This is a genomic window from Caballeronia sp. LZ029, from assembly GCF_031451275.1.
GTDB lineage: Bacteria > Pseudomonadota > Gammaproteobacteria > Burkholderiales > Burkholderiaceae > Caballeronia > Caballeronia jiangsuensis.
Genome location: NZ_JARUXO010000001.1, coordinates 627470 through 742812, shown reverse-complemented (window position 1 = coordinate 742812; position 115343 = coordinate 627470). Strand labels below are relative to the sequence as shown.

Sequence of the window (115343 nt, the reverse complement as noted above, 5' to 3'; positions counted from 1 at the left end):
CGCAAACGCTTCGGACGGTTTCATCGCCGGCTCCATGCTCGACAGATACATCTCCGTCGTCAGACGCGCGATGTTGTTCGCGCGATAGACGCTGTGGATCTGCCCGCACAGATCGCGCAGGCCGATGCGCTCATACGACGGATGCTGCGCGACGAATTCCGGCAGCACGCGCCACAGCGGCTGGTTGTTGTCGTAGTCGTCCTTGAACTGCTGAAGCTCGGTGACCATCGAGTTCCAGCGGCCCTTCGTAATGCCGATCGTGAACATGATGAAGAACGAGTACAGCCCGGTCTTCTCCACGATGATGCCGTGCTCCGCCAGATACTTCGTCACGATCGCGGCCGGAATGCCGGACTCGCCGAATTCGCCGTCCACGTCGAGTCCCGGCGTGATGATCGTCGCCTTGATCGGGTCGAGCATGTTGAAGTTTTCGGCGAGCGCGCCGAAGCCGTGCCAGCGGTCGTTCGGCTTCAGCATCCAGTCCTCGCGGTCGCCGATGCCCTCTTCCGCCAGCGCGTCCGGGCCCCACACCTTGAAGAACCAGTCGTCGCCGTATTCGGCATCGACCTTGCGCATCGCGCGGCGGAAGTCGAGCGCCTCGGCGATCGATTCCTCCACGAGCGCCTCGCCGCCCGGCGCTTCCATCATCGCCGCCGCGACATCGCACGACGCGATGATCGCGTATTGCGGCGACGTCGACGTGTGCATCAGATACGCCTCGTTGAAACGATGGCGATCGAACGCGCTGTTCTCGCTGTCCTGCACGAGAATCTGCGACGCCTGCGAAATGCCGGCGAGCAGCTTGTGCGTGGAGTGCGTCGCGAACACGAGCGCGCCCGTGCGCGGACGGCCCGCGCCGATCGCATGCATGTCCTGATAGAACGAGTGAAACTCGGCGTGCGGCAGCCACGCTTCGTCGAAATGCAGCGTGTCGAGCATGTCGCCGAGCAGGTCCTTGATCATTTCGACGTTGTAGATCACGCCGTCATATGTGCTCTGCGTGATCGTCAGAATGCGCGGCTTGACCTTCGGATTCTTCGCGAGCGCCTCGCGCGCGAACGGATTCGCCTCGATCTTCTTGCGGATGTTCTCCGGCTTGAACTCGTCGCGCGGAATCGGCCCGATGATGCCGAAGTTGTTGCGCGTCGGGGTAAGGAACACGGGAATCGCGCCGGTCATCGTGATCGCGTGCAGGATCGACTTGTGGCAGTTGCGGTCCACGAGCACGATATCGCCCGGCGCAACGGTCGCGTGCCACACGATCTTGTTCGACGTGGACGTGCCGTTGGTCACGAAAAAGAGATGATCCGCGCCGAAGATGCGCGCCGCGTTGCGCTCCGACGCCGCGACCGGCCCGGTGTGATCGAGCAGCTGGCCGAGTTCCTCGACCGCGTTGCAGACGTCCGCGCGCAGCATGTTCTCGCCGAAGAACTGGTGAAACATCTGCCCCAGCGGATTCTTCAGGAACGCGACGCCGCCCGAGTGCCCCGGGCAGTGCCACGAGTACGAACCCTCGTCCGCGTACTGCACCAGTTCCTTGAAGAACGGCGGCGCGAGCGCATCGAGATATACCTTCGCCTCGCGGATCACGTGGCGCGCGACGAACTCCGGCGTGTCCTCGAACATGTGGATGAAGCCGTGCAGCTCGCGCAGGATGTCGTTCGGCAAGTGGCGCGAGGTGCGCGTTTCGCCGTACAGGAAGATGGGGATGTCCGCGTTGCGGCGGCGCACGGCGTTGATGAACGCACGCAGCGCGACGATCGCCGACGCCAGCTCCGGCGTGTCGCCTTCCACGACGACATTGTCGGCGTAGGGCAGCAACTCGTCGTCATCGATCGACAGGATGAAACACGACGCGCGGCTCGATTGCTGCGCGAACGCGGCGAGATCGCCATAGCTCGTCAGGCCGAGGACTTCGACGCCTTCTTTCTCGATCGCCTCGGCGAGCGCCCGAATGCCGGAACCCGAGATGTTCTCGGAGCGAAAGTCTTCGTCGATGATGACGACGGGAAAGCGGAACTTCATGAGGCGAATCTCCAAATGGAACGACCGCTGCCCGAGAAGCGATCTCGAAGCCAGCGGTCTTTCGACAAGCGTTTGCCGTGTGCGTTTCTGAAAGCGCGGCGATGATCAGGTTTTCGGCAGCGTCACGCCGTGCTGCCCTTGATACTTCCCGCCGCGATCCGCGTACGACGTCTCGCACATTTCATCGCTTTCGAAGAACAGGACTTGGGCGACGCCCTCGTTTGCGTAGATTTTGGCAGGCAAAGGTGTCGTATTCGAGAATTCGAGCGTCACGTAGCCTTCCCATTCCGGCTCGAACGGCGTCACGTTGACGATGATCCCGCAGCGCGCATAGGTCGATTTGCCGAGACACACGGTCAGGCACGAGCGCGGAATGCGGAAATATTCGACCGTGCGGGCGAGCGCGAAAGAATTCGGCGGAATGATGCAGACATCGCCCTTGAAATCGACGAACGATTTCTCGTCGAAATTCTTCGGATCGACGATCGTGGAATTGATGTTCGTGAAGATCTTGAATTCATCGGCGACGCGAATGTCGTAGCCGTAGCTCGACGTGCCGTAGCTCACGATCTTGCGGCCGTCCTCGGTCACGCGCACCTGATCGCGCACGAACGGCTCGATCATTCGGTGCTCTTCGGCCATGCGGCGAATCCACTTGTCGGACTTGATGCTCATAGGGAACGCTACTCAACGGTGAACGGCTCGGGTCTCGCGACCGCCGCCTGCGGTGAAACGGGGCAAGGTCTCCGGCGGCGATGTTCGCCGCGCGGGCCAGACGAAAGCGCGTATTTTACGCGATCGGGCGAGCGCGTCGGGCGCGGCGCGAAAGACGCGGCGTCTAGCGGCGAATCACGCCGCAAGCGAGCGCCGGACCCACGTTGTGCGGCGCGCTCGCGTAAGGGTCCACCGCTTCCCGATGCAGCATGATCGCGCGCGAAATGACCGAGCGCACGCCGTCGAGCGACACCTCGGTCGCGACGATGAAGCCCGTCGCCGCGCCCGTCGCGTCCGCGTGGATATTGCCGAGTTCGCCTTCGACACGAGATGTCGCGCGTCTGCGCTCCGAAGGCAGCGCGAACACCGGGCTCGCATCCTGCTCGTTGACGGCGATGCAGTCGCCGCGTTCGTGCACGGTCAGCGCGTGGTCGCTGTTCGGCGGCATGTCCGTCAGGTTGTAGGAAACCTGCACGCCGTCCGCGCGCTCGATCAGCGTGACGGTGCCGCGCGTCGCGTTGCCGGGCGTCGGTTGCAGAACCGCGTCCGCGCGCTTTTCATGATTCTGGAAGATGAGGCCGCAACCGCTCAGCATGACGCTGAAAGCGGCCGTCGCGATCAAGGCGTGAAGCGCCCTCCCGTCGAATCTGTGTCCCATGCGATCCTCTCGGCGGCCCGCCGACGCCCAGTGCGTCCACGCTGCCGCGCATCGAAGGCGACATGATACCGCGAGCCGCATTGCACAAGGCTCGCGCAGATTCGATCGGATGCTCGAAATCAGGTGTTCTGCACGACGATGCTCGGGAATTTCGAGGTCATGTCGCGCTGACGCTCGGCGATCGAGATCGCGACGCGGCGCGCAATCGCGCGATACGTCTCCGCGATACGGCTCTCCGGCTGCGACACGACGGTCGGCTGACCCGCGTCGGTGCGTTCGCGAATGGAGATATCGAGCGGCAACTGGCCGAGAATCTCGACGCCGTATTCCTTCGCCATGCGCTCGCCGCCGCCCGCGCCGAAGATATGTTCCTCGTGGCCGCAATTCGAGCAGATATGCGTGCTCATGTTCTCGACGATGCCGAGAATCGGAATGCCGACCTTCTCGAACATCTTCAAGCCCTTCTTCGCGTCGAGCAGCGCGATGTCCTGCGGCGTCGTGACGATCACCGCGCCCGTCACCGGCACCTTCTGCGACAGCGTGAGCTGGATATCGCCCGTGCCCGGCGGCATGTCGACGACGAGATAGTCGAGGTCCTTCCAGTTGGTCTGACGCAGCAACTGCTCGAGCGCCGATGTCACCATCGGGCCGCGCCACACCATCGGGTTGTCCTGCTCGATCAGAAAGCCGATCGAATTCGCCTGGATGCCGTGGCCTTCGAGCGGGTTCATCGTCTGGTTGTCGGGCGATTCGGGCCGGCCGGTGATGCCGAGCATCATCGGCAACGAAGGGCCGTAGATGTCCGCGTCGAGCATGCCGACCGACGCGCCTTCCGCCGCGAGCGCGAGCGCGAGATTCGCGGCCGTCGTGCTCTTGCCGACGCCGCCCTTGCCCGACGCCACCGCGATGATGTTCTTGACGTTCGGCAGCAGCTTCACGCCGCGCTGCACCGCGTGCGCGACAACCTGCGACGACACGTCCACGGTCACGTTCGCGACGCCGGGCACCTGACGCAGCGCGTCCTGCACCTGCTCGCGGATCGGGCTGAACTGCGTCTTCGCCGGATAGCCGAGCACGACGCTCACCGCGACGTTCGCGCCATCGACGGATACGTTGCGAATGCTCTTCGTATCGACGAACTTGCGGTTGGTATTGGGATCGGTCAGTGTGGCGAGTGCGGTGTCGATCTTCGCGCGGTCAATGCTCATCGAAACTCCATGGAACGCTTGTTGCTAAAGCGCTGCGACGCGCAACAACAAACTGAAGAAATTGAAAGTATTTGTTAGCGCCGTTGCGCGTGACGCGCGGGCACTGCACTATCCCGCTGCAAAATCTTTCCGGGGACGCATCGCATCGGGCAGCCGGGCGCCTTTCTCATTATTGTAGAGGCTTGCCCGGAGGCTCGTCCGAAGACCCTTTCGCACTGTCGGCGCTTCTTGCGCCGAAACGCTTGTCGATTCAAGGAGATTAATATGAACACCAAATTCTTCACTCGTCTGTCCGTGTTCGCGGTGGCCGGCGCGCTCGTCGCGGGCTGCGCATCGCAGCAAGGCACCAACACGGCGGTCGGCACGGGCGTTGGCGCCGCGACCGGCGCAGGCATCGGCGCGATTTTCGGCGGCGGCAAGGGCGCGGCGATCGGCGCGGCCACGGGCGCGGCGGTGGGCGGCATCACCGGCTACAACTGGCAGTCGATCAAGAACAAGATTTCGGGCGACTCGAAGGGCACGGGCACGCAAGTGACCGAGCAGCAGGACGGCTCGCTCAAGGTGAACATCCCCAACTCGATTTCGTTCGATACGAACAGCTACGCGATCAAGCCGTCGTTCGATCCGGTGCTGAACTCCGTCACGCAGACGATGCAGCAGCATCCGGAGCTGATCGCGAGCGTCGTCGGCCATACGGACAACACCGGCCAGGCGGCTTACAACCAGACGCTGTCGCAGAACCGCGCACAGAGCGTGGCGTCGTACATCGCGACGCACGGCGTTCCGGCACAGCGTCTGGCAGCGTCGGGCATGGGCCAGAATCAGCCGATCGCGGACAACTCGACGGAAGCGGGCCGCGCGCAGAATCGCCGCGTGGAAATCTATCTGCGCGCCACCGCGCAGCCGGGTCAGGTGCAGTAAAGCAATTGATTTGAAAGGAGAATGCGCCGTCGCGAAGGCGGTGGCGTAAGTCCGGATTTCGCGGCGTTCAGTCGTCTGAAAAAAATTTGAAACTTGGGCGCAGTGCCGCTGTCTGTCTTTACGGTAGGTGGATGGCGATGCCATCACCTGCCATTCTCCTCTTGTCGTTGTTGCTCCGGGGCCCGATTGGACCCCGGTTTTTTTTGGGCGTTGTATTTCGTAGTTGCGCACAAGCAGCCAACCACGCCTCGAATCCCGCCTTCCACCTCTGCCCCGCGCGCCCTCTCCCCCCGCCCTGCTAAAATCAAAATCCGCTTTTTCCCCAACCCCCAGCACTCCCACACGGGCCGCGCCTTTATGTCAGCACCGATTTCAGCCACTGCCACCGCCGCGCCTGCCGCCTCCGTCAATGAAAGCGGCCGCCGCCAGATCCTCGTCACGTCCGCGTTGCCGTACGCGAACGGTCAGATTCATATCGGCCACATGGTCGAGTACATTCAGACGGATATCTGGGTTCGGTCGCTGCGAATGCATGGCCACGAGGTCTACTACGTCGGCGCGGACGACACCCACGGCACGCCGATCATGCTGCGCGCCGAAAAGGAAGGCATCACGCCCAAAGCGCTGATCGAGCGCGTGTGGAAGGAGCACAAGCGTGACTTCGACAGCTTCGGCATCTCGTTCGACAACTACTATTCGACCGATGCCGAGGAAAACCGCGTCCTCTGCAACACGATCTACGGTTCGCTTCAACAAGCGGGGCTGATCGAGGCGCGCGACATCGAGCAGGCCTACGATCCGGTCAAGGAAATGTTCCTGCCGGACCGATTCATCAAGGGCCAGTGCCCGAAGTGCGGCGCGAAAGATCAATACGGCGACAACTGCGAAGTCTGCGGCTCGACCTATCAGCCGACCGAGCTCATCAATCCGTACTCGGTCGTGTCGGGCGCGACGCCCATCCGCAAGACGTCCACGCACTACTTCTTCAAGCTCTCCGATCCGCGCTGCGAGAATTTCCTGCGCGGCTGGGTGAGCGGCCTCGCGCAGCCCGAAGCCACCAACAAGATGCGCGAATGGCTCGGCGACAAGGGCGAAGCCAAGCTCGCCGACTGGGACATCTCGCGCGACTCGCCCTACTTCGGCTTCGAGATTCCGGGCGCGCCGGGCAAGTACTTCTACGTCTGGGTCGATGCGCCCGTCGGCTATTACGCGAGCTTCAAGAATCTCGCGGACCGCATCGGGGTGAATTTCGACGAGTGGGTGAAGCCCGGCGCGAAGGCCGAGCAGTACCATTTCATCGGCAAGGACATTCTGTATTTCCACACGCTCTTCTGGCCGGCGATGCTCGAATTCTCCGGCCATCGCACGCCGACCAACGTATTCGCGCACGGCTTCCTGACCGTCGACGGCGCGAAGATGTCGAAGTCGCGCGGCACCTTCATCACCGCGCAGAGCGTGATCGACACGGGCCTCAACCCCGAGTGGCTGCGCTACTACTTCGCGGCGAAGCTCAATAGCACGATGGAAGACATCGACCTGAACCTCGAAGACTTCCAGGCGCGCGTGAACAGCGATCTCGTCGGCAAATACGTGAACATCGCGAGCCGCGCGGCGGGTTTTCTCATCAAGCGTTTCGACGGCCGCGTACAGGACAGCGCGATGCATCATCCGCTCGTCACGCGATTGCGCTCGGCGATTCCGCAGATCGCAGGCTTCTACGAATCGCGCGAGTATGGCCGCGCGTTGCGCACGACGATGGAACTCGCCGACGCCGTCAACGCTTACGTCGATACCTCGAAGCCGTGGGATCAGGCGAAGGACCCGGCGAATGCCGTCGCGCTGCATGAGACGTGCAGCGTGAGCCTCGAAGCGTTCCGTCTGCTGTCGCTCGCGCTGAAGCCGGTGCTGCCGAAACTGGCGGAATCGGTCGAAGCGTTCCTCGGCATCGCGCCGCTCGTCTGGGCCGATGCCGCGAAGCCGCTGTCGTCGGCCAATGCGATCAACGCGTACAAGCATCTGACGACGCGCGTCGTTCCGAAACAGATCGAGGCTCTGCTGGCCGCGAATCGCGAATCGCTCGCGCCGGCCGCCGAAACGGCCGCGGCCGCTCCGGCCAAGACCGTCGCGAAAAAGCAGGAAGAATCGGGCGTCATCTCCATCGACGATTTCGCGAAGGTCGATCTGCGCATCGCGAAGATCGTCGATTGCAAGGCGGTCGAAGGCTCCGACAAGCTGCTGCAACTGACGCTCGATGTCGGCGAGGACAAGACGCGCAACGTGTTCTCGGGCATCAAGTCGGCGTATCAGCCGCAGGATCTGATCGGCAAGCTCACCGTGATGGTCGTGAACCTCGCGCCGCGCAAGATGAAGTTCGGGCTGTCGGAAGGGATGGTGCTGGCGGCTTCGGCGACGGATGAAAAGGCCGAGCCGGGGCTCTACATTCTCGAGCCGCACAGCGGCGCGAAACCGGGCATGAGGGTGAAGTAAGACGGTTCGAAGAACTGAAAAAGGGCACGCGATTCGCGTGCCCTTTTTCGTTGAAGCGCGCGTGAACTCAGTCCGGATCCGGCGTGGAAGAATCCGCCGACGACGTTCCCGACGCGCCCGACGCCCCCGACGCGGAATCCGCCGCGGACGCGCGCGCAGCCGACGAGGACGACGCCCACAATCGCGCCCACGAATTGAACCGCCGCGTATAGGACAGATCGACGCCCTGATAGGTCCCGCCATACGCCGTCACAGCCCAGAACCGCGACAGGTTCAGCGTAGCCTTGACCGCGTTGCCCGCCGATTGCAGCCCCTGCTCATAGCCGATCACGAGCCGCTCGTTGATCGCCTTCGACAGCAGCACGACTTGCGGATCGGTCAGGCCCACTTCGCTCGAACCGACAGTGAACTCGTCCAGCCCGACCGTCTGCGCGATCTTCGCGCCGCCCTTGCTGCCGAGCAGCGCAAGCGCGCTCGTCATCGCGCTCTGCTGGCCGACGTTGTTGCCCTGGTCCGTGCCGTGCCCGAACAGGAGCCACGAGAGCTTTTCGTTGTCGGGCACGCTCGGCTCCGAGATCAGCTTGGCGACCGGTGCCTGCACGGTGCCCGTCACCTGAACGCCCGCCTCGACTTCCTGATTGCGCCGCATCGCGAGAATGTTGATGCCCGGATTCGCCACCGGCCCGTTGAACGTGAAGTAGCCGTTCTCGATGTTCAGCTTGCGCCCGAAGGCCGAGTACGACGAGCCCGGCGTCGTCACGCGCACGTTGCCGACGGCGCGCAGCGGCATGTTCGGCGCGCTCATCGCCGTGATGGTGCCGGCCAGCCCGAGATCCGCGCCCGCGCCCTTGAAGCGGAAGCGATCGCCCAGATTGATCGCGATATTGGCGCGCGGCGTGAACGGCCCGACCGGCTTTTCGGTCGCCGCCGTGATCGGCTGATTGCCGCCCTTGATGGTGCCGTCGGGGCGCTCGATCACGACATCGTCGCCGAGCGAGGGCGCTGAAGATTCCGGCAGATCGATGAGCGCGTGATCGACGGTGAACTTGCCGTCGATCGCCATGCCGCCCTGCAGCCCCGCGTTGGCGATGGTCGCGCTCCCCGACAGCATCAGCTCGCGATCCGGCGACGCGAACAGCTCCAGCTTGTCCGCGATGATGCTCGCGGTCAGATCGGGCTGCTGCTGGTCGAGCCGCACCTTGCCGGTCGCGCGCAGCGTGCCGCTCGCGCCGTGGAACTCCACCTTCTGAAGATCGACGAGATTCTCGGACAGCGCGATGCGAATGATGCCGTCCTTCAGTTGCACGCCCTGATCGACGACCGTCGCGGAGAGGTTGTCGCCGGTGAGCGAGCCGGACAGATTCGGCTTCGCGACGATCCCCGCGATCACGAGCTTGAGCGCGATCTTCCCGCCCAGCAGATAGTTCGCGCCGAGCATCCCGCCCGTCGTGCGCAGTTCGGGAACGTTCGCGTCGATGCCGCCGGTGAGCGGCGCGTTGTCATCGAGGGCGAGCATGCCGTCGCGATTCACGAGCGTCGTGTGCACGTTCGCGTCGATCACGCCGATACGGCTCGCCTGCGCATGCAGCGACGCGTTCAGGCGATTGCCGCCGCTGAAGTCCACGCGCGCGGCGATGTCCGAGATGCCGAGCGCGGAGAGGCCGCGCGTGCCGTCGATCGTCACGTCGCCGCCGCGCCGCTTGAGCTGCGCGTAGCCCGTCGCGGTCGCGCCGAGCGAGAAGTTCCAGTCGCCGTCGAAGACGAGGTCGGTGCGGATCGGCGGCTCCGCGCCCGTCAGCTCCTGGCGCACTTCGAGCAGATGCGGCACGGAGAGATTCGTGAGCGTGCCCGCCGATTGCAGACGGCCGTTTTCCATCGCGAACGACTTCAGATTCAGCACCGCGCCTTCCGCAACCAGCCGCGTCGCGCCGAGCACGAGGCGCTTCGGACCATAGCTCACCGTCAGCGGCGATTCGAGATTCAGCGACGGCGTGCCCTTGTTCGACAGCTTCGTGATCGAGCCGTCCCAGTGCGGGCCATCGGGCGCGTCGGTGAACTTGCCGGCCGCGCCGAGCGCGAGATTCACCGGCTGGCCGCGCACCTTGCCGGTCGCGGTGACGTCGAGCGTGTGATGCGCGCGCGTGCCGTTCAGGTTCGCGTCGAGGTTGGCGACTTCGACGTCCTCCGTGCTCGCATCGCGTGCCTTCAGCGTGAAGACGAGCGCGCCGTTCGCGCCGTCGCGGATATCCGCGCGGCCTTCCGCATGGCCGACGCGGTTCGCGCCGAACACGACGCCATCGGCCTGATAGTTCGCCGCGATATTCGGATGCGCGATCGAGCCGGTCACATCGCCGTCCGCCTTGGCCGTGCCCGTGATGCCGAAGCCGAGGCGCTCCAGCGCGGGCGCATCGATCTTGAAGCGCAGCCGGTCGCCGGGCGCGCCGAAGCTGCCGTTCAGATCGACGTTATTGCCCGCCACCGATAGCGACGCCTTGCTCGGCAACAGCCGCGTGCCCGCGACCTGCACCGTGCCCTCGCCCGTCATCGGCAGATTGTCGTACATGCTGTCGGTGAGCTTGAACGTGGCCTTTGTCGTGAGCGTGGGCGCGAGCTGCCCCGATGCGGCCAGCGTGCCGTTCACGCGGGCTTCGATCACGCGCGCCGGCGCGGCAGGCTTCTTCGGCGCGCCTTTCTTCGCGGGCGCGGGCTTCTGCGCGATCAACTGCTGTTGCAACAGCAGCGGATTGAAGTTGACGATCTTCGCCTTGAGGTCGTAGCTCGAATTGGCGTCCTTCTTGAGCGCGCCGTTGAGTTCGACGCGCCCCTTGCCGACCGAGAGCTTCACGTCGTCGAGCGTGGTCTGCTTCGGATCGAGCTTCACTTTGGCCTGCGCGCGGATCGCCGCTTTCGGATCGTTGAGATCGGCGGTGATCGTCTGCGTGTCGCCCGCGAGGACGATGCCGACCGGCCCGGCGAAATCCGTCGGGCGTAGCGTCGGTTCGATCGCGTTCAGGTCGAGCTTCGCGATCTTCAGGTCGAACTTGCCCTTGCCGCCCGCGAGCGCGCCGCCGCCCGTCACGGTCGCGTTCTTCAGGAGCCGCACATTGAGGTCGGTGACGCTTTGCTCGGAGGCGTCGAGCCGCACGTTCGCGCGCGCGTCGATGAGCGGCAGCAGCTTCTTGTCGATGGAACCGGGCTTCGCGTTGACGATCGACACCGGCCCGCTCACGACGAACGCCTTCGGGTCCGCGCCTTCGACCGGCTTCACCTCGGCGCGCACGGCCAGATCGGCCTCGGGCGCGCCCGGGCTGAATGCCTGCGGATTCACGTGATCGAAGGTGACGAGCGCGGATTTGAGCGGCACGTCGGCGAAGGGCAACGCTTCGACATGCGCGCGTCCGTTGAGCTTCATGCCGCTCGCGTCGACGTCGGCGATCAGGTCTTCCAGCGCGCCGGAAAGCCGCGCGCTCACGTTCACCGTTTCGCCGTTGACCTTGCCGGCATAACCCGCGTCGCCGGAGAGCGGAAACGGACGCGCGCCGCCATCGAGTTTCAGCGACGCCGTCACCGAGCCGAACGGCGTGTCGAGGCGCTGAACCGTCGCCTGGTGATGCTGCCCGTCGCTGTGGCCGTTGAACAGCAGCCGCGAGAATTCGGTGGTCGTCGTGCCCTGATGCAGCCGCAGCTTCTCGACGGAGAGATCGTCGATCGCCAGTTGAATCGGAATGCGCAGGTCTTTCGGCAGTTCCGTCTTCTTGCTCGGTTCGTTCGACGGCGCGATGCGGGCATCGACCGTCCCGATGTGCAGATAATCGATCGTGAAGCGCAACGGCTCGCGCGTGAGCGCCCAGCGGCCCGACACGCTGTCGACCGCGATGTCCGTGCCCTTGCCGTCCTTCCAGTGCACGTCGCGCAGTTGCAGGCCGGTCGCGATCGCGCCGCCGTCGAGCTTGCCGGTCAGTTGTCCCTTGAGCAGCGAGGTCGCCGCGTCCCACGCGTAGCGCGTGCCGCGTTCGGTCGTCAGCACGAAGAACACGCCGCCGACCGCGAGCGCGGCGATCAGCACGACGACGAGCACGAGCGCGCCGATCCAGCGCGCAAGCCGCCGCCAGCCGCTTTTGCGCGGCGGCGTCTTCTTCGCGCCGCCGTCGTCGCCGCCGCCTTCGTTGCCGGGCGGCGGGGCTTCGGCGTCCGCTTGCTTCGTCGGGTCCGTCATGCCGGTTCGCTTTCCTTCATCGTTCGCACGCGCATCAGAACGCGATGCCGAGCGTCAGATACGGCTTGATGCTCTTGTTCTTGAATCCATACGCCAGGTCGACATTCACCGGGCCGACCGGGCTGCGCCAGCGCGCACCGACGCCCACGCCCGGCTGGAACACGCGCTCGCTCCAGGTGTCGGTCGCGGTGCCGATGTCGAAGAACACCGCGCCGCCCCAGTCGTGCGTGAACCAGTGTTGATACTCGCTGCTGCCCGTCACCATGTACTTGGTCGGCAAAACCGAGCCCGCGACGTTGTTGCCGATACCCAGATAGCTATAGCCGCGCACCGAGTTCGCGCCACCCGCGCGAAACAGCAGCGACGCGGGCACGCCGCTCGACGGCCCGCTCGTGAACACGCCGCCGAACTCCGCGCGAAACACGAGCAAATCGTTCTTGCCGAGCGGCACATATTGCAGCGCGTTGGTGTAGAGGCGCGCGAACGTCTGATCGGTCATCACGCCCTTGACGGCGAATCCCGCCTCCGCGCGGATGATGTTGCCGCGCCGCGGGAACAGCGGATCGTCGACGTCGCGGCGCACCCAGCTCCATGCGGGCACGAGCGCGCGCGCCGTCGATGGATTCGGCTCGTTTTGCGTCAGGCGATCATCGTAGAAAGTCAGCGAAAACGTCGTGTCGATGTTCTGACGCGAGCGCGAACGCTGCACGCCGACGCGCGCGCTGTAGATGTTCGTGTCGGAGACATCGGTGATCGTGTAGGAGCCGAATACGGCGTTCACCCAGCCGTGCGAATCCGGCGGCATCGCCAGTTGCACGCGGCCGTACTGCTGCGTCTGGTCGAGCCGGCCGGAAATCGTGAACGGATACGCCTTGCCGAAGGTATCGAGATAGCTGTACGCGCCCTGGATGTGAAAACCGGTGTCGGTCGCGTAACCCACGCCGTAGCGGATGCTGTTGTACGGATACTCGCTCACCTTCACATGCAGCGGCGTATCGGCCGGTTTGCTGACGTCGTTATCGACATCGATCGCCACGCTCGCGTAGTACGGCGTGTTCTGGATCTGCCGCTGCAACTCGTTGATGCGCGCGACGTCGTAGATCTCGCCGTCCTGGATCGGATTCACGTGATCGACGATCCACGCGGGATAGCGCTTCGGCCCGCTCACGTCGAGCTTGCCGAGCGTGAAGGTCGGACCGCTGTCGAAGGTCACGGAGAGATCGGCGAGATGCGCGCGCGGATTGATGCGCGCCTGCGAGCGCACGATCTTCGCGCCGAGATAGCGCTTCGATTGCAGCGCCCTCAGCGCGGCGTTCTTCGCGTCGTCCCAGCCGCCTTGCGTGAACGGATCGCCTTCGTTGACCGAAAAGGCGAAGCGCGCCGCGTTTTCCTGCGCGCGGTCCTCGGTCGTGACCGCGCCGGTGAAATTCAGTTGCACCGAGGCGATCATCGTCCGCGGGCCGGGATCGACGCTCACCTTGACGTTGCGTTTGTCGTCGACGGTCGTGACGTCCGTGCGCACGACCGGCGTGAAATAGCCTTCGGTCGCGACGAGATCGCGCACGTCCTTGGGCGTCGCGGTGACGAGGAACTGGAACTGGTCGTCGCTCACGTCGTCGCGCTTGGCGAAGCGGGCGATGTCGAGGTTCTCCTTGAGCAGCTTCTTCACGCTGCGCGGCGCGTCGACATCGACCTCGTACTTGGCGAATGCGGGCGTGGCGAGGCCGAACGCGATCAACGCGACGATCAGGGCCGGCCAGCGTCGCGCGCCTGGCGGCATCACGCGCAACGCGCGCAGCGGATCAAACGAACGCCCCGCCAAACGTGACCTCCGGCATCGGGATGAGTGGGAATGAAAGGAAAACGTGCAGCCGATGTGCAAGCGGGCGCAGGCGCTATTTCACCACATCGGCGTGCGCCGGCACCGTAAGACGGCCGATCTCGCGCGCGACGTGGGCCTTTTTGACGGCTGTGCGCGTGCCGGGTTCCGCAAAACTTGCACGCGCGTGCGCCTTTCGAGACGCGAAACAGCGGCGCGCCGATATGCGTTGCCGCCGCACGCTTGCGGTAAAATTGCGCCAAAAGGCAAAATCACAGGCGCGATGCGGGTTGCCGCGTGCGCCGATATCGTCAAACGAGGCTTGTCGCCTCGACCCCAACGGAAGCCGGATCATGTATCAGTCGGATATCACCCAGTTCATCAATCAGTTGAAAGAGCAAAAGCCGTCGCTGGAAGAAGAACAGCGCCGCGGCCGCGCGCTTCTGTGGGACAAGCAGCCGATCGACCTCGACGAGCGCAGCTCGCAGCAGCAGGCGCGCGTGAACCAGACGCCCTACGTCTACTACCAGAACTTCTGAACGTGAGCGCAGCCGGCCACGAGCCGCAATCGTCCGCGCATGCGCCGCACGAGGGCAAGCGCGACGACGCACGGGAAGACCGGGTGGTGGCGCTCGCCACGCCCGCGACCGATTCGACGCCCGACACCATCGACGGCGTCGCGATCGCGCATCTTTACGGCGAGCCGCTCTGGAAGCTGCCCACTGACCTGTACATCCCGCCCGACGCGCTCGAAATCTTTCTCGAAGCGTTCGAAGGCCCGCTCGACCTGCTGCTCTACCTCATCCGCAAGCAGAACTTCAACGTGCTCGACATCCCGATGGCGGATGTCACCGCGCAATATCTGGGCTACGTCGACCAGATCCGCGAATCGAATCTGGAGCTCGCGTCGGAATATCTGCTGATGGCGGCGATGCTGATCGAGATCAAGTCGCGCATGCTGCTGCCGGTCAAGAAGGCCGACACCGGCGAGGACGCCGAAGACCCGCGCGCCGAACTCGTGCGCCGTCTGCTGGAATACGAGCAGATGAAACTCGCGGCGCAAAAGATCGACCAGTTGCCGCAGCTCGGCCGCGACTTCCTGCGCGCGGACATCTATATCGAGCAGTCCGCCGAACAGCGCTTCCCCGATGTCGACATGAACGACCTGCGCGCCGCGTGGGCCGACGTCATCAAGCGCGCGAAGCTCGTGCAGCATCACAAGATTTCGCGCGAGGAGCTTTCGGTGCGCGAGCACATGAGCGTGATCCTGCGGCGGCTGCAGACCGCGCGCTTCATGGAATTCACGGAGCTTTTCGACACTTCGCGCGGTGTGCCGGTGGTCGTCGTGAACTTCATCGCGATGCTGGAGCTGTCGCGCGAATCGCTGATCGAAATCACGCAGCCCGAGCCATACGCGCCGATCTACGTGAGACTCGCGTACTCGCCCGCCTAGAATTCGCTTATCCATTCCCTAGCCTCGGTGCGACGCTGAATCACGCCGCCCGCCAGGAGACACCCGCTCGATGAAAGTCATCAGCTCCATCCATGAACTGCGCGACCAGTTGCGCGGCCAGAACCGAACCGCCTTCGTCCCGACGATGGGCAACCTCCACGAAGGCCATCTCTCCCTGATGCGCCTCGCGCGCCAGCATGGCGATCCGGTCGTCGCGAGCATCTTCGTGAACCGTCTGCAATTCGGCCCGAACGAGGATTTCGACAAATATCCGCGCACGCTTCAGGACGACATCGACAAGCTGCAGAAAGAAAATGTCTACGTGCTGTTCGCGCCGACCGAGCGGGACATGTATCCGGAGCCGCAGGAGTATCGCGTGCACCCGCCGCACAACCTCGGCGACATTCTCGAAGGCGAGTTCCGCCCCGGCTTCTTCACGGGCGTGTGCACCGTCGTGATGAAGCTGATGTCGTGCGTGCAGCCGCGCGTCGCGGTGTTCGGCAAGAAGGACTATCAGCAACTGATGATCGTGCGCGCGATGTGCCACCAGTTCGCGCTGCCCACGGAAATCGTCGCCGCTGAGACCGTGCGGGACGAGGACGGACTCGCGCTGTCGTCGCGCAACCGGTTCCTGTCGGCGGCCGAGCGCGCCGAAGCGCCCAAGCTCGCCGAGCAGTTGCAGCGTGTGCGCGAAGCGGTGCTGTCGGGCAATCGGGATATCGCCGCACTCGAGCGCGACGCGATGAACGCGCTCGCCGAGCGCGGCTGGAAACCCGATTACATCAGCGTGCGCAAGCGTTCGAACCTGTTGCCGCCGGGCGAAGCTGACGTCGACGCGAACGCCGCGCTCGTCGTGGTCGCGGCCGCGAAAATCGGCTCGACGCGCCTCATCGACAATCTCGAAATCTGAAGGAAGCATCATGCAACGCACCATGCTCAAATCGAAGATTCACCGCGCGACGGTCACGCACTGCGAGTTGCACTACGAAGGTTCGTGCGCGATCGACGAGAACCTGCTCGAAGCCGCGAACCTGATGGAGAACGAGCAGATCGACATCTGGAACGTGAACAACGGCGAGCGTCTGACCACGTATGCGATCAAGGGCGAGCGCGGCAGCGGCATGATTTCGCTGAACGGCTCGGCCGCGCGTCGCGCGCAACTGGGTGATCTCGTGATCATCGCGGCGTTCGCGCAGGTCGATGAGGAAGAGATCAAGGCGGGATGGAAGCCGAATCTCGTGTTCGTCGACGACGACAACCGTATCAAGGGCAGCCGCGACCACGTCCCGACGCAGAACTGGACGTAATCGCCACTTCCCTGGCACGAGCCGGCGCTTTCCTGCGGGACGCCGGCTTTTTTATTTTTTGGACACCCATTCGATGATCGGCGCCCACTGCTCCAGATCCTTCTCGACGCGGCTCTTCGCCACGTCCCAGATGGTGAGGCCGTGCGCGGCGAGCTGGACGTAGTTCTGCGTATCGCGCAAAAAGCCGAGCACGGGCAGATCGAGCCCTTCGACGAAGCGATGCAACTGGTCCGCCGAGCGCGTGCGCGCGTCCACGCGCATGCCGACCACGCCGACCTGGATCGCCCCTTTGCGCACCGCCTTTTCCTTCGCGAGTCTGGCGAGAAAGTCCTGCGTCGCGAGGATATCGAACATCGACGGCTGCAGCGGCACGATGACCTTGTCCGCCAGTTCCAGCGCCAGCGCGAGACGATTGCCGTGCACGCCGGCGGGGGTATCGACGACGGCTTTCTCCAGACCTTTGGGCGGCTTCGCCGGAGAATCGACGTCGATGTTCCATTCCTCGATCTTCGGCAGTGTGTCGACGCGCAGCGAGAGCCACGCGTGCGACGAGCGCTGCTTGTCGAGATCGGCGAGCGCAACCCACTCGCCTTCCGACGCGAAATGCCCGGCCAGATTGGTTGCGAGCGTGCTTTTGCCTACGCCGCCTTTCGGATTTGCCACCACGATCACGGTCATGAAGTGTCCCGGATTTTGTTGAGCGCGCGGGCGTTTGGCCGCTCGGCGCGCACGATTTTCGTCGTTACAAGAACAGGTGCATGATTCGAGCGTTGATATTATCGGCAAAAGTGATGCATCCGGCACGCTGGCCGAACGGCCGTGCCGTATTCTCCGCCAATATCGGCATTCGTCATCTTTTCCGACTCCTACCGCCCATGACCCCGCTCCGTCCCGATGTCACGCTCGATTTCCTGCGCAACCGCCAGAAAGGCCGTCTGCCCGATCTGCTCGGCGTGCAACTGATTTCGCTCGATCAGGGCGAATTGAACGGCGAACTCACGATCCGTCCGGAACTGCTCGCGCCCAATGGCTTTCTGCACGCGGCGACCGTCGTCGGCCTCGCGGATACGTGTTGCGGCTATGCGTGCATCGCGCATCTGCCGGAGAAGGCGCAGAACTTCACGACGCTCGAACTGAAGAGCAACCACGTTTCGACGGCGCGCGAAGGGAAGATTGTCGCGAAGGCCACGGCCGTGCATCTCGGGCGCAGCACGCAGGTGTGGGACGCGACCGTGACGAATGGGGAAGGCAAGCTCATCGCGATGTTTCGCTGCACGCAGATGATTCTTTATTGAGCGAAGGCGGCTCGCAGCGCCTCGAGATCGAGCGATTGCGCGAACGAATCCGCGAGCCGATCGAGCGACGCCTCGCGCAGCGCCGGGTAATCGAGCGGCTCGGCGTTCTCCACGCCCGCCCACGCGAGCAACGCGGCGCAGGCTTCGGGCGTATCGAACAGGCCGTGCAGATAGGTCGCGGCGATCTGATCGTCGTCGGAAACGGCGCCGTCGAAGCTTCCCGAATCAAGCGCGACGAGCGGCCGCGCGAGCGCCGCTCCATGCGTGCGCCCCATGTGGATTTCATAGCCACGCACGGGCGCTCCCGTATCGCCGATCGTCAATCGTCCCACGACGTTCTCCAACTGCTTGCGCTGCGTCAGCACCGTGGAAAGATCGAGCAACCCGAGCCCGTTCACGCAACCTGCCGCGGCTTCGACGCCATCCGGATCATCGATCGTGCGACCCAGCATCTGCATGCCGCCGCAAATGCCCAGCACCTTGCCGCCGTAACGCAGATGCCGCTCGATCGCGCGATCCCAGCCGTTCTCGCGCAGCCACGCGAGATCGCGTTGCACGCTCTTCGAGCCGGGCAGCACGATGAGATCGGCGGCGGGCGGCGCGATGCCCGCGCGCACATAGCTGAAATCGACCTGGGCGTGCGCACGCAGCGCATCGAAATCCGTGTGATTGCTGATGCGCGGAAGCGCCGGCACGATCACCTTCAACGCGGCCGCATCGCGGCGCACGTGCGGCTGGCTCGGCAGCATGTCTTCGGCGTCGAGCGTGAGGCCGTGCAGATATGGCAGCACGCCGAACACCGGCTTGCCCGTTTGCGCGACGAGCCAGTCGAGCCCCGGTTCGAGCATGCCGATATCCCCGCGAAACCGGTTGATGACGAAGCCGCGAACACGCGCCCGCTCGCTTTCCGACAGACACGCCAGCGTCCCGACGAGATGCGCGAACACGCCGCCGCGATCGATATCGGCGACGAGCACGACCGGACAATCGACCCGCTCCGCAAAGCCCATGTTGGCGATATCGCCGTCGCGCAGATTGATCTCGGCGGGACTTCCCGCGCCTTCGACGATCACCGCTTCGAACTCGTTTTGCAGACGCGCGTAGGAAGCGAGCACGGCGTCGAACGCGATGCGCTTGTAATCGTGATATGCGCGCGCATCGAGGTTCGCGTGCGCATGACCGTGGATGATGACCTGCGCGCCGCGATCGCTCGTCGGCTTGAGCAGCACCGGATTGAAGTCGATGCGCGCAGGCACGCCCGCCGCGACCGCCTGCAGCGCCTGCGCGCGGCCGATCTCGCCGCCGTCGATGGTCACCGCGCTGTTGAGCGCCATGTTCTGCGGCTTGAACGGCGCGACCCGCACGCCGCCGCGCCGCGCGAGCCGGCACAGGCCCGCGACGAGCGTGCTCTTGCCGGCATCGGACGTCGTGCCCTGGATCATCAGCGTGCCGCGTGGCGTGAAAGACATCGGGAGATTCCCATGAAGAGCGACGCGCTATCTTAGCCCGTCAGTACAATATCGCGATGACCCCCGATCTCACTTTCATCCTCGGCGGCGCGCGCTCCGGCAAGAGCGCCCGCGCGGAACGTCTTGCCGCCGACAGCGGGCTGCCCGTCACGTATATCGCGACCGCCCCGATCGAACATCTGGGCGATGCGGAGTTCGCCGAGCGCGTGCGGCATCATCGCGAGCGCAGGCCCGCGCACTGGTCGCTGATCGAAGCGCCGCTCGATCTCGCGGGCGCATTGCGCGAAGCGGATCGCGCCGGGCATTGCGTGCTGATCGACTGCCTGACGCTGTGGCTCGCGAATCTGCTCTTCACATCGGCGAGCGCGAGCGAAGAAATCGCCGTCCTGCCCGACAGCGCGCGCGAAGCCTTCGCGCAATTCGATGCGGCGCTTGCGAGCGTGCGCGGCAAGGTCATCGTCGTGAGCAATGAAATCGGTCTGGGTGTCGTGCCGCTCGGCTCGGTCACGCGTCTTTACGTCGATGAACTCGGCCGCCTGAATCAGCGCGTCGCCGCCGCGAGCGCACACGCGACGCTGATGGTCGCGGGTCTGCCGCTCGCGCTCAAGGGATAAGCGCGATGCTCCTCCTCTCCGCCTACGCGATGGCCCTGCTCGCGGTGCTCGGCGTGATCGTCGATCGCATCGTCGGCGAGCCGCGCGCGCGGCATCCGCTCGTCGGCTTCGGCAAGCTCGCGACGCAACTCGAAGCGCGCATGAACACCGGCCGTCGTGCGCGGCCGGCGGGCATCGTCGCGTGGTTCGTGCTGATCGCGCCGCCGGTGGGCGTCGCGTGGCTGCTGGTCAGCGTGCTGCCGTTCACGTACGCGTGCCTCGTCCATGTGCTGCTGCTCTGGTTCGCGCTCGGCGCGAAGAGCCTGCGCGAACATATCGCGCCGATTGCGCGCGCCCTGAGCTTCGGCGATATCGACCACGCGCGCACGCTGACCTCGCGCATCGTGTCGCGCGACACGTCGCAGGCCGACGAGAACGCGCTTTCGCGCGCGGCCGTCGAATCCACGCTGGAAAACGGCAACGACGCGATCTTCGGCGCGATCTTCTGGTTCGCCATCGCGGGTGGCCCGGGCGCGCTGATGTTCCGTCTGGCCAACACGCTCGACGCGATGTGGGGCTATCGCACGCCGCGCTATCTGCGCTTCGGCTGGGCGGCCGCGCGCTTCGACGACGTGCTCAACTTCATTCCCGCGCGCCTCACGGCTGCGAGCTACGCGCTCGCCGGCGATACGCACATGGCCTGGCACTGCTGGCGCACGCAGGCGCGCTCGTGGGACAGTCCGAACGCCGGTCCCGTGATGGCCTCGGGCGCGGGCAGTTTGAACGTGCTGATCGGCGGCGCGGCGACTTATCACGGCGTGCTCGAAACGCGCCCGACGCTCGGCGCGGGTCACACGGCGAACCCGAAGCATGTGGTCGCGGCGCTGAGGCTCGTCGAGCGCGCGATGCTGATGTGGCTTGTGGCGCTGCTGGTCTTCGCCGCGATCAGCGTAACCACGAGCGGCTGACATGACGCATCCGATCCGGCACGGCGGCAATTTGCGCGAAGCCGCGCAACGCTACGCGATTCCTTTCGACGACTGGCTCGATCTCTCGACGGGCATCAATCCGCGCGGCTTTCCGGTGCCGCCCGTGCCGCCCGATGCATGGCGACGTCTGCCCGAAGACGACGACGGCCTCGCCGATTGCGCCGCGCGCTATTACGGCGCGCCTTTCGCGTTGCCGGTCGCGGGTTCGCAGGCGGCGATCCGCGCGCTGCCTGCGCTCTTGCGGCGCGCGACGGCGGGCGTCGCGCCGCTCGCTTACGGCGAATATGCGCCGGCGTTCGCGCGCGCCGGACACGCAATCGCGACGCTCGACATCACCGGGCGCGACCTGCCCGATACGCTCGATCACGTCATCGTCGCGAATCCGAACAACCCGACGGCGGAACGCATTTCACGCGACACGCTGCTGCATTGGCACGCGCAGCTTGCATCGCGCGGCGGCACATTGATCGTCGATGAAGCGTTCGCCGATGTCGATCCCGCGTCGTCGCTGGCGAGCGAATCCGCGCGCGAAGGGCTGATCGTGCTGCGCTCGGTCGGCAAGTTCTTCGGGCTTGCGGGCATCCGGGCGGGCTTCGTGCTGGCCGCGCCTTCGATCGTCGATGCATTGCGCGACGCGCTCGGCGCGTGGACCGTCGGCGGTCCGTCGCGTCACGCCGTCATGGCCGCATTCGCCGATATCGACTGGCAGCGCGACACGCGCGAACGGTTGCAACGCGACGGCGCACGCCTCGCCGCGTTGATCGCGAGCCACGGCTTCGACGTGCGCGCGACGGCGCTCTTCGCGTGGACACCGACGCCCGAAGCCAAAGCGCTTCAACACGCGCTCGCGTTGCGCGGCATCTGGACGCGTCTCTTCGATCTGCCCGGCATGACGCCGAGCCTGCGCATCGGCTTGCCGGGCGCGGAAGGCGACTGGGCGCGCCTGTCGCTCGCGTTGCGGGAGGTTTGCGCGTGATCTTGCGCGGTGTGATCGCCTTGCTGATCGGCTTCGCTGCTGCGCGAGCGCATGCGATCACCGTCACCGATGACAGCGGCGCACCGGTCACGCTCGCGAAGCCCGCGGAACGCGTCGTCAGTCTCGCGCCGCATGTGACCGAACTGCTGTTCGCGGCGGGCGGCGGCGCGCGCATCGTCGGCGCGGTGACGTATAGCGATTATCCGAAGGAAGCGCAGGCGATTCCTCGCGTCGGCGACAACAAGGCGCTCGATCTGGAACGCATCGTCGCGTTGCATCCCGATCTGATCGTCGTGTGGCGACATGGGAACGCGGCGCGTCAGATGGACCGGCTGACGGCGCTCGGCATTCCGATTTACTTCAGCGAGCCGAAACATCTCGACGATATCGCCGCGAGCATCGACAAGCTGGGTGTGCTGCTCGGCACGCAAGCGCAGGCACGCGCGAGTGCGGATGCGTTCACGCGCGATATCGCGCAACTGCGCGCGCGTTATGCGGCGCGGGCGCCCGTGAGCGTGTTCTATCAGGTCTGGGACGATCCGCTGATGACGCTCAATCGCGACAACGTCTTCGACGAAGTGATCGGGCTGTGCGGCGGCGTGAACGTATTCGCGGCGGAAAAGCCGCGCGTGCCGACGATATCGACCGAAGCCGTGCTCGCGGCGAATCCCGAAGCGATCGTCACCGCTACGCCCGGCGCGACGAAACCGGATCGCCAGTTGCCTGCGCTTGAGCGATGGAAGCGCTGGACATCGTTGACGGCGGTCGCGCGGGGGAATCTCTTTGGGATCGATGGGGATCTCATCAATCGGCCGACTCCTCGGCTCGCAATTGGTGCGGCGGAGCTTTGCCGCGATTTCGATGCGGCTCGCGGGCGGCGGGTGGAATAGCTGGGTTTTCGCCGGATCCCGTTTTGTTGTTGGTCTATTAGCACTGCCCCTGTGCGGGGCGGCAGTCACTTTCTTTGCTGCTGCAAAGAAAGTAACCAAAGAAACAGCTATCCCCAGCCTAAGCACTTCACACCGGCCGCGGCACAGACGATTGGCCTAATGGCCCGGCTGTAGCGAGTGCCCCCACAAGCAGATAAGGGCTTGGACCGCGCACGGTCCGACACATCGCACCACACAAGAAACTGGTTCAGCACCAAATAGCTCCGGCCCGCTTCGCGGCCGATGGGTCAATCGGGTGCGGGTGCGCGTGCGCTTCTTCTCGACGGTTTCCCTCGCATCCCCAACGGCAGCGCGCAGCGCTGTGCCGAAGCTCTTTCGTGCTGAACCAGCGCCCTAAAACAACTAGCGCGTCAGACCGTGCGCGAGCCAAGCCTGGTTGGTCCTTTGGGGGCGACACTTAGGCGAGGGCCACCGCGGGCTGGCAAGCATGGCCAAACTGCGTGTGACCGCGGGCGGCGAGAAGCTGCTTTCTTTGGTTACTTTCTTTGCAGCAGCAAAGAAAGTGACCCCCGCCCCGGGGAGGGGCAGTGCTAATAAACCGACACGAACCCGGGATCCGGCGAAAGCCTAAGCATTCCACCGCACCAGAACCCACTCCCCCCGCACGCACCTGAACCAACCAACCCCACCAAAATCAATCGACCATTGCAGCGCATTCTCATAAGAAATACCGAGAAGATGCGCCGCAAGCACGCGCATAACCCCCGCATGAGCGACAACATGCACAGCACCCCGCCCGACGCATGTCGCCTCAAACCACCCAACGACCCGCTGCGCGAACTGCGAAAAACTCTCACCGCCATGCGGACGAGCATGTTCGATATCACCGGCCCAATCATCGATGAGCGCGCGATCGATCGTATCCCACGCGCGGCCTTCCCACTTGCCGAAGTGCATTTCAGAGAGACGCGCGTCGATATGCGCATCGACGGAAAGAACCTGCGCCAGCGATGCGCATCGCACAAGCGGGCTCGCATGCCATCCATCGACACATGCGGGCACGTTCAGCGCCTTCATCCGCGCCGTCAATGCAGCGGCAAAATCGCGCACATCGCACCGCAAGGGCACATCGGTTTGCCCATAGCACACGCCCGCTTCGATAGCGACTTCCGGATGTCGAATCAGGACGAGATCCATGCGAGCCCGATGAGATAGATCGTGATTTCGAACACTTGCTGCGCGAAGCCGAGGCAATCGCCCGTATACCCGCCGATGCGACGCACGAAGTATCGCCCGATAAAAAAGCGCAAAACGATCAGCACGCCGATCGTGAAGCACGCGAGCTTCCAGTCGATCACGAAGAGCCACGGCAAACCGAACACGAGCGCCAGCGCAAACGATGCAAGACTCATGCGCTGCGCGACCGGCTTGGCCTTGCCTTCGGCGCGCACGTAATCGAGCGTGACGAGATAGCTGATCGCGAACGCGCGGCTCGCGGCGTGTGCGGCGATCATCGTCATCGCGACGCGTTGCGGCGGCAACGCAGCGAGCGCCTGCCACTTCAACGCAATCGCGATCACGAGCGCAATCGCGCCGAACGCACCGATGCGCGAGTCGTGCATGATGCGCAACGCATCCTCGCGCGTGTACGCACCGCCAAACGCATCGACGCAATCCGCGAGTCCGTCTTCATGGAACGCGCCGGTCATGACGAGCGTCGCGGCCATCGAAAGCAACACGGCGACGCCCGCCGGAAACACGCGCAGCGCCAGGAGATAGACGAGCGCCGCAACGCCGCCGACCATCGCGCCGACGAGCGGAAAGTAACGCGCCGCCGCGTTCAGATATTCGCGCTCGAAGCCGACCCAGCGCGGCACCGGCACGCGCGTGAAATAGCCGAGCGCCGTGAAGAAGTAGCGCAGTTCGTCGAGCGGTCGCATCAATCGGCTTTGTTCGACACACCCGCCGACTCGAAGCTCGCCATCTCGTCGATGAACGCGACGGCCGCGCGCAGGATCGGCAAAGCGAGCGCCGCGCCCGTGCCTTCGCCGAGCCGGAGATCGAGTTCCAGCAGCGGCGCGGCATCGAAATGCGCGAGCATACGCCGATGCCCGGTTTCGTTCGACGCATGCGCGAACACGCAGTAATCGAGCACCTCGGGCGCGATCTTCGCGGCCACCAGCAACGCCGATGTCGCGATGAATCCATCGACGAGAATCGTCATGCCTTCGCATGCGGCGGCGAGATACGCGCCCGCGATCATCGCGATCTCGAAACCGCCGAAGGTCGCGAGCGTGTCGATCGCATCGCCTTCATTGCGATGCAGCGCGAGCGCGCGGCCGAGCACATCGCGCTTGTGCGCGAGACCGTGGTCGTCGAGGCCCGTGCCGCGCCCGACGCATTCGTCGATCGGCAGATCGCACAGACGGCTCATCAGACACGCCGCCGCCGACGTATTCGCGATGCCCATCTCGCCGAAGCCGATCACGTTCGTGCCGAGCGACGCGTGATGCCGCACGCGCGCAGCGCCCCGCGCGATGCCTTCGAGCGCGGTCTCGCGCGACATCGCAGGCTCCTGCGCGAAGTTGCGCGTGCCGAGCCCGAGCGACAGACGTTCGTATCCGTGATCGATCGGAATCGGTGTCGCGACGCCCGCATCGACGACTTCCAGCGACATGCCGACCGAGCGCGACAGCGCGTTGATCGCCGCGCCGCCCGTCAGAAAATTCGCGACCATCTGCGCCGTCACTTCCTGCGGAAACGAACTCACGCCCTCTTTCGCGATGCCGTGATCGCCCGCGAACACGATCATCGCGGGACGTTCGATGCGCGGCTTCGTCGTGCGCTGGATCAGGCCCATTTGCAGCGCGAGAGATTCGAGCCGCCCGAGACTGCCGGGCGGCTTCGTCTTCATGTCGATGATGCGGCGCAGTTCAGCTTCGAGCGCGCGGTCGAGTGCGCGGGGCAACGGGATGTCGTTGAGCGTGGACATCGAAATTCCTTCAAGGGCGATGAATGGAAGGCACGAGCGCTTCATGCTCGCCGTCGCGAATCAGCGCGAGCGGATAGCCGAATGCCGCGCTCGCGCGTTCGGGCGTGAGGACATCGGTGACGAGGCCCGCGTGCGCGCCGCCGTGACCGTCAAGCAGCAGCGCGTGCGTCGCGAAACGGCGCGCGAGATTCAGATCGTGGCACGAGAAGATTACGGTGCGCTTGTGCTCGCGCGCGGCGTCGCGCAACGCGTGCAGACAGTCGATCTGATGATGCAGGTCGAGATGCGAAAGCGGTTCGTCGAGCAACAGGCACGGCGCGTTCTGGCACAGCACGGCGGCCAGCGCGACGCGCTGGCGTTCGCCGCCCGAGAGCGTCAGCACGTCGCGCGCGGCGAAGGACGCGAGACCGAGCGTTTCCAGTGCCGCGCGCGCCGCGTTGCGGTCGTCTTCGTTCTCCCAGCCCCAGCCGGTGAGATACGGAAGGCGGTTGAGCAGCACGGTGTCGAGCACGGTCGCGCTGAAGGCGTCGTGCGTGGCTTGCGGCATCAACGCGCGTCGACGTGCGAGGTCAGCCGCGCGCCATGCTGCGAGCGCGCGGCCGTCGAGCGACACGCGGCCCGATGCGGGTTTCGCGAGACCGGCGAGCACGTTGATGAGCGTCGTCTTGCCCGCGCCGTTCGGCCCGGCGATGCACCATACTTCGCCCGCCGCGATCGTCTGCGTGAGACCGCCGATGAGCGTGCGCGCGCCCGCGCGAAGCACGATGGCATCGAGTTGCAGGCTCATCGCGGTCTCCGCAGGAGCATCCACAGGAACATCGGCACGCCGATCAACGCCGTCACGACGCCCACCGGCAATTGCGCGGGCGCGATCACGGTGCGCGCGGCGAGATCGGCGGCCATCACGGCGAGGCCGCCCGCGAGCGCGGCGGCGGGCACGAGCATGCGCTGATCGTTGCCGAACGCAAGGCGCAGCAGATGCGGCACGACGAGCCCGACGAAGCCGATGGTCCCCGCCGTCGTCACGGCGGCCGCCGCGGCGATCGATGCGACGAGATACACACGCAGGCGCAAACGCTCGACCGGCACGCCGAGCGCACGCGCGATGGCATCGCCGCGCAGCAGCACGTTCAGTTGCGGCGCGACCGGAACGATCGCGACGAGCGCGACAGCGAGCGCGATCAACGCCGGCCACGGCGCCGCCGCGCCGTTGAGATCGCCCGTCAGCCAGAAGATCATGCCGCGCAGCCGGTTCTCGGGCGCGATGCTCAGAATCAGCGTGATCAGCGCGCCCCATCCCGACGCGATCACGACGCCCGTCAGCAGGAGTCTCGGCGACGCATCCTGTCCGCTTTGCCAAAGGTCCTTGCGCGCGAGTCCGAGCACGACGACGATCGATGCGAACGCGCCCGCGCACGCTGCGATATCGACGCCCCACCACGGCACCGATGCGAGCATCGCGGCAAGCGCGAACGTCGCCGCGCCGCCGGACACGCCGAGCACGTACGGTTCCGCGAGCGGATTCCTCAGCAGCACTTGCAGCAGCGCGCCGGCCGTCGCGAGCAGCGCACCCGTTGCGAAGCCCGCGAGCGCGCGCGGCAAACGTAGTGTGAGCACGATCTCATCGGCGATATCGGGTGTCGCGGCGTTCGCGTGAAAGAGCGCGCCGAGCGCACGCGATACGGGCAACGTCACGCTGCCCGTCATCAGCGACGCCACGAGCACGACGAACGTCGCGACGCCGAGCGCGATCCAGATCGCGGCCGCGCGGCTCGCGTTCATCGCGTGCGGACGCGCAAGCCGCTCAGGCGCGTGGCTCACGACGGATGCCAGCCCAACGTGATGTACGCGCTGCGCCGTGGCGTGTTGTACGAGTACGCGAGTTCATAGTCCTTGTCGAACAGATTGTCGATGCGCGCCGTGACATACCACGACTTCGAGATGTCGTAGCGCGCCGAAAGATTCACGATGCCATACCCCGCGAGCGTCGAATCGTAGTCGCTGCGTTGCCCGCTCACGATCCACTCGCCGCCGACACGCCAGCGCCCGATCGTGCGATGCGCCGTGAGCGTCGCGAAACGCCGCGCGCGCCGCGTCAGATCCTCGTGATTCGTCTCGTCGACGGGATTCTGGAACGTGACGCCCGCGCGCACGTCGGTTGCGCCGACGTGTCCCGCCCACGATCCCTCGATGCCCTGCACCTTCGCCCGCCCGACGTTCTGCGCGACATAGTAGAAACCGCCGTCGGACACATAGTCGATCAGATTCGAATAGCGCGTCTGGAACAGCGTCACGCGCGCGACGCCGAGCGCATTCGATGCGTACTGCAATGCCGCCTCGACCGAATGGCTGCGCTCCGGCTGAATCGACGGGTTGCCGCTGAACGGATAGTAGAGGTCGTCGAAACTCGGCGCGCGAAACGATGCCGCATAGCTCGCGCTCGCCTTCCAGTGCGCATCGAAGTTATACGCGTAGCCCAGATAGTAGCTGTTCGCGCCGCCGAAATCGGAATACTGGTCGTGACGCAGATTCGCCTGCAATTCGCTCGCGCCGATGTGGCCCACGTAGCCCGCGAACACCGAATTCACGTGACGATCGGGCGCAGTGAGCTGATCGGAATCGAGCGTCTGATCGAGATGCTCGTAACCGAAGAGCAGCTTGTGCGCGTCGCTGATTTTGAAGTCGTTCTGCCACGTGTATTGACGGTTCTCCGAATTGAAGCGGTTCGTATAGACGCCGTTCTGCTCGATGTTCGCGCGGTCCTGTCCCTGCGCGATCGTGAAGTGCGTGGTCCAGTCGCCGGTGATTTTGCCGTTCGCGAACACCGACGCCGAGCGCACGCGATCGTGCGATTCGTTGATATCGGTCGGCAGGCCGTAGGCATCGTCGAAACTGCTGATGCCGTTCGATTGCAGGAAGCGCACGCCCGCGTCCCACTTGTCGCTGAACTGGTGGCGCAGCGTCGCCGCGACGCTCTCGTTCAGATAGCCGTTCGCGTTCGGATTCGCGCCGGGCGCGATATTCGGATCGATCGACGAAAAGCCGTCGGTCTTCTCGCGCGAGACGTTCAGGCTGAAGGTCGTGCGGCCGTCCTTGTCGAGCGCGCCGCTCACGCCCGCCGACTGACGCTGCGTGTGATAGCTGCCGTATTCGGCTTCGAAGTTGAAGCGCGGCGGATGCGGCTCGCCTTCCTTCGTGAAGATCTGCACGACGCCGCCGATCGCATTCGAGCCGTACAACGCCGACACATTGCCGTTCACGACCTCGACGCGCCCGATCTGATCGAGCATCAGTTGCGATAGCTGCGCCGCGCCGAGCGACGCCGATTCGACGCGCACGCCATCGATCAAAACGAGCGATTGCGAGGACGCCGCGCCGCGTATGTAGAGACCCGACGTCGCGCCCGGTCCGCCGTTGCGCGTGATCTGCACGCCGGGCGCGAGCGCGATGAGGCCGAGCGCATCGTCGGCGTTGGCGTCGGCGATGTCCTGTTCATCGAACACCGATGTCTGCGGGATCGATTCGGCGAGCGGCTGCGGCGCGCGCGTCGCGGTGACGACGACAGGAGCAAGCGCTTGCGAAGCGTCATCGGCGGCATGTGCGGCGCCGGCGAGCGGCAAACCGATGACCGCGGCAACGAGCGCGCCATGACGAGAGCGGCCGTTCTTGAGGGCGGCCTGTGGCAATACCATGAATGAAGTGTCCGTTTCGCGTGAGCGCGACCCCGCTCCCCGCGAGGACGATGCGCGACGAACGCACCGCGCGATCAGCGCCGATGCGTCGAACTCTGGCCGGTATCCGGGCTGGCGATGAATCGTCTCGCCTTCCCGCGCATCGTGCGCAGTGGCGTCGACACGTTTCTTGCAGTCGATTCGGGCAATGAACCCTGTGTGATGAAAATCCACACGCTCGCGCTGCAAAAACGCGCATGAGACGACTTGCAACTTGCGTTGCGGTCGCTTACCGTTGCGGGGGCAGCACAGGTTGGCTCGTCCCAGGTTGGTCCCGGTCGGACTTCGGAGACTTCGCTCCCTGTTTCCCGTTTGACTGCATCCGCGAGATCCGCGAATGCGAGCACCAAAAAGTGCGGCAAGTGTAGGAGCGCGTGTTGGGGCCGTCAAGAAAACGGCGCGGACAGTTGGGCGCGGCACATGACGAATCGAACGAGAATCGGCCGGCCTGTCCTCACGAGCCATCAACAGCGCTCGCGTTTTCTGCACACGAATGCATGTCGACATGCGCTTGATTCGAAGGATTAAGCGCAAGATCGCATGTTGTTACGTCTCGAAACGAGACAATTATCGGAAGCTCCGTTGAACCGCGCTAAAATGCGAGGTCTTTAGAGGACGCAGCACATGCTCAACGAACTCGAATCACTGTCAGGAAATATCGGCCGGCTGATCCAGATCAGCGAGCGCCACAATCAGGCGCGCCAGGCGCTGCAAGACCAACTCGAACAACTGCGCGCCGACTATGCGAACGTGCAGGCCGAGCTTGCGCAAGTGCGTGAAGAGCGCGATACGCTGCAATCCGAACGCGATTCGCTCTCCGCGAAAATCGACGACGCGCAAGTTCGCCTCAACGCGATTCTCGAAAAGCTGCCGCGCGCGAAAACCGGGCAGCATGACGAAGCCGACAATCAACTCGATCTCCTCGAAGCCGATTCCCCGGAAGCACATGAAGCGGAATTGCACGGCGAGCATCATCAAGGAGAGAAGGCATGACGACCACGCAGATCGAAGTCTCCATTCTCGGGCAGCCGTATCGCCTCGCGTGCTCGCCGGAAACGGAAGGCGCATTGCGCGAAGCAGTCGCACGCGTCGATGCCGAGATGAACAAGGTGCGCAACGCAAGCAACGTGCGCGGCACGGATCGCATCGCGGTGATGGCAGCGCTTTCGCTGGCGTCGGAATTGCTTAAGTTGCAGGACAGCGTGCGTCACGGCGAGGCCTTCCCCGCCGAGGAAATCCGTCGCACGATGCATTCGATGAACGAGCAACTCGGCGCCGTCATCGCGCAATACGAAGTGCAGTGAGATGTCTGTGCGTCGAGTCAATCGGCGCGCAATGTCAATCGAAAAAAGAAACTGCGGCGGGGCTGCGAAAGGCAAACGATTGGTGTAGAGTGACGTTTCCCTGCCTGGTGCGCCAAGGTCATATATTCCTTGAACCAATGTCACATTGGCACGGTTGCGGAACCTTGCAGCACGGGCGCGCGCGTCGCTAGTCCGATGTACCCGAAGTGTTGCTTACCGCGACAAATCTTGAACCCAGGTTCAGGATGCCGGCCTAGCGGCCGTGGCGGGGACCTATCTAAAGAACGGCATCGGTTTTTCCGGTGCCGTTTTCATTTGCATCGTCGATTCCGCATAACGAACAATCATGCGCTACTGGCTGATGAAGTCCGAACCGGACGAGGCGAGCATCGATCACCTCGCGCACGCGCCGAAAAAAACCTTGCCGTGGACGGGCGTGCGCAACTATCAGGCGCGCAACTTCATGCGCGATCAGATGCAGATCGGCGACGGCGTACTCTTCTATCATTCAAGCTGCCCCGAGCCGGGCATCGCGGGCATCGCGAAAGTGTGCTCGACGGCGTATCCCGATCCCACGCAGTTCGATCCGAAGAGCGATTACTACGATCCCAAGTCCACGCAGGAAGCGCCGCGCTGGATGCTCGTAGATGTCAAGTTCGTGAAGAAGACCGCGCTGATTCCGCTCGCCGCGTTGCGTGAACACGAGGCGCTCGCGGACATGCAGGTGCTCGCGCGCGGCAATCGCCTGTCGATCACGCCGGTGACCGAAGCGCAGTGGCGCTTTATTACCGAACAACTCGTCTAACAAGGAACTTACGACACGAAGGCCGCGACTAAATCCCGTCGCGAATCACGCGATATCCCGCGTTCGGAGTCCTTCGATGATCAACAAGAAAACCGCTGCCGCACTCGCGCTCCTCGCGATGTCGGGCGCAGCGTTCACCCTTTCTCAAACGGCCGCCGCGCAGACGGTGATTACCCAGCCGCAACCTTCGGGCGTGCTTTCTCTTTCGGCGCAGGCGAGCGCGCAAGTGCCGCAGGATGTCGTCAACATCACGCTCTTCTACGAGCAGGAAGCGGCCGATCCCTCGTCGCTGACCGCGACGCTCAATCAGCGCGCCGAGGCCGCATTGCGCGAAGCCAAGGGCGTCGAGGGCGTGACCGCGAAGAGCGGCTCGTTCACCGTGTATCCATCCACCGATCGCGACGGCAAGATCTCCGCGTGGCGCGGCCGCACGGAGGTCGTGCTCGAATCGCACGACTTCGCGGCGGCGTCGAAGCTCGCGGGCAAGATGAGTTCGTCGATGCAGGTGGGCAGCGTCGGATTCTCGCTGTCGCCCGAGGCGCAGCGCGCGGCCGAGCAGAAGCTCGTCACGCAGGCCATCGATTCCTTCCGCAAGCAGGCGCAAACCGCCGCGCAAGGCTTCGGCTACAGCAATTTCACGATTCGGGAAGTGAACGTCGGACACAGCGGCGTGCAGCCGCGTCCGGTCATGATGATGCAATCGCGCGCAATGAGCGCCGATGCGAAAATGGCCGCGCCGATCGCGATGGAAGCCGGCACGACGACGGTGACCGTCGACGTGTCCGGTTCCGTGCAGATGGGGCGTTGAATCGATGCGGGGCGCGCGCCCCGCATTGCTCAGGCTTTCGCCGATTCGGGCGGCAGGCGCAGATTGCGCTTGTACGCCCACACCATCATCAGCACGCCCGCGACGATCATCGGCAGCGAGAGCCATTGGCCCATCGAGAGGCCGAGCGCGAGAAGGCCGAGATAGTCGTCCGGCTCACGCGCGAATTCCACGGTGAAGCGCGCCAGTCCATAGCCGATCAGAAACAGCGCCGAAATCGCGCCAACAGGACGCTGCTTGCGCGAAAACGTCCAGATCACGATGAACAGCACGAGCCCTTCGAGCGCGATCTCGTACAACTGCGACGGATGACGCGGCAGCATGTGATAGCGCTGGAAGACTTCGGTGAGATGGTATTGCGCGTCGAGCTGCGGATTTTTCGCGAGCCAGATGGCGTCGTCGTTCGTCGAGCTCTGGAAGAGCATCGCCCACGGCGCGTTCGGGTCCGTCACGCGGCCCCACAGCTCACCGTTGATGAAGTTGCCGAGACGCCCCGCCGCGAGGCCGAGCGGCACCATCGGCGCGACGAAATCCGTCACCTGGAGCCAGGTGCGCTTGCGGTGATACGCGAACAGCACCATCGCGAGCGTCACGCCGAGAAAGCCGCCGTGGAACGACATCCCGCCTTCCCAGACCTTGAAGATATCGAGCGGATGCGCCGCGTAATAGCTCGCCTTGTAGAAAACCACGTAGCCGATGCGCCCGCCGAGAATCGTGCCGAGCACGCCGTAAAACAGCATGTCGTCGATGTCTTTCACGGTCCAGCCTTGCGCGGCCACGTAAGGCAGGCGCAGACGCAGGCGGCCGATGACGATGGCCGATACAAACGCCACCAGATACATGAGGCCGTACCAGCGCACGGCGAGCGGTCCGAGATGAATCGCGATGGGATCGAAATTGGGATGTATGAGCATTCTGATGTGGGAGCTAGAGCGAACTACAAGGGCGAATCATACAGAACCCGCGCTTTCGGCCCGCGAACGGACGATCTCGATGAACCCGGCGAGCACCGGGCTCACTTCCGCCGCGCGCCATACGAGGCCTGTCTCGACGAGCATCGCCGACGCGTTCAGCGGCCGCAGAGGACGATACACGACGCCCGTGCGCCGCAGATGACGCAGCGAATGCGGCACGAGCGCGACGCCCATCCCGGCGGACACGAGGCTCACGATGGTCTGCATCTGGATCGCCTCCTGCCCGATACGCGGCGTGAGGCCGGCCGCGCCGTAGCAGCCCATGATGATGTCATACAAACCCGGCGCGAGACGCCTCGGAAAGACGACGAGCGGCGCGGCGGCGAGATCGTGCAGATCGACGGGCGTGTCGGCCCATTCGTCGGCGCCCTGCCCCAGTTGTAGCGCGGCATCGGCGGACATCGCGATGACGAGCGGCTCGCGCGCCACCGCCACATACGAGAGCGACGTGGCATGACGCGGCGGCAGCGGCGGAATCACGAGACCCGCGTCGATGCGCCCGGCGACGAGTTCCTCGATCTGCACGTCGCTCGTCGCCTCGGTCAGTTGCAGTCGCACGCCGGGATAGCGCGCGCCGAAATCGCGCAGCAGCGCCGGCAACAGGCCGTAATCGGCTGTGGAGACGAACGCGAGCGACAGCACGCCCGCCTCGCCGCGCGCGAGCGACTGCGCGAGCGGACGCAGCGTATCGGCGGACGCGAGCAGGCGGCGCACTTCCGGCAGCAGATCCTTGCCGACGGGCGTGAGCTCGACGGTCCGTTTCGTGCGCACGAAAAGCGCGACGCCGAGCGCCTCTTCCAGCGCGCGGATCGCCTTCGAGAGCGGCGGCTGCGTCATCGCGAGACGCGCGGCGGCGCGGCCGAAGTGCATCTCTTCGGCGACCGTCACGAAGTAGCGCAACAGCCGCAACTCGATGGGCGGATTTCTCTGCTCCATTGATATCTTTTGCGACCTAATAAGCCTTGAATAATATATTGGACAGACACATAGCGGGAGTTGCATTCTTGCTGCACTAGAGCAAAAACATCCCCTCAAGGAGCACATCATGGCCTTCAATCGCCGCTCGAAGCACATCACCCAGGGCGTCGCGCGCTCGCCCAATCGTTCGATGTATTACGCGCTCGGCTACAAGGAGGAAGACTTCGACAAGCCGATGATCGGCGTCGCGAACGGGCATTCGACCATTACGCCGTGCAACGCCGGCCTGCAGCGCTTGGCGGACGCGGCCATCGAAGCGATCAAAAAGTCTGATGCGAATCCGCAGATTTTCGGCACGCCGACGATCTCCGACGGCATGTCGATGGGCACCGAAGGCATGAAGTACTCGCTCGTCTCGCGCGAGGTGATCGCGGACTGCGTCGAGACCGCGGTGCAGGGCCAGTGGATGGACGGCGTCGTCGTGATCGGCGGCTGCGACAAGAACATGCCGGGCGGCATGATCGGCATGGCGCGCATGAACGTGCCGTCGATCTACGTGTACGGCGGCACGATCCGCCCCGGCAACTGGAAGGGCCGCGATCTGACGATCGTGTCGTCGTTCGAGGCGGTCGGCGAATTCACGGCGGGCCGGATGTCGGAAGAGGATTTCAAGGGCGTCGAGAAGAACGCGTGCCCGTCGACCGGCTCGTGCGGCGGCATGTACACCGCCAACACGATGAGTTCGTCGTTTGAGGCGCTCGGCATGTCGCTGATGTATTCGTCGACGATGGCGAATCCGGATCAGGAGAAGGTCGATTCCGCCGCGGAGTCGGCGCGCGTGCTCGTCGAGGCGGTGAAGAAGGACCTGAAGCCGCGCGACATCATCACGAAGAAATCGATCGAAAACGCGGTCGCGCTCATCATGGCGACGGGCGGCTCGACCAACGCCGTGCTGCATTTTCTGGCGATCGCGCATGCGGCGGAAGTGGAATGGAGCATCGACGACTTCGAGCGCATGCGCAAGAAAGTGCCGGTGATCTGCGATCTGAAGCCGTCGGGCCAGTACGTCGCCACCGATCTGCACAAGGCCGGCGGCATCCCGCAAGTGCTGCGGATCCTGCTCGATGCGGGCCTTCTGCACGGCGACTGCATGACGATCACGGGGCGCACGATCGCGGAAGAACTGAAGGACGTGCCGAGCAAACCGCGTGCGGATCAGAAGGTCATCTTCCCGATCGAGCAGGCGCTTTACAAGGAAGGGCATCTGGCGATCCTGCGCGGCAATCTCGCGGAAGACGGCGCGGTCGCGAAGATCAGCGGCCTGAAGAATCCGGTCATCACCGGCCCCGCGCGCGTGTTCGAGGACGAGCAAAGCGCGATGGACGCCATTCTCGCCGACAAGATCAAGCCCGGCGATATTCTCGTGCTGCGCTATCTCGGCCCGGTCGGCGGCCCAGGCATGCCGGAGATGCTCGCGCCGACATCGGCGATCATCGGCAAGGGGCTGGGCGAATCGGTCGGCTTCATCACCGACGGGCGCTTCTCGGGCGGCACGTGGGGCATGGTGGTCGGCCACGTCGCGCCGGAAGCATACGCGGGCGGCACGATCGCGCTGGTGCACGAAGGCGATTCGATCACCATCGACGCGCACAAGCTGCTCTTGCAACTGAACGTGGACGATGCGGAACTCGCGCGACGCCGCGCCGCGTGGAAGCAGCCCGCGCCGAAGTACAGGCGCGGCGTGCTGGCGAAGTTCGCGGCGCTCGCGCAGCCGGCTAATAAGGGCGCGGTGACGGGATAAATCGAGCGCGCGGCGCGGATAAAAAAAGGGGCGCGCGTGCGCCCCTTCTTCATTCCGCATGAAACGCGCTCATTCGCCCCGCTGGCGCCGCAGTTCGTCCTCCACCGCGTCGCGCACCCATTCGCTCATCCGCCCTTCGAGCGCCATCGCGACTTCGCGTGTGATCGCGGACACGAGTTGCGTCGATTGCTCGCGCAACACTTCGCGGCAACGGTCTTCGATCAGCGCGCGGGCATCGCCCGTCAGGAAGGTCGTAAAGCGGCCGCGCAGCCGCTCGGCGATGCGCTCCGCGTCGTATTCGATCGCGGCTTCATCGGCGGAAGGCGCGCGCGCGTACTCCGGCTTGCCGGGCACGACGACATCGGTCAGAACGGGGATGGACGAATCGAAGGATTCGGGCTTGTCGGTCATATCCAAAGGTCTCCTGTCGGCCAGCGTGTGCGCGTCCGTGCTGACTCGGGTCTCACGCGAAGCGCCATGTGTGAGCAGAGCTTAGTGCAGCGGGGACGCGGCCTCTGTGCGGCTAACCGCCCTGATTGTGTGTATCGATGACGTAGCCGCGATCGCGATAGAACCGATAGCGCTCGCGGCCCGCGGCGAGTTCATCGCCCACGCTGCCGACTATCTCCACGAGCCGCTCGAAGCGCGCGAACTGCGCGGGCACCGGCGCGCCGAGATTCACGAGCACCTGATGATGCGGCGCGTCGTCCAGATTCGACGTGAGCACTACGGGCGTGTCCTCCGCGAGCGGACTCTTCGCCATGCAGTGCGGCACGAATTCGAGCGGCTGGAAGGTCCACAACTGCTCGTCGAACGCGGCGAGACGCTGCGGTTCGGCGAGCACGACGAGCGGCTTGCCGCTCAGGTACGCCTTGCGCGCGAGGCGGCAGGCGTACGCGAGCGGATCGCCGACATTCGTATGAAAGTCGATGCGCGTCATGCCTGCTTCAGGCGCCCGCGCGATCGATCAGGAACTGCGAGAGCAGCGGCACGGGACGGCCCGTCGCGCCCTTCGCCGCGCCGCTCTTCCACGCGGTTCCGGCGATATCGAGGTGCGCCCACGGATAAGCCGTCGCGAAGCGCGACAGGAAGCACGCCGCCGTTACGCTGCCCGCCGGACGTCCGCCGATGTTCGCGACATCCGCGAAATTCGACTTGAGCTGATCCTGATACTCGTCGTCGAGCGGCAGACGCCACGCCGGATCGACCGCCTCGCGCGACGCGTCGAGCAGTTCGCCCGCGAGCGCATCGTCCTTCGAGAAGAGGCCCGTGTTGTGATGACCCAGCGCGATGATGCACGCGCCCGTCAGCGTCGCGATATCGACCACGGCGGCGGGCTTGAAGCGCTCCGCGTAGGTCAGCGCGTCGCACAGGATGAGGCGGCCTTCGGCGTCGGTGTTGAGCACTTCGATGGTCGTGCCGTTCATCGCGGTGATGATGTCGCCCGGCTTCACCGCGTTGCCCGCGGGCATGTTCTCGCAGGTCGGGATCACGCCGATCACGTTGAGCTTGAGGCCCATCTCGGCGACCGCGCGCATCGTGCCGAACACGGAGCCCGCGCCGCACATGTCATATTTCATCTCGTCCATCGCCTCGCCCGGCTTGATCGAGATGCCGCCCGAATCGAACGTGATGCCCTTGCCGACCAGCACGACCGGCGCGTTCTTGCCCTTCGCGGCCGCGCCCGCGCCCTGGTAATGCATGACGATGAACTGCGGCGGCTCGACCGAGCCCTTCGCGACCGACAGGAACGAGCCCATGTTGAGCGCTTCGATCTGCTTCTGGCCGAGCACTTCGACCTTGAGCTTGAAATCGCGGCCGAGCTTCTTCGCGGTCTGTCCGAGATACGTCGGCGTGCAGACGTTCGGCGGCAGATTGCCGAGATCGCGCGTGAGGTCCATGCCGTTCGCGATCGCGACGCCCTGTTTCACCGCGACCTTGGCGGCTTTTTCATCGGCGGAATCGATGCTGAACACGATCTTCTTGAGCGAGCGCGCGCCGTTGTCGGGCTTGCTCTTCATCTGCGTGAACTTGTAGGTCAGCTCGCGCAGCGCGAGGATCGCGGCGCGCACGGCCCAGTCGCCGGTGCGTTCCTGGATCGGCAGTTGCGCGAGCGTGAAGGTCGCCTGACCGATCTTCGAGCCGAGCACCACGCGCCACGCGGCGCGCACGGCTTCGCCATAGGCTTTCTGATTGAAGGCGTCCTGCTTGCCGAGACCGACGAGCAGCACCCGCGATGCGCCGATGCCCGTGACTTCCGGCACCATCAGGGTCGTGCCCGCGCGGCCGCTCATGTCGCCGGCTTTCACGACGCGCGAAATCAGGCCTTTGGTGGCGACGTCCATGTCGCGCGCGGCGCCCGTGAGCGTCTGCGCTTCGAAGATGCCGAGCACGATGACATCCGACTTCCCGGTAAGGAAACCATTTGCCTCGCCCTTGCTCCAATCACAGGCTTTTATGCTAAAGTCCATCGCGCTTATCCTCGGATAAAATCTTGGCTGAAGGATGAAAGCCGCAATTATCCGCTATTTTTTCCGCGGCGGTCACAGGCGGGCGGCGTGAGGGTAAGCGAATACCCTTCCCGTAAGCCACGAGATGCGTGCAAGATTTCCGCATCGCCGCCGGCTCCAAGCAAAAATTCAATGATCTTCGAACGCTCCCTGCAGCGCGAACTCGCGTACACGGCCGGCGCCGTGTTCATGGTGCTGCTCACGATCATGCTCACGACGATGATGATCCGCATCGTCGGCTTCGCGGCGCAAGGTCAGATCGACCCGAAAGACGTCGTCGTGCTGATCGGGCTCACCGTCATCGGCTATCTCGCGGTCATGCTGATCGTGACGCTGTTCGTCTCCATTCTTTTCGTGCTCACGCGCTGGTATCGCGACTCGGAAATGGTCGTGTGGCTCGCGTCGGGCGTGAGTCAGACGCAGCTCATCAAGCCGATCGCCGTATTCTCCACGCCGATCATCATTCTCATCATGTTCTTCGCGTTCGTCGGCTGGCCGTGGTCGAACCAGCAGAGCAAGCTCATCAAGCAGCGCTTTCAGCAGCGCGATGAAGTCTCGTTGCTCGCGCCGGGACAGTTCCGCGAATCGCCTTCGAGCCATCGCGTGTTCTTCATCGAGAAGATGTCGCCGGACCAGGGGCATGTCGAGAACGTGTTCGTCACGAGCACGGAAGGCGGCAAGGTCAACGTGATCGTCTCGAAGAACGGTCACACCGAAACGCGCCCCGACGGCGACCGCTTCATCGTGCTCGACAACGGCCGCCGTTACGACGGCGAGCCGGGCCAGCCGAACTTCCGCATCATGGAGTTCGAGCGCTACGGTGTGAAGATAATGAGTCACCAGTTCGTGAATACACCGACCACGACAGGCATCTCCACGCCGGACCTGCTCGCCAATCCTACGCAGGAAAATCTCGCGGAGTTCGCGTGGCGCATGGGTCTGCCGCTCATCGCCATCAATCTGATGTTGCTCGCCATTCCACTTTCCTATCAGAACCCGCGCCGCAGCCGCACGATCAATCTCGTGATGGCCGTGCTGATCTACCTCACCTATTCGAATCTGCTGAACGTCGTGCAGTCGTGGATCGAACAGGGCAAGCTGTCGTTCGGCTTGGGTCTCGTCGGACTGCATATCGTGGTCGGCGCGCTCGTCGCGTTCATCTTCTGGCTGCGGATTCGTAATCGGCCGCTCTTCAAGCTCCCGTCGCTGTCGAAGGGGGCCTGACGCGATGCGCATCTACGAACGATATTTCGCGCGCCAGATCTATCTCGCGTTCATCTTCATCCTGTTCGCGTTCTCGGGCCTGTTCTTCTTCTTCGACCTGATCAATGAACTGAACACGGTCGGGCACGGCAATTACAAGTTCACGCTCGCGGTGCTGCGCGTCGCGCTGCAGACGCCGTCGCGCTTCTACGAGATCATCCCCGTCGCCGCGCTCATTTCGGCCATCTACGTGTTCGCGCAAATGGCGGCGGCTTCGGAGTTCACGATCTTCCGCGTGTCGGGGCTCTCGACCGGCGCCGCGCTTCGCTCGCTCCTGAAGATCGGCGTTCCGATGGTGCTCATCACGTATCTGATCGGCGAAGTGGTCGGGCCTTACACGGACCAGTTGTCCGAGCGCGTGCGGCTTGAGGCGCTCGGGTCATCGGTGTCGTCGAATTTTCAGTCGGGCGTGTGGGTGAAGGACACGTTGACGGCCAAGGAGAACGGCGAGCAGGTCACGCGCTTCGTCAACGTCGGCACGCTCAATCCCGACACGACCATCGCGAACGTGCGCATCTACGAATTCGACTCGAAGTTCCGCCTGACGAACGTGCGCATTGCGAAGAGCGGCGTGTATGAGCCGCCAGGCCACTGGAAGCTCACGGGCGTGACGGACACGCAACTGAACGACGCTGCCCCGCAAGCGGCGAACCCCGGCGACGCATTGAATCCGGTCTACCGTGCGACGCAGAGCACGCTGCCCGAGTACTCGTTGCGCTCGGAGCTGACGCCGCAGATTCTGTCGGTGCTGCTGGTGTCGCCGGATCGGATGTCGATGTTCAATCTGTTCCGCTATATCCAGCATCTGACGGAAAATCATCAGGATACGCAGCGGTATCAGATCGCGTTCTGGCGCAAGATTCTCTATCCGTTCGCGGTATTCGTGATGCTGATTCTTTCGCTGCCGTTCGCGTATCTGCATACGCGCGCAGGCGTGGTCGGCATGAAGGTGTTCGGCGGCATCATGATCGGCATGAGCTTCCAACTCTTCAACACGCTGTTCTCGCATATCGGCAATCTGAACACGTGGCCCGCGCCGATCACCGCGGCGGCGCCCGCCCTCGCCTATCTCGTGATCGGGCTGGTGGGCCTGAAGTGGGTGGAGCGGCACTGACGTTTCTTCCGAGGAGCGCGCGATGAAGACGCACGGCATCATCCTGTTCGGCCACGGCGCACGCGATCCGCGCTGGGCCGAGCCGTTCGAGCGCCTTGCCGTGAAGCTGCGCGGCGTGCGCGGCGAACCGGTTTCACTGGCGTTTCTCGAATTGATGTCGCCCGATTTGCCCACCGCGGTAGCGCAGTTGGCCGCCGATGGCTGCGATGCCGTCACGGTCGTGCCCGTGTTCTTCGGGCAAGGCGGGCATGTGAGGAAGGATCTGCCGGAAATCGTCGAGAAGTGCCGGGCGGCGCATCCGGATGTCGACATTTCCTGCGCGACGGCAGTCGGGGAGGACGACGCGGTGCTCGATGCTGTGGCGCAGTATTGTTTGCGGCAGGTCGGTCGGTAGTTCAGCGCTGGCCGTTCGGCCGAGTGGCGCCACGCAACTTGAAAAGCATATACTCGGATATACCGTTTCGTATATCCGATCGAGTTCCGCATGAACCTCCTCATCTCCAAATGGGGCAATAGCCTCGCAGTGCGCATCCCCGCCGACTATCTGCGGCACACCGGCCTTTCCGAGGGCGACCAGGTGCAGGTCAACCTCACGGTGGACGGCGGAATCTGCCTTCGTGCCGCCAAATGGGATCGCCGGGCGTTCGCGGAAGAACTGGCCGAAACGCGCGACGCCATGCCGATGACCGATTCCGTCATCGACGAACTCCGCAGAGGCGCGCGCTACTGATGATTTACGTCGATACGAGCGTTCTGGTCGCGTTATGCGTCCGCGAACGCATGACCGCCGCCGTTTCGAGCTGGTACGCGTCCGTCAGGGACGAACTGATTTCCGGAGCGTGGTGCGTCACCGAGTTTGCCAGCGCGCTCGGCATCAAGCGGCGAAGCGGTCAGATGACCGAAGATCAGTCCGCTTTTGCGTGGCGCAGCTTCGAACGAATGTGCGCGAGCGATCTGCAACTCACGCCGATCGAGCCGCCGGTGTTCCATCACGCGGCCGTTCTCACGCTCGACGCATCGACCGGGCTCCGTGCGGGAGACGCGCTTCATCTCGCTACCGCACTGGACTGCAAGGCAAAGACGATGGCCACGCTCGATACCGTTCTGGCGGCTAATTCAAAAAAGAAGAAGATCCGGCTCGTAGACTTTTGAATCTCGAGGTCCGAAAACAAAAAAGCGCACCGTCGCCGATGCGCTTTTGTTTATCCGCCAGCCGAACCAGCATCACGCCGCCGCCTGCATCCCCTTCAGATGAACCTTCGGCTTGGCCGCCGCCCGCTCGCGAAACGCCTCTCCGATCATCAGCAAACTCGGCTGCGACGGGTCCAGCCATTCCTGCGCCTCACCCAGCGCCATGCGCGCCAGCGTCAACGTCAGCGTGCGTTCGCGCGGCGTGCTGCACGCTTCGACGATCGCCACCGGCGTCGAGCCCGGACGGCCCGCATCGATGAGCTGTTGCGCGATATCCGGCGCGCTGTCGCGTCCCATGTAGAACACGAGCGAATCCGCCTTTGCCTGCTCGCGGATTTCATCGCTGTCGGCGGCGCGCGAATGCGTGGCCAGCGCGACGCTGCGCGCCACGCCTCGCAGCGTCAGCGAGCGCTTGAGCGTCGCGGCGCTCGCGAGCGCCGCCGTGATGCCCGGCACCACTTCGAATTCGATGCCCGCCGCTTCGAGCGCGCGCATTTCCTCGTCCGCGCGGCCGAAGAGCATCGGATCGCCGCCCTTCAGACGCACGACGACGCCATGCTCCAGCGCCGCATCGACAATCTGCTTGTTGATGAAATGCTGGGCCGTCGAACGCTGTCCGCAACGCTTGCCGACGGCGATCTTCTTCGCACTCGGCGCGTAGTCGAGCATCGCCGGCTCGACGAGCGCATCGTGCAACACGACATCCGCCTGTTCGAGCAGACGCATGCCGCGCACGGTGATGAGATCCGCCGCGCCCGGCCCCGCTCCGATCAGATAGACCTTACCCATACGCTTGTCCGTCGATATTAGCCAGCAATGGCACGAATCATACCGGCCGCGACCGTGTGATGCGTCGCTTCGTCGATCAGCACGAACGCGCCGGTGCCCTGATGCGTATCGTACTCGTCCGCGACGATCGGCTTCTGCAGCGTGAGCGCCACGCGGCCGATATCGTTCATCGCGAGCGTGGTGCGATCGACCGAATGCGACAGCGTATGCACGTCCAGCACCTGCTTCACCGCGCCGATACGCGCGAACACCGTGTTGGTCGTCTGCTTCAGCAAATATTTGCGCTGCGGCGAGAGCGGCTCTTCGTCGAACCAGCAAATGTCCGCTTCGAGCTTCCTGGTCGGCTCGACCTTCTGCGATGCCGGCACGAACGTATCGCCGCGCGAAACATCGACGTCTTCCGTCAGGCGAATCGTCACCGTCTGGCCCGCGAAAGCGCGATCCACCGGCGCGACGCCGCCCGGCACCGGCGCGATGATCTCGGCGACGCTCGCTTCACGATTGGCCGGCAGCACGAGGATCGAATCGCCGACGCGCACTTCGCCCGCCTCGACGCGGCCCATGTAACCGCGGAAATCGTCGGCCTGCGAGCCGTCCTGGCGCGCGACCCACTGCACCGGGAAACGCAGCGCCTGATCGTTCGGCTGCGCGACCGGCAGCGACTCGAGCAGATCGAGCAGCGGCTCGCCCGCGTACCACGGCATGCGCTCGCTCGCCGTCACGATGTTGTCGCCCTTCAGCGCCGACACCGGCACGAAGCGCACGTTCGACAGACCGAGCTGATGCGCGAGCGTGACATACGCATCGCGGATTTCGTTGAAGCGCGCTTCGCTGTAATCGACCAGATCCATCTTGTTGATCGCGACGATCGCGTGCTGCAGACCGAGCAGCTTGACGATCGCGCTGTGGCGCTTGGTCTGCGGCAGCAGTTGCGCGACGCCGTTCTCGAACGTGACGCGCGTGGCGTCGACGAGAATGATCGCGGCATGCGCCGTCGATGCGCCCGTCACCATGTTGCGCGTGTACTGCTCGTGGCCCGGCGTATCGGCGATGATGAACTTGCGCTTCGCAGTGGCGAAATAGCGATACGCGACGTCGATGGTGATGCCCTGCTCGCGCTCGGCTTCGAGGCCGTCCGTCAGCAGCGACAGATCGATTTCATCGCCCACGGTGCGCTTGTTCTTCGCACGCGAGATCGCCGACAACTGGTCCGACAGCACAGCCTTGCTGTCGTACAGCAGACGGCCGATCAGCGTGCTCTTGCCGTCGTCGACACTGCCCGCCGTGATGAAGCGCAACACGCCCAGGTCTTCAGCTTGATAAATGCTCATGATTCTTTCGTTCCTTGGGGCGTGTGGCTTAGAAATAACCTTGCTTCTTGCGCTGTTCCATCGCGGCTTCGGACGCCTGGTCGTCCATGCGCGTCGCGCCGCGCTCCGTGATTTCCGTCACGGCTGTTTCGGCGATGATCTTCTCGACATCGTCGGCGTCGCTCGCGACCGGGCACGTGCAGCTGATGTCGCCGACGGTCCGAAAACGCACCTGCGCCACTTCCGACGTTTCGCCCTCGCGCAGCGGCGTGAGCGGCGTGAGCGGCACGAGCAAACCGTTGCGGCGGATGATCTCGCGGTCGTGCGCGTAGTAGATCGACGGCAGTTCGAGCTTCTCGCGGGCGATGTATTGCCACACGTCGAGCTCGGTCCAGTTCGAGATCGGGAACACGCGCAGATGCTCGCCCGCATGCAGACGCGCGTTGTAGATGCTCCACAGTTCCGGGCGCTGCGCCTTCGGATCCCACTGACCGAATTCGTCGCGGAACGAGAAGATGCGCTCCTTCGCGCGCGCCTTCTCTTCGTCGCGGCGCGCACCGCCGATCATCGCCGTATAGCCGTATTCCTCGATGGTTTCGAGCAGCGTCACCGCTTGCGCGGCATTGCGCGAATCCGTCTCGCGACGCAGGCGCACCGTGCCCTTCTTGATCGAATCTTCCACATGGCCGACGACCAGTTCCGCGCCGATTTCGGCCGCGCGGGCGTCGCGGAAGTCGATCACTTCCTGGAAGTTGTGACCCGTGTCGATATGCACCAGCGGGAACGGCAACTGGGTCGCGCGGCCCGCGCCGAGACCGAACGCCTTGAGCGCGAGATGCAGCACGACGACCGAATCCTTGCCGCCCGAGAACAGGAGCGCGGGCTTGCTGCATTCCGCGACGAGTTCGCGAATGATGTGGATCGACTCGGCTTCGAGCCAATCCAGGTGATCCATGCGGGTCGCCTTGTTGGCGATCGGTGCGGTGACGGTTGAGTCGAGCGTCGTGCTCATGTTCGTCGATCCTTTTTTATGCAGCGTCATGCGATTTCCAAAGCGACGATGCGTTCAATGACAGGGTTTGATGCGGCGTCTTGCGCGCCTTAGATCGCCGAGCTCGGAGCTTCTTCGACGATCTTGATGTTCGTGATGTGCAGGCCGCATTCCTTCGTGTCGCGCGATTCCCACCACCAGCGGCCCGCCCGGCTGTCTTCACCGGGACGCACGGCGCGCGTGCAGGGCTCGCAACCGATGCTCGGATAGCCGCGCGCATGCAGCGGATTCACCGGAACGTCGAAGGCTTTCAGGTAATCCCACACATCGGTTTCGTTCCAGTCCGCGAGCGGATTGAACTTCGCGATGCCGCGCGGCGCGTCTTGCTCTTCCTCGTGCAGCTCGGCGCGCGTCACCGATTGCTCGCGACGCTGGCCCGTCACCCACGCGGACACATCCGACAGCGCGCGATTGAGCGGCTCGACCTTGCGGATATGGCAGCAGCTCTTGCGTAAATCAATGCTTTCGTAGAACGCGTTCAGGCCGTGATCGCGCACGTAGGCATCGACCGCGTCCTGCTGCGGATGGAACTGCTCGATGTCGTAGCCGTAGCGCGCCTTCACGGTGTCGAGCATGCCGAGCGTTTCCGCGTGCAGGCGGCCCGTATTCAACGAGAAGATGCCGATCTTCACGCCGCGCGAAAGAATGGCGTGCGTGAGCACCATGTCTTCGGCGGCGAGGCTGCTGGCTAGCTTGACGCTCTGATGGCGCGCCGCGATCGAATCGAGCAGCGCATCCAGGCGTTCAACCTTGGCTTGCAATTCAGGGGTCATGCATCAGGCTCCGTGAGCTGCGACGAGCGCCGCGCGACGGCGGAACAGCGGTTCGAGATTGTCGGTCGCGCCCTGATACAGCTCGGTGAATTCGTTGAACGCGTTCAGCGCGTCGTTGATGTCCTTGTCCGCGCGCACCGCGAACGCATCGAAGCCGCAACGCGAATGGAACAGCACCTGATCGCGCAGCACGTCGCCGATCGCGCGCAGTTCGCCCGTCCACTGATAACGCTCGCGCAGCAGCCGGCCGATAGAGAAGCCGCGGCCATCGCGGAACACCGGGAAGTCGACCGCGATCACGGAAAGCACGCCGAAGTCCGGCGCGAGGTCCGCGGGTTCGTCATCCGGCGCGAGCCACACGCCGATGTCTTCCTTCGCGCGCGATGCGACGATCGCCGACTTGTGCTCTTTCCAGAGCGCGAACGGCACGATGATCTTGCCGGCGGGCAATGCATCGACAGCGGGCAACGCGCCGTCTTCGGCGGCACGCACGACGGTGAAATCGTCTTCGACTACGGCGCGGTTCTTGATGATCAACGTCATTTGCAAATCCTTAAGCGTGAGCCTGGCGCGATGCGTACACGCGCTCCTTGAACGGCGCCATGCCGATGCGGCCGAACGTCTCGATGAAGCGCTCGCCTTCCATGCGGTTGTCGACGAAGGTATCGATCACTTGCGAGATCACGTCGGGCATCTCTTCGGCCGAGAACGACGGGCCGATCACCTTGCCGAGATGCGCGCCGGTCGCGCCCGAGCTCTGCTCGCCGCCGAGCGTCAACTGATACCACTCCGAGCCGTCCTTATCGACGCCCAGAATGCCGATGTTGCCGACGTGGTGATGACCGCACGCGTTGATGCAGCCCGAAATGTTCAGCGACAGATCGCCGAGATCGTGCACGTAGTCGAGATCGTTGAAACGGTCCTGAATGGCGAGCGCGATCGGGATGGACTTCGCGTTCGCGAGCGAGCAGAAGTCGCCGCCCGGGCACGCGATGATGTCCGTCAGGAGGCCGATGTTCGCCGTCGCGAAACCGAGCGCCTTCGCGCGTTCCCACACGGTATGCAGGTCGCGCTTCTTCACGTTCGCGAGAATCAGGTTCTGCTCGTGCGACACGCGAATTTCGCCGAACGAGAACTCGTCGGCGAGCGCGGCGACGTCGTCCATCTGCTTGTCGGTGGCGTCGCCCGGCGCGATATGGCGCTGCTTCAGCGACAGCGTCACCGCCGCATAGCCCGGCACCTTGTGCGGACGCACGTTGCGCTCGACCCAGCGCGCGAACGGCTTGCTTTCGATCAGATGCTTTTCGTACGAGGCATCCGTGTCCGCGAGCTTTTCGTAGACCGGCGGCGCGAAGAACGTCGACACGCGATCGACTTCTTCCTGCGTGATCGTCGACGGGCCGTCCTTCAGATGCTGCCACTCTTCCTCGACCTGCTTCGAGAACTTCTCCGCCGACAGCGCCTTCACGAGAATCTTGATGCGCGCCTTGTACATGTTGTCGCGGCGGCCGTAGCGGTTGTACACACGCAGCACGGCTTCGCAGTAGGTGATCAGATGTTGCCACGGCAGATCGCGCTTGATGATCGCGCCGACGATCGGCGTGCGGCCGAGACCGCCGCCCGCGAGAATGTCCATCACGACTTCGCCCTGCGCATTCTTCTTCAGATACACGCCGAGATCGTGAATCTGCACGGCCGCGCGGTCTTCCGCCGAGCCGTTCACCGCGATCTTGAACTTGCGCGGCAGCCACGCGAATTCCGGATGGAACGTCGACCACTGACGCAGGATTTCCGACCACGGACGCGGATCGACCTGCTCGTCGGGCGCGACGCCGGCGAACTGGTCGGCGGTGATATTGCGGATGCAGTTGCCCGAAGTCTGGATCGCGTGCATCTGCACCGAAGCGAGTTTGCGCAGGATTTCCGGCGTTTCTTCGAGCTCGACCCAGTTGAACTGGATGTTCGTGCGCGTCGAGAAGTGACCGTAGCCGCGGTCGTGTTCGCGTGCGATCGTGCCGAGCATGCGGAGCTGGTCGCTGCGCAGGTTGCCGTACGGAATCGCGATGCGGTGCATGTACGCGTGACGCTGCATGTACAAGCCGTTTTGCAGACGCAGCGGACGGAATTCCTCTTCGGTCAATTCGCCCGACAGCCGGCGGCGGACCTGGTCAGCGTACTGCGCGACACGTTCGTCGACGATGCGTTGGTCGATCTGATCGTATTGGTACATTCGGGGGCCCCAAGTTCTTGTCAAGGCGCGGCGTCCTAGGTTACGTCGCGCGTCTCATCCATCGAATATCCATTGAGTCCCTGTCGCGAGCGTCGTTCAGACGGAACGCTCATTTGCTTATGACAGATAGAGATATGGATATTGGAAAAATTGGACTGATAGTAAAGAACCTGCTATATATTGCAAACGACTGAAAAATTACTTTGATATGCGGCTGAGTTATATATGAATCTGCACCAGTTCCGCTTCGTGCGCGAGGCCGTCCGGCAGAACTTCAACCTGACGGAAGCCGCGAAGGCGCTGTATACATCGCAGCCGGGCGTCTCGAAGGCGATCATCGAGCTGGAGGACGAGCTGGGCGTCGAAATCTTCACGCGGCACGGCAAGCGCGTGAGATCGCTGACGGAGCCGGGGCGCATCATCCTCGCGTCGGTCGAGAAAATATTGCAGGAAGTGGAGAGTCTGAAGCGCGTCGGTAAGGATTACGCGGCGCAGGATCAGGGCAATCTTGTCATCGCGGCCACGCACACGCAGGCCCGCTATTCATTGCCGGCCGCGATCGCGGAGTTCAAGAAGCGCTTTCCGAAGGTCCATCTTTCGATCCTGCAAGGCAGCCCGACGCAAGTCGCCGAAATGGTGATCCACGATCAGGCGGATATCGCCATCGCGACCGAGGCGATCGCCAACTATAAGGAACTGGTGTCGCTGCCCTGCTTTCAGTGGCAGCATCTCGCCGTCATGCTGCCGGATCATCCGCTGCTCGAACGCAAGACGCTCACGCTCGACGATCTCGCGCAATACCCGATCATCACCTACGAGGCATCGTTCGCCGGGCGCACGAAGATCAATCAGGCGTTCGCCCGGCGCAATCTGACGCCCGACGTCGTGCTCGAAGCCATCGATGCGGACGTGATCAAGACTTACGTCGAACTCGGGCTCGGCGTCGGGATTCTGGCGGATATCGCGTTCAATCCGGAGCGCGACAAGCATCTGCGCGCGATGCCGGTCGGCCATCTGTTCGGCACGAACGTCACGCGCCTTGCGCTCAAGCAGGGCGCGTATCTGCGCAGCTATGTGTATACGCTCGTCGAACTGCTGTCGCCGTCGCTGAACCGCAAGCTGATCGAGCAGGCGCTTACCGGAGAGCACGAGAGCTACGAGCTCTGAATAAAATGGCGGCGCACGCTGCCTCAAAAAATTCACTCCCCTGGAGACCTTTCCGATGACGCTGTCGAAGTTCACGCGCCGGCTCGCTGCCGGCGTTGCCTTGTCCGTAATCGCCGCGGCCGCGCACGCGCAACTGAAGGTCGGCATCGACCTGTCGAGCACCGGCCCCGCCGCCGCCATCGGCATCACCAGCAAGAACGCGATGCTGATGTGGCCGAAGACCATCGCCGGGCAGAACGCGGAGTACATCATCCTCGACGACGGCTCGGACCCGGGCGCGGCCGTGCGCAACATCCGCAAGCTCATCAGCGAGGATCATGTCGATGTGATCGTCGGGCCGAACATCACGCCCGCCGCGCTTGCCGCGCTCGATCCCGTCGCCGAATCCGAAACGCCGATGATCACGCTGATCGGCTCGGCCTCGGTCGTGGAGCCGCAGGAAGGCAAGAAGGTGTGGGCATTCAAGATGGCGCAGACCGACCGCGCGATGGCCGACGTGATGACGCGCTACATGGCCAATCACGGCGTGAAGACGGTCGGTTTCATCGGTTTCGCGGACAGTTACGGCGATAGCTGGCTCAACGAGTTCACCAAGTTCGCCGATCTGCGCCATATCAGGATTGTCGCGAGCGAGCGCTTCAACCGGACCGATGCGAGCGTCACCGGCCAGATTCTCAAGCTGATGGCCGCGAAGCCGGACGCGGTGCTGATCGCGGGCGCGGGCACGCCGACGGTGCTGCCGCAACGCACGCTCGTCGAGCGCGGCTACAAGGGCGCGATCTATCAGACGCACGGCATCGCGACGCCCGAGTTCATCAAGCTCGGCGGCAAGGATGTAGAAGGCACGCTGTTCCCGACGCAGCCGGTCGTCGTCGCGCGGACGCTGCCGGCGGATCATCCGTCGAAAAAGGCCGCGCTCGCGTTCGCGAACGCCTACGAGGACAAGTACGGTAAGGGCACGGTTACGCAATTCGCGGGCGATGCGGCGGGCGTCTATCCGCGTTTGCAGGACGCTGTTGCGCGCGCGCTCAAGTCCGGCAAACCGGGCACGAAGGAGTTTCGCGTGGCGCTGCGCTCGGAACTGGAGCACGCGCATGAACTCGTCGTGCCGAACGGCGTCGTGAATACGAGCGCGACGGATCACGTCGGCCTGGATCAACGCGCGAGCGTGATGGGCGTGATCAGGAACGGCGCGTTCACGTATCTCGCCCAGTAATTTCCGAGCTTGCGAAAACGCCGCCGTTGCTGCTTGCCGGCGGCGGTGTTTTCGGTCATAATCGCCGACTCGATTGGCTTGTTGCTGCGGTGTGTTGCGGTGCGAGTCGATCAAGGCCCAGGTGGTGAAATTGGTAGACGCAGGGGACTCAAAATCCCCCGCCGCAAGGCGTGCCGGTTCGATTCCGGCCCTGGGCACCAAGATTATTGGAAAAGCCGCTCCGTCGTGAGCGGCTTTTTTGCGTTTGGGCCGGGCCGTTCCCGGACGCACTCCGGGATCGCGTGACGTTGACCTATTCGCGTCAAGCCGTTTCAATCGACGCCCGAACGCCGCTCCGTTCCGCCCTGAGACGCTTCCTTCGGGAAATGGCGAAAAAGCCAGTCCGCCACAACGGGAGCACCGTATCTCGCGAACGCGCACGCCAGGACGACGGGCCAATACTCTCTAAAAAATCCCAGTACGAAGTTCATCATCTTGCCACCCTCGCCTTCCATTCATTCGCCACGATTGAAAATACATAGTAGACCAAAGAATCCCGCAACGGATGAAGCGGCAAGATTCCTCGGACCTCTTCACTAAACGAAGCCACGAGCAAGTATATCCACAGGAGCACGCCAATCAGCGAGGCGAAAATTCCCAGATTCGCGATAAACATCGCCTGACCGATTCGCTGCGCCGAGGTCCAGAACCCGCCGCGCAGTTCGCCCGGCAGCGCGGCCAGCGCAATGTTCAGACTGACGCTGGAGGCGACGAGCGAGATCGGAAAGAAATCGTCCTTCCCGGGCTGCTTCAGCGCCACTCGCAAGATGTATTCGATCATGCCCATGAACAGCGGCAGTCCGACTATCAACTGCCGCGCCGTCGCGTCAAAGCCGTTCGATTGCATTGTCATCATCCTTTTGTATCTGATGACACGCAATTTCGCCCGCGCAAACATTTGCGGGAAGTCATCCAGATGGCTATGTCGTGTCTGCACAGACGTCGTCATCGTTTCTCCCAGGCGTCACGATTCGCGAATGTGCGCAATCGCGTAGACGCGTTTCACCGAGCGCCGCAAAAATACCTCCCATCGGCATTCAGAATCCCGGCGCGAGGAGCATCACGGGGATGCTCGCTCGCGCAGCGCCCGCATTTCAGGTTGCTTAGGACCATCTCGATGTCGTGACCCGCTCGCGCGATGCGTCGAGCCATAACTCGAAGAAGGGTACGACATGAATCGACCTGATTACTCGCTGTCACTCGACTCCGTCATCTGCAAACGCTGCAACACGGTTTCGCCAGCCGAGGAAGACACCTGCCCGTCCTGCGGCGCCGATCGCCAGGGCGCGATTTTCACGAGCCGCGCGGAGACCCGCGCACCCGTGCCGGTGCCTGCTCAACTCGATATCGTCGATTGGGATGACAGCCACTGGCTGCAACGCCTCGTGCGCCGCAGGATGCTGACGTCCTATCCCAACTTCATCGAGCCCGGCGACGCGCAGGAGCAGCGCCGCAAGTCCGCGCACACGACCATCGCCGTGCTGGTCAGCGGCGTGGTCGCGAGCATAGCGGTCGGCGGTTACTTCTATGCGCGTCTGGATGACAATGCCCCGCCGGTCAGCGACGATCCAGGCATCAGCGTGGCGGGCTCGGTTCGCGACCGCGCGTCCGGCGCGCCGGGCGCAGACGCTGCGCGGCATGCCTCGTTGATGCGAGCCAAACCGGAATCGACGAACGCGCAGGCCGTCGCGCCGGCGTCGGCGTCGGTGATGGCGAAGGCGAATCACGCGCGCGAAGAACACGCCGTTGCTTCGCCGAGCATTCCGGTCGCAGCGCATGCGGCGACGGAAGCCCCGTCGGTCGCACCGCGCGTCGTTGTCTCCGCTAGCGCGCCTGCATCGGCTAGCACGATAGCCGCCGCAGCACCCGCGAAGCCGCCGAGCATTCCGGTCGCAGCGCGTGCGACGACGGAAGCCCCGTCGGTCGCACCACGCGTCGTTGTTGCCGCTAACGCGCCTGCATCGGCCAGCACGTTGGCCGCCGCACCCGCGAAGCCGACGATGCCCGCCGCGCCAATGGCACACGCAACGGCGAACGCGCCGTCGCCGAACATCACGTCATCGACCGCCGTAGCCGTGACGAAGCCCGCAACACCGAACACGACGACGAGCGCGCCGGTCGCTGCCGCTGCGCCGTCGATCAAACCGGCGACGCCGGTCATCGCATCGGTGCAAAAACCGGAACCGCGTGTCAGCACGACGCTGACAGCAGCCACCCCGGTCCCTGCAAAACCGGCGACACAAACCCCCGCGCCCGTCGCGCGCACGACCGAGCCGCCTCGAAACACTCCGACGATCGCAGCCGCCGAAAAACCCGCCGCGCATCCGACACCACCGGTCGCGGACCCGCTTCCCGCTGCCGTCGCACGAAGCATCGCGTCGCTCCAGCAAGCACTCGCCAGCCGCGATCTCACGACCGCGCGCCGCCATATGCGCGGCCTCTATGCGAGCGAGCCGCGCAGTCCGGAAATCCAGCAGCTCGCGGCCGAATTGTCGCGTCAGGAACGCGCGCGCGATGGCGCGATGGCGACCGCGCGCAATTGCGCCGCGAACATGGACGCAGCGTGCGCATTGCGCAATGCGCGCCGTGCGGTGTCGCTCGATCCGCGCAACGGTCAAACGCAGGCGACCTTGCGCCGTGCGCTCGCCGTGCAGAACGAGACCAATACCGAGTACTTCCGGCAAGCCAGCGGCATACCGAAGCCGATCGTTCCGACGATGACCTTCGACGGCCGCTGGACCGCAGGCTCGCGCCACCCCGCGATGTCGAGCGATGACGACGACTCGCGTTTCACGCTCTTCGGGCTCGGCGTGCCGGTGACATCGAAGGGACGCGGCGACGCGCACTGACACGCATCGAAACAAGCGCACGGATTGCGAACGGAATAAGCCGCGAGGCCCATCCGTTTAGAGGTGACGAACGAACTGACGGCGGACCGCTGCCGAAGGAGTCACCATCATGCAATCCGGAATGTGGAGCCGCTTCATCGTCTGCGCCGCCGCGGTCATGACATTGACGGGCCTCGCCTCGTGCGGCGGCGGCAGCTCGAACGACAACATGCCGGCGGCGACGCGCTTCAAGATGTCGATCGTCGTCTCCGATGGCGCCGTGCCCGCGCCCCACACGGACCCGAACCTGAAAAACGGCTGGGGCGTCGCGTTCAATCCGAACGGCTTCGTGTGGGTCGCCAACAACGGCACGCAGACGGCCACGCTCTATGACGGCAACGGCGTCGTTCAATCGCTCGTCGTGTCGATTCCCGCGACCGCGAACGGTCCGGCCAATCCCACCGGAATCGTCTTCAACAAAGGACCGGATCTCACGCTCGCGCGCAACGGCAAGTCGGGCGTCGCCGCGTTCATCTTCGCGGGCGAAGGCGGCTCGATCACCGCGTGGGCGCCCGCCGTCGACATGACGCACGCGTTCACCGCCGTCGATTCGAGCGCATCGGGCGCCATCTACAAGGGACTCGCGATCGCCACGACGGCGGCGGGCGGGCATCGTCTCTATGCCACCGACTTCCACAACAACAGGATCGATGTCTTCGACGGCACCTTCACGAAAATCGTCGTGCCCGGCGGCTTCACGGACACGCAGCTTCCGGCGGGCTTCGCGCCCTTCGGCATCCAGGCGATCGGCTCGAAGATCTTCGTCACCTACGCGAAGCAGGACAGCGACGCCGAGGACGACGTGCCCGGCGCGGGCCAGGGCTTCGTCGACGTGTTCGACCTCGACGGCAACCTGATGCAGCGCTTCGCGGCCAACGGCCCGCTGAATGCGCCGTGGGGCATCGCGCAGGCGCCCGGCAACTTCGGCACCTTCAGCAACGACATTCTCGTCGGCAATTTCGGCGACGGCACGATCAACGCGTTCGATCCGAATAGCGGCGCGTTCGTCGGCCAGTTCATGAATACGGACGGCACGCCGCTCGTGCAGCGCGGCTTGTGGGGCATCGCGTTCGGCAACAACCTGAGCGCGCAGCCCTCCAACACGCTCTTCTTCGCGGCCGGACCGAACTTCGAAGCCGACGGCGTGTACGGCCGCATCGACATGCAATGAAGCGCGCGGCGCGTTTCCCTGGGCGATGACGCCGGCCCCGGACGCCCCTTCGTCCGAATGCGCATCGCCACGCTCGGCGCCGCCCGCGGTTCGGGCGGCGCTCTTTTTGTAGCGCCGATGCGAGACGCGTCCGGCGAACGCGGACCGAAAGCGCGGCTTGCTAGAATGCGCGCTTCAACTCCGCTCATCCGATGGACCTCGAAACCCTCCTCTTCTCCCAAGGCTTCGGGTCGCGCCGCCAGTGCCGCGGCATCGTCGCCGAAGGCCGCGTGCGTATCGCGGGCGTCGTGCGCGACGATCCGCATGCCGATCTTCCCGTCACGCCCGGTCTCGAATTCGAAGTCGACGATCATCTCTGGCCGTATTGCGAGAAGGCGTACATCGCGCTCAACAAGCCTGCGGGCTACGAATGCTCGCGCGATCCGCAGCATCATCTGAGCGTGTTTCATCTGCTGCCGCCGCAGTTCGTCGAACGCGGCGTGCAGTCGGTCGGCCGGCTAGATCAGGACACCACCGGCCTGCTCCTTCTCTCCGATGACGGCGCGTTCGTTCACGCGTTCACGTCGCCCAAACGGAAGGTGCCGAAGGTCTATCTCGCGACCGTGCGCCATCCGCTCGACGATGCGCAACTCTCGAAGCTGCGCGATGGCGTGCTGCTGCACGGCGAGTCGAAACCGAGCGCCGCGCTCGCGGCCGTGCGACGCGACGAGCGGCTCGTCGAACTCACCGTGCTCGAGGGCAAATATCATCAGGTGAAGCGCATGGTCGCGGCCGCCGGGAACCGCGTGGAGAAACTGCATCGCGAGCGGGTCGGCGGTTATGCTTTGCCTGGCACGCTTGCCGAAGGTGCATGGCGCTGGCTCGATGAAGCCGATCTCGCCGCGCTGCGCCGGGAGCCGGATACGACGCCGTAGCTTCGCTTCCAAGCCGCCGCGCCGGATGCGCCGCAGCCGTTGTTCGATCACATCGAAGGACGAACCCATCATGCACATCCCGGCGAGACGGCGGTTCATTTCCCTGACGCTCGTCGCGTGCGCGGCCGGCCTCGCCGGTGCGCGGGCGCGGGCGCAGAACGACGAGCAGGCCGATGGCCTCGCCTACGGCACCGCACCGCGCCAGAAGCTCGACGTGTATGCGCCGCACAGCCGCACGAACGCCGCGCGGCCCGTCGTCGTGTATTTCTACGGCGGGAGCTGGCAAGGCGGCCAGCGCGCGGATGCCCGCGGCGTCGCGCAGACGCTCGCGCAACGCGGCGTCGTGACGATCGTGCCGGACTATCGCGTGTATCCCGAGACCATCTTTCCCGGCTTCATCGACGACGCCGCGGCCGCCGTGCGCTGGACGCGCGACCATGCGCGCGACTTCGGCGGCGATCCCGGCCGTATCGGCGTGATGGGGCATTCCGCCGGCGCGCATATCGCGGCGATGCTCGCGACCGATCCGCGCTACCTCGCGGCGCACGGCATGTCGAAGTCGGAACTGCGCGGAATGATCGGTCTCGCCGGCCCCTATGCGGCCATCCCGCCGCGCGAAGCGCATATGTCGGACATCTTTCCGGACGCGCTGCGCGGGCAGACGCTGCCGATCGATTTCGTCACCGGCAACGAACCGCCGATGCTGCTCGCCACCGGCACCGCCGATACCGTCGTCGATCCGTCGAACAGCACGCGATTCGCCGACGCGTTGCGCGCACACGACGACGCCGTCGAGCTGAAAACCTACGCGGGCCTCGGCCACGTTCAGCTCGTCGATGCGATTTCGGCGGCGCAGCGCGCGGGCTCGCCGGTTTGCACGGACGTGCTCGCCTTCATCGACGCGCATTGAGCATGCAAATCGGTAAAAGCCCTCAATGGCGGGCGCTGCGGCGCAGCATGCCTTCCGCCGCGCGCACTCATATACTGGTCTTACGGATACCAAAAATGACTATCAAAAAAGCAGGAGGGCATCATGGTCTCCCACTTGACCGTCGCGATGATTGCGTTCGTCGCGCTGAGTGCTGTGCTCATCGGGGTGCTAGCCATCGTCATGCACATGCGCCACAAGTATTCGCCGAATCTCATCGGCGCATTGATCGGCGCGCTGATGTGCTTCGTCCTGCTCGAAACGATCCCGGCGCTGATCTAGCGCCGCGTGGCCGATTTCAGGAAATCGTCGACCGTCGGATGACGTAGCGCGTAGCCCAGTTCGCGCTTCAGGCGCGCATTGGATAGCCGTCGCGATTCGCGCATGAACGAAAGCGTGACGGGTTCCAGGCGCGCTTCGGCTTCCTGCCGCGAAACGCGCGGCACACGCGGCAGTCCGTACGCATCGGCCACCCGGTCGAAGTAATCCGCCATGCGCAGGTCGGTGTCGTCCGAGGCGTTGATCACGCGCTGCGGCCGCCCGCGTGCGAGCGCGCGCAAAAGGATCGCGGCGAGATCGTCGGCGTGAATGTGATTCGTGTAGACGTCGTCGGAATCGATAAGCGCGGGCATGCCCTTTTCGATGCGCGCAACCGGCAGGCGATTGGCCGCGTAAATGCCCGGAATCCGCGCGATCGACACGCGCCACCCGCTTCCCACGCCCGCCGCGCGCAACTGCCGCTCCGCCGACACGCGCCGCCGCGCACGCTCGTTCTCCGGCCGCGCCGGACGTGTTTCGTCGATCCACGCGCCGGCGCAGTCGCCGTACACGCCGGTCGTGCTGGCGTAGACGAAGCGCGTGCCCGGCCCGCTCCGCCGCTGCGTGGCCGCGCGAAGGCCGTCGGGTACAATGAAAGACGTTTTTCCGGCTCGATCCGGATGCAGCCAGTGGGTCTTTGCGCCGCGCGCCACCGAGCGGCGCGGGCGGCGCAATGCGGCAATCAGCGCGCGCGTGCGGCGGTCGGAATCGCCGTCACGCTGCGGCGGCGCGAGATGCAGCACGTTGCGCGCGAGGCCCGCGAGCCTTCCGAGGCTGCGGCGCAGATCGAGATCACCGGAAATCGGCGTGGCGCCGGCCGCGCGCAGTTCGCCCCCGCGCTCCGGATGATGCGTGAGCGCGATGACGCGGGGCGCGCCGGCACGCGCATGCAAAAGCGGCAGCGCGCGCATGCCGACATCGCCGCACCCGACGATCAGGACACGCGCGCGGCGAAGGTTTCGAGTGGCGATCATCCGGGCATTCTATCCGTCGCCTGAAACCCGCGTGCGGCGTCGAACAAGACGAACGAGACAACTCCACACATCGCAGAAATCGATCTATGGCTTTCAACGTAACGCTCCGGCAAAGCGGCCGGCAGTTTCAAGTAGAACCCGACGAACCGGTCCTGACCGCCGCGCTGCGCCAGGGCATCGGCCTGCCGTACGGCTGCAAGAACGGCGCGTGCGGCTCGTGCAAGGGCGCCGTCGTGAGCGGTGAAGTCGAGCAGGCGCCGCATTCGTCATCGGCGTTGTCGAACGACGAAAAGACCCGCGGCATGGCCCTCTTCTGCTGCGCGACCGCGCAGACCGACCTGGAAATCGACGTGCGCGAAGTCGCGGGCGTCGGCGACGTGCAGGTGAAAAAGCTGCCGTGCCGTGTGAACGCGCTCGAACGCCGTGCCGACGATGTCATCGAACTGAAGCTGCAACTGCCCGCGAACGAGCGCCTGCAGTATTACGCGGGCCAGTACATCGAATTCATCCTGAAGGACGGCAAGCGCCGCAGCTACTCGATGGCGAGCCCGCCGCATCACGAAGGCCCGCTCGAACTGCACATCCGCCACATGCCGGGCGGCACGTTCACGGATCACGTGTTCGGCGCGATGAAAGAGCGCGACATCCTGCGCTTCGAAGGCCCGCTCGGCACGTTCTTCCTGCGCGACGAATCCGACAAGCCGATCGTGCTGCTGGCGTCGGGCACGGGCTTCGCGCCGATCAAGGCGATCATCGAGCATGCGGTGTTCAAGAACCTGAACCGTCCGATGACGCTCTACTGGGGCGGCCGCCGCAAGAAGGATCTCTACATGATGGAACTCGCCGCGCAGTGGGCGAAGGACATCCCGAACTTCACGTTCGTGCCGGTGCTCTCCGAACCCGACGCCGACGACAACTGGACGGGCCGCACGGGCTTCGTTCATCGCGCTGTCATCGAAGATCTGCCAGACTTGAGCAGCTATCAGGTGTACGCGTGCGGCGCGCCCGTGATGGTGGAATCGGCGCAGCGCGATTTCACGCAGCATCATCGCCTGCCGGAGGACGAGTTCTACGCGGATTCGTTCACGAGCGCGGCGGATCTGGCGCATCCCGTGTGATGTTGCACGTAGCCCGCACGCGGACAAAAAATCCGCGTGCGCGGTTTACAGGCAGCAACCGCTTAACGTATCCTTCGCGAATGATCAAAATCCTGAACGCACTTCGACGTCGCCGCTCGCCGCTTCCCTAGGGATGCCGCTGGCTCGTCATGCATTGCGCTCACGGTTCGGTTTGTTCGAAGCGTACGAAATGAAGCCACGGAAATCCGTGGCTTTTGTTTTTTCCGCATCGTTTTCCTCTTTCTCTCGCACTAGCCTTCGTGGAGCCCGCTGTCATGAATTTCAATGAGTACCCCGTTGATTCGCTGATGTACATCACGAACCGTCCCGAGATCGTGTTCACGCACGGCAAAGGTTCCTGGCTCTACGACAACACGGGCAAGCGCTATCTCGACTTCATCCAGGGCTGGGCCGTCAACTCGCTCGGCCACTGCAACGAAGGCATGATCGAGGCGATGGAAAAGCAGGCGCGCACGCTGATCAATCCGTCGCCGGCGTTCTACAACGCGCCGATGGCGCAGCTCGCCGGGCTCCTCACCGCGAACAGCTGCTTCGACAAGGTGTTCTTCGCCAACAGCGGCGCCGAAGCGAACGAAGGCGCGATCAAGCTCGCGCGCAAGTGGGGCAAGAAATTCAAGAACGGCGCGTTCGAGATCATCACCTTCGATCACAGCTTCCACGGCCGCACGATCGCGACGATGTCCGCGAGCGGCAAAGCCGGCTGGGACACGATCTACGCGCCGCAGGTGCCGGGCTTTCCGAAGGCCGATCTGAACGATATCGCTTCGGTCGAGAAGCTCATCAACGAGAAGACCGTCGGCGTGATGCTCGAACCGATCCAGGGCGAAGGCGGCGTGATTCCCGCGACGCGCGAGTTCATGCAGCAACTGCGCGAACTGACGAAGAAGCACAACATCCTTCTGATCGTCGATGAAGTGCAAAGCGGCTGCGGCCGTGCGGGGACGTTGTTCGCGTACGAGCTGTCGGGCGTCGAGCCGGACATCATGACGCTCGGCAAGGGCATTGGCGGTGGCGTGCCGCTCGCGGCGATGCTGTCGAAGGCCGATGTCGCGTGCTTCGAGGCGGGCGATCAGGGCGGCACCTACAACGGCAATCCGCTGATGACGGCAGTCGGTTACTCGGTGATCTCGCAACTCGTGGCGCCAGGCTTCCTCGAAGGCGTGCGCGAGAAAGCCGCGTATCTGCGGCAGGAACTGCTGAAACTGTCCGATGAGCGCGGCTTCAAGGGCGAGCGCGGCGAAGGCCTGCTGCGCGCGCTGCTGCTCGATAGCGACAAGGGTCCGCAGATCGTCGAAAAGGCGCGTCTGATGCAGCCCGACGGCCTGTTGCTCAACGCCGCGCGTCCGAACCTGCTGCGCTTCATGCCGGCGCTCAACGTGACGAAGGACGAGATCGATCAGATGATGACGATGCTGCGTTCGGTGCTCGATTCGCTGTGATCATCCGTAGCTTCGATGCAGGCGATCGCGATGCCGTGATCGCCCTGTGGCGCGATGTGTTTCCGGAGTACGCGGATGCATCGCGGCCGCAGCGCGATCCGGCTTTGTCGATCGCCAACAAGATGAAGATGCAGCCGGAGTTGTTCTTCGTCGGTGCGCTCGATGGCGAGGTCGTCGGCACGGTGATGGCCGGGTATGACGGTCATCGCGGGTGGGTGTATTCGCTGGCCGTCACGCCATCGCTTCGTGGGCGCGGATACGGCCGCGCGTTGATGATGCACGCGGAAACCGTGTTGGCGAAGCTCGGCTGTCCGAAGGTGAATCTGCAGATTCTGTCGGTTAAGACTGAGTTGCGTGGGTTCTACGAAAAGCTCGGGTATCGGGTGGATGAAGTCGTTAGTCTCGGCAAGCGGCTTTGAACGGCGCTTCGATTGAGTCGGCTCGGGTTCGGAGGTCGCCGGATCCCGTTTTCTTTTTGGTCTATTTGTGTTGCCCCTGTGCGGGGCGGCAGTCACTTTCTTTGCTGCTGCAAAGAAAGTAACCAAAGAAACAGCTTTCCCCAGCCTAAGCACTTCACACCGGCCGCGGCACAGGCGATTGGCCTAATGGCCCGGCAGTAGCGAGTGCCCTCACAAGCAGATAAGGGCTTGGACCGCGCACGGTCTGACTCATCGCACCACATAACAAACTGGTTCAGCACCAAATAGCTCCGGCCCGCTTCGCGGCCGATGGGTCAATCGGGTGCGCGCGCGCGCTCCCTCTTCGGTTTCCCTCGTATACCCAACGGCAGCGCGTAGCGCTGTGCCGAAGCTCTTTCGTGCTGAACCAGCACGTCAAAACATTTGGTGCGGCAGACCGTGCGCGAGCCAAGCCCGGTTGGGCCTTCGAGGGCGACACTTAGGCGAGGGCCACCGCGGGCTGGCAAGCATGGCCAACGTGCGTGTGACCGCGGGCCTAAACGAGCTGTTTCTTTGGTTACTTTCTTTGCAGCAGCAAAGAAAGTGACTGCCGCCCCGCACAGGGGCAGCGCCAATAGACCAAAAAGAAAACGGGATCCGGCGAGAAAACCCGCGCATCCAAACACCCGCCCCTCACTCGCCCAGATAAGCCGCTCTCACCTTCGGATCGTCGAGCATGACCTTGGCATCGCCGGACATCGTCACCGTGCCCGAGTCCATCACATAACCGCGATTCGCCGCCTGCAACGCGAGACGCGCGTTCTGCTCCACGAGCAGCACAGTCAGACCTTCCTTCGAGATCTCCCGCACCACTTCGAAGATCTTCTCGACCATGATCGGCGAGAGCCCCATCGACGGTTCATCGAGCAAGAGCAGCTTCGGACGCGAAAGCAGCGCACGCGCCATCGCGAGCATCTGCTGTTCACCGCCCGAGAGCGTACCCGCATACTGCGACGCGCGTTCCTTCAAACGCGGAAAGAAGCCGAACATGCGCTCGGTGTCCTTCTGGATGCCGTCGGAATCGTTGCGCAGATACGCGCCCATCTGCATGTTTTCGAGAATCGACATGCGCGCGAAGATGCCGCGGCCTTCCGGCACCATCGCGAGGCCGCGCTTGAGCAACTCATGCGTCGGCACGCCCTTGATCGACTGGCCCATGTACTCGATATCGCCGCCCGAGTACGGCTTGAGGCCCGTGATGGCCTTCATCGTCGTGGTCTTGCCCGCGCCGTTCGCACCGATCAGCGTGACCAGTTCGCCCTGCCCGACTTCCAGATCGACACCCTTCACCGCCTGGATGCCGCCGTAGTTCACCTGCAAACCCTTGACCTTCAACATTGCGCTTGTGGTCGCCATTAGTGCACCCCCGCACCCAGATATGCCTCGATCACCTTCGGGTCCTTCTGCACGTCCTGCGGCAGACCTTCGGCGATCACCTTGCCGTAATCGAGCACCGTCATGCGGTTGCACAATCCCATCACGAGTTTCACGTCGTGTTCGATCAACAGAATCGTCTTGCCGTCCGAACGGATCTTGTCGAGCAGACGCGTGAGTTCGACCTTCTCCGTCGCGTTCATGCCGGCCGCCGGTTCATCGAGTGCGAGCAGCTTCGGATCGGTCGCCAATGCGCGTGCGATCTCCAGACGCCGCTGGTGACCGTACGACAGATTGCGCGACGTGTAGTCCGCGTATTGCAGCACGCCGACGTATTCGAGCAGTTCGAGCGCGCGCTCCTTGATCTCGCGCTCTTCACGGCGCTCGGCGGGCGTCTGGAACACCGCGCCGATCAGACCGTGCTTCGTGCGCACGTGACGGCCGACCATCACGTTTTCCAGCGCCGTCATGCCGCCGAACAAACGAATGTTCTGGAACGTGCGCGCGATGCCCGCCTTCGCCACCTGATACACCGCCGTCGGCGTATAAGCCTGACCATCGAGCTTGAATTCGCCCGAATCCGGCGTGTAGAGGCCGGTGATCACGTTGAAGAACGTCGTCTTGCCGGCGCCGTTCGGGCCGATCAGACCGTAAATCGTGCCTTCTTCGATCTGAAGGCCCACATCCGACAAAGCCTGCAAGCCGCCAAAGCGCTTGTTGACGCCCTTGACGGAAAGTCGTGTTTGCTTTTCGCTCATGTTCTGATCTCCGCCTTATGCGCGCACCGGCTTCTTGCCGCTGCGCTTCGCGATCTTCGCGATTTTGTCTTCGTGTTTCGCGGCGGGCCACAGGCCTTCCGAGCGATACAGCATGATCAGCACCATCGCCAGACCGTACAGCAACTGACGGATGACTTCGGTATCGACGATCTGATGGCCGAAGATGGCGTTTTGCAGCGGGCCCATCGTCGAGCGCAGGAATTCGGGGAACACGGCGAGCAGCACCGCGCCGAGAATCACGCCCGGAATGTGGCCCATGCCGCCCAGCACCACGCACGCCAGCACGACGATCGATTCCCAGAAAGTGAACGATTCCGGCGACACGAAGCCCTGGAACGCGCCGAACATCGCACCCGACAGACCGCCGAACGACGCGCCCATCGCGAACGCGAGCAGCTTCACGTTACGGGTGTTGATGCCCATCGCCTTGGCGGCGATTTCGTCTTCGCGGATCGCGGCCCATGCGCGGCCGATACGCGAGTGCTGAAGGCGCGTACACACCCAGATCACGAACAGCGCGCACAGCACGAACAGGTAGTAGTACATGTACACCGACGGGAACTTCATGCCGAAGAACTCGTGCGTCTGCGACAGGTTGAAGCCCAGCACCGTCACCGGATCGATGCCCGTGATGCCCTTCGGACCATTCGTGATGTTCACCGGACGATCGAGGTTGTTCATGAAGATCCGGACGATTTCCCCGAAGCCCAACGTGACGATCGCGAGGTAGTCGCCGCGCAGACGCAGCGTCGGTGCGCCGAGCAGCACGCCGAAAGTCGCCGCGAGCGCCATCGCGCACGGCACGATGATGAGGAACGGCACATGCAAGCCGCCGGGCGCGAGATGCGCGATCCATTCGAATTGCGTGGTCAGCTGCGGCGACGACAGCAGCGCGGCGACATACGCGCCCACCGCGTAGAACGCGATGTAGCCCAGGTCGAGCAGGCCGGCGAAACCGACCACCACGTTGAGGCCGAGCGCGAGCATCACGTACAGCATCGCGAAGTCGAGCACGCGGACCCAGTAGTTGCCGCCCGCTGCACCGATGACCATCGGCGCGGCGATCACGAAGATCGCGGTGATGACGCCGACGACCAGCGTCTTCGTCATGTTCTTCTCGGGGATGAGCGTCGTGGACGGCTCGATAGGTTGAATCGAAGTCATTTTTATGAGCTCCTCACACGGTCTTTAAGCGCGGTCCGCGACACGTTCGCCGAGCAGACCCGACGGACGGAACACGAGCACGATGATCAGCACGATGAACGCGAACACGTCCTGGTAGTTGGAACCGAAGACGCCGCCCGTCAGGTTGCCGATATAGCCGGCGCCCAACTGTTCGATGAGGCCGAGGAGCACGCCGCCGACCATCGCGCCGCCCAGGTTGCCGATACCGCCCAGCACCGCCGCCGTGAACGCCTTCAGGCCGGGAATGAAGCCCATGTAGAAGTGGGCGTTGCCGTATTCCGACGCGATCATCACGCCGGCCAGCGCAGCCAGCGCCGAGCCGATCATGAAGGTCGCGGAGATCACGAAGTTCGGGTTCACGCCCATGAGCGACGCGTTCGCCGGGTTCTCGGCGATGGCGCGCATCGCGCGGCCGAGCTTCGTCTTGTGCACGAGGAGCAGCAAGCCGGCCATCACGATGAACGCGACGACGATGATCACGATTTCGGTCATCGAGATCACGGCGCCCGGACGGGTTTCGTCGGCGGCGATCACGTTGATCGGATCGGTCGGCAGGAGCTGCGGGAACGCCAGCGGATTGCGGCCCCAGATCATCATCGCGACGGTTTGCAGCAGAATCGACACGCCGATCGCGGTGATCAGCGGCGCGAGACGCGGCGCCTTTCGCAGCGGCCGGTACGCGACTTTTTCGATCGTGTAGCCGACGAGCGCGCAAACCACCGCGGCGACCACGAGCGCGATCGTCAGCATGATCGGCCCGGGCAAGCCGGGAACGTGATTCTGCATGACGCCGATGGCCGAGAGCGCAACCATCGCGCCCACCATCAGCACGTCGCCGTGCGCAAAGTTGATGATGCCGAGAATGCCGTACACCATCGTATAGCCGAGTGCGATGATGGCGTAGACGCTGCCAAGCACCAGACCGTTGAGGATCTGCTGGATGAAAATATCCATTTAAAGCTCCTTAGCCCCGTGCGATTCGATTACGCCTTTATCACCGGCCGATAAACCGGTGGGAAGCGAAATCTGAAGCGGCACTGCGCGTACTTTTTAAAAGACCGGTAAAGGTTGAGCGCCGATCGTCCGCCCGCCGCCGGATGAGGCTGCGAGCGTTTCACGGACGGATACGAAAACAGCGCCGCCGGATAGCTGGCGCCGCCAGACTGCCTACTGCTTGACGACGTCGAGTACGTCCTTCTTCTTATCCTTGAAGTCGTACAGCGTGATCGTCCCCGCCTTCAGATCGCCCTTGTCGTCGAATGCGATATGCCCCGTCAGACCGTTGTAGTCGGTCGAGGCGATCGCAGCGAGGACTTTGGGCGCTTCGATGGAGTTCGCACGCTTCATTGCATCGACGATCACGTACATCGCGTCATACGTGAACGGCGCGTAAATCTGCACCGGCGTGTGGAAGCGCGCTTCGTACTTCTTCTCGAAGTCCGCTCCCTTGTCCATCTTCGAAAGCGCGAGTCCCGCTTCCGAGCAGATGATGTTTTGCACGGCATCGCCGGCGAGTTCGGCCACCTTGTCGGTGCAGACGCCGTCGCCAGCGAGAATCTTCGCCTTGATCCCGAGCGCCGCCGCTTCCTTGGCGAAGGGACCGCCCGTCACGTCCATGCCGCCGTACATCACGACGTCCGGCTGGATGCGCCTGATCTTCGTGAGAATCGCCTTGAAATTGCGGGCCTTCTCGGTGGTCGCCTCGCGTGCGGCGACCTTCACGCCGCCAGCCTGCACCGACTTCACGAATTCGTCGGCCAGTCCGCGGCCATAGGCGGACGCATCGTCCACCACGACGACCTTCTTCGCATGCAGCGTCTTCATCGCGTAGCCGGCGAGCACCGGGCCTTGCAGCGCGTCGGTCGCCACGACGCGAAACGTCGTCTTGTAGCCTTGCTTCGTGTACTCCGGATTCGTCGTCGAAGGCGAAATCTGCGCGATGCCCGCGTCGCTATAGATCTTCGACGCCGGGATCGACACGCCCGAATTCATGTGGCCGATCACCGCGATCACATGGTCGTCGACGAGCTTCTGCGCGGCTTCGGTGCCGACGCGCGGATCGGCGGCATCGTCCTGGCCGTCGAGCACGAGGCGGATGGAATGCCCGTCGATCGTCAAACCCTGCGCGCTGATCTCTTCCAGTGCCAGCCGCGCGCCATTTTCGTTGTCTTTACCGAGGTGGGCCTGCAGGCCCGTCAGAGGCGCCACATGACCGATCTTCACGACGGTTGCTTCACTCGCCGGTGCGGAAGCCGGCGTGAACGCGGCCGCCACCGCGGCGGAACTCGCCGCCAACGCTGCCGTGCTCGCCCCGCCTTCGTCCTTCTTGCCGCATGCAGTTGCCATTGCAACCGCAGCCGCGATGGACACGGCGTGAGCAAACTTGAATCGCATCAAATAGGTCTCCTGCGCCTCTAAAAACAGTCGTCGTGAACGCTTCTGGCCTCAAGACGCGCGCATTGTAACGCTAAATATGAGACGAGCAATATTCTTGCGTGGCGGGGTTTTCCAGCATTGCAACCACCATTTTCCGGCGATTTTTCCGCAAAAGCGCAACCGGGTTGCGATTCGCTTTTGTGCAGTAGTTGCACCATAACGAAAACAGGTTTATTCGGACGGGTTGTCAGGGTTACGTTTGCTTATCGGATTTACGGGCAAACCCTTAAGTTATTTAGAAGAAAACACCTTATTGGCGCGCGCCCTCGAACGGTGCACAAGCTTCGTTTCGTATCTTGCGCAAGGGTTCCTTTTCGCACGTCGCGCGGCCCTTTTTCGGGGCGAAAAAAAAAGCGCCCGGAGGCGCTTTTTTCTGGAGACTCTGCTTGTATTACTGCGGCAACGACAGCCCGCGCGGCAGCGGAAACGAGATCGTCTCCTCGATGCCTTCGAGCGAGCGCACGTTGCGCACGCCGAGTTCGCGCAAGCGCGCGATCACAGCCTGAGCCAGCACTTCCGGCGCCGATGCGCCCGCCGTCACGCCGATGCGCTTCTTGCCCTCGACCCAGCGCGGATCGATCTGCGTCGGTGAATCCACCATATAGGCGGGAATGCCGCGCTTCTCGGCGACTTCGCGCAGGCGGCTCGAATTCGAGCTGTTCGGGCTGCCGACGACGATCACGACATCGCATTGCGGCGCGAGGAACTTCACCGCGTCCTGGCGGTTCTGCGTCGCATAGCAGATGTCCTGCTTCTTCGGTTCCTTGACGTCCGGATACTTGCTCTTGAGCGCGTCGATGATCGCGGAGGCGTCGTCGACCGAAAGCGTCGTCTGCGTGACGTACGCGATGCGCTGCGGATCGGGCAGATCGAGCTTCAGCACGTCCTCGATATCTTCGACGAGATGCATGCCCTCGCCCGACTGGCCCATCGTGCCTTCGACTTCCGGATGTCCCTTGTGGCCGATCATCACGATGTCGAAGCCTTCCTGACGCATCTTCGCAACTTCGATGTGCACCTTGGTCACGAGCGGGCAGGTTGCATCGAACACGCGCAGGCCGCGCGCCTCGGCTTCGCCGCGCACCGCCTTCGAGACGCCGTGCGCGCTGAAGATCAGCGTGGCGCCTTCGGGCACGTCCGACAGTTCTTCGATGAAGATCGCGCCTTTCTTGCGCAAATCCGCGACGACATAGGCGTTGTGGACGATCTCGTGACGCACGTAGATGGGCGCGCCGAAGAGCTTGATCGCGCGCTCGACGATTTCGATCGCGCGATCGACGCCCGCGCAGAACCCGCGCGGCTGCGCGAGCAGGATTTCGACGTCGGTCTGAACTTCGTTGAGGCTTTCAATCATGGTTACAAAATTCCGATGATTTTCACTTCGAAGACGAGCGCCTGGCCCGCGAGCGGGTGGTTGAAATCGAACAGCGCCGCGGTTTCGCCGACTTCCTTCAGCACGCCCGCGTAGCGTCCGCCGCCCGGCGCGTTGAATTCGACGAGATCGCCGGGAGAAAAATCCTCGCCGATCATGCTGTTTTCACGTAGCGTCGCGAGCGACACCCACTGGACGAGTTCCGGATTGCGCGGCCCGAACGCCTGATCGGGCGTTAGCTGAAAGGTCGAATGGTGGCCGACCTTCAGGCCCAGCAAAATCTCTTCCAACGGTTCCGCGAGCTGGCCTGCGCCGAGCAGGAGCGTCGCGGGCTTGTCCGTGAACGTGTTGACGATGTCAGCACCGTCGGCGAGCGCGAGCCGGTAATGAAGCGTGATGTGCGAACCGGGTTTCACCTCGGAGATATCGATGATGCTCATGAGTATTGGATGTGGCCGTTCGTTTGAAGGCAGGGCGCGGGCCCGGCGTGGGGCGGCTCTTCGGCGCGAGGCAGCGAACCGCGCGGCGCCGGTGCGAACCGGACGCCAAAACCGCTATTGTAAGACAGAGTTGTGTCGTGACGCGTCACGCGGCGGTGTCCTGCGTGCGCCGGCACGCGCGACAAGACGTCCCGGAGGCCCGCGATGAACGCCGATCTGCGACTCGTGAAGGCGCCCGCCTCACCCGACGACGACATCGCCAAGGTCGCGCCCTTCATGTCGATCCGCAAATGGGCGCGCGCCGACCGTCCGCGTGAGCGCCTGCTCGATACCGGCCCCGCATCGCTGTCGGACGCGGAACTGTTCGCATTGTTCCTGCGAACCGGTGTCTCCGGTGTGACGGCGGTCGATGTGGCGCGCCAGCTTCTGCGGCGCTTCGGATCGCTGCGCGGCGTGCTGGACGCGTCGGCCGCCGAGTTGCGCGAGCAGCATGGCATCGGGCCGGCTCGCGCGGCGACCCTTCTGGCCGTGTCCGAACTCTGCCGGCGAGCGCTCGCGGAGAAAGCGCGCGATCGCGAACTGCTGAACGCGCCGGGCGCGGTCGAGGACTATCTGCGGCTCTTGATCGGCACGCGGCCGTACGAGGTGTTCATCTGCCTGTATCTGGACGCGCGTCATCAGTTGCTGCACGCGGAAGAGTCCGCGCGCGGCTCGCTCACGCGCGTCGCGGTGTATCCGCGCGAGATCGTCCGGCGCGCGCTCACTTTGAACGCGGCCGGGCTCATCGTCGCGCATAATCATCCGTCGGGCGGCGTCGATCCGAGCGCGAACGACCGGCGGCTGACCAAGACGCTGCAGGACGCCCTGACGCTCATCGATGTGCGGCTGCTCGATCACATCGTCGTGGCCGCGAACGAGGTGTTCTCGTTTTCGCGGCACGGCTGGCTGTGATCGAAAGGACCATAAATGGTTTGATATTGCAGCGTTTTTCCTGTTACAATCCGCGTTTGCTTTTCTCAACCCACCTGTTCTGGGTAAGGTTCATCCCACGATGAACTGAGCGCAGTCCTCATTGGCATAACCGTGCTGCCAAGTCCCCGATCGGCAAATTGGGCGATAAGAGGCATCGAACTGGAAGCGAGTGCTTCGATTCGAGCGTTCCACTCAGACTTAACGTGTATTTAGGAGTGTCCTCATGGCACGCGTATGCCAAGTAACTGGGAAAGGCCCGATGTCGGGCAACAACGTTTCCCACGCAAACAACAAGACCAAGCGTCGTTTCCTGCCGAACCTGCAGAACCGCCGTTTCTTCGTTGAAAGTGAAAATCGCTGGGTCCGTCTGCGCGTTTCGAACGCCGGCCTGCGCCTGATCGACAAGAACGGTATTGACGCCGTGCTCGCAGACCTGCGCGCACGCGGTGAAATCTAAGGAGCACGCAAATGGCCAAGGGCGCACGCGACAAGATCAAGCTGGAATCGACCGCAGGCACGGGTCACTTCTACACGACGACCAAGAACAAGCGCAACATGCCGGAAAAGATGCTGATCAAGAAATTTGATCCCGTCGTCCGCAAGCACGTTGAGTACAAGGAAACCAAGATCAAGTAACTCTTGATTTCGAGATTCCTGTACGAAGACAGCAAAAAGCCCCGCAAACGCGGGGCTTTTTGTTTTTCGGCGCTCTTTTCACGCGCTTTACACACGATCGTGCGGGGGTTTTCGCTGTCACCGAATGTTCATGCGGGTTATGCTTGCCGGCTATCGAAGCGAACACGGACGGAGAACCGGCAGCATGAATTTCGATGTAGCGATCGTAGGGAGCGGACTCGCGGGTCTGAGCGTCGCGCTGAATCTGGCTGAAACGCGGCGCGTCGCGATCCTCGCGAAACGTGCGGCGAGCGTCGGCGCGAGCGATTGGGCGCAGGGCGGCATCGCGGCCGTGCTGGATTCGGCCGACAGCGTCGACAACCACGTCGACGACACGCTCGTGGCAGGCGGCGGCCTGTGCGACGAAGCCGCGACGCGCTTCATCGTCGAAAACGGGCGCGCGGCGATCGAATGGCTCATTAAAGAAGGCGTGCCCTTCACGCGCGATGTCTCAGCCGAACTCGGCTTCCACCTGACGCGCGAAGGCGGCCATAGCCACCGACGGATCATCCACGCGGCGGACGCGACCGGCCACGCCGTCGTCACGACGCTCGGCGAACGCGTGCGCAATCATCCGAACATCACCGTACTCGAAGATCATTACGCGATCGATCTGATCACGTCGGACCGTCTCGGGCTGCCGGGGCATCGCTGCCACGGACTCTACGCGCTCGATCTGAACAGCGGCCGCACCGTGACCATACAGGCGCCGCACACCGTCCTCGCGACGGGCGGCGCGGGCAAAGTCTATCTCTACACGACGAACCCCGACACCGCGACCGGCGACGGTATCGCGATGGCGTGGCGCGCCGGCTGCCGCGTCGCGAACATGGAGTTCATCCAGTTCCATCCGACGTGTCTTTTTCACCCCTACGCGAAGTCGTTTCTCATCTCCGAGGCGGTGCGCGGCGAAGGCGGCGTCCTGCGCCTGCCCGACGGAACGCGTTTCATGCCCGCGCACGACGAGCGCGCCGAACTCGCGCCACGCGATATCGTCGCGCGGGCGATCGACTTCGAGATCAAGAAGCGCGGCATCGACTGCGTGTATCTCGACATCAGCCACCAGCCGCGCGCATTTCTGGAAGAGCACTTTCCGACGATTCTCGCGCGCTGCCGCGAATTCGGCATCGATATCGCGAAGCAACCGATTCCGGTCGTGCCCGCCGCGCATTACACGTGCGGCGGCGTTGTCAGCGATCTCGCGGGGCGCACGGACCGTTTGGGGCTGTATGCGGTCGGCGAGACGTCGTACACGGGTCTGCACGGCGCGAACCGGCTCGCGAGCAATTCCCTGCTCGAATGCCTAGTGATCGGCCGTGCGGCCGCGCAAGCGATCGAAGCCGACGGATTCTCGAACGGCTGTCACGCCGAATTGCCCGACTGGGACGAAAGCCGCGTGTCCGATCCGGACGAGGAAGTCGTCGTCGCGCACAACTGGGATGAACTGCGGCGTCTGATGTGGAACTACGTGGGCATCGTGCGCACGGACAAGCGCCTCGCGCGCGCGCAACATCGGCTGGCGCTCTTGCGCGACGAGATCCACGAGTATTACGCGAACTTCAAGGTGAGCCGCGATTTGCTGGAGTTGCGCAATCTCGTCGATGTGGCTTCGCTGATCGTCGAAAGCGCGTGCTCGCGGCGCGAGAGCCGCGGTCTGCACTACAGCCGCGACTGGCCCGAGACTTTGCCGAAGGCGCTGCCGACGGTGCTGATGCCGCCGGTCGCGCGCCGCACGAGTATTTAAAGCAGACGCATCGAGAAATCGGTCGCGCGCACGTCCTTCGTGAGTGCGCCGATCGAGATGCGATCGACGCCGGTTTCTGCGATCGCGCGGACCGTGTCGAAGTTCACGCCGCCCGACACTTCGAGCAACGCGCGGCCCGCCGTGATGCGCACGGCATCGCGCATCATGTCCAGTGTGAAGTTGTCGAGCAGGATCGATTCGGCCCGATGCGCCAGCGCCGTTTCGAGTTGCTCCAGCGTTTCCACTTCGATCTGAATCGGCACGCCCGCATTCAGCGCGAGCGCAGCATCCATCGCCGCGCCGACACCGCCCGCCGCCGCGATGTGGTTTTCCTTGATCAAGATGCCGTCGTAGAGCGCGAGGCGCTGGTTCGCGCCGCCGCCCACGCGCACCGCGTACTTCTGCGCGAGCCGCAGGCCCGGCAGCGTCTTGCGCGTATCGAGGATGCGCGCCCGCGTGCCTTCGATCGCTTCCACATAGCGACGCGTCGCGGTCGCGACGCCCGAGAGCAGTTGCAGGAAATTGAGACCGTTGCGCTCCGCAGTCAGCAGCGAACGCGCGGGGCCATTCAGCAGCACGACGGGCGAATTCGCGGCCATGCGATCGCCTTCGCGATACTTCCATTCGACTTCGATCGACGGATCGACGCGACGCATCACTTCATCGAACCAAGGCACGCCGCACAGCACCGCTTCCTCGCGCACGATGATGCGCGCGGTGCGCCGCGCGTCGGCGGGCACGAGACGGCCGGTGTGATCGGCAGCGCCGACATCTTCATCGAGCGCATCGACGACATTGCGCACGAGCGCCGCGTCGAACGCCTGGCCGTACTGGGCGCGAACTTCGTCGAAAATCGGTGCGTAGAACACGGAACCCGCCATCACGCGGCCCCCACATTCGTGAACAAGGTCGCGTCTTTCGCCAGATCGCCGCTCGCCTGCACGCGCTTCTTGTGACGCGCGGCGAAGTCGAGCATGCGGTCGATCGGCAAGCGCGCGCGCAGCCCGATAGCCGGATCGACGTGGATTTCGTTGTGACCGCGCTCCAGGACATCGGCAAGGTTCGCCAGGCCGTTCATCGCCATCCACGGGCAGTGCGCGCAGCTTTTGCAGGTCGCGCTGTTGCCGGCGGTCGGCGCTTCGATGAAGGTCTTGCCCGGCGCGGCGAGCCGCATCTTGTGCAGGATGCCGAGATCGGTCGCGACGATGAAGCGCTTCGCGTCGAGCTTCACGGCGGCATCGATCAATTGCGTGGTCGAGCCGACCACGTCCGCGAGCGCCACGACCGCTTCCGGCGATTCCGGGTGCACGAGGATTTTCGCGTCGGGATATTCGTTACGCAGCAAGTCGAGTTCGATGCCCTTGAACTCGTCGTGGACAAGACACGAACCCTGCCACAGCAGCATGTCCGCGCCAGTCTTCTTCTGGATGTAACCACCGAGGTGACGGTCCGGCGCCCAAAGAATCTTTTCGCCGCGCGCGTGGAGATCGGCGACGATCTCCAGGCCGATCGACGAGGTAACCATCCAGTCCGCGCGCGCCTTCACGGCCGCGCTCGTGTTCGCATACACGACGACGGTACGGTCCGGATGCGCATCGCAGAACGCGGAGAACTCGTCGGCGGGGCAACCGAGATCGAGCGAACAGGTCGCGTCGAGATCGGGCATCAGCACGCGCTTGTCCGGACTCAGGATCTTGGCGGTCTCGCCCATGAAGCGCACGCCCGCGACGACCAGCGTCTTCGCTGCGTGATCACGCCCGAAACGCGCCATTTCCAGCGAATCGGCGACGCAGCCGCCGGTTTCATCGGCCAGTTCCTGCAGTTCGGCATCGACATAATAATGCGCGACCAGAACCGCCTCTTCCCGCTTCAGCAGTGCGCGAATGCGTTCCTTCAACTCGCGCTTCCGCTCGGCCGATGGTGCGTCCGGCACGCGTGCCCACGCCTCGCCCACTCCACACGTCAGGCCTTGCGGCCGGTCGTACTCGACGCTCCTGATCGCTTCCATGTCTCCTGTCCCCACTCGCTACTCAAGCAAAACGAAATGCGAAAATCGGCCGCCAAAAACAAAAGACCCCGCCAGAGCGGGGTCTTGTGACGTTCTTAAATTTTAACGGATATCGCGCGTCACGCGTAGCGGCGCAAACGCAACGCGAAATCCTGGAGCGCCTTGATGCCGCTCTCTTCCGCGCGATGGCACCAGTCCTGCAATTGCGTGACCAGTTGCTCGCGCGATGCATTGGAGCGGTCCCACATCGCCGACAGGTCCTTGCGCAGCTCGATGAACGTACGCAGCTTCTGGTTGTCCGAGGTCAACTCCGGCAATTGCTTGAGCTGCGGCTCGTTCAGGCCGTCCTCTTCCTTGTGGAACCAGCCGCGCGCGCCGCGCATCAACTGATACTTCTCGCGTGCGCCCGCTTCCTTCAGCTTCGCCAACTCCTGCGCGTAGGCGCGCTTGAGCGCCTTGCCGTAACGCGCCATCACTTCGTAGCGGTTCGACAGCACGGCCTGCAACGTGTCCTGATCCACGACCGCCTTGCTCGCGGCGAGCTTCGGCGTCGGCGCGACCTTCTTCACTTTCGCGAGGCCGACCATGGACATCAGGCGGATATACATCCAGCCGATGTCGAATTCGTACCACTTGCTCGACAGCTTCGCCGAGGTCGCGAACGTGTGGTGATTGTTATGCAGTTCTTCGCCGCCGATCAGAATGCCGAGCGGGAAGATGTTCGTCGACGCATCCGCCGAATTGAAGTTGCGATAGCCCCAGAAGTGCGCGAGACCGTTGACGACACCAGCCGCCCAGAACGGAATCCAGATCATCTGCACGGCCCACACCGACAGCCCGACGATGCCGAACAGCGCGACGTCGATCACCATCATGACGCTGATGCCGAGAATCGGGTAACGCGTGTAGACGTTGCGCTCCATCCAGTCGTTCGGCGTACCGTGACTGAACTTGCGCATCGTTTCTTCATTCTTCGCTTCGGTGCGATAGAGTTCCGCGCCCTCGAGCAGCACCTTCCAGATGCCGCGCGTCTGCGGGCTGTGCGGATCTTCCTCGGTTTCGCATTTCGCGTGGTGCTTGCGGTGGATCGCCGCCCACTGGCCGGTCAGCATGCCCGTGGTCATCCACAGCCAGAAGCGGAAGAAATGGCTCGCGACGGGATGCAGATCCAGCGCGCGATGCGCCTGGCAACGGTGCAGATAGATAGTGACGCCGGCGATGGTGACGTGAGTCATCGCAAGCGTGAACAGCAGAATCTGCCACCAGGAAAAGTCTAGCAATCCGTTGGCGAGAAATTCGAGGGAAGAATTCAGCAAGGCGGTTTACCTGTGTAGCTGTGAAATTCGGGAAAAATGGCCAGTCAAAACTGACTTCGGGCAACTTGTTGTGCACGTGAAAGGAACGTGCGCAGGTTCGATCGCATTCTACTGCATGCGTTCCAAGTCTTTGTCCTAAAGGTGAAATTTTTTGAATCGTACCAAAACGAGGGAAATCTCACGCGCCGAATTGGTGTTAGTTCACCGGGCAAATCGAAAGATCGATCCTGTCGATCAGCAATCAGGCGATAGGCGCAGCGCCCTGGCCGCCGTGTTCGGCATTTAGTACCGATTTGCCGGTCGTTTGACCGGCGTCATCGACAATCCTTATTTCGCGCTGCGCGTACGGGATTTCAATACCATGCTCGCAGAATAACCGCCAAACTGCACGGTTTACGTGCGACTTTACGCCGCCCGTGCCCTTCGCGGCCTCCTCGATCCAAAAACTCAGCTCCAGATTGATGCCGTCCGCGCCGAAACTCGCGAGCAGCGCGGCGGGCGCCGGGTCCTGCAGTACGCGCTCGACACCCTGCGTCGCTTCGACGAGCAATTGCATCGCGCGTTCGACGTCGCAGCGGTAGCTCACCTGCACCGCGATCTTCGCGTTGCCGCGCGTGAGGAACGACGAGTGGTTCTGCACCACGTCGGTGATGAGTTTTTCGTTCGGAATCAGTGTTTCGATGCCGTCCAGTCCGCGCACGACCGTATAACGCGTGCGGATCTGCGTGACCGTGCCCTGACTTCCGCTGACATTGATCATGTCACCTAGCCGCAAGGAGCGGTCCAGCAGAATGATGAAGCCCGACACGTAATTGCTCGCGATCTTCTGCAAGCCGAAGCCGAGCCCGACGCCGAGCGCGCCGCCGAACACGCCGAGCACCGTGATGTCGATCCCGACGAGCGACAGGCTCACGAGAATGGCGGCGAGAATCATCAGCGCCCGGCCGACGCGCGCGAGCACTACCTTAAGATTTGCGTCGAGCGAGCGGGCGCGCATCAGGCGATCGTCGAGCAGCGCGCCCGCCCACATCGCGACGATCAGCGTCACGCACACCCACAGCACGCCCGAGGCGAGCGAGAGCAGCGTCATGTGCGCGTTCGCAAAATTGAAGCGCACGCTCGCCATCCAGTGCACGACGTCGTCCTGAATGCCCATCACGGTGAGCACCATCGCGATCCAGACGATCACCGTCACGAGTTTCTCGAACAGATAGAGCAGCGCGTTCGCCTCGTGCTCCGCCTGGCCGCGGCTGAACACGCGCCGCGCGACGTAAAACATCGTATAGATCACGGTGATGCCGCACAGCGGCACGAGCGCAAGACGCAGGAGCGACGTGTGGATGAACGGCGCGACGGCGATCTGCGCGATCGACACGAAAATCGTGCCGAGCAACGGAAACAGCGCCTTGTTGAGACTTTCCGCGCCGAAACGCACGGCTTCGAAGCGCGACTGGCGGCGCGCATCGAGCTTCTTGCGAAGCACGCGCGCGCACCACCAGGCGACCACGAGCAGCCCGAGCAGAACCGCCACCTGCCAGATCACTTCCGGCTCGCCGAAATCGCGGAAGAGCCGCGCGGAGAGTTCGCTCAGGAAGTGGTTCTGCATCGCTTACGCGGTTTCTTCAGCCGCTTTCGGCGCTTTCGCGGCGTCGGGAACGCGCTCCAGCACCGCGGCGAAGAAGCCGTCCGTGCCGTGCTTGTGCGGCCAGAGCGACAGAAACTCGCCCGTGTCCAGGTCGATGCGCTGCTCCGCCAGCACGTCGCGCGCGGGCACGACGCGGAAGTTCGGATGCGCTTCGAGGAACTGCTTCACGACGTTTTCGTTTTCGGCTTCGAGCATCGAGCACGTCGCGTAGACGAGACGGCCGCCGACTTTCACGAGACGCGCGGCGCTCGTCAGGATCGAGAGCTGTTTGGGCGTGAGCTCCGCGACGGTCGCAGGCGACTGGCGCCACTTCAGGTCGGGATTGCGGCGCAGGGTGCCGAGGCCGGAGCACGGCGCATCGACGAGCACGCGATCGATCTTGCCCGCGAGGCGCTTGATCTTCGCGTCATGCTCGCTGTCGATCAGCACCGGATTCACGTTCGACAGCCCGCTGCGCGCGAGACGCGGCTTGAGCTTGGCGAGACGGCGGTCGGATATGTCGAAGGCGTAGAGACGGCCGGTCGAGCGCATCATCGCGCCGAGTGCGAGCGTCTTGCCGCCCGCGCCCGCGCAAAAGTCCACGATCATCTCGCCACGGCGCGGAGCCATCAGCGAGCAGAGCAACTGGCTGCCTTCGTCCTGCACCTCGATCCAGCCTTCCTGGAACGGTGCGAGACGCGTCAGCGCCGGCTTGCCGTCGACGCGAACGCCGAACGGCGCGAACGGCATCTCGCCCGCGTCGATGCCCGCTTCGGTCAGCGCCTTCAGCGCGGCCTCACGCGTCGCCTTGATCGGATTCACGCGCAGATCGAGCGGCGCGGGATAGTTCAGCGCGGCGGCGAGCTGCGCGAGTTCTTCGGGCGCGAAGCGCTTGCCCATCGCGTCGTAGATCCACTGCGGCAGGTTCGTGCGCACGCGCACCGGCAGGCTCGCCGGATCGATCTTCGAGACTTGCGCGAGCCATTGATACTCATCCGCCGATACGAACGGCTTTAGCGCATTCAGCCCCGCGGTCTGCATCAGCCCGAGCAACGCGAGACGGCGCGCCTGGTTGCCGCTGCCGCTTTCGGCCAGGTGAGAAAACTCCATCTTCCGGCGCAGCACGGCGAAGACAGCCTCGGCGATCACGCCGCGCTCGCCGTGTCCGAGCTTCGGATGTGCGCGGAAGAAGCGGCTCGTCGCGGCATCGGCGGGGCCGGAAAAACGCAGTACATCCGCGAGCAGAGTTTCGGTTTGTCCGATCAGAAATCCATGCAGCCTCATACGCCCTCCCCGGCAATGTCGGCAAAGAGCCATTGCGGCTCAGACGGCGCGAGGGCGACACGTTCGCCCTCGATAGATAAACGCCCTTCGATAAACCAGCGCACCGCGCGCGGATAGATGTCGTGCTCGACCTTCAGCACGCGCGCGGCGAGCGCGGCGGCATCGTCGCCGGCGACGACCGGCACCGCGCCTTGCGCGACGATCGGCCCGTGATCGAGCGTCGGCGTCACGAAATGGATGCTCGCGCCGTGCACGCGCACGCCGGCGTCGAGCGCCTGCTGATGCGTGCGCAAGCCCGGAAAACTCGGCAGCAGCGACGGATGAACGTTGAGCATGCGCCCCGCGTATTTCGCGACGAAGGCGTCGGTCAGCACGCGCATGAAGCCCGCCAGCACGACGAGATCCGGTTCGAAGCGATCGATTTCCTGCGCGAGCGCGGCATCGAACGATTCGCGTCCGTCGAACTTGCGATGATCCACCACTTTGGTTTCGATGCCGTTCGCGGCCGCGAACCCTAATCCGGCGGCATCGGGCCGATTTGAAATGACCGCGCAGATGCGGGCTGGCCAGCCATCGCGGGCGCACGCACGCACGACGGCCTCCATGTTGCTCCCGCGTCCGGAGATCAGAATGACGATTTTTTTCATCCGCGGATTTTATCATTCGAAGGGGGCGAAAATCGTGCCAAACTGGGTTCATCAGGCGTCGAGCCGGGCCGCTCGCGCCCCTCCTCCCGTGCGAGCGTTTATAATCTAACGCTTTGCAGCATCAGCCCCTCCCATCGACCATCGCCTATCGTGAGAGTCTTTCGCGGCCTCCCCAATGCCGAAAGCCGGGCGCCCTGCGCACTGACCATCGGCAATTTCGACGGTGTCCATCGTGGTCACCAGGCGCTGCTCGCGCACGTGCGGGCCGCCGCCGACGCGCGCGGCCTGCCGGTCTGCGTGATGACCTTCGAGCCGCATCCGCGCGAGTTCTTCAATCCGGCGGGCGCGCCGCCGCGTATCGCGATGCTGCGCGACAAGCTCGAAGCGCTGCGCACCAACGGCGTCGATCGCGTGGTGGTCGAGCATTTCAACAAGACGTTCGCGGGACAGTCGCCTGACACCTTCGTGAAGAACGTCATCGTCGATGGCCTGCACGCGCGCTGGGTCATGGTCGGCGACGACTTCTGCTACGGCGCGAAACGCGCGGGCAACTTCGATTCCCTGAAAGCCGCCGGCGAAAAGTACGGCTTCGAGGTCGAGCAGATGGCCACGGTCGCGCATCCGAACGGCGCGCGCATTTCATCGTCGTCGGTGCGGGCGTCGCTCGTCGCGGGCGATCTCGACGCGGCGCAAGTCGCGCTCGGGCGACCGTACATCATCAGCGGGCACGTCGTGCACGGCGCGAAGCTCGGCCGCGATCTCGGCTTTCCCACGCTGAATCTGCCGATCGCGCACAAGCGGCCGGCGCTCGCGGGCATTTTCGTGGTGCGCGTGCACGGTCTCGCCGATGAACCGCTGCCCGCCGTCGCGAGCCTCGGTCTGCGTCCGACCGTCGACGATTCCGGCCGCGTGCTGCTCGAAGTCTTCGTGCTCGACTGGCACGGCGACGCGTACGGCAAGCTCGTGCGTGTCGAATTCCTGAAGAAGCTGCGCGACGAGGAGAAGTACGTCGACCTCGAAACGCTGTCCGCCGCGATCGCAAAGGATGTCGATAACGCACGCGCGTATTTCGGCCTTCCGCCTGCGAGCAACGCCGGCAGCCGCGCCACCGGCTTCGCCATTTCGGCGACCGACCGAATTAGGTGAGCGCGCGGTGCTTTCTGCGCCGCCCGCTGCCCCGTCATCGACGTATCGCGCGCTGAATCAAGCGCCGTCTCACCGAATTCACCGAGTCATTCATGAGCGACAAGAAAGAGAAAGCCTCTTCGAAGTATCCCGTCAACCTGCTCGACACGCCCTTCCCGATGCGCGGCGACCTGCCCAAGCGTGAACCCGCGTGGGTCAAGCAATGGCAGGACGACAAGATCTACGAGAAGATCCGCGCCGCATCGAAGGGCCGCAAGAAGTTCATCCTGCACGACGGCCCGCCGTACGCGAACGGCGACATCCACCTGGGTCACGCGGTCAACAAGATCCTGAAGGACATGATCGTCAAGGCGCGCAATCTCGCGGGCTTCGACGCGGTCTACGTGCCGGGCTGGGACTGCCACGGCATGCCGATCGAAATCCAGATCGAAAAGCAGTTCGGCAAGTCGCTGCCCGCCGCCGAAGTGATGCAAAAGGCGCGCGCCTACGCAGGCGAGCAGATCGAGAAGCAAAAGATCGGCTTCCGGCGTCTGGGCGTTCTGGGCGACTGGGACAATCCGTACAAGACGATGAACTTCGCCAACGAGGCGGGCGAAATCCGCGCGCTCGGCAAGATCATGGAAAAGGGCTACGTGTTTCGCGGCCTCAAGCCGGTGAACTGGTGCTTCGACTGCGGCTCTGCGCTGGCCGAAGCGGAAGTCGAGTACAAGGACAAGACCGATCCGACCATCGACGTGATGTTCGCGTTCGCGGAACCCGAGAAGACGGCGCAGGCGTTCGGCCTGAACGGGTTGCCGAAGACGGAAGGCGGCATCGTCATCTGGACGACGACGCCCTGGACCATTCCCGCCAATCAGGCGTTGAACGTGCATCCGGAGATCGTCTACGCGCTCGTCGATACGCCGCGCGGCCTGCTGATTCTCGCGCAGGAGCGCGTCGAAGCGTGCCTGCAGAATTACGGCCTTTCGGGCGAAGTCATCGCCACGGCGACCGGCGAAAAGCTTGCCAACCTGCGCTTCCATCATCCGCTCGCGGCCGCGCATCCGGGCTACAAGCGCACGTCGCCCGTCTATCTCGGCGATTACGTGACGACCGAAAGCGGCACGGGCATCGTGCACTCGTCGCCGGCGTATGGCGTGGAAGACTTCGTGTCGTGCAAGGCGCACGGCATGGCCGATTCCGACATCATCAACCCCGTCATGGGCGATGGCCACTACATCGAATCGCTGCCGCTCTTCGGCGGGCTGTCGATCTGGAAAGCGAATCCGCAGATCGTTGAAGCGCTCGAAGGCGCAGGCTCGCTTCTGAAAAGCGAGAAGTACACGCACAGCTACATGCACTGCTGGCGCCATAAGTCGGCGATCATCTATCGCGCCACGTCGCAATGGTTCGCCGGCATGGATGTCACGCCCAAAGACGGCGGCAAGACGCTGCGCGAGACCGCGCTCGAAGGCGTCGAGAATACGGCGTTCTATCCGTCGTGGGGCAAGCAGCGTCTTTACAGCATGATCGCGAACCGTCCCGACTGGACGCTCTCGCGCCAGCGGCAATGGGGCGTGCCGATGGCGTTCTTCGTGCACAAGGAAACCGGCGAGCTGCATCCGCGCACGCCGGAGCTGCTGGAGGAAGTGGCGAAGCGCGTCGAGGAAGGCGGCATCGAAACGTGGCAGAAACTCGATCCGCGCGAACTGATCGGCGACGACGCCAACATGTACGAAAAGAACCGCGACACGCTCGACGTGTGGTTCGACTCCGGCACGACGCACTGGCACGTGCTGCGCGGCTCGCACAAGGACTCGCTGCAATTCCCGGCCGACCTTTATCTCGAAGGCTCGGACCAGCATCGCGGCTGGTTCCATTCGTCGCTGCTCACGGCGTCGATGCTCGATGGCCGTCCGCCCTACGACGCGCTGCTCACGCACGGCTTCACCGTCGATGGCGAAGGCCGCAAGATGTCGAAGTCGCTCGGCAACGGCATCGATCCGCATGAGGTGTCCAATCGCCTCGGCGCGGAAATCATCCGCTTGTGGATCGCATCGACGGACTATTCGGGCGAGCTCGCGATCTCCGAGGAAATCCTGAAGCGCGTGACGGAGACGTACCGGCGTATCCGCAACACGCTGCGCTTTCTGCTCGCGAATCTGTCGGACTTCGATTTCGACAAGAACGCGGTGCCGGTGCAGGACTGGCTCGAAATCGATCGTTACGCGGTCGCGCTCACGCACAACCTTCAGAACGACGCGCTCTCGCACTACGAGAAGTACGAGTTCCATCCGGTGGTCGCGAAGATCGCGACGTTCTGCTCGGAAGACCTCGGCGGCTTCTATCTCGACGTGCTGAAGGACCGTCTCTACACGACGAAAGCCGATTCGCGCGAGCGCCGCAGCGCGCAGACTGCGCTGTACCACATCGCGCATGGCCTGCTGCGTCTGGTCGCGCCGTATCTCTCGTTCACGGCGGAAGAAGCGTACAAGGTGCTCAAGCCCGGTCAGGACACGATCTTCACCGAGGTCTACGCGCAGTATCCGGAGATCGCGAGCTCGGGCGAACTGCTCGACAAGTGGACGCTCATCCGCAACGCGCGCGGCGACGTGACGAAGGCGCTGGAAGAAGCGCGCACGGCGAACCAGATCGGCTCGTCGCTGCAGGCCGAAGTGGTGGTCCGCGCGAGCGGCGCGCGTTACGACGCGCTCGCAAGCCTCGGCGATGCACTGCGCTTCGTGCTCATCACGTCATCGGCCGGGCTGGAAAGAGTGGCGGGCGAAGCGGAAGAAGGCGTCGATGTCACCGCGTCGAGCTACATGAAGTGCGAGCGCTGCTGGCACTACTGCGCGGACGTCGGCTCGCACGCGGATCATCCGGGTTTGTGCGGCCGCTGCTTCTCCAACCTCTTCGGCGCCGGCGAAACGCGAGGCGCAGCATAATGGCTCGAACGATGGCGAAACAAACTTCCAGCAGTGGATCGCTTGCGCCGTGGCTCGGCGTCGCGCTGATCGTGATCCTGTTCGACCAGTTGACGAAGATCGCCGTGCAGCGCGTGTTCGCCTACGGCGATCCGCACGCGCTCACACCTTTCTTCAACCTGCTGCTCGTCTACAACCGCGGCGCAGCGTTCAGCTTCCTCGCGATGGCGGGCGGCTGGCAGCGCTGGGCGTTCACGGCGCTGGGCGTCGTCGCGGCAATCGTGATCTGCTATCTGCTCAGGAAGCATTCGGGACAGCGGCTCTTCTGCACGGCGCTCGCGCTCATCATGGGCGGCGCCATCGGCAACGTGATCGACCGGATCGCGTACGGGCACGTCATCGACTTCCTGGACTTTCACGTTCACGCGTGGCACTGGCCGGCGTTCAATCTCGCCGACAGCGCGATCACCGTCGGCGCGGTGCTGCTGGTGTTCGACGAATTGCGGCGCGTGCGCGGTTCGAAGTGATGTTTCCAGTGCGGCTCCCTTCACGGAGCCGCTCTTTCTTTGCGATGGAGGCAAGTTGGAACTCGCGGGCAAACATCTCGTTTTAGGGCTGACCGGCGGCATCGCCTGTTACAAGATCGCGGAACTCACGCGTTTGCTCATCAAGGCCGGCGCGACCGTGCAGATCGTGATGACCGAAGCGGCCACGCAGTTCATCACACCCGTCACGATGCAGGCGCTTTCGGGCCGTCCCGTGTACACGTCGCAGTGGGATGCGCGCATGCCGAACAACATGCCGCACATCGATCTCTCGCGCGAGGCGGATGCCATCGTCATCGCGCCCGCCTCCACCGACTTTCTCGCGAAGCTCGCGCACGGCATGTGCGACGACCTGCTCTCGACGCTCGCCATCGCGCGTGATTGTCCGCTGCTCGTGGTTCCGGCGATGAACCGGCAAATGTGGCAAAGCCCGCCGACGCAACGCAACGTTGCGCAGCTTCGCGCCGACGGCGTCGAAGTGCTCGGGCCGGATTCGGGTTCGCAGGCGTGCGGCGAAGTCGGCGACGGCCGCATGATCGAGCCGGAAGCCGCGTTCGAAGCGATCTGCGCGTTCTTCCAGCCGAAGATTCTGCGTGGCCAGCGCGTGCTCATTACGGCGGGCCCGACCTTCGAGCCGCTCGATCCGGTGCGCGGCATCACCAATCGCTCGTCGGGCAAGATGGGCTTCGCGCTCGCGCGCGCGGCGGCGCAGGCGGGCGCGGATGTGCATCTCGTCGCCGGTCCGGTGTCGTTGCCGACGCCGTGGGGCGTGTATCGCGAGGACGTGCAGACCGCGCAGCAGATGCACGACGCCGTCATGGCCGCGACGCCCGACGCGGATATCTTCATCGCGGTGGCGGCGGTCGCGGACTGGCGCGTGGATCATGTCAGCGCGCACAAGATCAAGAAGACCGGCGATGCGTTGCCCACGTTCAGCTTCGTCGAGAATCCCGACATTCTCGCGACGGTGGCGAAGCTGCCGAATCCGCCCTACTGCGTCGGCTTCGCGGCCGAGAGCGGCGATCTCGACGTGCACGGCGCGGAAAAACGCCAGCGCAAGGGCGTGCCGCTCCTGATCGGCAATATCGGTCAGCTCACGTTCGGCCGCGACGACAACGAAGTCGTGCTTTTCGAAGCAAGCGGAACGACGCCGCTGCCGCGCGCCGGCAAGCAGGAACTCGCGCGCACGCTGATCGCGGAGATCGCCCGACGCGCGCCGAAAACCGGCGGCCCGCTGCTCTCCTGACACGATGACCAAGCTCTCCGTTCTCGACCAGACGCCGGTCATCCACGGCCACAGCGTCGCTGACGCCATCGCCGCGACGCTCGACCTCGCACAGCTCGCCGATGATCTCGGCTATACGCGCTACTGGTGCGCCGAGCATCACGGCTTGTACGGCGTATCGAATCCGTGTCCCGAAGTGATGCTCGCGCGCATCGGCAGTCTGACGAAGCGTATCCGCATCGGTTCGGGTGGCGTGATGCTGCCGTATTACTCGTCGTTCAAGGTCGCCGAGCAATTCCTGATGCTCGAAGCGCTGTTCCCGAATCGCGTGGATCTCGGCGTCGGTCGCGCGCCCGGCGGCGACATGCACACGGCGCAGGCGGTCGCGGCGGGTTCGTACAATCGCGGCGACATGTTCCCTCAGCAAGTCGCCGAACTGATCGCGCTCTTCAGCGGCAAGCTTCCCGACGATTCGCTCGCCAAGGGCGTGCTGTTGCAACCGCAGATCGACACGCGTCCCCAGTTGTGGATGCTCGGCTCCAGCGATTTCGGCGGCTTGCTCGCCGCGCAACTCGGCATCCGTTTCGCGTTCGCGCATTTCATCAACGCGCAGTATGGGCCGAGCGTGGCGGAGGCGTATCGCGAGCGCTTCACGCCGGGTCACGAAGCGAACCCGTATCTCGCCGCGGCGGTGTTCGTGATTTGCGCCGATATGGATCGCGAAGCCGAAGCGCTCGAACGCGCGGTCGATCTGCGCCGCGTGCAGATGGCGTACGGGCTCAATCAGCCGATTCCATCGATCGCGCAGGGCATCTCGCAGGTCTACGGCGCGCGCGAACTCGCGGTGATCGCGCATGAGAAGGCGCGCAGCATCATCGGCACGCCGGAACGCGTGACGGAGAAACTGCACGCGCTGCAGGAACAATTCGATGCCGACGAACTGATCGTGATAACGGTCGCCGGCAGCTACGCCGCACGCACGCGGTCCTATCAACTTTTGGCCGAAGCGTTCGAACTCGGCCGCTGAAACATCGATCCATGAAACTCGACGTCAAGATTCTCGACGCGCGCATGCGCGACTTCATGCCCGCCTACGCCACGCCCGGCAGCGCGGGCCTCGATCTGCGCGCGTGTCTCGATGCGCCGCTCGTCATCGAGCCGCATCAGACCGTGCTCGTGCCGACCGGCCTCGCCATTCATCTCGCCGATCCCGGCTACGCCGCGTTGATCCTGCCGCGCTCGGGTCTGGGTCACAAGCATGGCATCGTGCTCGGCAATCTCGTCGGGCTGATCGATTCGGATTATCAAGGCCAACTGATGGTCTCGACATGGAATCGCGGCGACACCGCGTTCACGCTCAATCCGATGGAACGTCTTGCGCAAATGGTGATCGTGCCCGTCGTGCAAGCGGCGTTCAATATCGTCGATGACTTCGAGGCGAGCGAGCGCGGCGCGGGCGGTTTCGGCAGCACGGGCAAGCACTGAGCTTTTTCGGCACGAAAAAAAACGGCGCGGTCGAAACCGCGCCGTTTTCACTTCCAAAGACCCCTACGATTAATCCACTTCGATTGCTTCCGGATTCGGATTGCGCGGCGGCGTCGAGTTCTCGTCGAACGTGAGCTGCACCTTGTCGTCCGCATCGACATCCACCGTCACCCGGCCACCGTTGAGCAGCTTGCCGAACAGCAGTTCGTCGGCCAGTGCACGACGTATCGTGTCCTGAATCAGACGCTGCATCGGGCGCGCGCCCATCAGCGGATCGAAACCGTGCTTCGCGAGATGCTTGCGCAACGCATCGGTGAAGACCGCATCGACCTTCTTCTCGTGCAACTGATCTTCCAGTTGCATGAGGAACTTGTCGACCACGCGCAGGATGATTTCCTCGTCCAGCGAGCGGAAGCTGATGATCGAGTCCAGACGGTTACGGAACTCCGGCGTGAACATGCGCTTGATGTCGGCCATCTCGTCGCCCGACTCACGGCGCGACGTGAAACCGATCACCGACTTGCCCATCGTTTCGGCGCCCGCATTCGTCGTCATGATGATGATGACGTTGCGGAAGTCCGCCTTGCGGCCGTTGTTGTCCGTCAGCGTGCCGTGATCCATCACCTGCAACAGCACGTTGTAGATGTCCGGATGCGCCTTCTCGATTTCGTCGAGCAGCAGCACGCAATGCGGCTTCTTCGTGACGGCTTCGGTCAACAGACCGCCCTGGTCGAACCCGACATAGCCCGGCGGCGCGCCGATCAACCGGCTGACCGCATGACGCTCCATGTACTCGGACATGTCGAAGCGCAGCAGTTCGATGCCGAGCGTGAACGCCAGTTGCTTCGCGACCTCGGTCTTGCCGACGCCCGTCGGACCGGAGAACAGGAACGCGCCGATCGGCTTGTCCGTCTTGCCGAGGCCCGCGCGCGCCATCTTGATCGATGCCGACAGCGCATCGATAGCCGGATCCTGACCAAACACGACGGCCTTTAGATCGCGATCGAGCGTCTGGAGCTTGCTGCGGTCGTCCTGCGACACGCTCTGCGGCGGCACGCGCGCGATCTTCGAGATGATCTCTTCGATCTCGCTCTTGCCGATGGTCTTCTTCTGCTTCGACTTCGGCAGGATGCGTTGCGCGGCGCCCGCTTCGTCGATCACGTCGATGGCCTTGTCCGGCAAATGACGATCCGTGATGAAGCGCGCCGACAGTTCCGCCGCCGCCGACAACGCACCCGACGAATACTTCACGCCGTGATGCTCCTCGAAGCGCGTCTTGAGGCCGCGCAGGATCGCGACGGTCTGCTCGACGGTCGGCTCCGTGACATCCACTTTCTGGAAACGACGCGACAAGGCCGCGTCCTTCTCGAAGATGCCGCGATACTCCGTGAACGTGGTCGCGCCGATGCACTTCAACTGCCCCGACGACAGCGCCGGCTTCAGCAGATTCGATGCATCCAGCGTGCCGCCCGAAGCGGCGCCCGCGCCGATCAGCGTATGAATTTCGTCGATGAACAGAATGGCGTGCGGACGCTCCTTCAGTTCCTTGAGCACCGTCTTCAGGCGTTGCTCGAAATCGCCGCGATACTTCGTGCCTGCGAGCAGCGCGCCCATGTCGAGCGAGTACACCTGCGCGTCGGCGAGAATGTCCGGCACTTCGCCGCGCGTGATGCGCCACGCGAGGCCTTCGGCGATCGCGGTCTTGCCCACGCCGGCTTCACCGACGAGCAGCGGATTGTTCTTGCGCCGGCGGCACAGCACCTGCACCACGCGCTCGACTTCCAGCTCGCGGCCGATCAGCGGATCGATCTTGCCGTCCTTCGCGAGCTGATTGAGGTTCTGCGTGAACTGCGCGAGCGGCGTTTCCTTCTGCGCGGCGGCGTCTTCCGATTCCGGATTGGCTTCGCTGTTCGTCTTCGCGGCGTCGCCGGTGTTCGTCTTGGCGATTCCGTGCGAAATGAAATTCACGACATCCAGACGCGTCACGCCCTGCTGCTGCAGGTAGTACACCGCGTGCGAGTCCTTCTCGCCGAAGATCGCAACCAGCACGTTCGCGCCGGTCACTTCCTTCTTGCCGTTCGAGGTCGATTGCACGTGCATGATCGCGCGCTGGATCACGCGCTGGAAACCAAGCGTCGGCTGAGTATCGACGTCGTCCGTGCCCGGCACGGTCGGCGTGTTGTCATGAATGAAATTGCGCAGGTTCTGACGCAAATCTTCAATGTTGGCTGCGCAGGCGCGCAACACTTCAGCCGCGGTCGGATTGTCCAACAGGGCGAGCAAGAGATGCTCGACCGTTATGAACTCGTGCCGCGCCTGACGTGCTTCCATAAACGCCATGTGCAGACTGACTTCCAGTTCCTGGGCAATCATGCTTCCTCCATCACGCACTGCAGCGGATGTCCCGCTTGCCTTGCATGGCTAACGACTTGCTCAACTTTGGTCGACGCGATATCCCGCGTGTAGACCCCACAAACTCCCCTGCCTTCGCGATGAACCTTCAGCATGATCTGCGTCGCAGTCTCACGATCTTTATTGAAGTATTCCTGCACGACCATCACGACGAATTCCATCGGCGTGAAGTCATCATTCAGCAGCACCACCTTGTACATGGCCGGCTTCTTGAGCTTCTGCTCCTGCCGCTCCAGTACAGTGCCATCCTGCTTGTTGGGATTGATCGCCATACACCCATTCTAAACAACACGGACGTCCCCGCAATCACCGCTCCAGCACCGACCGCCCGGTCGGAATGAAACGCTGAAAACTGCAATCGCGCAGCTACCGTCCATCGAATCCTGCCGCTGCCCAACGCTTCGGCGCGGCCCGCTTGCACCTCGTCAAAACGAGTATCGCACAGCTTCAAAAAAAACAAACCGAGCACCAGGCGCCGCGGGCCGCCAGGTAACACACAAGTGAGTCGATTATGCGACTTTTCAAGATGGCGTGCTTGGACGGCAGCGCACACGCAAAGCAGGAATTACCCTACGAATGCGCTCTTTGCAACGAGCTTAACGGCCATCCCAAAAATTCCTTGACACCCGATTTAAGAGATTTAACAATCAAACTGGCACTTTTTTCCGGGGGCCAACCACGGACGAAAAAAGAGGCCGAGGTGAGCTTGTGAGGAGGGGGCGGTTCACATTGTGGGGTGGCCGCATTTCGAGCGTGCTCTGGGTGCGACAAGAGTTAGAGGGGAAGTACGAATGTCTACTGGTACGGTCAAGTGGTTCAACGACGCGAAAGGCTACGGATTCATCACGCCCGATGAAGGCGGCGAGGATCTGTTCGCACATTTCTCGGCGATTCAAATGAACGGTTTCAAGACTCTCAAGGAAGGCCAGAAGGTCAGCTTCGAGATCGTCCAGGGACCTAAGGGCAAACAAGCTTCGAACATCCAGGAATCGGCCTGACCGTTCGATCGGACTTTGCCTCGTGAAACCCGGCCCTGGCGCCGGGTTTTTTTGCGCCCCGCGCTTTCTCGCATATGAGGCACGGGCGCAATTTAAAAACCCCGAAAGGCGTAAGCCTTCCGGGGTTTTTATTTAACACATCGAACCGAGGTGAGTCCTCACATATTGTCGATCATCACCTGTCCGAAGCCCGAACACGAAACCTGCGTCGCGCCTTCCATCAGGCGTGCGAAGTCGTAGGTGACGCGTTTCGAGAGAATCGACTGCTCCATCGACGCGATGATGCGATCCGCCGCTTCGACCCAGCCGAGATGCCGCAGCATCATTTCAGCGGAGAGGATTTCCGAGCCCGGGTTCACGTAGTCCTTGCCCGCGTATTTCGGCGCCGTGCCGTGCGTCGCTTCGAACATCGCGACGGAATCCGACATGTTCGCGCCCGGCGCGATGCCAATGCCGCCCACCTGCGCCGCCAGCGCGTCCGAGATGTAGTCGCCGTTCAGGTTGAGCGTGGCGATCACGTCGTATTCGGCCGGACGCAACAGGATTTGCTGCAGGAACGCGTCGGCGATCACATCCTTCACGACGATGTCGTTGCCCGACTTCGGGTTCTTCACCTTCATCCACGGACCGCCGTCGATCAGTTCCGCGTTGAATTCCTTCTGCGCGAGCGCGTAACCGTAGTCGCGGAACGCGCCTTCGGTGAACTTCATGATGTTGCCCTTGTGCACGAGCGTCACCGAGCGGCGGTCGTGGTCGATCGCGTATTGAATCGCCTTGCGCACGAGCCGTTCCGTGCCCTCGCGCGACACAGGCTTGATGCCGAGCCCCGACGAATCCGGGAAACGGATCTTCGTCACGCCCATTTCCTCGCGCAGGAACTTGATGACCTTCTTCGCCTCGGCCGATTCAGCCGGCCATTCGACGCCCGCATAGATGTCTTCGGAGTTCTCACGGAAGATCACCATGTCGATCTTTTCGGGCTCGCGCACCGGCGACGGCACGCCCTTGAAGTAGCGCACCGGCCGCAGGCACACATACAGATCGAGTTGCTGACGAAGCGCCACGTTCAGCGACCGGATGCCGCCGCCGACAGGCGTCGTGAGCGGACCTTTGATCGACACGACGTAGTCCTTCACCGCGTCGAGCGATTCGTCCGGCAGCCACACGTCCGGGCCGTAGACGCGCGTCGCCTTTTCGCCCGCGAAGATTTCCATCCATTGAATCTTGCGCTTGCCGCCGTAGGCCTTTTCCACCGCCGCATCGACGACCTTGATCATCACCGGCGTGATGTCGACGCCGGTGCCGTCGCCCTCGATGTACGGGATGATCGGCTGATCCGAAACGTTGAGCGAGAAATCCGGGTTGACGGTGATCTTGTCACCGTCCGCCGGAACCTTGATGTGCTGATACGGCATGGTCGACTCCAAATAAGGCCGGACTTGAATGGGAGCAAACAAACTGGATAGAGAGCGATGCGATGCAGCATGGGGGGCGACGACGCACAGCCCCGATGTTGGTCACGACATCATTCTAACCATGCTGGCCTGCCCCGGCGCGCCCGAGGCGGCCATGCGCATGCATTAAGATGCCGCATCCGATCACGCCGCGCGCCGCCTCGCATGTCACTCATCGCCCTCAACAAGCCGTTCGGCACCATCTGCCAGTTCTCCGCGCACGAATCGCGCGCGTCGCTCGGCGACTGGGTGAAGACGCCGGGCGTGTATCCCGCGGGCAGGCTCGACGCGGACAGCGAAGGCCTGCTCCTGCTCACCGATGACGGCGCGTTGCAGGCGCGCATCGCGGAGCCGCGCCACAAGCTCGTGAAGCGCTACTGGGCGCAAGTCGAAGGCGCGCCCGACGACGCCGCGCTCGCGCGTCTCGCGAAAGGCGTCGATCTCGGCGACTATGTGACGCGCCCCTGTCGCACCGCGTTCGTCGATGAACGCGACACCGGCGCGCTCTGGCCGCGCACGCCGCCGATCCGCTATCGCGCCGCCATCCCGACGACGTGGATCGAGCTCGCCATCACCGAAGGCAAGAACCGGCAGGTCCGACGCATGACGGCGGCCGTCGGCTTTCCGACCTTGCGGCTCGTGCGCGTCGCGATCGGCGCGCTCGATATCTTCACTTTGGACATCGCGCCGGGTGAGAGCGTCGAGGTTCCACCGGGCGCGCCCTGGCAACGCCTTCGTTGAATCGCATTCAACTATCCCGAAAATAAGCGACATTGCTCGCTTCATTGCGATGTGTTTAAAGGCAATGTCATGAAGTTCGAGTAGCGCGTGTCGCGACTCGAATATTTTTTTGGTCTGCTGCGCAATTCTCTGTAAATCGCGTCAACCGACTCCTCTCGCGATGCGTTAAGGGCGTCAGATGCCGCGTAAAGCTATCCGGCATGAGCGAAAAACTGATTACAACAACCTGTGTGCTCCAGGGAGTTTGAAAGGTTCAAGCGTTCACAGTCGTATCGCGATTAATTTATCGAAGCGACTGTCAACCGAAAGGTAGGTGGCTCGTTTACCGAGATGACTCAATGACCGGGTCGTTTGGTTAATTAACTCAAGCTGAGGATTCACAAGATGAACAAACTGATCGCTGCTCTCGTCGCTGGCCTGTTCGCAACTGCCGCTTTCGCACAAGAAGCTTCGGCTCCGGCCGCTGCTGCTCCGGCAGCTGCTTCGTCGGCTCACAAGTCGACGGCGCACAAGAAGTCGCACAAGTCGTCGCACAAGTCGCACAAGAAGGCAGCCGCTTCGGCTCCGGAAGCCGCTTCGGCAGCTCAGTAAGTTCGTTGTAAACGGCGGTATAGCGAAGTCAAGAACGAGCATTACCGCCGTTTTTACGGCGTTGAAGGGCAGATGGCCGCAAGGCGTCTGCCCTTTTGTTTTGTGCTTGCGCATCGAGTAACATGCGCGGGGCCGCCGGCTTTCCGGCACAACGTTTGTCTTGAGAGGAGCATCGTCGTGAATCTGTTGTTGCGTGCCTTGGTGTCACCATTCAGTTCGACGGCTTCGGCCCGGCGCTCGCGCATCGCCGCCATGATTCGCGCATGTGTGATCGCGTTGCTGCTGCCGTTCGCGGCCGCGCCGCTCGCGCAGGCCCAGACGATGCCGCCCGGCGCCAAGCAGCCGTCCGATTTCCCGCGCGCGAAGCTCACCGCGGGCATGTACGTGATCGACGCCGCCGTCGCCGCGAACGATGCCGATCGCGAGCAAGGCCTCATGTATCGCACGAAGCTCGCGCCGAACGAAGGCATGCTCTTCGTGTTCAACGAAAACGCCGTGCATTGCTTCTGGATGAAGAACACGCTGATCCCGTTGTCGATCGCGTTCATACGCGCGGACGGCACGATCACCGACATCGACGAAATGCAGGCCGAAACCGAGAACAATCACTGCCCGCGCAACAACGGCGTGTACGCGCTCGAAATGTCCAAGGGCTGGTTCGCCGCGAAGGGCATCAAGCCCGGCATGCAACTCAAGGGCTTGCCGCGCGCGCAGTAAAGGCTTTTCGCCCGATCGGAAAACCGGCGTCGTCGCAAGGCACGCCGGTTTTTTTGCGTCCGAAAAGTCCCTTCCTCCGGGCTGGCAGGATTCCTGCAAAGAGCTTGCCGACGCGCTATCCTAAAAAGATTCAGCGCGACGCATCTCACCACTTCAGGTCGCGCCGATGGCCGCCGCATGGTGGCCAGGGTCGACACATCCACAGGAGGTTCACGTGCCCCGCAAGACTCCCATCGAGCGCTATCGGAATATAGGAATCAGCGCTCACATCGATGCCGGCAAGACGACGACTACCGAGCGCATCCTTTTCTACACCGGCGTGACGCACAAGATCGGCGAGGTTCACGACGGCGCGGCCACGATGGACTGGATGGAGCAGGAGCAGGAACGCGGCATCACGATCACCTCCGCGGCGACGACCGCCTTCTGGAAAGGCATGGCCGGCAACTATCCGGAACATCGGATCAACATCATCGACACGCCGGGACACGTCGATTTCACGATCGAGGTCGAGCGCTCGATGCGCGTGCTCGACGGCGCGTGCATGGTCTACGACTCGGTCGGCGGCGTGCAGCCGCAGTCGGAAACCGTGTGGCGTCAGGCGAACAAGTACAAGGTGCCGCGTATCGCGTTCGTCAACAAGATGGACCGCGTCGGCGCGGACTTCTTTCGCGTGCAGCGTCAGATCGCCGAGCGCCTCAAGGGCGTCGCGGTGCCGATCCAGATTCCGATCGGCGCGGAAGAGCATTTTCAGGGCGTCGTCGATCTCGTGAAGATGAAGGCGATCGTCTGGGACGACGACAGCCAGGGCATCAAGTTCAACTACGAAGAGATTCCCGACAATCTCAAGGAGCTCGCGCACGAGTGGCGCGAGAAGATGGTCGAGGCCGCCGCCGAATCGAGCGAGGAGTTGCTCGAAAAGTATCTCGAAGATCACGAGAGCCTGACGGAAGAAGAGATCAAGGCGGCGCTGCGCAAGCGCACCATCGCCAACGAGATCGTGCCGATGCTGTGCGGCAGCGCGTTCAAGAACAAGGGCGTGCAGGCGATGCTCGACGCGGTGATCGACTATCTGCCCTCGCCCGTCGATGTGCCCGCGATTCTCGGCCACACGGAAGACGACAAGGAAGCGGAACGCCATCCGAGCGATGACGAGCCGTTCTCCGCGCTCGCGTTCAAGATCATGACGGACCCGTTCGTCGGCCAGTTGATCTTCTTCCGCACCTATTCGGGCGTCGTGAATTCGGGCGACACGGTCTACAACCCGGTGAAGGAAAAGAAGGAGCGGCTCGGCCGCATCCTGCAGATGCACGCGAACGAGCGCAAGGAAATCAAGGAAGTGCGCGCGGGCGACATCGCGGCGGCGGTCGGTCTCAAGGAAGCGACGACCGGCGACACGCTCTGCGATCCCAATCACGTGATCATCCTCGAACGCATGATCTTCCCGGAGCCGGTGATCTCGCAGGCCGTCGAGCCGAAGACCAAGGCCGACCAGGAGAAGATGGGCATCGCGCTGAATCGTCTTGCGCAGGAAGATCCGTCGTTCCGCGTGGCGAGCGACGAGGAATCCGGCCAGACGATCATCTCCGGCATGGGCGAGCTGCACCTCGAAATTCTCGTCGACCGGATGAAGCGCGAATTCGGCGTCGAGGCGACAGTCGGCAAGCCGCAGGTCGCGTATCGCGAGACGGTGCGCAACAAGGTCGAGGACATCGAAGGCAAGTTCGTCAAGCAGTCGGGCGGGCGCGGCCAGTACGGTCATGCGGTGATCGCGCTGGAACCGGACCCGGGCAAGGGCTACGAGTTCGTCGACCAGATCAAGGGCGGCGTGATTCCGCGCGAATTCATCCCGGCCGTCGACAAGGGCATCCAGGAAACGCTCAAGGCGGGCGTGCTCGCGGGTTATCCCGTCGTCGATGTGAAGGTGCGGCTGACCTTCGGCTCGTATCACGACGTCGATTCGAACGAAAACGCGTTCCGCATGGCAGGCTCTATCGCTTTCAAGGAAGCGATGCGCAAGGCGAGACCGGTGCTGCTCGAACCGATGATGGCCGTCGAAGTCGAGACGCCCGAGGAATTCATGGGCAACGTGATGGGCGATCTGTCCGGCCGGCGCGGGCTCGTGCAGGGCATGGAAGACATCGCGGGCGGCGGCGGCAAGCTCGTGCGCGCGGAAGTGCCGCTCGCCGAGATGTTCGGCTACTCGACGTCGCTGCGTTCGCTGACGCAGGGCCGCGCGACCTACACGATGGAGTTCAAGCACTACGCCGAGACGCCGACGAACGTGTCCGAGGCGATCATCAACTCGAAAGCGAAATAATCGCGATCGAACCGTGTAGTATCGGAAGTCCGTTGCTCGCTCTGTTGGTGGCGGCAACGGGCTTTCCTTTATCCGCAGACGATAAACCGACATGAGCGACGCACATCAGCACATCGATTGGCGCGAACACGGCGTCAAGGTCATCAAGGGCGATCAGCTCGACACCAACACTCCGCAGACGCCGGGCATGAACCGCGCGGCCGCCATCAACGCGGCGCGCGTCGGCGCGCAGAAGATCTGGGCCGGCACGGTCACGATCCATCCGAATGCGAAGACGGGCGCGCATCATCACGGCGCGCTCGAAAGCGTCATCTACGTCGTGCGCGGTCAGGCGCGCATGCGCTGGGGCGAGCATCTGGAATTCACCGCCGAGGCCGGTCCCGGCGATTTCATTTTCGTGCCGCCCTACGTGCCGCATCAGGAAATCAATGCCAGCACCGACGATCCGCTCGAATGCGTGCTCGTGCGCAGCGACAATGAAGCGGTGGTGGTGAATCTCAACATCGATGCCGTGGAAAAGCCCGAGGAAGTCTATTGGGTCGATCCGATTCACAAGCATCCGCACGATCACTGAAGCGGGCGCGAGGCACGCGCGACGCAGACTCGGCGCGCGCCTTGCTACCGGCCAAAGACGCGGCGGCGCTTTTCGGCGCGGCTAACCTGATCGCTCGCGCGGCGCGAAGCCCGGGCGAGCACGACAACTACAACATCCGCACACGATGAAAAAACCTTCGACCGACGCGCATCTCCTCGACCTCGCCCGCCCGCACGCGGGCGAACTGGGCAATCACGCGATCGACGAGTTCCTGGCCGGGCGCCTCACGCGCCGCGAGCTGCTGCGCCATGCGAGCATCCTCGGCGTGGCGCTCACGGCGGGCGGCCTCCTCGGCATGCCGTCCGCACGCGCGCAAGGCGCGGCCAAGCCCGGCGGCACGATCCGCGTCGCGCATCTGATGCCCGCGGGCGCCGTCGATCCGCTCACCGTCACCGACGCCGCCGGTCTCGCGCTCATCAATCAGACGGGCGAATTCCTCATCGACGACGACAGCGAACATCTGACGCTCAAGCCCGCGCTCGCGCTGTCGTGGTCGTCGAATGCGAAGGGCGACGTGTGGACCTTCAAGCTGCGCCCGAACGTGAAGTTCCACGATGGCCAGCCGATGACCGCGAAGGACGTCGTCGCCACGTTCAATCGCCTGTCCGATCCGGGCGCGGGCTCGGCGGCGTTGTCGGTGTTGAAGGGCGTGTTGTCGAAGGATTCGGCGAAGGCCATCGACGATCACACCGTCGAATTCCATCTCGACGCGCCCAACGGCAATTTCCCGTATTACGTTTCCTCGGATACGTATAACGCGGTGATCCTGCCGGCGAATTTCACCGGGCCCTACGAAAAGACGTTCATGGGCACGGGCGCGCTGAAGCTCGAAAAGTACACGCCGAAGGTCGGCGCGTCGTTCGTGCGGAATCCCGACTACTGGGGCGAGAAATCGCTGCCCGATCGCGTGACCTTCTCCTTCTACGCGGATCAGCAGGCGCAACTCCTCGCGATGCAAGGCCGTCAGGCCGACGTGATGGGCGACTTCACCGTGCAGGGCGGCGTTTCGATCCTCACGAATCCGCAGTTCAAGGTGCTCGGCACGAAGTCGAGCTCGCATCGCCAGATTCACATGCGCTGCGACATGGCGCCGTTCAAGGACAAGCGCGTGCGTCAGGCGCTCGCGCTTTCCATCGATCGCGAAGTCATCGTGAAGGGGCTGTTCCGCGGCCGCGCGACCGTCGGCAACGACAGCCCGTTCGCGCCGGTGTTCCCGTCGAGCGATCTCACGGTGCCGCAACGCAAGATCGACATCGCGCAGGCCAAGAAGCTGATGAGCGAAGCCGGCGTCGCCAACGGCTTCGACGTCACGCTCACGACAGAGAAGTACATGGAGATTCCCGATCTCGCGGTCGTCGTGCAGAACGCGGCGAAGGCGATCGGCATTCGCATCCAGTTGAAGGTGGAGAGCCAGGACCTGTATTACGGCTCGGGCGCGTTCGGCAAGTCGGACTGGCTGGATTCGCCGCTTGGCATCACGGATTACGGGCATCGCGGCGTGCCGAACGTGTTCCTCAACGCGCCGCTGACGAGCGCGGGCACGTGGAACGCGGCGCACTTCAAGAATCCTGACTACGACAAGCTCGTCACGCAGTTCGTCGCGGCGCTCGATGTCGCGTCGCAGAAGAAGCTGTCCGGGCAGATCCAGCGCCTGTTGCTCGACGAAACGCCGGTCGTGATCCCCTACTTCTACGACCAGCTAATCGTCACGCGCGCCAACGTGTCGGGCGTGCGCTTCAACGCGATCTCGCAGATGTGGTTCGACCGCGCGACGGTATCCGCGTAAATGAGCACGGTCACGCCGACGGCGCACGTAGCCGACTTCGCCAAAATGAAACGCGTCGTGCGCTTCATCGGCGTGCGGCTGCTGCTCGCGCTCGTCACGCTCTGGCTTCTTTCGATGATCGTCTTCGCGGGCGGCCAGCTTCTGCCGGGCGACGTCGGCCGCGCGATCCTCGGCCCGCTCGCCGATGCACGCGCCGTCGCGGCGCTGAATCATCAACTGGGCGTCGATCGGCCGCTGCTCACGCAATATTCGAGCTGGATCAGCCATTTTCTGCGCGGCGACATGGGCGAGTCCTATGCGTTTCGCGCGCCGGTCGCGCCGTTCATCGGCAACGCGCTGTGGAGCTCGGCGAAGCTCGGCGCGCTCGCGTTCGTCGTCGTGGTGCCGCTCGGCATCGCGGGCGGCGTCTACGCGGCGTTGCACGCGGGGCGCTGGATCGACAGGCTCATCAGCATCGGCGGACTGACGGCGACGGTCGTGCCGGAGTTCGTCTCGTCGATCGTGCTGATCCTGATCTTCGGCGTATGGCTGCAATGGCTGCCGATCGAAGCGACCGCGCCCGCGGGCGCGGGCTTCTTCACGCAACTGGAGCATCTGATCCTGCCGGTGCTGCCGCTCGTCTTCGTGTTCTTCGGCTATATCGCGCGGATGGCGCGCGCGGGCACGGTCGAGGCGCTCGACGCCGACTACACGCGCACCGCGATCCTCAAGGGCCTGCCGCAACACGTCGTGATTCTTCGACACGTGCTGCGCAATGCGCTCCTGCCGACCGTGACCGTCGCCGCGACGCAGCTCGGCTACATGATCGGCGGGCTGGTCGTCGTGGAGACGCTGTTCCACTATCAGGGCATCGGCTCGCTGATCTACACCGCCGCGCGGGGCAAGGACTTTCCGATGCTCGAAGCGGGCGTGCTGAGCATCGGCGTGATCTATACGGCGGCGAATCTGATCGCGGACGCGCTCTATGTCGTGCTCAATCCGCGTCTGCGCACCGCCGATTCGGACGGAGACGCGCGATGAGCACGACCGTCGCGCCTCAGGCGCCCGTCAAGCCGCGCCGCTTCGAAGCGCTCGGCGCACTGATGCGCTCAACGACGTTCGATATCGGCGTGCTGATCCTGCTCTTCTGGGTCGTGTGCGCGCTCTTCGGCCATTGGCTCGTGCCGCACGATCCCTACGCATCCGATCCGCTCAACTCGCTCGTCGCGCCGTCCGGCGATCACTGGTTCGGCACCGATCAGCTCGGCCGCGACGTGTTCGCGCGCGTGATCGTCGGCTCGCGCGACATCCTGACCATCGCGCCGCTCGCAACCTTGCTCGGCACCGCGGCGGGCACGGCGATCGGGCTTGTCGTCGGCTATTTCGATGGCTGGGTCGATGCCGTCATCGGCCGCGTGATCGATGCGATGCTGGCGCTGCCGCTCGTGATCGTCGCGCTGCTCGCGCTCGCCGCCGTCGGCGCGAGCAACACGACGGTGATTCTCGTGATCGGCCTGACGTTCGCGCCGATCACCGCGCGTACCGTGCGCGCGGCCGTCCTGAGCGAGCGCCATCTGGACTATGTGCTGGCGGCGCAACTGCGCGGCGAGAACGCGGTGTACATCATGTTCGCGGAGATCCTGCCGAACGTGCTGCCGCCGATCATCGTCGAGGCAACGGTGCGTCTCGGCTATGCGATCTTCGCCGTCGCGACGCTCTCGTTCCTCGGCTTCGGCATCCAGCCGCCGTCGGCCGACTGGGGCCTCGCGCTGTCCGAAAGCTACACGCTGATGGCGGGCGGCGCGTGGTGGACCGTCGTTTTCGATGCCGCCGCGATCGCGTCGCTGGTCATCGCGGTGAATCTCGTCGCCGATGCCGTGCAAGGAGTGCTCGACCGATGAACGGACCGCCGCCATCGGCTTTTCCCACCTTCGGCGCCGCGAAAGGCGATCACGCGGACGCGCTCACCGTCGTCGGCCTGACGGTCGCTTATCGTTCGCGCGGACGCGAGCGCGAGGTGCTGCAGGACGTCACGTTGCGCGTGAAGCGCGGCGAGGCGTATGGACTCGTCGGCGAATCGGGCTGCGGCAAGTCGACCGCCGCGCTCGCGGTGCTGCGCTACCTGCCGCGCAACGGGCGCGTGAAGGCGGGCCGCATATCGATTGCCGGGCGCGATGTCGCATCGCTCGACGCCGACGCGCTGCGCGGCATGCGCGCCAATGCCGTGTCGATGGTCTATCAGGACCCGGGGCGCGCGCTGAATCCGTCGCTCACGATCGCGCGGCAAGTCTCCGAGGCGTTCGAAGTCACGGGCGCATCCGCCGTCGAAGCGCTGTCCCGCACCGCCGAGATGCTCCGGCGCGTGCGCATCGCGTCGCCCGAGCGCGTGATGGAGAGTTATCCGCATCAACTGTCGGGCGGGATGCAGCAGCGCGTGGTCATCGCGATGGCGCTCGCGTGCAATCCCGAGCTCCTGATTCTCGACGAGCCGACCACCGGCCTCGACGCCACCGTCGAAGCCGAAGTGCTCGATCTCATCGCGCAGTTGCGCGCGGAGCTCGGCACGGCCGTGCTCTTCATCAGCCACAACCTCGCGGTGATCGGGCGCATGTGCGATCGCGTCGGCGTGTTGTACGCAGGCAAGCTCGTCGAGGAAGGCACGACCGCCGACGTGTTCGCGCGGCCGCGGCATCCGTACACCGTCGGTCTGTTGCGCTGTCTGCCGCGCGAAAGCCGCAGCAAGGAGAGCGGGCGTCTCGACACGATTCCCGGCTCGCTGCCGCTGCCGGGATCGATCGCGCAGGGCTGCATCTTCGCGCCGCGCTGCAAGCTCGCCGACGAGCGCTGTCTCAAGGACGCGCCGCCGCCCTATCGCGTCGCGTCGGCGCACGGCGATCAGATGGCGCGCTGCCACTACCACGAACGCGCGCAGACGCTGCCGCGCTCGACCGAAGAAACGCCGGTGTACGTCGCAAACGGCGAGGATCAGCCGCTCGCGCTTTCCGCGCGCAATCTCTCGAAGACCTTCCGTGTCGGCGATGAAGAAGTGCGCGCCGTGCACGACGTCTCGCTCGATCTGGTGCAAGGCGAAACGCTCGGGCTCGTCGGCGAATCGGGCAGCGGCAAGACGACGCTCGCGAAGCTGCTCCTCGGACTCGTATCGCCCGATAAAGGCGCGTCGCTCGAACTCGACGGCGCCGCGTTGGCCGAGCGCGTGACCAAGCGCAGCGACGAGCAGGTGAAGTCGCTGCAGATCGTTTTCCAGAATCCGGATTCGGCGCTGAACCGCGCGCATTCCGTGCGGCAACTGATCGCGCGTTCGCTGTCGAAGCTCGCGGCGCTGCACGGCGAAGCAAAGGAAAAACGCCTGCATACGCTGACGGAAGCCGTGCGCCTGCCGGCACGCTATCTCGGCTCGCGCACGCGGCAATTGTCGGGCGGACTGAAGCAGCGCGTCGCGATCGCACGCGCGTTCGCGGGTGATCCGCGCGTCGTGGTCTGCGACGAGCCGACCTCCGCGCTCGACGTCTCCGTGCAGGCCGCGATCCTCAATCTGCTCGCGGATTTGCAGCGCGAGCGGCGCGTGAGCTACGTGTTCATCTCGCACGATCTGCATGTCGTGCGCTATCTGTCGGACCGCATCGCGGTGCTGTATCTCGGGCGCATCATGGAGATCGGGCGCGCCGCCGCGGTCTTCGACGGACCGCAGCATCCGTACACCGAAGCATTGCTGTCGTCGGTGCCGTCGATCGACGGAACGCACGCGAAGCGCATCCGGCTGACGGGCGAACTGCCGAGCGCGGCGAATCCGCCTTCGGGCTGCGTGTTCCATACGCGCTGTCCGCGCAAGATCGGCGCGATCTGCGAGACCGAAACGCCGCCCTGCCGCGACGCCGCCGACGGGCACGCGATCCATTGCCATATTCCCATCGACGAATTGCGCACGCTGCAGCGTCAGGAGCGCTGAGTTCGGGGGCGCTGCGGCCATTCGTCGGAACCAAAGCGGGTTCGCGCGCCTCTCATCGGTTCGATGTTCAACAACAACGAGGATTCAACCGATGAAACCCGCCCTTTCCGTCGCGCTCTGTGCATTCACCTTGAGCGCCGCGATGGCCGCGCAGGCGCAGACCGCGCCGTCAGCGGCAGCGTCCGGCTCAGCCGATCCGACCTTTTCCGCCTATGCACTCGTGCAGCAATGCACCGCCAAGTCCGACAACGCGGCGCAGGGTCAATGCGTGGGCGCGGTGCGCGGCATCGTGCGCGGTTATCAGTATGGCGTGCTGTTCCTGTCGCAGCGCGCATCGCTGCCGGTTGGCGAGACGAGGCGCGTATCGCTGTGCCTGCCGGATACGCAAGTATCGTCGATCGTCGATGACTTCCTCGCCGACGCGAAGCAGGTCAGCGAAGCCGATCTCCGGCGCACGCCCGCCGAAGTCGCCGTGCTCGGCTCGGTGCACGCGCATCACGCGTGCACCTGATCCGGCGCGGCATCAAAGCATTTCCAGCGAGCGCTTCGACTTCGGCGGTTTGAACTGCTGATCGATGTCCGCGAGTTCATCGGCGGACAGATGAAGGTCGAGCGCCGCGCGATTCTCGCGCACATGCGCGACGTCCGCCGCCTTCGGAATCGCGAACACCTGCGGCTGTTGCAGCACCCACGCGAGCGCGACCTGAAACGCCGACACGCCGCGCGCCGCCGCAATCTTTTCGAGCGCGCCGCCGCGCGGCAGGCGCGCATGATCGACTGGGCTGTACGCCATCGCGGGCATGCGTCGCTCGCGCAGCCACGGCAGCAGATCGAATTCCGATCCGCGCCGCGCGACGTTGTAGAGAATCTGATCGGTCGCGCAGGCATCGCCGCAGTCGATCGAAAAGAGTTCTTCGAGGTCGTCGGTGTCGAAGTTGCTCACGCCCCAGTGGCGAATCTTGCCGTCGCCCTTTAGTTTCTCGAAACCCGCGACCACGCCTTCCAGATCCTCGCCACCGCGCCAGTGCAGCAGATAGAGATCGATGCGATCGGTCTTCAGGCGCTTCAGGCTGCGCTCGCACGCGGCCTGCACGCCGCGTTCGCTGCCGTTGTGCGGATACACCTTGCTGACGATGAACAGTTCGTCGCGCCGGTCGCCGAGCGCCTCGGCGATGAGCTTCTCGCTTTCGCCGTCGCCGTACATTTCAGCGGTATCGATGAGCGTCATGCCGAGTTCGACGCCTTCGCGCAGCGCCGCGATCTCGCTCTTGCGCGCGCCGGGCCGTTCGCCCATTTCCCAGGTGCCCTGGCCGAGCTTCGGGAAGGCCTCGCCGGTCGGCAGCGTGACGGTCGTCGGATTGGATTGAGCCATGAACAGAGCCTCCTTGTGTGTCCGCCGATTATCGCGCAAGGAGCACGCCCGTCCGACCGTAGCGTCCATCGCCGCGATGTTCGCGAAGAACTGCGGACCACAGTGAAAAACGAGCGGGAAAATGAATAGCGCGAATGGGATATTGCTGGATCGGGCGAAATACCCGCGTCGCTTTGGCCGGTTTTCAACGCGACAATTCGCGTGCCATAAGCGCCGCCGATTTGAAGCGGCCGCGCCTTCGTACATCAATAGATATCCAACCGAGAGTCTGGAAAATAAACCGATTTCAGACTAATCGGCTCCCAGATATTAAATCAGCGCACTAGGCTTCTAATTCGCTCACGAAAATGGCGCGATTGTCATGAAGCTGATCAAAGTCGGCCCTCGGCAGTAAGATTTTCGCAAGAAACGTTATCGAAATCGTCCTATCAATAAATAAAAGCTTTCGCCGACGCTTCCTTATATATCAAGCCTCGAATCGGACTCGACGCAGTACAAAATTCGACGTCTTAAGCGAGCATTACATATATCATAAGAAAAATTATTATTTTTATATACAACATACTGAAAATTCTAATATATTAAACTTGCAAACAAAAACTCGACATCCTTAATGGCGCGCCCGCTCGAGATCGGCGTTCGTTAAAGAAGGCGAAACACTCTTTCAAGAAAGGACGACCATTACATCCAAAACCGTGTCATTTACGTATTGCAATCTTCTCTTGATGTAAATATTATCAGCTCATGCGATGCCCAATACCGGACACACGCATGCGGCAAAGGCGCAAAATCCAAGTCCATGTAGTGCAACCGCGAGGGCATCCAATATGAATCAGATCCACGCAATGCGCGTTTTCGTGCGCGTAGCGGATACAGAAAGCTTCCGTCGCGCCGCGCAGCAACTCGACGTCTCCAATGCGCTGGTCACTCGGGCAATCGCCATGCTCGAAGCGCATTTGCGAACTCGTCTCATTAACCGCACCACGCGCAATCTTTCTCTCACTGAAGCCGGCACGCGTTATCTGGAGGGCTGCCGCGCGCTGCTGGAAGAACTGGACCATCTCGAATCGACCGTCACGCACACCGAGGGCGAGCCGAGCGGCACGCTGCGCGTCGTCGCCTCGAGCGCGATTTCACTGCTCACGCTGACTCCGCTCATCGATGGCTTTCGCAAAATCTATCCAAAAGTAAACGTGCGCCTGACCCTCGCAGAGCGACACGTGGATCTCGTCGAGGACGGCTTTGACCTGGGCATCGTCACGGCTTTCATGGTTTCGAGCACGGCGCTCATCGAGCGGCCGGTCGGCACCAACTCACTTGTCCCGGTTGCGACGCCGGCATTCGTCGCCGAACATGGCATGCCCAATTCACCCACCGATTTGCAATCGATGCCTTCCGTCGGACTGCCGAACGAGATGCGTAGTCAGACCTGGCACTTCCGGCATCACCTCGGAGAAACCGAACAAATTACGCTCGCGCCCGTGTACACGGTCAACAATGGGCTGATGGTGCGCCTCGCCACGCTGAAGGGCATGGGATTCTCGATCGTTGCGGAAGGCATCGTGCGCTCGGATCTCGAAGATGGCACGCTCGTTCGCCTGCTGGATGACTACGCGATCGACGAGCCCGACGTCAAAGTATCGATCGTCTATCCCGGACGGCAGTATCTGCCGGCGAAGACACGCTATTTCATCGACTATGCACTGGACTATCTGAGCCGCGAATTCGCTGGCCAGAGCCCGCGGCCCGAGGAAACCATGCGACCGCCCTTGCAGTCCGTCATGACCTTGCAAACGATGCACGGCGCGTCGGCGACCGCGAACTGACGACATCGCAACCCAAAGGGCCGGACGTCCTCCGAACGATCTGGCCCGCGGGTTCGCGTTTAAATCTCTCCGTATTCGGCACCCGACGCATCCGGCGCTGCGCACATCTCGCGCAGCAAGACCGCCTCGCGCTCGTGCACCTCTACCGGCATGCACAACGCGCCGGCGTGCGCCATGTAGCGCGCGCGATGCTGTCCGTTGCGAAACGCCACCACGCCTTCCCGATTCACGCCCAGAAGGCCGAGCAGGCCCGGCGAGCGCCGCACGCTGATCGTCACATAGGGCATTTCGGGCACGCGCGGATTGTCCGGGTCGAGGAACTCGCGGATGCCGCGCACCTTGCCCGCGTGCCAGTCATCGACGGCCTTGAGCACGTAATCCGTGTCGTCGCGATTGGCGCACGCGAGGAGCTTTCGGACGTCGACGAGCACGACCTGATGACGCGAGCCCAGGTCGGTGAACACCCGCTTCAGGCGCACGAAGTCATACTGCGGATGACCCTGGAGCCTGACGATCCAGACCGCTTCTGCGGCGGTCGGCGCAACCATCGTGTCCATGTTCGGCATATGAGGAAGACCGCGGCGCGCGCGCCCCGTGCGCGCGTGTTTCGCTAACAAACGGCCCGAACGAGTCGCTAAACAAAACGTCCGGGTCAAACCAACTTTTACACCCTAGACGCGATTCATGAAAGCGCCATGACGGGCACGTGGCGTGCTTTTGTTGCCAGAATCGAACACCTCCGCGTAGCCTGAAGGCACGCATGTCACGCGGCTGTCATCACACGCATCCCTCAACATTCAGTGGACACTTCTTCCGATCTCATCGTCGCGCGGCCCGAAGGTCTTTTCTGTGTGCCGGGCAACTTCCATATCGACCCTTGGCGGCCCGTCGAACGCGCGGTCATCACGCATGCGCACGCGGATCACGCGCGCTTCGGCCATGCGCACTATCTCGCGGCCGAAGCGGGCGTCGGCGTGTTGCTGTCGAGGCTGCCGGGCATCGATCTGCAAGGGCTCGCCTATGGCGAAGCGATCGACGTAAACGGCGTGCGCGTGTCGCTGCATCCGGCAGGGCACGTGCTCGGCTCGGCGCAGGTGCGCGTCGAATACAAGGGACGCGTGTGGGTGGCGTCCGGCGATTACAAGGTCGAGCCCGATCCGACCTGCGCGCCCTTCGAGCCCGTGCGCTGCGATACGTTCATCACCGAATCGACGTTCGGCTTGCCGATCTACCGATGGGATCCCTCCCGCGAGGTCTTCGACGGCATCGACTCATGGTGGCGGCACAACGCGGCGCAGGGGCGCGCGTCGGTGCTCTTCTGCTATTCGTTCGGCAAGGCGCAACGCGTGCTCGCGAGCGTCGATGCGGCCATCGGCCCGATCTTCTGCCACGGCGCGGTCGAGCCGCTCAATCGCGCATACGTGCAGGCGGGCGTCGCGCTGCCGCAGACGCGCCTCGTCAGCGAAATCGCCGCGAAGGACAAGGCCGCGTTCAAGGGCGCGCTGATCGTCGCGCCGCCGTCGGCGCAAGGCAGCACCTGGATGCGCCGCTTCGGCGATTACAGCGACGCCTTCGCGTCCGGCTGGATGCGCCTACGCGGCACGCGGCGGCGCAAGGGCGTCGATCGCGGCTTTGTGCTCTCGGATCACGCCGACTGGCCCGGCCTGCAACTCGCGATCGGAGCAACGGGCGCGCAACGCGTGATCGTCACGCACGGCCAGATCGAGCCGATGGTGCGCTGGCTGTGCGAGCAGGGACTGGACGCGGGCGCGTTCAAGACCGAATACGGCGACGATGCCGTCGAAGCCGACACCGCCGAGGCATCATGAAGCGCTTCGCGACGCTCTACGCCGCGCTCGATGCGACGACATCGACCAACGAAAAGCTCGAAGCGCTGATCGCGTATTTCTCCGGCGCGCAGCCTGAAGATGCGGCATGGGCGTCGTACTTTCTCGCGGGCGGCAAGCCGCGCCAGTCGGTGCCCACGCGCCTGCTGGTCGAATTCGCACGCGAGCGCGCGGGCTTGCCGGAGTGGCTTTTCGAAGAGTCCTATCAGGCGGTCGGCGATCTCGCGGAAACCATCGCGCATGTGCTGCCGCCTGCGTCGGGCGAATCGTCGCTCGGGCTCGCGCAGTGGATCGAGGAACGCGTGCTGACCTTGCGCGGCGCGAACCCGCCCGAGTTGCGCGACAGGCTGCTGAGCTACTGGGACGAGCTGAACTGGAGCGAGCGCTTTCTGCTGACGAAGCTGATCGGCGGCGGCTTTCGCGTGGGCGTCGCGCGCCAGCTCGTCGTGCGCGCGCTGGCCGAAGTCGCCGGCGTCGATCACAAACGCATCGCGCAACGCATGGTCGGCTGGACCGATTCGCGTCAGACGCCGAACGCGGCGCGATATCTGCGGCTGATCGCGCCGGCTGCCGAAGGCGACGATGTCGATACGCCGCACGAAAGCGATATCGGCCTGCCCTTTCCGTTCTTCCTCGCGCATCCTCTGCAAGCCGATCCGGCGACGCTCGGCTCGCCCGGCGACTGGATCGTCGAATGGAAATGGGACGGCATACGCGCGCAACTCGTGAAGCGCGCGGGCCGCGTGTGGATCTGGTCGCGCGGCGAGGATCTCGTCACGGAGCGCTTTCCCGAACTCGCATCGCTCGGCGCCGCGCTGCCCGACGGCACTGTGATCGACGGCGAGATTCTCGCATGGGAGCCGGGCGCGAACGCGCCGCTGCCGTTCGCGCGCCTGCAGCCTCGCATCACGCGCAAGTCGCTCACCAAAAAGGTGCTCGCCGATTCGCCCGCCGCACTGCTCGCCTACGATCTGCTCGAAGCCGATGGCCGCGACCTGCGCACGGCGCCGCTGCACGAACGACGCGCTCGCCTGGATGCGCTCGCGTCGTCGCTCGCGGTCGATGTGCTGCGCGTTTCGCCGATGGTCGTCGCATCCGACTGGGAAGCGCTCGGCGCGTTGCGCGACGAAAGCCGTGCGCGCGGCGTCGAAGGATTGATGCTGAAGGAGCGCGCGTCGATGTACGGCGTCGGGCGCACGAAGGCGTCGGGCACATGGTGGAAGTGGAAGATCGATCCGTATGCGATCGATGCCGTGCTGCTCTACGCACAACGCGGCCACGGACGGCGCGCGAGTCTCTACACGGATTTCACCTTCGCCGTCTGGGACGAAGCCGACGGCACGCGCACGCTCGTTCCGTTCGCGAAGGCCTATTCCGGACTCACCGACGAAGAAATGCGCCAGGTCGATGCGATCGTGCGCAAGACGACTATCGAGAAGTTCGGGCCGGTGCGCAGCGTCACGCCGACGCTCGTCTTCGAGATCGGCTTCGAAGGCATCCAGGCGAGCCCGCGGCACAAGTCGGGCATCGCGGTGCGCTTTCCGCGCATGTTGCGCTGGCGCACCGACAAGAAGATCGAGGACGCCGATACCCTCGACATGCTCAAGGGCTTTCTGAACGAGGCGACGGCATGAGCGCGCCGGAGCCATCGGACAAGGACAAGGAAAGGCGGCGCGCGCCGCGTCCCCGCCGCATTCCGCGCACGCGAGCGGCGCAGGCGAAGCTCGATGCTGCCGCCGATTCGTTCACGCCCGCGCCCTTCGCCTTCGACGCGACGCAGGCCGCGACGCCGATCGATGAACGCATCGCGCGCTGGTTCGACGAGCGCGGCTGGCAGCCCTTCGAGTTTCAGCGCGAAGCGTGGCGCGAGATCGCACGCGGCGCGAGCGGCCTGCTTCACGCGACGACCGGCGCGGGCAAGACCTGGGCCGTGTGGCTCGGCGCGCTCGCCGCCTATGCCCACGCGTCGCCGAAACCGAACGCGCTGCCCGCGCCGCTGACCGTCCTCTGGATCACGCCGATGCGCGCGCTCGCCGCCGACAGCGCCCGCGCGCTGCAAGGCGCGGTGACCGCGCTGTCCGTGCCGTGGACGGTCGGATTGCGCACCGGCGACACGTCATCGACGGAACGCGCACGTCAGAGTCGGCGCATGCCCTCCGCGCTCGTGACGACACCCGAAAGCCTCACGCTGATGCTGACGCGCGCCAATGCACAGGAGGAACTGAAGCACCTGCGCATGATCGTCGTCGATGAATGGCACGAGCTGCTCGGCAACAAACGCGGCACGCAGACGCAACTCGCGATCGCGCGGCTCGCGCGCTGGCGGCCGGAATTGCAGATCTGGGGCTTGTCCGCGACGCTCGGCAATCTCGCCCTCGCGCACGATGCGCTGCTGCATCCCGTGAAGACGCCGCGCGTGGTCGTGCGCGGCGCGCAGCCGAAGACGCTCGTCGTCGATACGCTAATTCCGGAGACCATCGAGCGCTTTCCGTGGGGCGGCCATCTCGGCGTGCGGCAAGTCGGGCCCGTCGCCGATGAAATCGATCATGCGCAAAGCTCGCTCGTCTTCACCAACACGCGCTCGCAATCGGAAATCTGGTATCGCGCGCTGCTCGAATTGCGGCCGGAATGGGCCGGCTTGCTCGCGCTGCATCACGGCTCGCTCGACAAGGAGGTGCGCGACTGGGTCGAACTCGGCCTGAAGAACGGGCAACTGAAGGCGGTCGTGTGCACGTCGAGTCTCGATCTGGGCGTCGATTTTCTGCCGGTCGATCGCGTGTTCCAGATCGGCTCGCCGAAGGGCGTCGCGCGGCTCATGCAGCGTGCGGGACGCTCCGGCCACGCGCCGGGCCGCGTGTCGCGCGTGACGATCGTGCCGACGCACGCGCTCGAACTCGTCGAAGCCGCGGCGGCGCGCTGGGCGATCGAGGAACGCCGCATCGAAGGCCGCGACATGCCGTTGAAACCGCTCGACGTGCTCGTGCAGCATCTCGTGACGGTGGCGATCGGCGGCGGCTTCACGGCCGCTGCGATGCTCGACGAAGTCCGCACCGCGTATGCGTATCGCGATCTGACGGAGCGCGAGTTCGACTGGGCGCTCACGTTCGTCGAGCGCGGCGGCGCATCGCTCGGGGCGTACCCGGACTTTCATCGCGTCGTGAAGGGCGATGACGGCGTGTATCGCGTGCCGCGCGAGGATCTCGTGCGCCGGCATCGCAACAACGTCGGGACGATCGTCGCGAACGCAACCATCAACGTGGCGTATATGACGGGCGGGCGCATCGGCGCGATGGAGGAATCGTTCATCTCGCGTTTGAAACCCGGCGACGTCTTCACCTTCGGCGGACGCGCGCTCGAACTCGTGCGCGTGCGCGACATGACCGCCTACGTGAAGCGCGCGAGCTCATCGCGCGGTGCGATGCCGCAATGGGCCGGCAGCAAGATGCCGCTCTCGTCCGAACTCGCGGACGCCGCGCTCGTGATGCTCGCGCGCGCCAACGACGGCATTTACGACGAGCCCGAAATGCGCGCCGTCAGGCCGCTGCTCGATCTGCAGGCGAAGTGGTCCGCGCTGCCGGGGCCGGGCGTGCTGGTCGTCGAACTGGTGCGCTCGCGCGAAGGTCATCACTTCTTCTGCTATCCGTTCGCGGGGCGCATGGCGCATATCGGTCTGGGATCGCTGCTTGGCTGGCGAGCGTCACGCGATCAGCCCGGCACATTCTCCATTTCGATGAACGACTACGGCTTCGAACTGCTGTCGGCACGGCCGTTCGACTGGGAGACGCTCATCGTGGAAGGACTCTTTTCGCCGGAGAATCTGGAGCACGACATTCTGGCGAGTCTCAACGCATCCGAACTCTCGGCACGGCGTTTTCGGGAAATCGCACGCGTGTCGGGGCTGATTTATCAGGGCCATCCGGGGCAGCAGAAAAGCGCGCGACAGTTGCAGGCGTCGAGCGGACTGTTCTACGAGGTCTTCCGCAAGCACGACAGCGACAATCTGCTGCTCGCGCAGGCGGATCAGGAAGTGATGCTGCAGGAACTGGAACTGGGCCGCATCCGCGCGGCGTTGCAGCGCATGAGCGAAAGCCGCCTCGCGCTCATGCACCCGAAGAAGCCGACGCCCTTTGCGTTCCCGCTGATCGTCGCGCGCTTGCGGGAAAAGGTGAGCACGGAGAAGCTGTCGGATCGCGTCGAGCGGATGCTCGCGGATCTGGAGAAGGCGGCGAAAGCTTAAATGGAAGCACTGACCATCGACATCAACGGCCACGCGCTCGTGCTCTCCGCGGATCGCGCGGCCTTCGATCCGCGTCTGAACACGCTCTTCATCGCCGATGCGCATTTCGGCAAGGACGCCGTGTTCCGCGCGCGTGGCATTCCGGTGCCCGTCGGCACGACCGGCGAGAGCCTTGCCCGGCTCGATGCGCTCGTCGCGGCGCATCGGCCGGAATCGATCGTGTTTCTCGGCGATCTGCTGCACGCGCGCGAATCGCACGCGGACGAAACGCTCGACGCGCTGGCCGCGTGGCGCGCACGACATCGCGCGCTGGAACTCGTGCTGGTCGAAGGCAATCACGACAAGCACGCGGGCGCGCTGCCGGCCATGTTCGGCGTCGATGTCGTGAAGGAACCGCACGTGCTCGGGCCGTGGGCGCTTTGCCATCATCCGCAGACGGTCGATGGCGCTTACGCGCTCGCCGGACACGAACACCCGGTCTACCGGCTCGCGACGCGCGTCGACAGCGTGCGTCTGCCGTGTTTTCGCTTCGGTGCGCGCGCGGGCGTGCTGCCCGCGTTCGGCGCGTTCACGGGCGGCTTCGAGGTGAACGGCGAAGTGCGCGGCGAAGCGCTGTACGTGATCGCCGGCGAGCGCGTGTTTCCGGTCAGTGATAGATCGTCGTCGACGATTGCAGCTTCGTGAGCTTGCCGCGCTGGAAGCCGAACCAGCCGAGATTCGACTGCATCACCACTTCCTCGCCCTGCCAGAACACGCGCCTCACCGTCATGCGCTGACTCACGCGCTGCACGAGCGGCGGATTGCGGCGGAAATCGTAGAGCACGGGGCCAGTGTCGGATTGCACGAGCATGCGCGTGACGGTGTCGCTCGCGCCGGAGGTTTCATCGAAATGCGCGATGCGCTTCGCGTCGAAGCGATCGAACACCTGGGTGTCGATGAGCGCGGCCATGCCGGATTCGTCGCGCAGGAAATGCAGCGCGCCCGCCTGCGTGGCGATGGGGCCGGCGGCGTCGCTCTGGGCGTGCGCGAGTGCGCCGAGGAGCATCGTGGATGCGAGCGCGAGGCCGATACAGATTTTTGTCGGTGACATTTTCGTTCGATAGTTGCAGCGTTTTTCCAACACTCTCCGGCGCCCGCGACGCGCAAGGAATGCGCGGCCGCGAGGGTGTTACCGGAAACATCTGACGCATGGCGGCGTCGCATCGGCAAGAGCCATGCGCCGTCGCCGCGTGCAAAAGAATATCCGTTCAGGCGCGGCATGGCGCGGGCCGACGCTTATCAGGGTTTATACCAGCATCGAAAATTACCTTTCGGTACAATCCGAGCCTTCAACTCCGCCTCGGCGCCTGCATCGCTCAATCCGACGATGCGCCCAGACGTGACACTTCGTCCGCCTCCACCATGCCTCTGCCTCTTTTCGCTCTCGCCATTGCCGCGTTCGGCATCGGCACGACCGAATTCGTCATCATGGGCCTGCTGCCCAACGTCGCGCGCGATCTCGCGGTGACGATCCCGGCGGCGGGCATGCTCGTATCCGGCTACGCGCTCGGCGTCACGGTGGGCGCGCCGATTCTGGCGGTGATCACGGCCAAAATGCCGCGCAAGAAGGCGCTGATGAGCCTGATCGGCGTGTTCATCGTCGGCAATCTGCTGTGCGCGCTGGCGCCGAATTACTGGGTGCTGATGGGCGCGCGCATCGTCACCGCGTTCTGCCACGGCGCGTTCTTCGGCATCGGCTCGGTGGTCGCCGCCGATCTCGTCGCGCCGAACCGCCGCGCGCAGGCCATCGCGCTGATGTTCACCGGACTCACGCTCGCCAACGTGCTCGGCGTGCCGCTCGGCACCGCGCTCGGCCAGGCTGCCGGCTGGCGCTCGACGTTCTGGGTCGTCACGCTGATCGGCATTGCGGCGGCGGGCGCGCTCGCGGTGTGCCTGCCGAAGCACATCGAGATGCGCGACACCAGCATCCTGCGCGAGTTCGACGTGCTCAAGAATCCGCAAGTGCTGATGGTCCTCGGCATCAGCGTATTGGCGTCGGCCAGTCTTTTCTCGGTGTTCACGTATATCACGCCGATTCTCGAAGACGTCACCGGCTTTTCGCCGCACGCGGTCACGTACGTGCTGCTGCTCTTCGGTCTCGGCCTCACGGTCGGCAGCACGCTTGGCGGCAAGCTCGCGGACTGGAAGCTGCTGCGCTCGCTGCTGACGTTCCTGCTCGCGATCGTCGCGATCCTGACGATCTTCGCCGGCACGATGCACGAACCCGTTTCCGCGATGATCACGATCTTCTTCTGGGGCGTGCTCGCGTTCGCGATCGTGCCGCCGCTGCAGATGCTGATCGTGAATCGCGCGAGCGATGCGCCCAATCTCGCATCGACGTTGAATCAGGGCGCGTTCAATCTCGGCAACGCGACGGGCGCGTGGCTCGGCGGCTGCGTGATCAGCGCGGGCGCGCCGCTCACGTCGCTGCCGTGGGTCGGCATTCTGATGGCGGCGAGCGCGTTCGGCCTCACGCTGGTGTCGGCGACGCTCGACAAGCGCGCGCGCCGTCTTTCGATCGGACAGGCCGCCTGATTTCCGGCGAGCGGCACGCTGCATGAAGGGCATCCTCTCGCGTGACTTTCTCGCGCTGATCCTGAGCGTCGCGGTGGTCGGCCTCGGCCTCGGCGCGACGTTGCCGTTGACCGCGCTCGCGCTCGTGCAGGCGGGCTACGGTACTGGCATCGTCGGGCTGATGACGGCGATGCAGGCGGGCGGCGGACTCGCCGTCGCGCCGTTCGCGAGCCGCGTCGCCGCGCGTTGCGGCGCGCGCGAGACGATCGTCGGCACGGTGATCGTCGCGGCGCTCTCGACCATCGCGATGCAGTTCACCGTGGATCTGTGGCTGTGGGCGGTGCTGCGCTTTCTGTGCGGCGCGGCGCTGATGCTGCTCTTCACGATCGGCGAAGCGTGGGTCACGCAACTCGCCGACGATTCGACGCGCGGCCGCGTCGTCGCGATCTACGCGACCAACTTCACCCTCTTCCAGATGACGGGCCCGGTGCTCGTCAGCGTGATCGGCGGACTGCATTCGATGCGCTTTGCGATCTGCGGCGCGATTTTTCTGCTGGCGTTGCCCGTGCTCGCGTCGATACGCGGTGCGCCGCAGTCGCTCGCTTCCGGCGGCGGTGACGACGAACATGGCGATTGGCGGCAGGTGCTGCCGCGCATGCCGGCGCTCGTGATCGGCACGGGCTTTTTCGCCCTCTTCGACACGCTCGCGCTCTCGCTGATGCCGCTCTTCGCGATTTCGCACGGCATCGGCGAGGATGTCGGCGTGCTGTTCGCATCGGCGATTTTGTTGGGCGACACGACGATGCAGTTTCCCATCGGCTGGCTCGCCGATCGCATCGGGCGCGCGAAGGTGCATGCGGGCGCGGGCGTCGTTGTGGTTCTGCTGTTGCCGTTGCTGCCTTGGGCGATGTCGCATCCGTGGATTTGCTGGCCGCTGCTCTTTGTGATCGGTGCGGCGGCGGGAAGTATCTACACGCTGTCGATCGTCGCGTGTGGCGAGCGCTTTCGCGGTCCAATGCTCGTGTCGGCGACGGCTATCGTCGGCGGATCGTGGAGCGTGGCGAGCTTCGGCGGGCCGATGATCGCCGGGACGCTGATGCAGCGCGTCAGAGCTGATGCGTTGATTGGTGTGTTGACCGTGGCCGCGGGCGCGTTTCTGGTGGCGGTTTGGTGGGAGTGGCGCGGCGACGCGGCTCGTTTCTCGCGGTAGGGTTTGGTTTGGGATGCGAAGGTTTTTCGCCGGATCCCGATTTCGTGTCGGTTTATTAGCACTGCCCCTGTGCGGGGCGGCAGTCACTTTCTTTGCTGCTGTGTATGGACCGGAGACATGGGTAACAGGTGTGTCAGGACATGGGTAACACATTTAGCTCCTTTCGCCGCGTTCCTTCAAGTCGATGGTATCGATGCGATGATGAACAAAGTACACGTCGTAGCAGCCGTCAGTTTCGCTACAGGCGCGCAACGCGATGGGCAGCTCAGCCAGCGCACTCGAAACCTTGAAGCAGTGCGACTTGAAGCGCACCTCGCCGTTGATG

106 protein-coding genes, 1 tRNA gene, 1 other RNA gene and 1 riboswitch (1 of these 109 cut by a window edge) are annotated in these 115343 nt (G+C 63.9%); of the genes, 61 read left to right on the top strand and 47 right to left on the bottom strand.

Annotated features, from left to right (window positions below; genetic code table 11):
- The 4 genes from QCE73_RS03435 to apbC all read right to left on the bottom strand — a co-directional run.
- Positions 1-2025 carry the 5' portion of an arginine/lysine/ornithine decarboxylase gene (locus tag QCE73_RS03435; RefSeq protein WP_035508355.1) on the bottom strand. Its footprint begins 261 nt before the window's first position, so the window shows 2025 of its 2286 coding nt (coding positions 1-2025); its start codon is at positions 2023-2025; its stop codon lies off the left edge, out of view.
- A gap of 105 nt (positions 2026-2130) precedes the next feature.
- On the bottom strand, positions 2131-2700 hold the full coding sequence (dcd, locus tag QCE73_RS03430; protein WP_035508313.1) for a dCTP deaminase: 570 nt from the start codon (positions 2698-2700) through the stop codon (positions 2131-2133).
- A 163-nt stretch (positions 2701-2863) separates the two neighbouring features.
- Positions 2864-3397, bottom strand: a complete 534-nt coding sequence (locus tag QCE73_RS03425) for a superoxide dismutase family protein (RefSeq protein ID WP_035508310.1) — start codon at positions 3395-3397, stop codon at positions 2864-2866.
- A gap of 119 nt (positions 3398-3516) precedes the next feature.
- Complete coding sequence (gene apbC, locus QCE73_RS03420) at positions 3517-4605, bottom strand: iron-sulfur cluster carrier protein ApbC (RefSeq protein ID WP_309879768.1); 1089 nt, start codon at positions 4603-4605, stop codon at positions 3517-3519.
- 264 nt (positions 4606-4869) lie between these two features.
- On the opposite strand from apbC, the gene QCE73_RS03415 reads away from it, so the two are divergent.
- Together QCE73_RS03415 and metG are read left to right on the top strand one after the other, a co-directional pair.
- Positions 4870-5526, top strand: coding sequence for an OmpA family protein (locus tag QCE73_RS03415; RefSeq protein ID WP_035508304.1), 657 nt, complete (start codon positions 4870-4872; stop codon positions 5524-5526).
- Between the two features lie 357 nt (positions 5527-5883).
- Positions 5884-8013 (top strand): methionine--tRNA ligase, encoded by a 2130-nt coding sequence (gene metG, locus QCE73_RS03410; RefSeq protein WP_309879767.1) that lies wholly within the window; start codon positions 5884-5886, stop codon positions 8011-8013.
- 67 nt (positions 8014-8080) lie between these two features.
- Here the strand turns inward: metG and QCE73_RS03405 are convergent, their stop codons facing one another.
- The 3 genes from QCE73_RS03405 to QCE73_RS03395 all read right to left on the bottom strand — a co-directional run bounded on the left by QCE73_RS03405 (position 8081) and on the right by QCE73_RS03395 (position 14403).
- Entirely contained in the window at positions 8081-12229 is a 4149-nt protein-coding gene (locus QCE73_RS03405) for a translocation/assembly module TamB domain-containing protein (protein WP_309879765.1), read from the bottom strand.
- 34 nt (positions 12230-12263) lie between these two features.
- The gene (locus tag QCE73_RS03400; protein WP_404989761.1) at positions 12264-14009 is read right to left on the bottom strand and encodes an autotransporter assembly complex family protein; all 1746 of its coding nucleotides are present in this window, start codon (positions 14007-14009) and stop codon (positions 12264-12266) included.
- A 115-nt stretch (positions 14010-14124) separates the two neighbouring features.
- The gene (locus QCE73_RS03395) at positions 14125-14403 is read right to left on the bottom strand and encodes a hypothetical protein (protein ID WP_309882023.1); all 279 of its coding nucleotides are present in this window, start codon (positions 14401-14403) and stop codon (positions 14125-14127) included.
- Here QCE73_RS03395 and QCE73_RS03390 point away from each other — a divergent pair.
- The 4 genes from QCE73_RS03390 to panD all read left to right on the top strand — a co-directional run bounded on the left by QCE73_RS03390 (position 14399) and on the right by panD (position 16808).
- The gene (locus tag QCE73_RS03390) at positions 14399-14587 is read left to right on the top strand and encodes a DUF3460 family protein (protein ID WP_187607389.1); all 189 of its coding nucleotides are present in this window, start codon (positions 14399-14401) and stop codon (positions 14585-14587) included. The two genes, QCE73_RS03395 and QCE73_RS03390, sit on opposite strands and share 5 nt — an antisense overlap.
- Before the next feature lie 86 nt (positions 14588-14673).
- Positions 14674-15501 carry a ScpA family protein gene (locus QCE73_RS03385; RefSeq protein ID WP_035508347.1) on the top strand — a complete coding sequence of 276 codons (828 nt, stop codon included), beginning with the start codon at positions 14674-14676 and terminating at the stop codon, positions 15499-15501.
- 70 nt (positions 15502-15571) lie between these two features.
- Positions 15572-16411: a pantoate--beta-alanine ligase gene (panC, locus tag QCE73_RS03380; protein ID WP_309879763.1), complete on the top strand. Its 840-nt coding sequence runs from the start codon at positions 15572-15574 to the stop codon at positions 16409-16411.
- Positions 16412-16421: 10 nt separating this feature from the next.
- Positions 16422-16808 carry an aspartate 1-decarboxylase gene (gene panD / locus QCE73_RS03375; RefSeq protein WP_035508291.1) on the top strand — a complete coding sequence of 129 codons (387 nt, stop codon included), beginning with the start codon at positions 16422-16424 and terminating at the stop codon, positions 16806-16808.
- 51 nt (positions 16809-16859) lie between these two features.
- Here the strand turns inward: panD and QCE73_RS03370 are convergent, their stop codons facing one another.
- A complete protein-coding gene (locus QCE73_RS03370) occupies positions 16860-17486 on the bottom strand; it encodes a ParA family protein (protein WP_035508283.1) in 627 nt (208 codons plus the stop codon).
- A gap of 197 nt (positions 17487-17683) precedes the next feature.
- Between QCE73_RS03370 and QCE73_RS03365 the strand changes: the two genes are divergently transcribed.
- A complete protein-coding gene (locus tag QCE73_RS03365; protein ID WP_309879761.1) occupies positions 17684-18103 on the top strand; it encodes a PaaI family thioesterase in 420 nt (139 codons plus the stop codon).
- Here the strand turns inward: QCE73_RS03365 and QCE73_RS03360 are convergent.
- Positions 18097-19572, bottom strand: coding sequence for a cobyric acid synthase (locus QCE73_RS03360; RefSeq protein ID WP_309879759.1), 1476 nt, complete (start codon positions 19570-19572; stop codon positions 18097-18099). The two genes, QCE73_RS03365 and QCE73_RS03360, sit on opposite strands and share 7 nt — an antisense overlap.
- A 56-nt stretch (positions 19573-19628) precedes the next feature.
- On the opposite strand from QCE73_RS03360, the gene cobU reads away from it, so the two are divergent.
- From cobU to QCE73_RS03340, 4 genes are read left to right on the top strand one after another with little or no spacing between them, the layout of a single operon-like run.
- Positions 19629-20186, top strand: coding sequence for a bifunctional adenosylcobinamide kinase/adenosylcobinamide-phosphate guanylyltransferase (gene cobU / locus QCE73_RS03355; protein WP_309879757.1), 558 nt, complete (start codon positions 19629-19631; stop codon positions 20184-20186).
- Between the two features lie 5 nt (positions 20187-20191).
- The gene (gene cbiB, locus QCE73_RS03350; protein ID WP_309879756.1) at positions 20192-21133 is read left to right on the top strand and encodes an adenosylcobinamide-phosphate synthase CbiB; all 942 of its coding nucleotides are present in this window, start codon (positions 20192-20194) and stop codon (positions 21131-21133) included.
- A 1-nt stretch (position 21134) separates the two neighbouring features.
- Positions 21135-22130, top strand: a complete 996-nt coding sequence (cobD, locus tag QCE73_RS03345) for a threonine-phosphate decarboxylase CobD (RefSeq protein WP_309879755.1) — start codon at positions 21135-21137, stop codon at positions 22128-22130.
- The gene (locus QCE73_RS03340; protein ID WP_309879753.1) at positions 22127-23020 is read left to right on the top strand and encodes a cobalamin-binding protein; all 894 of its coding nucleotides are present in this window, start codon (positions 22127-22129) and stop codon (positions 23018-23020) included. The genes cobD and QCE73_RS03340 overlap by 4 nt, the downstream gene beginning before the upstream one ends.
- Positions 23021-23647: 627 nt before the next feature.
- Here the strand turns inward: QCE73_RS03340 and cobC are convergent.
- Genes cobC through QCE73_RS03310 form a run of 6 tightly spaced genes read right to left on the bottom strand, consistent with a single transcriptional unit; the run spans position 23648 to position 29704 of the window.
- Complete coding sequence (gene cobC, locus QCE73_RS03335; protein ID WP_309879751.1) at positions 23648-24217, bottom strand: alpha-ribazole phosphatase family protein; 570 nt, start codon at positions 24215-24217, stop codon at positions 23648-23650.
- The gene (locus QCE73_RS03330; protein WP_309879750.1) at positions 24202-24960 is read right to left on the bottom strand and encodes an adenosylcobinamide-GDP ribazoletransferase; all 759 of its coding nucleotides are present in this window, start codon (positions 24958-24960) and stop codon (positions 24202-24204) included. The genes cobC and QCE73_RS03330 overlap by 16 nt, the downstream gene beginning before the upstream one ends.
- Positions 24960-26012 (bottom strand): nicotinate-nucleotide--dimethylbenzimidazole phosphoribosyltransferase, encoded by a 1053-nt coding sequence (gene cobT / locus QCE73_RS03325; protein ID WP_309879748.1) that lies wholly within the window; start codon positions 26010-26012, stop codon positions 24960-24962. Before cobT ends, QCE73_RS03330 begins: the two co-directional genes overlap by 1 nt.
- Positions 26013-26022: 10 nt before the next feature.
- On the bottom strand, positions 26023-26799 hold the full coding sequence (locus QCE73_RS03320) for an ABC transporter ATP-binding protein (RefSeq protein ID WP_309879747.1): 777 nt from the start codon (positions 26797-26799) through the stop codon (positions 26023-26025).
- Entirely contained in the window at positions 26796-27794 is a 999-nt protein-coding gene (locus QCE73_RS03315; protein WP_309881897.1) for an iron ABC transporter permease, read from the bottom strand. Before QCE73_RS03315 ends, QCE73_RS03320 begins: the two co-directional genes overlap by 4 nt.
- A gap of 35 nt (positions 27795-27829) precedes the next feature.
- Positions 27830-29704: a TonB-dependent receptor domain-containing protein gene (locus tag QCE73_RS03310; RefSeq protein WP_309879746.1), complete on the bottom strand. Its 1875-nt coding sequence runs from the start codon at positions 29702-29704 to the stop codon at positions 27830-27832.
- A gap of 79 nt (positions 29705-29783) precedes the next feature.
- Positions 29784-30109, bottom strand: a riboswitch (cobalamin riboswitch).
- A 258-nt stretch (positions 30110-30367) separates the two neighbouring features.
- Between QCE73_RS03310 and QCE73_RS03305 the strand changes: the two genes are divergently transcribed.
- The 5 genes from QCE73_RS03305 to QCE73_RS03285 all read left to right on the top strand — a co-directional run bounded on the left by QCE73_RS03305 (position 30368) and on the right by QCE73_RS03285 (position 32660).
- Complete coding sequence (locus QCE73_RS03305; RefSeq protein WP_035508247.1) at positions 30368-30736, top strand: ATPase; 369 nt, start codon at positions 30368-30370, stop codon at positions 30734-30736.
- Complete coding sequence (locus tag QCE73_RS03300; protein ID WP_035508245.1) at positions 30733-31047, top strand: cell division protein ZapA; 315 nt, start codon at positions 30733-30735, stop codon at positions 31045-31047. Before QCE73_RS03305 ends, QCE73_RS03300 begins: the two co-directional genes overlap by 4 nt.
- Before the next feature lie 94 nt (positions 31048-31141).
- A non-coding RNA gene (gene ssrS, locus QCE73_RS03295) (6S RNA) lies at positions 31142-31323 on the top strand.
- 70 nt (positions 31324-31393) lie between these two features.
- Entirely contained in the window at positions 31394-31852 is a 459-nt protein-coding gene (locus QCE73_RS03290) for an EVE domain-containing protein (RefSeq protein WP_309879745.1), read from the top strand.
- Between the two features lie 76 nt (positions 31853-31928).
- Complete coding sequence (locus QCE73_RS03285; protein WP_404989729.1) at positions 31929-32660, top strand: SIMPL domain-containing protein; 732 nt, start codon at positions 31929-31931, stop codon at positions 32658-32660.
- A 29-nt stretch (positions 32661-32689) separates the two neighbouring features.
- On the opposite strand, the gene lgt is transcribed toward QCE73_RS03285, so the two are convergent.
- Positions 32690-33592, bottom strand: a complete 903-nt coding sequence (gene lgt, locus QCE73_RS03280; protein WP_035508240.1) for a prolipoprotein diacylglyceryl transferase — start codon at positions 33590-33592, stop codon at positions 32690-32692.
- Between the two features lie 36 nt (positions 33593-33628).
- Entirely contained in the window at positions 33629-34588 is a 960-nt protein-coding gene (locus QCE73_RS03275; RefSeq protein WP_309879744.1) for a LysR family transcriptional regulator, read from the bottom strand.
- Between the two features lie 109 nt (positions 34589-34697).
- Between QCE73_RS03275 and ilvD the strand changes: the two genes are divergently transcribed.
- Entirely contained in the window at positions 34698-36371 is a 1674-nt protein-coding gene (gene ilvD, locus QCE73_RS03270; RefSeq protein WP_309879743.1) for a dihydroxy-acid dehydratase, read from the top strand.
- A gap of 69 nt (positions 36372-36440) precedes the next feature.
- Here ilvD and QCE73_RS03265 read toward each other — a convergent pair whose 3' ends face one another.
- The 3 genes from QCE73_RS03265 to QCE73_RS03255 all read right to left on the bottom strand — a co-directional run bounded on the left by QCE73_RS03265 (position 36441) and on the right by QCE73_RS03255 (position 38842).
- Positions 36441-36782: a DUF2486 family protein gene (locus QCE73_RS03265; RefSeq protein ID WP_309879742.1), complete on the bottom strand. Its 342-nt coding sequence runs from the start codon at positions 36780-36782 to the stop codon at positions 36441-36443.
- A gap of 112 nt (positions 36783-36894) precedes the next feature.
- Positions 36895-37311 (bottom strand): DNA polymerase III subunit chi, encoded by a 417-nt coding sequence (locus QCE73_RS03260; RefSeq protein WP_309879740.1) that lies wholly within the window; start codon positions 37309-37311, stop codon positions 36895-36897.
- 7 nt (positions 37312-37318) lie between these two features.
- Complete coding sequence (locus tag QCE73_RS03255; protein WP_035508228.1) at positions 37319-38842, bottom strand: leucyl aminopeptidase; 1524 nt, start codon at positions 38840-38842, stop codon at positions 37319-37321.
- Positions 38843-39013: 171 nt separating this feature from the next.
- Between QCE73_RS03255 and lptF the strand changes: the two genes are divergently transcribed.
- From lptF to QCE73_RS03230, 5 genes are all read left to right on the top strand, one after another.
- Positions 39014-40105: an LPS export ABC transporter permease LptF gene (gene lptF, locus QCE73_RS03250; protein WP_035508226.1), complete on the top strand. Its 1092-nt coding sequence runs from the start codon at positions 39014-39016 to the stop codon at positions 40103-40105.
- 4 nt (positions 40106-40109) lie between these two features.
- A complete protein-coding gene (gene lptG, locus QCE73_RS03245) occupies positions 40110-41258 on the top strand; it encodes an LPS export ABC transporter permease LptG (protein WP_309879739.1) in 1149 nt (382 codons plus the stop codon).
- Between the two features lie 22 nt (positions 41259-41280).
- The gene (locus QCE73_RS03240) at positions 41281-41652 is read left to right on the top strand and encodes a CbiX/SirB N-terminal domain-containing protein (protein ID WP_309879736.1); all 372 of its coding nucleotides are present in this window, start codon (positions 41281-41283) and stop codon (positions 41650-41652) included.
- A gap of 90 nt (positions 41653-41742) precedes the next feature.
- On the top strand, positions 41743-41988 hold the full coding sequence (locus QCE73_RS03235) for an AbrB/MazE/SpoVT family DNA-binding domain-containing protein (protein WP_035508219.1): 246 nt from the start codon (positions 41743-41745) through the stop codon (positions 41986-41988).
- Positions 41988-42410 carry a type II toxin-antitoxin system VapC family toxin gene (locus tag QCE73_RS03230; RefSeq protein ID WP_309879734.1) on the top strand — a complete coding sequence of 141 codons (423 nt, stop codon included), beginning with the start codon at positions 41988-41990 and terminating at the stop codon, positions 42408-42410. Before QCE73_RS03235 ends, QCE73_RS03230 begins: the two co-directional genes overlap by 1 nt.
- Positions 42411-42482: 72 nt before the next feature.
- On the opposite strand, the gene cobA is transcribed toward QCE73_RS03230, so the two are convergent.
- From cobA to QCE73_RS03200, 6 genes are all read right to left on the bottom strand, one after another.
- Positions 42483-43238, bottom strand: coding sequence for a uroporphyrinogen-III C-methyltransferase (gene cobA / locus QCE73_RS03225; RefSeq protein WP_309879732.1), 756 nt, complete (start codon positions 43236-43238; stop codon positions 42483-42485).
- Between the two features lie 17 nt (positions 43239-43255).
- Positions 43256-44569 carry a GTP-binding protein gene (locus QCE73_RS03220; protein ID WP_222946641.1) on the bottom strand — a complete coding sequence of 438 codons (1314 nt, stop codon included), beginning with the start codon at positions 44567-44569 and terminating at the stop codon, positions 43256-43258.
- Between the two features lie 28 nt (positions 44570-44597).
- A complete protein-coding gene (cysD, locus tag QCE73_RS03215; protein ID WP_187607295.1) occupies positions 44598-45560 on the bottom strand; it encodes a sulfate adenylyltransferase subunit CysD in 963 nt (320 codons plus the stop codon).
- An 89-nt stretch (positions 45561-45649) separates the two neighbouring features.
- On the bottom strand, positions 45650-46372 hold the full coding sequence (locus tag QCE73_RS03210; RefSeq protein ID WP_309879731.1) for a phosphoadenylyl-sulfate reductase: 723 nt from the start codon (positions 46370-46372) through the stop codon (positions 45650-45652).
- A 3-nt stretch (positions 46373-46375) separates the two neighbouring features.
- Positions 46376-46915: a DUF934 domain-containing protein gene (locus QCE73_RS03205; RefSeq protein ID WP_309879730.1), complete on the bottom strand. Its 540-nt coding sequence runs from the start codon at positions 46913-46915 to the stop codon at positions 46376-46378.
- Positions 46916-46925: 10 nt separating this feature from the next.
- Positions 46926-48602, bottom strand: coding sequence for a nitrite/sulfite reductase (locus QCE73_RS03200; protein WP_035508207.1), 1677 nt, complete (start codon positions 48600-48602; stop codon positions 46926-46928).
- Positions 48603-48827: 225 nt separating this feature from the next.
- Here QCE73_RS03200 and QCE73_RS03195 point away from each other — a divergent pair, with 225 nt between their 5' ends.
- The 3 genes from QCE73_RS03195 to QCE73_RS03185 all read left to right on the top strand — a co-directional run bounded on the left by QCE73_RS03195 (position 48828) and on the right by QCE73_RS03185 (position 51185).
- Positions 48828-49769: a CysB family HTH-type transcriptional regulator gene (locus QCE73_RS03195; protein WP_035508205.1), complete on the top strand. Its 942-nt coding sequence runs from the start codon at positions 48828-48830 to the stop codon at positions 49767-49769.
- Positions 49770-49824: 55 nt separating this feature from the next.
- Positions 49825-50985: an ABC transporter substrate-binding protein gene (locus tag QCE73_RS03190; protein ID WP_309879728.1), complete on the top strand. Its 1161-nt coding sequence runs from the start codon at positions 49825-49827 to the stop codon at positions 50983-50985.
- Between the two features lie 115 nt (positions 50986-51100).
- A tRNA-Leu gene (locus tag QCE73_RS03185) sits at positions 51101-51185 on the top strand.
- A 269-nt stretch (positions 51186-51454) separates the two neighbouring features.
- Here QCE73_RS03185 and QCE73_RS03180 read toward each other — a convergent pair.
- Positions 51455-51973 (bottom strand): hypothetical protein, encoded by a 519-nt coding sequence (locus QCE73_RS03180; protein ID WP_309879727.1) that lies wholly within the window; start codon positions 51971-51973, stop codon positions 51455-51457.
- 223 nt (positions 51974-52196) lie between these two features.
- Here QCE73_RS03180 and QCE73_RS03175 point away from each other — a divergent pair, with 223 nt between their 5' ends.
- From QCE73_RS03175 to QCE73_RS03155, 5 genes are all read left to right on the top strand, one after another.
- Positions 52197-53873 carry a hypothetical protein gene (locus QCE73_RS03175; RefSeq protein ID WP_309879726.1) on the top strand — a complete coding sequence of 559 codons (1677 nt, stop codon included), beginning with the start codon at positions 52197-52199 and terminating at the stop codon, positions 53871-53873.
- 109 nt (positions 53874-53982) lie between these two features.
- Positions 53983-55083, top strand: a complete 1101-nt coding sequence (locus tag QCE73_RS03170) for a TIGR03118 family protein (protein WP_309879724.1) — start codon at positions 53983-53985, stop codon at positions 55081-55083.
- Between the two features lie 191 nt (positions 55084-55274).
- Positions 55275-55997 (top strand): 16S rRNA pseudouridine(516) synthase, encoded by a 723-nt coding sequence (locus tag QCE73_RS03165; protein WP_309879723.1) that lies wholly within the window; start codon positions 55275-55277, stop codon positions 55995-55997.
- Positions 55998-56067: 70 nt separating this feature from the next.
- Entirely contained in the window at positions 56068-56907 is an 840-nt protein-coding gene (locus QCE73_RS03160; RefSeq protein WP_309879722.1) for an alpha/beta hydrolase, read from the top strand.
- A gap of 123 nt (positions 56908-57030) precedes the next feature.
- On the top strand, positions 57031-57207 hold the full coding sequence (locus tag QCE73_RS03155) for a hypothetical protein (protein ID WP_035497911.1): 177 nt from the start codon (positions 57031-57033) through the stop codon (positions 57205-57207).
- On the opposite strand, the gene QCE73_RS03150 is transcribed toward QCE73_RS03155, so the two are convergent.
- A complete protein-coding gene (locus QCE73_RS03150; protein WP_309879721.1) occupies positions 57204-58217 on the bottom strand; it encodes an NAD-dependent epimerase/dehydratase family protein in 1014 nt (337 codons plus the stop codon). The two genes, QCE73_RS03155 and QCE73_RS03150, sit on opposite strands and share 4 nt — an antisense overlap.
- A gap of 86 nt (positions 58218-58303) precedes the next feature.
- Here QCE73_RS03150 and QCE73_RS03145 point away from each other — a divergent pair, with 86 nt between their 5' ends.
- From QCE73_RS03145 to QCE73_RS03135, 3 genes are all read left to right on the top strand, one after another.
- On the top strand, positions 58304-59335 hold the full coding sequence (locus QCE73_RS03145) for a CDP-6-deoxy-delta-3,4-glucoseen reductase (RefSeq protein ID WP_187607325.1): 1032 nt from the start codon (positions 58304-58306) through the stop codon (positions 59333-59335).
- Positions 59336-59610: 275 nt separating this feature from the next.
- Positions 59611-60795, top strand: coding sequence for an acetylornithine transaminase (locus QCE73_RS03140; RefSeq protein ID WP_309879720.1), 1185 nt, complete (start codon positions 59611-59613; stop codon positions 60793-60795).
- Positions 60792-61214 (top strand): GNAT family acetyltransferase, encoded by a 423-nt coding sequence (locus QCE73_RS03135; RefSeq protein WP_309879719.1) that lies wholly within the window; start codon positions 60792-60794, stop codon positions 61212-61214. Before QCE73_RS03140 ends, QCE73_RS03135 begins: the two co-directional genes overlap by 4 nt.
- 672 nt (positions 61215-61886) lie before the next feature.
- On the opposite strand, the gene QCE73_RS03130 is transcribed toward QCE73_RS03135, so the two are convergent.
- The 7 genes from QCE73_RS03130 to QCE73_RS03100 form a co-directional block, all read right to left on the bottom strand.
- The gene (locus tag QCE73_RS03130) at positions 61887-62591 is read right to left on the bottom strand and encodes an ABC transporter ATP-binding protein (protein WP_008351154.1); all 705 of its coding nucleotides are present in this window, start codon (positions 62589-62591) and stop codon (positions 61887-61889) included.
- A gap of 17 nt (positions 62592-62608) precedes the next feature.
- The gene (locus QCE73_RS03125; protein WP_035497906.1) at positions 62609-63385 is read right to left on the bottom strand and encodes an ABC transporter ATP-binding protein; all 777 of its coding nucleotides are present in this window, start codon (positions 63383-63385) and stop codon (positions 62609-62611) included.
- 15 nt (positions 63386-63400) lie between these two features.
- Complete coding sequence (locus QCE73_RS03120; RefSeq protein ID WP_035497905.1) at positions 63401-64570, bottom strand: ABC transporter permease subunit; 1170 nt, start codon at positions 64568-64570, stop codon at positions 63401-63403.
- A gap of 24 nt (positions 64571-64594) precedes the next feature.
- The gene (locus QCE73_RS03115; RefSeq protein WP_035497904.1) at positions 64595-65545 is read right to left on the bottom strand and encodes a branched-chain amino acid ABC transporter permease; all 951 of its coding nucleotides are present in this window, start codon (positions 65543-65545) and stop codon (positions 64595-64597) included.
- A 213-nt stretch (positions 65546-65758) separates the two neighbouring features.
- Positions 65759-66985: a branched-chain amino acid ABC transporter substrate-binding protein gene (locus tag QCE73_RS03110; RefSeq protein WP_309879717.1), complete on the bottom strand. Its 1227-nt coding sequence runs from the start codon at positions 66983-66985 to the stop codon at positions 65759-65761.
- Positions 66986-67418: 433 nt separating this feature from the next.
- Positions 67419-68381: a 4-hydroxy-3-methylbut-2-enyl diphosphate reductase gene (gene ispH, locus QCE73_RS03105; RefSeq protein WP_187607330.1), complete on the bottom strand. Its 963-nt coding sequence runs from the start codon at positions 68379-68381 to the stop codon at positions 67419-67421.
- A gap of 2 nt (positions 68382-68383) precedes the next feature.
- Entirely contained in the window at positions 68384-68839 is a 456-nt protein-coding gene (locus QCE73_RS03100; protein ID WP_309879714.1) for a peptidylprolyl isomerase, read from the bottom strand.
- A 276-nt stretch (positions 68840-69115) separates the two neighbouring features.
- On the opposite strand from QCE73_RS03100, the gene radC reads away from it, so the two are divergent.
- From radC to nadB, 4 genes are all read left to right on the top strand, one after another.
- Positions 69116-69790, top strand: a complete 675-nt coding sequence (gene radC / locus QCE73_RS03095) for a DNA repair protein RadC (protein ID WP_309881895.1) — start codon at positions 69116-69118, stop codon at positions 69788-69790.
- A gap of 244 nt (positions 69791-70034) precedes the next feature.
- Positions 70035-70268 carry a 50S ribosomal protein L28 gene (rpmB, locus tag QCE73_RS03090; RefSeq protein ID WP_008351171.1) on the top strand — a complete coding sequence of 78 codons (234 nt, stop codon included), beginning with the start codon at positions 70035-70037 and terminating at the stop codon, positions 70266-70268.
- 11 nt (positions 70269-70279) lie between these two features.
- Positions 70280-70447 carry a 50S ribosomal protein L33 gene (rpmG, locus tag QCE73_RS03085; RefSeq protein WP_007180630.1) on the top strand — a complete coding sequence of 56 codons (168 nt, stop codon included), beginning with the start codon at positions 70280-70282 and terminating at the stop codon, positions 70445-70447.
- Between the two features lie 184 nt (positions 70448-70631).
- Positions 70632-72230 carry an L-aspartate oxidase gene (nadB, locus tag QCE73_RS03080; protein ID WP_035497899.1) on the top strand — a complete coding sequence of 533 codons (1599 nt, stop codon included), beginning with the start codon at positions 70632-70634 and terminating at the stop codon, positions 72228-72230.
- Here nadB and nadC read toward each other — a convergent pair.
- From nadC to purN, 6 genes are all read right to left on the bottom strand, one after another.
- On the bottom strand, positions 72227-73111 hold the full coding sequence (nadC, locus tag QCE73_RS03075; protein ID WP_309879713.1) for a carboxylating nicotinate-nucleotide diphosphorylase: 885 nt from the start codon (positions 73109-73111) through the stop codon (positions 72227-72229). The genes nadB and nadC overlap by 4 nt on opposite strands.
- Positions 73111-74238, bottom strand: a complete 1128-nt coding sequence (gene nadA / locus QCE73_RS03070) for a quinolinate synthase NadA (protein ID WP_035497897.1) — start codon at positions 74236-74238, stop codon at positions 73111-73113. Before nadA ends, nadC begins: the two co-directional genes overlap by 1 nt.
- Positions 74239-74357: 119 nt before the next feature.
- Positions 74358-75554, bottom strand: coding sequence for an acyl-CoA desaturase (locus tag QCE73_RS03065; RefSeq protein WP_035497896.1), 1197 nt, complete (start codon positions 75552-75554; stop codon positions 74358-74360).
- 241 nt (positions 75555-75795) lie between these two features.
- Entirely contained in the window at positions 75796-77160 is a 1365-nt protein-coding gene (locus QCE73_RS03060; protein WP_309879710.1) for a mechanosensitive ion channel domain-containing protein, read from the bottom strand.
- 3 nt (positions 77161-77163) lie between these two features.
- Entirely contained in the window at positions 77164-78462 is a 1299-nt protein-coding gene (locus QCE73_RS03055) for an RsmB/NOP family class I SAM-dependent RNA methyltransferase (RefSeq protein ID WP_309879708.1), read from the bottom strand.
- Positions 78459-79109: a phosphoribosylglycinamide formyltransferase gene (gene purN, locus QCE73_RS03050; protein ID WP_035497893.1), complete on the bottom strand. Its 651-nt coding sequence runs from the start codon at positions 79107-79109 to the stop codon at positions 78459-78461. The genes QCE73_RS03055 and purN overlap by 4 nt, the downstream gene beginning before the upstream one ends.
- 150 nt (positions 79110-79259) lie before the next feature.
- Here purN and QCE73_RS03045 point away from each other — a divergent pair, with 150 nt between their 5' ends.
- The 6 genes from QCE73_RS03045 (at position 79260) to dut (ending at position 86413) form a co-directional block, all read left to right on the top strand.
- The gene (locus QCE73_RS03045) at positions 79260-80255 is read left to right on the top strand and encodes a bifunctional riboflavin kinase/FAD synthetase (RefSeq protein ID WP_035497892.1); all 996 of its coding nucleotides are present in this window, start codon (positions 79260-79262) and stop codon (positions 80253-80255) included.
- Positions 80256-80347: 92 nt separating this feature from the next.
- Entirely contained in the window at positions 80348-83179 is a 2832-nt protein-coding gene (ileS, locus tag QCE73_RS03040) for an isoleucine--tRNA ligase (RefSeq protein WP_309879706.1), read from the top strand.
- Positions 83179-83685 carry a signal peptidase II gene (gene lspA, locus QCE73_RS03035; protein WP_309879705.1) on the top strand — a complete coding sequence of 169 codons (507 nt, stop codon included), beginning with the start codon at positions 83179-83181 and terminating at the stop codon, positions 83683-83685. Before ileS ends, lspA begins: the two co-directional genes overlap by 1 nt.
- A 55-nt stretch (positions 83686-83740) precedes the next feature.
- Entirely contained in the window at positions 83741-84949 is a 1209-nt protein-coding gene (coaBC, locus tag QCE73_RS03030; protein ID WP_035497889.1) for a bifunctional phosphopantothenoylcysteine decarboxylase/phosphopantothenate--cysteine ligase CoaBC, read from the top strand.
- Positions 84950-84953: 4 nt separating this feature from the next.
- On the top strand, positions 84954-85955 hold the full coding sequence (locus tag QCE73_RS03025; protein ID WP_309879703.1) for an LLM class flavin-dependent oxidoreductase: 1002 nt from the start codon (positions 84954-84956) through the stop codon (positions 85953-85955).
- 11 nt (positions 85956-85966) lie between these two features.
- Positions 85967-86413: a dUTP diphosphatase gene (gene dut / locus QCE73_RS03020; RefSeq protein WP_187607343.1), complete on the top strand. Its 447-nt coding sequence runs from the start codon at positions 85967-85969 to the stop codon at positions 86411-86413.
- 69 nt (positions 86414-86482) lie between these two features.
- On the opposite strand, the gene clpA is transcribed toward dut, so the two are convergent.
- On the bottom strand, positions 86483-88786 hold the full coding sequence (gene clpA / locus QCE73_RS03015; RefSeq protein ID WP_035497886.1) for an ATP-dependent Clp protease ATP-binding subunit ClpA: 2304 nt from the start codon (positions 88784-88786) through the stop codon (positions 86483-86485).
- Positions 88783-89097 carry an ATP-dependent Clp protease adapter ClpS gene (clpS, locus tag QCE73_RS03010; RefSeq protein ID WP_014190611.1) on the bottom strand — a complete coding sequence of 105 codons (315 nt, stop codon included), beginning with the start codon at positions 89095-89097 and terminating at the stop codon, positions 88783-88785. The genes clpA and clpS overlap by 4 nt, the downstream gene beginning before the upstream one ends.
- Positions 89098-89616: 519 nt before the next feature.
- On the opposite strand from clpS, the gene QCE73_RS03005 reads away from it, so the two are divergent.
- The gene (locus QCE73_RS03005; protein ID WP_035497884.1) at positions 89617-89823 is read left to right on the top strand and encodes a cold-shock protein; all 207 of its coding nucleotides are present in this window, start codon (positions 89617-89619) and stop codon (positions 89821-89823) included.
- A gap of 158 nt (positions 89824-89981) precedes the next feature.
- Here QCE73_RS03005 and icd read toward each other — a convergent pair whose 3' ends face one another.
- Positions 89982-91238, bottom strand: coding sequence for an NADP-dependent isocitrate dehydrogenase (gene icd, locus QCE73_RS03000; protein ID WP_035497883.1), 1257 nt, complete (start codon positions 91236-91238; stop codon positions 89982-89984).
- Between the two features lie 204 nt (positions 91239-91442).
- Between icd and QCE73_RS02995 the strand changes: the two genes are divergently transcribed.
- The 10 genes from QCE73_RS02995 (at position 91443) to QCE73_RS02950 (ending at position 102484) form a co-directional block, all read left to right on the top strand.
- Positions 91443-92018: a pseudouridine synthase gene (locus QCE73_RS02995; RefSeq protein WP_309879697.1), complete on the top strand. Its 576-nt coding sequence runs from the start codon at positions 91443-91445 to the stop codon at positions 92016-92018.
- A 384-nt stretch (positions 92019-92402) separates the two neighbouring features.
- A complete protein-coding gene (locus QCE73_RS02990) occupies positions 92403-92609 on the top strand; it encodes a hypothetical protein (RefSeq protein ID WP_075583803.1) in 207 nt (68 codons plus the stop codon).
- Positions 92610-92861: 252 nt separating this feature from the next.
- A complete protein-coding gene (locus QCE73_RS02985; protein WP_250483156.1) occupies positions 92862-93326 on the top strand; it encodes a DUF192 domain-containing protein in 465 nt (154 codons plus the stop codon).
- Positions 93327-93540: 214 nt separating this feature from the next.
- Positions 93541-95646, top strand: coding sequence for an elongation factor G (gene fusA / locus QCE73_RS02980; RefSeq protein WP_035497880.1), 2106 nt, complete (start codon positions 93541-93543; stop codon positions 95644-95646).
- A gap of 91 nt (positions 95647-95737) precedes the next feature.
- Positions 95738-96220, top strand: coding sequence for a cupin domain-containing protein (locus tag QCE73_RS02975; protein WP_035497879.1), 483 nt, complete (start codon positions 95738-95740; stop codon positions 96218-96220).
- A 145-nt stretch (positions 96221-96365) separates the two neighbouring features.
- A complete protein-coding gene (locus tag QCE73_RS02970; RefSeq protein ID WP_309879695.1) occupies positions 96366-98027 on the top strand; it encodes an ABC transporter substrate-binding protein in 1662 nt (553 codons plus the stop codon).
- Positions 98028-99047 carry an ABC transporter permease gene (locus QCE73_RS02965; RefSeq protein ID WP_035497877.1) on the top strand — a complete coding sequence of 340 codons (1020 nt, stop codon included), beginning with the start codon at positions 98028-98030 and terminating at the stop codon, positions 99045-99047.
- Entirely contained in the window at positions 99044-99907 is an 864-nt protein-coding gene (locus QCE73_RS02960) for an ABC transporter permease (RefSeq protein ID WP_035497876.1), read from the top strand. Before QCE73_RS02965 ends, QCE73_RS02960 begins: the two co-directional genes overlap by 4 nt.
- Entirely contained in the window at positions 99904-101973 is a 2070-nt protein-coding gene (locus tag QCE73_RS02955) for an ABC transporter ATP-binding protein (RefSeq protein ID WP_309879693.1), read from the top strand. Before QCE73_RS02960 ends, QCE73_RS02955 begins: the two co-directional genes overlap by 4 nt.
- A 91-nt stretch (positions 101974-102064) precedes the next feature.
- A complete protein-coding gene (locus QCE73_RS02950; protein WP_309879692.1) occupies positions 102065-102484 on the top strand; it encodes a hypothetical protein in 420 nt (139 codons plus the stop codon).
- A 12-nt stretch (positions 102485-102496) separates the two neighbouring features.
- Here the strand turns inward: QCE73_RS02950 and QCE73_RS02945 are convergent, their stop codons facing one another.
- Positions 102497-103345 (bottom strand): aldo/keto reductase, encoded by an 849-nt coding sequence (locus QCE73_RS02945; protein ID WP_309879691.1) that lies wholly within the window; start codon positions 103343-103345, stop codon positions 102497-102499.
- 827 nt (positions 103346-104172) lie between these two features.
- On the opposite strand from QCE73_RS02945, the gene QCE73_RS02940 reads away from it, so the two are divergent.
- Positions 104173-105171 carry a LysR family transcriptional regulator gene (locus tag QCE73_RS02940; RefSeq protein WP_035497872.1) on the top strand — a complete coding sequence of 333 codons (999 nt, stop codon included), beginning with the start codon at positions 104173-104175 and terminating at the stop codon, positions 105169-105171.
- Positions 105172-105230: 59 nt separating this feature from the next.
- Here the strand turns inward: QCE73_RS02940 and QCE73_RS02935 are convergent, their stop codons facing one another.
- The gene (locus QCE73_RS02935; RefSeq protein ID WP_035497871.1) at positions 105231-105737 is read right to left on the bottom strand and encodes a plasmid fertility inhibition factor family protein; all 507 of its coding nucleotides are present in this window, start codon (positions 105735-105737) and stop codon (positions 105231-105233) included.
- 234 nt (positions 105738-105971) lie between these two features.
- Here QCE73_RS02935 and QCE73_RS02930 point away from each other — a divergent pair, with 234 nt between their 5' ends.
- From QCE73_RS02930 to pdeM, 4 genes are read left to right on the top strand one after another with little or no spacing between them, the layout of a single operon-like run.
- A complete protein-coding gene (locus QCE73_RS02930; protein WP_309879690.1) occupies positions 105972-107000 on the top strand; it encodes a ligase-associated DNA damage response exonuclease in 1029 nt (342 codons plus the stop codon).
- On the top strand, positions 106997-108652 hold the full coding sequence (locus QCE73_RS02925; RefSeq protein WP_309879689.1) for an ATP-dependent DNA ligase: 1656 nt from the start codon (positions 106997-106999) through the stop codon (positions 108650-108652). Before QCE73_RS02930 ends, QCE73_RS02925 begins: the two co-directional genes overlap by 4 nt.
- Entirely contained in the window at positions 108649-111255 is a 2607-nt protein-coding gene (locus tag QCE73_RS02920) for a ligase-associated DNA damage response DEXH box helicase (RefSeq protein WP_309879688.1), read from the top strand. Before QCE73_RS02925 ends, QCE73_RS02920 begins: the two co-directional genes overlap by 4 nt.
- Complete coding sequence (gene pdeM, locus QCE73_RS02915) at positions 111256-111939, top strand: ligase-associated DNA damage response endonuclease PdeM (RefSeq protein WP_309879687.1); 684 nt, start codon at positions 111256-111258, stop codon at positions 111937-111939. It begins immediately after the preceding gene.
- Here the strand turns inward: pdeM and QCE73_RS02910 are convergent.
- Positions 111902-112345: a hypothetical protein gene (locus QCE73_RS02910; protein WP_309879686.1), complete on the bottom strand. Its 444-nt coding sequence runs from the start codon at positions 112343-112345 to the stop codon at positions 111902-111904. The genes pdeM and QCE73_RS02910 overlap by 38 nt on opposite strands.
- 311 nt (positions 112346-112656) lie before the next feature.
- On the opposite strand from QCE73_RS02910, the gene QCE73_RS02905 reads away from it, so the two are divergent.
- Both QCE73_RS02905 and QCE73_RS02900 read left to right on the top strand, forming a co-directional pair.
- On the top strand, positions 112657-113829 hold the full coding sequence (locus tag QCE73_RS02905) for an MFS transporter (protein WP_035497865.1): 1173 nt from the start codon (positions 112657-112659) through the stop codon (positions 113827-113829).
- 22 nt (positions 113830-113851) lie between these two features.
- Complete coding sequence (locus tag QCE73_RS02900; protein ID WP_309879685.1) at positions 113852-115018, top strand: MFS transporter; 1167 nt, start codon at positions 113852-113854, stop codon at positions 115016-115018.
- The last annotated feature ends 325 nt before the right edge of the window (positions 115019-115343 follow it).

Bases quoted from the DNA above. Each gene is read 5' to 3' on its own strand.
- QCE73_RS03275 (WP_309879744.1), bottom strand. From the start codon at position 34,588: ATGGAGCAGAGAAATCCGCCCATCGAGTTGCGGCTGTTGCGCTACTTC.
- dcd (WP_035508313.1), bottom strand. From the start codon at position 2,700: ATGAGCATCAAGTCCGACAAGTGGATTCGCCGCATGGCCGAAGAGCAC.
- QCE73_RS03405 (WP_309879765.1), bottom strand. From the start codon at position 12,229: ATGACGGACCCGACGAAGCAAGCGGACGCCGAAGCCCCGCCGCCCGGC.
- QCE73_RS03265 (WP_309879742.1), bottom strand. From the start codon at position 36,782: ATGACCGACAAGCCCGAATCCTTCGATTCGTCCATCCCCGTTCTGACC.
- QCE73_RS03305 (WP_035508247.1), top strand. From the start codon at position 30,368: ATGCTCAACGAACTCGAATCACTGTCAGGAAATATCGGCCGGCTGATC.
- QCE73_RS03220 (WP_222946641.1), bottom strand. From the start codon at position 44,569: ATGAGCATTTATCAAGCTGAAGACCTGGGCGTGTTGCGCTTCATCACG.
- QCE73_RS02965 (WP_035497877.1), top strand. From the start codon at position 98,028: ATGAGCACGGTCACGCCGACGGCGCACGTAGCCGACTTCGCCAAAATG.
- QCE73_RS03200 (WP_035508207.1), bottom strand. From the start codon at position 48,602: ATGTACCAATACGATCAGATCGACCAACGCATCGTCGACGAACGTGTC.
- cobC (WP_309879751.1), bottom strand. From the start codon at position 24,217: ATGGATCTCGTCCTGATTCGACATCCGGAAGTCGCTATCGAAGCGGGC.
- QCE73_RS03240 (WP_309879736.1), top strand. From the start codon at position 41,281: ATGAAGACGCACGGCATCATCCTGTTCGGCCACGGCGCACGCGATCCG.
- icd (WP_035497883.1), bottom strand. From the start codon at position 91,238: ATGCCGTATCAGCACATCAAGGTTCCGGCGGACGGTGACAAGATCACC.
- QCE73_RS03060 (WP_309879710.1), bottom strand. From the start codon at position 77,160: ATGCAGAACCACTTCCTGAGCGAACTCTCCGCGCGGCTCTTCCGCGAT.
- QCE73_RS02960 (WP_035497876.1), top strand. From the start codon at position 99,044: ATGAGCACGACCGTCGCGCCTCAGGCGCCCGTCAAGCCGCGCCGCTTC.
- panD (WP_035508291.1), top strand. From the start codon at position 16,422: ATGCAACGCACCATGCTCAAATCGAAGATTCACCGCGCGACGGTCACG.
- QCE73_RS03180 (WP_309879727.1), bottom strand. From the start codon at position 51,973: ATGACGACGTCTGTGCAGACACGACATAGCCATCTGGATGACTTCCCG.
- panC (WP_309879763.1), top strand. From the start codon at position 15,572: ATGAAAGTCATCAGCTCCATCCATGAACTGCGCGACCAGTTGCGCGGC.
- nadC (WP_309879713.1), bottom strand. From the start codon at position 73,111: ATGGCGGGTTCCGTGTTCTACGCACCGATTTTCGACGAAGTTCGCGCC.
- QCE73_RS03055 (WP_309879708.1), bottom strand. From the start codon at position 78,462: ATGAGGCTGCATGGATTTCTGATCGGACAAACCGAAACTCTGCTCGCG.
- QCE73_RS03310 (WP_309879746.1), bottom strand. From the start codon at position 29,704: ATGGTATTGCCACAGGCCGCCCTCAAGAACGGCCGCTCTCGTCATGGC.
- lptF (WP_035508226.1), top strand. From the start codon at position 39,014: ATGATCTTCGAACGCTCCCTGCAGCGCGAACTCGCGTACACGGCCGGC.
- QCE73_RS03235 (WP_035508219.1), top strand. From the start codon at position 41,743: ATGAACCTCCTCATCTCCAAATGGGGCAATAGCCTCGCAGTGCGCATC.
- metG (WP_309879767.1), top strand. From the start codon at position 5,884: ATGTCAGCACCGATTTCAGCCACTGCCACCGCCGCGCCTGCCGCCTCC.
- clpA (WP_035497886.1), bottom strand. From the start codon at position 88,786: ATGATTGCCCAGGAACTGGAAGTCAGTCTGCACATGGCGTTTATGGAA.
- QCE73_RS02945 (WP_309879691.1), bottom strand. From the start codon at position 103,345: ATGGCTCAATCCAATCCGACGACCGTCACGCTGCCGACCGGCGAGGCC.
- cysD (WP_187607295.1), bottom strand. From the start codon at position 45,560: ATGAGCACGACGCTCGACTCAACCGTCACCGCACCGATCGCCAACAAG.
- nadB (WP_035497899.1), top strand. From the start codon at position 70,632: ATGAATTTCGATGTAGCGATCGTAGGGAGCGGACTCGCGGGTCTGAGC.
- QCE73_RS03300 (WP_035508245.1), top strand. From the start codon at position 30,733: ATGACGACCACGCAGATCGAAGTCTCCATTCTCGGGCAGCCGTATCGC.
- QCE73_RS03115 (WP_035497904.1), bottom strand. From the start codon at position 65,545: ATGGATATTTTCATCCAGCAGATCCTCAACGGTCTGGTGCTTGGCAGC.
- QCE73_RS03165 (WP_309879723.1), top strand. From the start codon at position 55,275: ATGGACCTCGAAACCCTCCTCTTCTCCCAAGGCTTCGGGTCGCGCCGC.
- QCE73_RS03320 (WP_309879747.1), bottom strand. From the start codon at position 26,799: ATGAGCCTGCAACTCGATGCCATCGTGCTTCGCGCGGGCGCGCGCACG.
- rpmG (WP_007180630.1), top strand. From the start codon at position 70,280: ATGGCCAAGGGCGCACGCGACAAGATCAAGCTGGAATCGACCGCAGGC.
- QCE73_RS03150 (WP_309879721.1), bottom strand. From the start codon at position 58,217: ATGATCGCCACTCGAAACCTTCGCCGCGCGCGTGTCCTGATCGTCGGG.
- QCE73_RS03120 (WP_035497905.1), bottom strand. From the start codon at position 64,570: ATGACTTCGATTCAACCTATCGAGCCGTCCACGACGCTCATCCCCGAG.
- QCE73_RS03290 (WP_309879745.1), top strand. From the start codon at position 31,394: ATGCGCTACTGGCTGATGAAGTCCGAACCGGACGAGGCGAGCATCGAT.
- QCE73_RS03210 (WP_309879731.1), bottom strand. From the start codon at position 46,372: ATGACCCCTGAATTGCAAGCCAAGGTTGAACGCCTGGATGCGCTGCTC.
- QCE73_RS03370 (WP_035508283.1), bottom strand. From the start codon at position 17,486: ATGACCGTGATCGTGGTGGCAAATCCGAAAGGCGGCGTAGGCAAAAGC.
- cobA (WP_309879732.1), bottom strand. From the start codon at position 43,238: ATGGGTAAGGTCTATCTGATCGGAGCGGGGCCGGGCGCGGCGGATCTC.
- QCE73_RS02950 (WP_309879692.1), top strand. From the start codon at position 102,065: ATGAAACCCGCCCTTTCCGTCGCGCTCTGTGCATTCACCTTGAGCGCC.
- QCE73_RS02920 (WP_309879688.1), top strand. From the start codon at position 108,649: ATGAGCGCGCCGGAGCCATCGGACAAGGACAAGGAAAGGCGGCGCGCG.
- QCE73_RS03140 (WP_309879720.1), top strand. From the start codon at position 59,611: ATGAATTTCAATGAGTACCCCGTTGATTCGCTGATGTACATCACGAAC.
- QCE73_RS03005 (WP_035497884.1), top strand. From the start codon at position 89,617: ATGTCTACTGGTACGGTCAAGTGGTTCAACGACGCGAAAGGCTACGGA.
- ispH (WP_187607330.1), bottom strand. From the start codon at position 68,381: ATGATTGAAAGCCTCAACGAAGTTCAGACCGACGTCGAAATCCTGCTC.
- cbiB (WP_309879756.1), top strand. From the start codon at position 20,192: ATGCTCCTCCTCTCCGCCTACGCGATGGCCCTGCTCGCGGTGCTCGGC.
- QCE73_RS03205 (WP_309879730.1), bottom strand. From the start codon at position 46,915: ATGACGTTGATCATCAAGAACCGCGCCGTAGTCGAAGACGATTTCACC.
- QCE73_RS02925 (WP_309879689.1), top strand. From the start codon at position 106,997: ATGAAGCGCTTCGCGACGCTCTACGCCGCGCTCGATGCGACGACATCG.
- ilvD (WP_309879743.1), top strand. From the start codon at position 34,698: ATGGCCTTCAATCGCCGCTCGAAGCACATCACCCAGGGCGTCGCGCGC.
- QCE73_RS02940 (WP_035497872.1), top strand. From the start codon at position 104,173: ATGAATCAGATCCACGCAATGCGCGTTTTCGTGCGCGTAGCGGATACA.
- QCE73_RS02905 (WP_035497865.1), top strand. From the start codon at position 112,657: ATGCCTCTGCCTCTTTTCGCTCTCGCCATTGCCGCGTTCGGCATCGGC.
- lptG (WP_309879739.1), top strand. From the start codon at position 40,110: ATGCGCATCTACGAACGATATTTCGCGCGCCAGATCTATCTCGCGTTC.
- QCE73_RS03360 (WP_309879759.1), bottom strand. From the start codon at position 19,572: ATGTCTTTCACGCCACGCGGCACGCTGATGATCCAGGGCACGACGTCC.
- QCE73_RS03130 (WP_008351154.1), bottom strand. From the start codon at position 62,591: ATGTTGAAGGTCAAGGGTTTGCAGGTGAACTACGGCGGCATCCAGGCG.
- QCE73_RS03195 (WP_035508205.1), top strand. From the start codon at position 48,828: ATGAATCTGCACCAGTTCCGCTTCGTGCGCGAGGCCGTCCGGCAGAAC.
- ileS (WP_309879706.1), top strand. From the start codon at position 80,348: ATGAGCGACAAGAAAGAGAAAGCCTCTTCGAAGTATCCCGTCAACCTG.
- lgt (WP_035508240.1), bottom strand. From the start codon at position 33,592: ATGCTCATACATCCCAATTTCGATCCCATCGCGATTCATCTCGGACCG.
- clpS (WP_014190611.1), bottom strand. From the start codon at position 89,097: ATGGCGATCAATCCCAACAAGCAGGATGGCACTGTACTGGAGCGGCAG.
- QCE73_RS03260 (WP_309879740.1), bottom strand. From the start codon at position 37,311: ATGACGCGCATCGACTTTCATACGAATGTCGGCGATCCGCTCGCGTAC.
- QCE73_RS02990 (WP_075583803.1), top strand. From the start codon at position 92,403: ATGAACAAACTGATCGCTGCTCTCGTCGCTGGCCTGTTCGCAACTGCC.
- QCE73_RS03425 (WP_035508310.1), bottom strand. From the start codon at position 3,397: ATGGGACACAGATTCGACGGGAGGGCGCTTCACGCCTTGATCGCGACG.
- QCE73_RS03400 (WP_404989761.1), bottom strand. From the start codon at position 14,009: ATGCCGCCAGGCGCGCGACGCTGGCCGGCCCTGATCGTCGCGTTGATC.
- QCE73_RS03160 (WP_309879722.1), top strand. From the start codon at position 56,068: ATGCACATCCCGGCGAGACGGCGGTTCATTTCCCTGACGCTCGTCGCG.
- dut (WP_187607343.1), top strand. From the start codon at position 85,967: ATGAAACTCGACGTCAAGATTCTCGACGCGCGCATGCGCGACTTCATG.
- QCE73_RS02935 (WP_035497871.1), bottom strand. From the start codon at position 105,737: ATGCCGAACATGGACACGATGGTTGCGCCGACCGCCGCAGAAGCGGTC.
- QCE73_RS03125 (WP_035497906.1), bottom strand. From the start codon at position 63,385: ATGAGCGAAAAGCAAACACGACTTTCCGTCAAGGGCGTCAACAAGCGC.
- QCE73_RS02955 (WP_309879693.1), top strand. From the start codon at position 99,904: ATGAACGGACCGCCGCCATCGGCTTTTCCCACCTTCGGCGCCGCGAAA.
- QCE73_RS03145 (WP_187607325.1), top strand. From the start codon at position 58,304: ATGGCTTTCAACGTAACGCTCCGGCAAAGCGGCCGGCAGTTTCAAGTA.
- purN (WP_035497893.1), bottom strand. From the start codon at position 79,109: ATGAAAAAAATCGTCATTCTGATCTCCGGACGCGGGAGCAACATGGAG.
- QCE73_RS02970 (WP_309879695.1), top strand. From the start codon at position 96,366: ATGAAAAAACCTTCGACCGACGCGCATCTCCTCGACCTCGCCCGCCCG.
- QCE73_RS03395 (WP_309882023.1), bottom strand. From the start codon at position 14,403: ATGATCCGGCTTCCGTTGGGGTCGAGGCGACAAGCCTCGTTTGACGAT.
- QCE73_RS02995 (WP_309879697.1), top strand. From the start codon at position 91,443: ATGTCACTCATCGCCCTCAACAAGCCGTTCGGCACCATCTGCCAGTTC.
- QCE73_RS03330 (WP_309879750.1), bottom strand. From the start codon at position 24,960: ATGCGACCGCTCGACGAACTGCGCTACTTCTTCACGGCGCTCGGCTAT.
- QCE73_RS03190 (WP_309879728.1), top strand. From the start codon at position 49,825: ATGACGCTGTCGAAGTTCACGCGCCGGCTCGCTGCCGGCGTTGCCTTG.
- QCE73_RS03230 (WP_309879734.1), top strand. From the start codon at position 41,988: ATGATTTACGTCGATACGAGCGTTCTGGTCGCGTTATGCGTCCGCGAA.
- QCE73_RS03175 (WP_309879726.1), top strand. From the start codon at position 52,197: ATGAATCGACCTGATTACTCGCTGTCACTCGACTCCGTCATCTGCAAA.
- QCE73_RS03100 (WP_309879714.1), bottom strand. From the start codon at position 68,839: ATGAGCATCATCGATATCTCCGAGGTGAAACCCGGTTCGCACATCACG.
- QCE73_RS03110 (WP_309879717.1), bottom strand. From the start codon at position 66,985: ATGCGATTCAAGTTTGCTCACGCCGTGTCCATCGCGGCTGCGGTTGCA.
- QCE73_RS03365 (WP_309879761.1), top strand. From the start codon at position 17,684: ATGACCCCGCTCCGTCCCGATGTCACGCTCGATTTCCTGCGCAACCGC.
- QCE73_RS03170 (WP_309879724.1), top strand. From the start codon at position 53,983: ATGCAATCCGGAATGTGGAGCCGCTTCATCGTCTGCGCCGCCGCGGTC.
- QCE73_RS02900 (WP_309879685.1), top strand. From the start codon at position 113,852: ATGAAGGGCATCCTCTCGCGTGACTTTCTCGCGCTGATCCTGAGCGTC.
- pdeM (WP_309879687.1), top strand. From the start codon at position 111,256: ATGGAAGCACTGACCATCGACATCAACGGCCACGCGCTCGTGCTCTCC.
- QCE73_RS02910 (WP_309879686.1), bottom strand. From the start codon at position 112,345: ATGTCACCGACAAAAATCTGTATCGGCCTCGCGCTCGCATCCACGATG.
- lspA (WP_309879705.1), top strand. From the start codon at position 83,179: ATGGCTCGAACGATGGCGAAACAAACTTCCAGCAGTGGATCGCTTGCG.
- nadA (WP_035497897.1), bottom strand. From the start codon at position 74,238: ATGGAAGCGATCAGGAGCGTCGAGTACGACCGGCCGCAAGGCCTGACG.
- cobD (WP_309879755.1), top strand. From the start codon at position 21,135: ATGACGCATCCGATCCGGCACGGCGGCAATTTGCGCGAAGCCGCGCAA.
- QCE73_RS02985 (WP_250483156.1), top strand. From the start codon at position 92,862: ATGATTCGCGCATGTGTGATCGCGTTGCTGCTGCCGTTCGCGGCCGCG.
- QCE73_RS02975 (WP_035497879.1), top strand. From the start codon at position 95,738: ATGAGCGACGCACATCAGCACATCGATTGGCGCGAACACGGCGTCAAG.
- rpmB (WP_008351171.1), top strand. From the start codon at position 70,035: ATGGCACGCGTATGCCAAGTAACTGGGAAAGGCCCGATGTCGGGCAAC.
- radC (WP_309881895.1), top strand. From the start codon at position 69,116: ATGTCGATCCGCAAATGGGCGCGCGCCGACCGTCCGCGTGAGCGCCTG.
- apbC (WP_309879768.1), bottom strand. From the start codon at position 4,605: ATGAGCATTGACCGCGCGAAGATCGACACCGCACTCGCCACACTGACC.
- QCE73_RS03155 (WP_035497911.1), top strand. From the start codon at position 57,031: ATGGTCTCCCACTTGACCGTCGCGATGATTGCGTTCGTCGCGCTGAGT.
- cobT (WP_309879748.1), bottom strand. From the start codon at position 26,012: ATGTCCACGCTCAACGACATCCCGTTGCCCCGCGCACTCGACCGCGCG.
- QCE73_RS03415 (WP_035508304.1), top strand. From the start codon at position 4,870: ATGAACACCAAATTCTTCACTCGTCTGTCCGTGTTCGCGGTGGCCGGC.
- QCE73_RS03255 (WP_035508228.1), bottom strand. From the start codon at position 38,842: ATGGACTTTAGCATAAAAGCCTGTGATTGGAGCAAGGGCGAGGCAAAT.
- QCE73_RS03285 (WP_404989729.1), top strand. From the start codon at position 31,929: ATGATCAACAAGAAAACCGCTGCCGCACTCGCGCTCCTCGCGATGTCG.
- cobU (WP_309879757.1), top strand. From the start codon at position 19,629: ATGACCCCCGATCTCACTTTCATCCTCGGCGGCGCGCGCTCCGGCAAG.
- QCE73_RS03025 (WP_309879703.1), top strand. From the start codon at position 84,954: ATGACCAAGCTCTCCGTTCTCGACCAGACGCCGGTCATCCACGGCCAC.
- QCE73_RS03315 (WP_309881897.1), bottom strand. From the start codon at position 27,794: ATGAACGCGAGCCGCGCGGCCGCGATCTGGATCGCGCTCGGCGTCGCG.